The following is a 96,776-nucleotide window of genomic DNA, read 5'->3' as shown; positions in this document are numbered from 1 at the left end:
GGGGGGGGGGGGGGGGGGGGGGGGGGTTCGGGGGGGGGGGGGGGGGGGCGCGGCGGGGCGGGCCGGGCCCCCCCCCCCCCCGCGCGCCCGCGCCCGCCCCCCCCCCCCCCCCCCCCCCCCCCCCCCCCCCGCCCGTGGAGAAGACCTAGGCCGCCTCGGAGTTGTCGCCGGGACGGCGGTGGCGTCCGTGGGCCGACGACTGCGAGTCGTCCGTCGCGGCGGCCCCGCCCCGGTGTTTTCCGTGGCCGGTGTCGTCCTGGTCGCCGGCCGCCTGGTGCGGACGGTCCTGGGCCGTGTCTGTTCGGCTTTCAGACATGTGGGAAGTCACCCCGTTGGATCGCTGATGTCTCGGTGCTGTCACTGCTTTCACTGCTGGTGGCGCACGGGGGCCGGCCGTCCCCGTAGCTACCGACCGGCCCGGACCCGCGGCAAAATTCTAACCAGCCCTATCCGGGGGCCGTACGCCCGGTGAGAGGTGCCTGCTGGAGCGGAACCGGCTTGCGTACGAGGCGAGTTGCCCGGGGTACGGACCCATTCCCATCTGCGGCTTCCGGTTGTGCGGGTTCTGTGGGCAATTCGGTCCGTACGTCCTGCGGTACGTCCGTCGGTGCGTCCTGCGACGCGTCCGGTGGTACGTCGCGCGGGGCCTCCAGCCGGGCCACGCCGCACGGCATCGCGCCCGTGGCGTACGGCAGTTGGAGCACCCCCTCCCGCGACCACAGCCCCGCCCCCGCCAGCCAGCCCTCCGGCGCCGCCTGCTGATGCAGCCGCCGCCCCGACGGCCGCCAGGTCCCCACCCAGGTACCGGCCGGACCGTCGATCCGCAGCGCCACCGCGCAGCTCTCCGGCATCAGGACCTGCCCCGGCTGCACGGCGAACGGGGTGACGGTACGGTCCGCCGGCCGCAGGCACTCGGGGAACCGCACCGGCCGCGCGCTGCCCAGCACACCCCAGCCGATGCGGTCGTGGCCCGGCGCGTCCGAACGGATCAGCAGCAGACCGCTGTCGGCGTCGGCCAGCAGCAGCCGGTCGTTGCTCTCCTCCGTGATCTGGAGCAACGGGCTGACCTCGCCGCCCCGTTCCAGATCGACGGCCACGGCCTTGACCACGCCGTCCAGTTCGCGGTCGAGGGCCAGCAGCCGCCCCGTACCGTCGAGCCAGACGCCGCCCGTGCACCGTCCCCGTACCGTCGCGACCGGTTCCGGGCCGAAGGCGCCGCCCGCCACCAGCCAGACGGTCGTGCCGCCTTCGCCGGGCGCCAGCGCGTAGGCGCTCGTGCCGTCGGGCGACGGCGGCAGCAGGGTCAGCTCCGCGCACTCGACCGCGCCCAGCGGCAGTTCACCCGTCACCGGCCCGGTCGGATAGAGCAGCGAGAACGCCTGCCGGTCCGCCACCCGCCGGTGGATCAGCACCCGCCCGTCGGCCAGCGGCAGCACCTCGGCGTCGGGCTCCTCGGGCTGGTCGAGGGGAAGCGGTACGGCGTACGGCTCCGGCCCGTCCAGCGTCCACCGCTCGGGGAACCAGGCGTCCCCGGCGCCGTCGGAAAGGCCGTCACCGAGGGTCAGCCGGGCCGCGTACGAACCGTCCGCCGCGATCGCGAACCCCGTACGCGGGACGTCTCCGTCCGCCGCGACACCCTCCACGCTCTGCGCGCCGTCAATGACACAGGCTGTCATCGATCCGTCACCTCCGGCGACGACGCTAGGTTCGCACTCGCTGCCGAACAACAGGTGACCACCCGCTTCACACGTAAGGGTGGCCGGTCCAGGGTTCGGCTGTGGGGGAGGGGGCGGCTGTGCTCGGGTGACTTGTCACCCGGCCGAGGTAGCCTCCCGCCATGAGTCATGGGGATGGCGAGGACGCGCCGGCTCTGGCGGCCCGGGAGATGCTCGCCGAGGGACGGCGCGCCGAGGAGGTCTTCGCCGAGCTGGCCGCGCGGACCGGCGAGTGGGGCGCCTGCGCGTTGGCCGTGTGCTCGGCCCTGGGCGTACCCCGCACGGACGCCGAAGCCCGGCTCCGCGAACTCCAGCCATTCTTCACGGAGTTCGCGGTGGGAGAGGAAGAAATCGTCGCCGACGTACTTCGTTTCGGGGGCATGTTCGTCGTGGACCGGATCCTTGACGAGCGCGGCGAACGCGTCCGCGAGCTGCTGGGCAGTGCCGCCGCCGCGCGAGGAGGCCATCGGGCCGGCGTGCTCAAGTTGTTCCGCAGCGGGGAGCTGACCAAGATCTTCCTGTACTTCGCCGGGGCCCGGTTCCAGGACGGGCGGGGCTCACCGCCCGACTTCTGGGCAGCGATGACGGCGGCCGGCGAACTACTTGCCGACGGACCACTGGCCGGCGAGACCGGCCCCGGCCGGTCGGAGGTGAGGGCGGCGCTGGAGCACTGCCGCGGGCAGGCCGCCGCTCTCGGTGCGCGATAGGCCCGGCCGCGGAGGCGACCGACGCCGGCTTGTCGTTCACTCGTCCCTCCCCACCGCCAGCTGGGTAGCCCGGACGGTCTCTTTCCACTCGGTGGCGATCTCGCAGAACCTGCCGGTCGCCCGGCACGCGGCGCACTGCTGGGTGTGGGAGAGGAAGCCGCTCCAGGCGAAGGAGTCGGCGGCGCGCCTGGAATCCACCCAGGCGGCGCGGATCCCCTCCGCCTTCAGACAGACGACGCCGGGTGTACGGCAGTGCGGGCAGCCCTGTGTGTGGTTCACGCGCTCCGTGTCCGCCCGCTCGCCGGCGGCTCGCAGCGCGGCCAACTGGTACCAGGGGCTGAACGTCCCGCCGGTCATGCGGGTGTCCGTAACCGGCGCTTCCGGGAGACCAGTTGGGTGTTGTCGTACACGTCGATCGCTCCTGCCGAGGGCGTGGGCCATGACCCGGACCGTGGTCGAGGTCGCGGGACCGGTTGCGTGACCGGTCGCGGGGCCGGTCACGGGACCAGCTTTTCGGCATGCCGGGAGCAGGCACAGGGACGCAACGTCCCACTTTTCGGAGCTAGGAGACGCCCAGGAACTCGGCCAACGGCCCGAGCCCCGGCGGGTGGTTGGGGAGCGCCCACAGATCGCGCACTATGGCCACCGCCAAGGTGTGGTGCCGCATCCACGTCGGGGCCACGCGGCGCAGGGATTCCAGGGTCTTGACCGCCCCGGCGGCGTCCCCGATGTCCGTGTGGGCGCGGGCCACGTCGAGGAGCAGCCACGTTCGCCACGACGGCGGTGTGTCCTTGGCGAGACGGATGCCCTTGGCGAGCGCCAGAGCCTGCTCGGGACGCCCGTACTGAACGGCCAGCCTGACGCGCTCGATACGGACCGACGAGGGGCTGAACACGCTGACCATGCGGCTGTCGTCACCGGCCGGCAACTTGGCGACGCGGGCCGCCTCCTTCTCCGCCGCCTCCATCATCGAAGCCGCACGCTCGTAGTCACGGCTCCGGGCCGCCGAGGTGGCGGCGCTCATGCTGAGCGCTCCCCACACCTTCAGCCCGTCGGCGGTGTCCGTGAGGCCCGCCGCCTCCATGTCGCGCGCGGCCCGGGTCGCGATGTACAGCGCGTCCTCCAGGCGTCCTTGCCGCTGATACGCCCACGCTGTGGAGTTGACGACCATCGGCAGGAGCAGTGCGTCGGAGGACCGTCCCGCGGCGTCCTGCGCGCGTTCCAGACTCGCCAGCGCGAGGTCGGTCGTGCCCAGCCGGATCGCGACGTGGCCGGCCAGTTGGAACGCCTTCCCCAGTGCGGCGAAACCGGCTCCGCGCTCGTCGTCGCCGCCCGACACCGACGCTGAACGCGCCAACGAGATCAGCTCGGGAAGGATCTTCATCACGTCGTCGAACTCGGCGTTGTGGTACTGCGACCAGCCGTCGGCGATCCGCTCACGCAGATGATCGAGCGAGAAGCCGGGGCCGGTCGGCTCGGGCGCCGGCCCCCAGAGCGGCGGCATGATGGCGCGCCGTACCGCGACCAGACGTGGACCGTTGTTCTCGCCGGTCGACGTGACCGCGGGCGGGTCCCCCAGGAGCGTGGTCAGCTCCACGCCGAGGCCGTTCGCGAGAGCGTGCAGCGTGGGGAGGCGCGCCGAGTGCTTCCGCTGCTGTTCGAGCTGACGGACCACGTCCACGGACACGTCGGCGCGTTCCGCCAGCTCCTCCTGTGTGAGACCGGCCAGCCGCCGCAGGCGCCGGAGTGTCTTGCCCAGATGCTCGCTCGCTGCCACGGTGCCACGGTACGCCGCCCACCGGACGCCGGAGCTGGGGTTTTCCCGGATGCCCGGGAGGATCCGGGAGAGCTGACCGGGGATCAGTTTCCGCAAAGCGGGATCCGGCCTGTACGTTCCCGGAGAGTTGGTAAGGCATCCCTAAGTAAGAGCCTTGGAGTACATGATGTCCGTCAGACGTCGCGGCACGGCCGCACTGGTGGCCCTCGCCGCCGCCCTCTCCCTCGCGGCCTGCGGAAGCGACGGAGGGGCGGACGAGAAGGCGGCCCCCGGCGCCGGCGCCGACAAGAAGGCCGTCGCGCAGGGCGGCGAGGACTTCGCGGAGGCGGCCGAGAAGACCGCGGGCTACGGCACCGACGCCAAGCCGGGTGAGTTCCCCCGTACCGTCACCCACGCCATGGGCGAGACCGAGCTCAAGGCGCGGCCCGAGCGGGTCATCGTGCTCGACGTCGGCGAGTTCGACAACGTCGTCTCCCTCGGTGTCGAGCCCGTCGGCTACGCGCCCACCGAGGGCGACGAGGGCATCCCCGCGTATCTGAAGAAGGGCGCGGGCAGCCCCAAGAACGTCGGCACCATCAACGGGCTCAACCTGGAGGCCATCGCGGCCCTCAAGCCCGACCTGATCCTCGGCAGCCAGCTCCGCGCCGCCGACAAGTACGACGAGCTGTCGAAGATCGCCCCCACCGTGTTCGCCATCCGCCCCGGCTTCACCTGGAAGGAGAACTTCCGGCTCAACGCGGCGGCGCTCGACCGGAGCGCTGCGGCCGAGAAGGCGCTGGGCGCGTACGACACCAAGGTCAAGGCGCTGTCCGCCGACATCGGCGCCGACAAGCCGACCGTCTCGATGGTGCGGTACATGCCGGGCAAGATCCGCCTGTACGCCAAGGCGTCCTTCATCGGCACGATCCTTGAGGACGTCGGCCTGCCGAGGCCCGCGAACCAGCAGATCAACGACCTCGCCGCCGAGGTCAGCCCCGAGAAGATCGACGAGGCGGACGCCGACTGGATCTTCACCGGGGTGTACGGCGACCCGAAGGCCACCAAGCGGGACACCGCCCGCTCCAACCCGCTCTGGAAGAACCTCGAGGCCGTCGGGGCCGGGCAGGCCGTCGACGTACCGGACGAGACCTGGTACCTGGGCCTCGGCGTCACCGCGGCCGGGCTGGTGCTGGACGACCTGCGCGGATATCTGGCCAAGTGACGCGCGGGGCCGCGGCCTTGGGCGCACGGGGTGTCAGACCGTGGCGGTCAGCGGGGCCGCGGCCTCCCAGACGAATCCGTCGGGGTCGCTGAACGGGCCGGTCGCGCTGGCGAGTACGAGCCGGTGCGACCCGGTGCCGTCGGCGGGGACGCCCGCGTCCTTGGCGAGAGCGGCGCGCTTGTAGAGAGCCAGCTTGACGGGGCCGGACCCGGTGTCGAACTCGACGTACTTGCCGCCGAAGCTCCTGCCCACCGTCAGGCCCCGCTCGACGTAGAACTGCTTGGTGGCCTTCACGTCCTCGACGCCCAGCAGGAGCACCAACTCGTCGAAGTCCCGGGTGACCGGGCCGGTGTCCTTCTTCTTCGACGTCGCGATCTTCCAGATCGTGCCGTCCGGGGCCGTTACGACGCCGCCGTAGCCCCACAGCGACTTCGCGGCGGGTCTGACGGCGGTGGCGCCGGCGTCCAGGGCCGCGTTGATGAGGGCGTCGACGTTGCCCGGCTGGGACACCACGAGCGACAGCGTGAAACCGCGGAAGCCGGTCGTGGGGGCTTCGGAGGCGCGCAGGCGCACGTGGGAGGGGTCCAGTCCCAGGGCGGTGGAGTAGAAGCGGGCGGCGGCCGTGGTGTCGGCCACCTCAAGGGTGACGGAGTCGATGAAGTTCATGTCTCCGACGGTAGGGGCGGGCGGGGCACCGGTGCTTCTCCAAAACTGCCCGGTCCGGCCGCGCCCCTGGTCCGGGTCCGGCCACGCCCCCGGTCCGGCCGCGCCCCCGGCCCGTGGCCGGCGGGGCCGGAAGGCGAGGACGCGGCCGGCCCCCCGGGTCCCCGGGGGTCGACCGGCCATGGTGGGTGCGCCATGGTCGGCAGGTAGCCTTTCCCCCGTGCCCCGCCTGTCCGAAGTCCTCGCCCAGTTCGACGCCCTCTGGCCGCCCGAACGGGCCGAACAGTGGGACGCCGTCGGTACCGTCTGCGGCGATCCCGACGCCCCGGTGACCCGTGTCCTCATCGCCGTCGATCCCGTCCAGTCCGTCGTGGACGAGGCCCTTTCGCTCGGCGCGGATCTGATCCTCACCCACCACCCGCTCTATCTGCGGGGGACGACGACGGTCGCCGCCGGCACCTTCAAGGGCCGCGTCGTGCACACCCTCATCAAGCACGACATCGCGCTGCACGTCGCGCACACCAACGCCGACAGCGCCGATCCGGGCGTCTCCGACGCTCTCGCAGGCGCGCTCGACCTGCGCGTCGTGGGCCCCCTCGTACCCGACCCGACCGACCCGGCGGGCCGCCGCGGTCTCGGCCGGATCTGCGAACTCGACCGGCCCGCCACCCTCCGCGACTTCGCCGCGCGCGCCGCGCACCGGCTGCCCGCCACCGCGCAGGGCATCCGCGTGGCCGGCGACCCCGACGCCGTCGTCCGTACCGTCGCCGTGAGCGGCGGATCCGGCGACAGCCTCTTCGACCAGGTACGGGCGGCGGGTGTGGACGTCTTCCTCACCGCCGACCTGCGCCACCACCCGGTCTCCGAGGCCACGCAGCACACACCGCTGGCACTGGTCGACGCCGCGCACTGGGCCACCGAGTGGCCCTGGTGCGAACTGGCGGCCACCCAGCTCGACGAGATCTCCGACCGCCACGGCTGGGACCTGCGGGTCCATGTCTCGAAGACGGTCACCGACCCCTGGTCCTCCCACCATTCCTCAGGAGCCCCCAACTGAACGCCGACCCCGCCGACCAGATCCGACTCCTCGACGTCCAGGCCCTGGATCTGCGACTCCAGCAGCTCGCCCACCGGCGCGACTCGCTGCCCGAGCACGCCGAGATCGAGTCGCTGACCAAGGACCTGACCCAACTGCGCGACCTGCTGGTCGCCTCGCAGACCGAGGAGAGCGACACCGCGCGCGAGCAGACGAAGGCGGAGCAGGACGTCGACCAGGTCCGCCAGCGCGCCGTACGCGACCAGCAGCGGCTCGACTCCGGCGCCGTCACCTCGCCGAAGGACCTCGAAAGCCTTCAGCGCGAGATCGTCTCGCTCGCCAAGCGCCAGGGGGACCTGGAGGACGTCGTCCTCGAAGTGATGGAGCGCCGCGAGGCCGCCCAGGAGCGCGCGGCCGAGCTGACGGAACGGGTCTCCTCGGTCCAGGCCAAGGCGGACGACGCGGTCACGCGCCGCGACACCGCCGCCGGGACCATCAGCGCCGAGGAGGCGACGGCGACCAAGGAGCGGGAGACCGTCTCGGCGACGATCCCCGCCGATCTCCTCAAGCTGTACGAGAAGCTGCGCGTCCAGCAGGGCGGCGTCGGCGCGGCCCGTCTCTACCAGCGCCGCTGCGAGGGCTGCCGGCTGGAGCTGAACATCACCGAGGTCAACGAGGTCAAGGCGGCGAGCCCCAGCACCGTCCTGCGGTGCGAGAACTGCCGCCGCATTCTTGTCCGTACGTCCGAATCGGGTCTGTAGATGCCGAAATTCGTCGTCGAGGCGGACGGCGGCTCACGGGGCAACCCCGGCCCGGCGGGGTACGGCGCCGTCGTCATCGACGCGGTGACCGGTGAGACGCTCGCCGAGGCCGCCGAGTACATCGGCGTCGCCACGAACAACGTCGCCGAGTACAAGGGGCTGATCGCCGGCCTGAAGGCCGCGAAGGCGCTCGACCCGGCCGCCGACGTACATGTGCGGATGGACTCCAAACTCGTCGTGGAGCAGATGTCGGGCCGCTGGAAGATCAAGCACCCGGACATGAAGCCGCTGGCCGCCGAGGCCGCGCGGGTCCTTCCCACCGGGCAGGTCCGCTACGAGTGGATCCCGCGCGAGAAGAACAAGCACGCCGACCGGCTCGCCAACGAGGCGATGGACGCGGGCAAGAAGGGCAAGCAGTGGGAGCCGTCGCGGTCGACGGCGGAGCTGGGCGCGAGGACGCGCCCGGCCGCCCCCGCCCCCGAGGGGCCGCCGGGGGACGCGGCGGCCGGCGCGGCCAAGGCGCGTGCCGCGCTGGCCGCCGCGTACGAACTGATCCCCGCCGTCCCCGAGCAGGCCGCGCCGCCCGTCGGCTGGGGCTCCGCCGACCTCGGTACGCCCGCCACGTTCGTGCTGCTGCGGCACGGCGAGACGGCCCTCACCCCCGAGAAGCGCTTCTCGGGCAGCGGCGGCAGCGACCCCGAACTGTCCGCGGTCGGCCGCAGGCAGGCCGACGCCGTCGCGACGGCGCTCGCCGCGCGCGGCACGATCCAGGCCGTCGTCTCCTCACCGCTGCGGCGCTGCCGCGAGACGGCCGGCGCGGTGGCCACCCGGCTCGGCCTGGAGGTGAGCGTCGAGGACGGGCTGCGTGAGACGGACTTCGGCGCCTGGGAAGGGATGACGTTCGCCGAGGTCAGGGAGCGGTACGCGGACGATCTCAGCGCCTGGCTGGCCTCGCCCGACGTGGCGCCGACCGGCGGCGGCGAGAGCTTCACCTCGGTCGCGACCCGGGTCGCGGCGGCCCGGGACGCGCTGCTGGCGCGCCACCCGGCACGCACGGTGCTGGTCGTCACGCATGTGACACCGGTGAAGACCCTGGTCAGACTGGCACTGGGAGCACCGCCGGAGTCCCTGTTCCGGATGGAACTGTCGGCGGCGTCGCTGTCGGCGGTCGCGTACTACGCGGACGGCAACGCGTCGGTACGGCTGCTGAACGACACGTCCCACCTGCGCTGAGCCGCGGGACCGGCGACGGACGCGGGACATCACATGAGGCGTGCGCACAGGCCGCTGACCGCTGTGCGCACGCGCTCCTCCTGGACGACCTCGTGGACGACATCGCCCGCGCGGCCGGTCTGTCCAAGCGCAGCTTCTTCCGCTACTTCGCGTCCAAGGAGGACGTGGTGTTCGGCGGCGTGGACGCCACCGCCGGGCGCGTGGCGGATGTGTCCCGGCTCGCCCCGGCGGCGAATCACCCCCGGGGGGATTCGCTCCATGCCGCGCCGCGTGAGTGGCAGGGCGGGATCCACCGGTCGCAAGGGGAGCCGGCGGGACTCGCCCTGATCGAGTCGACCCCGTCACCGCGGGCCCAACCGCACCAGGAACGCGACGAGTTGGGCCGCCAGGTCGGTGACGCGCTGGGGGAGCGGCCGGGCGTGGGGCTGGACGGCTTGGCCGGGCGGCGGGCCGGTCACCCGTGGGCGCGCAGCCCCGTACCCCCGTACGCCCCCGCGTGGTCAGCGCAGCGACGCCGCCTCGCGGGCCAGTTTCTCCACCCGGGGCCAGTTCTTCGCCGTGATCGCGTCCGCCGGCAGCATCCAGGAGCCGCCCACGCAGCCCACGTTCTTCAGCGCCAGATACGAACCCGCCGTCGCCAGGGAGATCCCGCCCGTCGGGCAGAACCGGGCCTGGGGGAGCGGGCCCGACAGGGACTTGAGGTACGCCGTGCCGCCCGCCGCCTCCGCCGGGAAGAACTTCATCTCGCTCACGCCGCGCTCCAGCAGCGCCACGACCTCCGACGTCGTCGAGACGCCCGGCAGGAACGGCACCCCGGACGCCCGCATCGCCTCCAGCAGCGTGTCCGTCCAGCCGGGGCTGACCAGGAAGCGCGCCCCGGCGGCCACCGAGTCCGTCACCGTCCGCGCCGAGATGACCGTCCCGGCGCCCACCACGGCCTCCGGCACCTCCGCGGCGATCGCCCGGATCGCGTCCAGCGCCGCCGGGGTGCGCAGCGTCACCTCGATCGCGGGCAGGCCGCCCGCCACCAGGGCGCGGGCCAGCGGTACGGCGTCGGCGGCGTCGTCCACGACGACGACAGGGACAACGGGGGCGAGGTCCAGCACGGAGGTCATGGCGCCATCCTGCCGCGCCGCCCACGCTCCTCGCAACGAGCGTTGCGCCCTGCGCAACAGCAGGGGCCGGAGCGCTCAGTGGATCTCCGTCACCACCACGTCCAGCGCCCACGGCCGCCCCGCCCCGCCGGGCGCGGCGACCTCCACCACATACCCCAACTCGCGCAGCGTCTCCACCAGTTGCTCGGGCTTCCTGGGCCGGGCGCCCGCCATCAGCAGGTCCCGGACCAGCCGGCCCTTCGTCGCCTTGTTGAAGTGGCTGACCACCGACCGCTTCTCGACCCCGTCCACGAGCTGCGCGTGCAGGACGCGCACCGTCGCCGTACGGGACGCGACCTCGCCCGTTGGCCGCCAGGCCGGTGTGTACGACGACGAGCGCAGGTCCAGTACGAGCCCGTCGCCCGCCACCTCGGGCAGGACCGGGGCCATGGCCTTGCGCCAGTGGGCGCCCAGCGCGCCGACGCCCGGCAGCCGTACCCCCATCGAGCAGCGGTACGACGGAATCCGGTCACCGATCCGTACCGCGCCCCACAGCCCGGAGAAGACCAGCAGCGATTTCCCGGCCCGCCGCCGCGCGGCGGTGTCCAGCGTGGCGAGGCCGAGCGCGTCGTACAGCACACCGGTGTAGATGTCCCCGGCCGGACGCGTCCCCGCGGTCCGCAGCGCCACGTTCTTGACGATCTCGCCGCGCAGCCCCTCGCTCAGGCCCAGGACCTCGGCGGCCTTCTCCTCGTCGGCGGCGCACAGCTCGACCAGTTCGTCCAGCACGGCGGTCCGTGCCCCGGCCAGTCCGGGCAGCGACAGTGACTCCGGTTTCAGCGGAGCCCCACGGCCGGAAGCGGCCTTGCCTTCCGACGGCGGCAACAGCACGAGCACGGTGGTTCTCCTCAAGGACGTGACGACGGGGGGACGCGGCCCCCGGTCCGCCAGGTTAAGCGGTGGAGCGTGACCATGCGGAAGGACCCGCCCCGGGACACCCGGGACGGGTCCTTCGGCGGTGGCGCGTCCCCCGTCAGCCGCCGGACGGGGCGGTGTTCACCCGCGCCTCGCCGGAGTCGGCGCGGTAGACGTACGCCCAGGCCGCGTTCCGGGATCCGCCGGCGCCCTCGTACGCGAAGGCGGTGGGATCGGTGGCCGCCCGCCTGCTGCCGGCCTGCTCCCAGGCCCGCCACGTACCTCGCGTACGGCGGAACCGTCGGTGTCGCCCTCACACGCTGACGTCGCCCACGGCCTCGTCCGACGCCTCGGCGCGCGCCTTTCTGACCTGGTTGAGCCGGGCCACCAGCGCCGCCGGGTCGTCCGCGTGGAAACGGACCACCGTGGCCGTGCCGCGCCCGCCCATCGGACGTACGAACGTGACCGGTTCGCTCAGCTCCACCCGTACGGTCGTCTGGCCGCCCACGATCAGGTCGAGCGTCCCGCCGGGCTCATCGATCTTGATCAACGAGCCGTCCGGGTAACGGCGTTCGACCCGCGCCGCGGTGATCAGCCCACTCGCGATCGGCATGTCGAACAGCACGCCCCAGCGCACCAGCAGCGACCCGTCGGCGCCGGCGACGTGCGGCCGGGTGACGCAGCCCGCGTGCATCGCGAGGACCATCAGCACGCCGTACACATCCACCACCAGCAGGATCATGTGCACCAGCGGCCAGGGGATGAGCATCGCCAGCGCCACCGTCTCGACGACGGACACGAACAGGAAGCCGTACATCATCGCCGTCTGCGGGCCGGTGTACGGGGCGGCGAGATCGCCCTCGCGCACGCCGTGCCGACGCCCGGCCACCCACCGGACGAGACTCGTCAGTCCTCGCGCCTCGTTGAGGAGCAGGCGGCGCGCGGTGGGCGGGACGACGGCCGCCACGGCACGTGTGAGGGCGGCGCGCTGCCCGGCCCCCGACCGGCGCGCGGCCCGGTAGTGCCGTCGTACGAGCACGGCCTCGGCCACCAGCAGCGTCAGGACGACGGCCTCGGCGGCCCAGATCACCGGCGCCGGGACGGCCACGCCCGCCAGCAGACACCCGACCAGCGTCAGCTCGGCCGGTATGAACACCCACAGGGCTCTACTCATCTCGGTCCCTCCCCGTCCCGTCTGCCTTCCGGCCCGTCTTCTCTTCCGCGCGCCGCCGCTGCTTGGCGACGAGTGCTTCCATCACCTGTCGCGCCACCGCGGCCTGCGCGGGGGCGAACTCGGCGAGGATCGCCTCACCGACCCCTTCCAGCGACGGCCCGTCCTGGTCCGGCATCGCGTCCAGCAGCGGGTCGGTGACCAGTGCGGCCAAGGCCTCGGCGAGCGGTCCGATCCGCGGATCGTCCGGCGCGGCGTCGGCGAGGGCGTCGAGCCGCTCGTAGAGGGCGAGGACGTCCGGATCGTCCATCAGCGGGTGCAGGGCGTCGTAGAACGCCTCGTCGGCGCCGGCGGTGTCGAGCAGGGCGAGCAGCTCGCGGTCCTTGGCCGCCATCGCCGAATCCGTCTCCGGCATGGCCCGCAGCAGCCGTGCCAGCGTGGGGGACACCGGACCCTCGGGCGTCAGCCTCCCCGCCGTCAGCTCGGCGAGCCTGCGCCGTCTGGCCCGGATCTCCTGCTCCTGCCGCGCCAGATCCTCGTCCAGCTCGGCGAGTACCTCCGCCAGCTCCCGCCCGGCGTCGTCGGCGAGCACGTCCCGGACCTCGTCCAGGCTGAGCCCCAGCTCCGAGAGCCGGCGGATCCGGGCGAGCAGGACGGCGTCGCGCACGGAGTAGACGCGGTATCCGTTGGAGCGCCGTTCGGGCTCGGGCAGCAGGCCCATGTGGTGGTAGTGCCGTACCGCCCGCGAGGTGACCCCGACGAGCGCGGCGATCTCTCCGATTCGCATGAGGCCAGTAGAAACCCTGACGTTGCGGCAAGGTCAAGCGCCGGGCCGGACCGCCCCGCCCGTTCGGCCGGGTACCATGACGATCACGGCAGACGAGCCGGGCGGACGGCCGCGTGAGGATCTTCTGATCCTCCCGAGGAACGTCCGGACTCCACAGGGCAAGGTGGTGGGTAACGCCCACCCGGGGTGACCCGCGGGACAGTGCCACAGAAAACAGACCGCCGGGGACCTCGGTCTCCGGTAAGGGTGAAACGGTGGTGTAAGAGACCACCAGCGCCTGAGGTGACTCAGGCGGCTAGGTAAACCCCACTTGGAGCAAGGTCAAGAGGGGCCCTCGCGAGAGGGCCCTGCGCGGACGTTCGAGGGCTGCCCGCCCGAGTCCGCGGGTAGACCGCAGGAGGCCGACGGCAACGTCGGTCCTAGATGGATGGCCGTCTCCCCGGCCGCCGCGAGGCGACCGGGCGACAGAATCCGGCGTAGAGCCCGACTCGTCTGCCGCCACCCCCCTGGGCCCCGACCTTCACGTGCCAGGCGCGCCCCCGACCCGGCCCGCCCGGGGTCTCCACCCGGCCCCGGTCCCCGCCCCGAAAATGGCGTGACCCCGGTCGGCGGGACCCGTGAGGATGGGGGGATGACCCCACCCACCGGCTTCGGTTACGAGCGGCACGCCGACGGCAGTGTCGTCATCACGCGTCGGGGGCGGGTGGCGAGCACCCTGCGTGGGGCGCGGGCCGAGAAGTTTCTGGATCAGGTCGCGGGCGGGGACGCGCAGTTGGTGATGGCGCGGTGGACCGGGGCGTACAAGTTCGGGAACGAGCGGACGGCCCGTGACCACCCCAGGAACCGGCGGCGCTGACGGGCCGTCCCGGTCACAGCTCCTCGGCGCGCAGCGCCAGGTCCTGGAGGATGTCCGCCGACGAGACGTCGGGGCCGCCCGCGTCGTGCACGCGGGCCAGGGTGACGAAGGCGAGCGTGAACGCGCCCACGAGCTGTTCCACCGCGCCGCCGACCTCGCGGCCGAGCAGGGTGCTGAGTTCCTCAGGGGTCGCGTCGGCCGGTACCTCCACGCGCGGCATCGTCTCGTTGAGCAGTTCGGTCACGACGCCCATCTCGGCGTCCATGTCCTGTTCCTGGCCGGTGTCCTCCTCAAGTCGGCGCTGCCAGTCACCGGCCTGCGTCAGGATGCCGATCACGCGCTTCAGGACCTCGCTCTGCTCCATGCCGTGAGCATAGGCGGGCGAGATGGGGCCTGTCGGTAGCAGCGCGAGCCGGAGGAGTGAGACGTGGCGGGCCGGGACCTACGCCGCGGGGATCGGCGCGCCCGCGCCCGACACCCGTACGCGCGCGTCGCCCGTCCGCAGCTCCACCGTCAGGGTGCCCGGCCGCCCCATGTCCGCGCCCTGGTGGAGCGTGAGCACGGACTGCGCCGGGACGAGGCCGAGTTCACGGGCGTACGCCCCGAACGCCGCCGCCGCGGCGCCCGTCGCCGGGTCCTCCACCACGCCGCCCACCGGGAACGGGTCGCGTACGTGGAAGACGTCCGCCGATTCGCGCCACACCAGTTGGACCGTGGTCAGGTCCAGCCGGTGCATCAGGGCTTCGAGGCGGGCGAAGTCGTAACTCAGGTCCGCCAGCCGGGCGCGCGTCGCCGCGCCGATGACGAGGTGGCGGGCGCCGGCGTACGCGATACGCGGCGGCAGCGCCGGGTCGATATCGCCGGCCGGCCAGCCGAGCGCGGCCAGCGCCTCCGTGAGGTCGGCCGCCGTGACGTCCTCGACGTGCGGCTCGACGCTCGTGAGCGTCGCCCGCAGATCGCCGGACGCCGTGGCCGCGACCGTCACCGGTACCGTCCCGGCGCGGGTCTCGAAGACCAGGTCGCCCGCCCCGATCCGCTCCGCCAGCGCCACGGCCGTGGCGACGGTGGCGTGGCCGCAGAACGGGACCTCCGCCTTCGGGCTGAAGTACCTGATGGTGAACGCCCGCCCCGGCTCACCCACGCCCCGCGGCGCGGCCGTCAGGAACGCGGACTCGCTGTAGCCGAGGTCGGCGGCGATCGCGAGCATCGCGTCGTCCGTCAGCCCGGACGCGTCGAGGACGACGCCGGCCGGGTTGCCGCCGGCGGGATCGGTCGAGAAGGCCGTGTAGCGGAGGACTTCGCCGGTCAGCGTGGGGTCAGCAGGTGCGCTCATGCGGGTGCCAACGACCGTGGGCGGGGTAGTCATTCCCGCCCACGGACCTCGGGCGCCCGGCCCGTTCAGCCCCGTCCACGGAACCCGGGCGCCCGGTCCTTTCAGCCCCGCCCACGGACCCCGGGCGCCCGGTCCTTTCAGCCCCGCCCGACGAACGGCATCGTCGTCGCCAGCACCGTCGCGAACTGGATGTTCGCCTCCAGCGGCAGCTCCGCCATGTGCAGCACCGTCTTCGCCACATCCGCCGCGTCCATCACCGGCTCCACCGCCAGTTCGCCGTTCGCCTGCGGCACCCCGCGCCGCATGCGCTGCGTCATGTCCGTCGCCGCGTTGCCGATGTCGATCTGACCGCAGGCGATCCGGTACGGACGGCCGTCCAGGGAGAGCGACTTGGTGAGTCCGGTCAGGGCGTGCTTCGTCGCCGTGTACGCCACCGAGTCCGGGCGCGGCGCGTGCGCGGAGATCGAACCGTTGTTGATGATCCGGCCGCCCTGCGGGTCCTGTTCCTTCATCAGCCGGTACGCCGCCTGCGCGCACAGGAACGAGCCCGTCAGATTGGTGTCGACGACCTTGCGCCACGCCGAGTAGGGCAGATCCTCCAGCGGTACGCCGCCGGGGCCGAACGTGCCCGCGTTGTTGAAGAGGAAGTCGATCCGGCCGAACCCCTCCCGTACCGTCTCGAAGAGCGCGTCCACGTCCTCCGGCCGCCCCACGTCCGTCGGCACGCACACGGTCCGCGCGCCGGAGTCCGCCAGCGCCGCCGTCTGCGCCAGGCGCTCCGCCTTCCGTCCCGCGAGCACCACCGACCAGCCCGCCCCGGCCAGGGCGAGCGAGACGCCCCGTCCGATCCCCGAACCCGCTCCCGTCACCACAGCGATCTTCTCCACAGCAGTCATGGGCCCGCAGCGTACGGGAGACGGCGAGCCGGGACCCGGTCCGCCGGCGCGGTGGCATATAACGAGCGCACGGGGAACTCATCAGGCGGACATCCCGATGTTGTGTACCCGACAACGATCGGTCGTCGCGTCCGGCTGCACTTCCTTTGACAACAGTCGTCAGGGGAGGGGCACACCAACATGACACCCGTGCAGACGAGTTCACGCGCCACCACGCACTCGCCCGAACTCAGGGCCGCCGCCGCGCACCTCGGCCGTCGCCGTTTTCTCACCGTCACCGGAGCCGCCGCCGCGCTCGCCTTCGCCGTCAACCTGCCGACGGCGGGCACCGCGAGCGCCGCCGAGCTGGACGCCGCGAAGATCAAGAGCGACCCCTTCACCCTCGGTGTCGGCTCGGGCGACCCGGCGCCCGCCTCCGTACTGCTGTGGACCCGCCTCGCACCGAGCCCGTACCAGAGCGACAGCGGTCTGCCCCGTGCCCGGGTCTCCGTACGCTGGGAGATCTCCCACGACGAGCGGTTCACCCGGATCGTCAGACGCGGCACCGCCACCGCCCACCCGGAGTTCGACCACAGCGTCCACGTCGAGGTCCCCGGCCTGGACGCGGACCGCTTCTACTTCTACCGCTTCCGCGCCGGCAAGTGGATCAGCCCGGTCGGCCGCACCCGCACCGCCCCCGCCCGTACGGCGAACATCGGGGAGCTCAAGCTCGCCGCCGTCTCCTGCCAGGCGTACCACGACGGCTACTTCACCGCGTACAAGCACCTGGCCGCCGAAGACCTGGACGTCGTCATCCACCTCGGCGACTACCTCTACGAGTACGCCGTGACGGCGGTCGGCGGCGCCCGCAACTACACCGACCGGCGGCTGCCCGCGCACTACAACCGCGAGACGATCACGCTGGAGGACTACCGGCTGCGCTACGGCCTGTACAAGTCCGACCCGGATCTGATGGCCGCGCACGCCGCGCACCCCTTCATCGTCACGTGGGACGACCACGAGACCGAGAACAACTACGCCGGCGAGACGCCGGAGAACGACGTGCCGCCGGAGGAGTTCCTGCTCCGGCGGGCCGCCGCGTACCGCGCGTACTGGGAGAACCAGCCGCTGCGCGCCCCGCAGCAGCCCGAGGGACCCGACATGCAGCTCTACCGCCGGGTGCACTTCGGGCGCCTCGCGCAGTTCGACATCCTCGACACCCGCCAGTACCGCTCCAACCAGGCGTACGGCGACGGCTGGCAGGTCCCGGGCCCCGAGTCCGAGGACCCCACGCGCACCATGACCGGTGAGACGCAGGAGCGCTGGCTGCTGAACGGCTGGAAGCAGTCCCGCGCCATCTGGAACCTGCTGCCGCAGCAGGTCACCTTCGCCCAGCGCCGCGACGTGCCCCGGCCGGACTTCAAGCTGTCGATGGACGGCTGGGACGGCTACCCGGCCTCCCGCAAGCGGATCCTGGACGGCGCGGACGCGGCCGGCCTGGCCAACCTGATGGTGCTGACCGGTGACGTGCACGTCGGCTACGGCTTCGACCTGAAGGCCGACTTCAACGACCCGGCCTCCCGCACCGTCGGCACCGAGATCGTCGCCACCTCCATCGCCAGCGGGAAGGACGGCGCGGACAAGCCGGCGAACTGGGACAACCTGACCACCGCGAACCCGCACATGAAGTTCTACAACGGGCGGCGCGGCTATGTGACCGTCACGCTCGGCACGGAGCAGGCGCGCGCCGACTTCAAGACGGTGTCCGCCGTCACGACGCCCGGCGCGCCGCTGTCGACGGCCGGGTCGTTCGTGACCGAGGCGGGCGACCCGGGCCTCAAGCCCGCCTGAGGCAAAGCGAGTTGACGTACCGCCTGGCGAGTTGACGTACCGTCAGGCGATCTCGTCCACCGGATAGCGGACGCCGACGCGTTCACGTACCGCGTCGAGCGTCCGCATCACCGCCAGGCTGCCGTCCAGCGGCACCAGCGGCGACTCCTTCTCCCCGGCCCGCAGACACCGCATCACCTCGGCCGCCTCGTGCTGCATGCCCCGCAACGGGCTCTCCACCGTGTGCTGTTCGGGATCCCGCCCGTCCCGGTGAAGCACGAAGGCGTCCGGCGCGAAGAAGCCGCTCGGCAGCTCGATCCGGCCCGCCGTGCCGGTCACCGTCGCCGTCGACGGCGTCCCCGCGGTCACCGAGCAGCTGAGCAGGGCGGTCGCCCCGGACTCCCAGCCCAGCAGCATCCCCGTGTTGAGATCCACGCCCTCGGGCGACAGCAGCGCGTCCGCCTGTACGCGGTCGGGCTCGCCCAGGATCAGCTGTGCGAACGACACCGGGTAGACCCCGAGGTCCAGCAGCGCGCCGCCGCCGAGCGCGGGATCGCGCAGCCGGTGCTCGGGGGCGAAGGGGCCCTGGAGGCCGAAGTCGGCCTGCACCGTGCGGACTTCACCGATCGCCCCGTCCGCGATCAGCTCGGTCATCCGCCGCACGACCGGACTGGTGTACATCCACATGGCCTCCATCAGGAACAGCTCCCGCTCGGCCGCGAGCGCCACCAGCTCACCGGCCTCGCGCGCGTTCAGCGTGAACGCCTTCTCGCACAACACCGGTTTGCCCGCTTCGAGGGCGAGCCCCGCCGCGGCGCGGTGCGCGGAGTGCGGGGTGGCTACGTACACGATGTCGACGTCCGGATCGGCGACGAGCCCGGCCCAGTCGCCGTACGCCCGGGGGATGCCGAACCGGTCGGCGAACGCCTTCGCCGACGTCTCGCCGCGCGAGGCCACGGCGACCACCTCGGCGCCCGCCATGGCCTGTACGTCCCCGGTGAACGTCGCCGCGATCCCGCCCGTGGCCAGTACGCCCCACCGCGTCGTGCCGTCACCGTCATGCGCCGCCGTCATATATGCCCCTTACACAAAAAACGTCACGACCAGTCGGCCTGAGCTGAGAGCATAGGGAGGGTTTCAACTACATGGAGATGCGAATGCCGGACGGCGGCCAGACCACACACGTACGTAAGGGACATATACCCACCCCATCCACCGTGACGGAGACCGACACCGGCGTCGGCATCCCCGCCGCGCGACGCGCGGGCATCGTCGTCACCCTCGTCCTCGGCGGGCTCACCGCGCTGCCGCCGCTGTCGATGGACATGTACCTCCCGGCGCTGCCCGCCGTCACCCGAGCCCTCGGCTCGTCGGCCGCCACCGCGCAACTCACCCTCACCGCCTGTCTGACGGGCATGGCGCTGGGCCAGCTCGTCGTGGGGCCGATGAGCGACAAGTGGGGGCGGCGCAAGCCCCTGCTGCTCGGCATGGTCGTGTACGTCTTCGCCACCGCGATCTGCGCCCTGGCCCCCACTGTCGAACTCCTCATCGGCTTCCGGCTCCTCCAGGGGCTCGCCGGGGCGGCGGGCATCGTGATCGCCCGCGCCGTGGTGCGTGATCTGTACGACGGCGTCGAGATGGCCCGCTTCTTCTCCACGCTGATGCTGATCTCCGGCGTCGCGCCGGTCATCGCCCCGGTCATCGGTGGCCAGGTGCTCCAATTCACCGACTGGCGCGGCATCTTCGTCGTCCTGACCGGTGTCGGTATCGCGCTGACCCTCGTCGTCGTGAAGTGGCTGCACGAGACACTGCCGAGTGACAAGCGCCACAGCGGCGGGGTCGGCGAAGCGCTCGGCACGATGCGCGGGCTGCTCGCCGACCGTGTGTTCACCGGCTACATGCTGGCGGGCGGGCTCGCCTTCGCGGCCCTGTTCGCGTACATCGCGGCGTCGCCGTTCGTGGTGCAGGAGATCTACGGCGCCTCGCCGCAGATGTACAGCCTGCTGTTCGGCATCAACTCCATCGGCCTGATCACCGTCGGGCAGATCAACGGCCGGCTGCTGGTCGGCCGGGTCAGCATGGACAAGGTGCTGGCCTTCGGCCTCGTCGTCATCACGCTCGCCGGGCTGGCACTGCTGCTGATGACGACCGGCGTGTTCGGCGAGCCGGGCCTCTTCCCCGTCGCGGCCGGGCTGTTCGTCCTGATGTCGGCGATGGGCCTCGCGATGCCCAACACCAACGCGCAGGCCCTCATGCGGACCCCCCACGCCGCCGGATCGGCCTCGGCCCTCATCGGTACGGCGTCCTTCCTGATCGGCGCCGTCGCCTCCCCGCTCGTCGGGATCGCGGGCGAGGCCACGGCGGTGCCGATGGCCGTCGTTCAGACGGTGTGCGGAGCCGGGGCGCTGCTCTGCTTCCTGACGCTGTGCCGCCCCTGGCAGTCACAGCACCGGGCGGCCCAGCCGACCGGCACCTGAGCGGCGAGCGCGCGGGCCGGAGCCTCGGGCCGACCCCGCGTGCTCAGTTCTCGGCGCGTTGGACGTAGGCGATCAGGCGCTGTCGGTCGGCGCGGTCCGTCCAGCGGAACAGGCCCACTCCGTTCGCGTCCCCGCTCGGCAGGCGCACGTTCAGTGCCAGCGGTTCGGGCTCGCCGGTGGCCAGGTTCACCTGGACCGGGTTGCCGCCGCCGGCCAGGGCGTCGGTCACGGTACGGGCGCTCGTCGCCCCGTACGCCATACCCGTGTCCGCCACCGACGTCAGCGTCAGCGGCCTGGTGCCGTCCGCCTCCTCGAAGCAGAATCCGGTCTTCTCGTCCAGGTCGAAGGCGAGCCTGCCGGCGATGAGATAGCGGCCGTCGGGGGAGGAGACGAGCTGCGGCTGGGCGGCGGGGTTGATCGCGGGCTTACGGCACCGCACCTGGGCCACCTCCTTGCCGGTGTCCAGGGAGTGCACCACCCACAGGTCGTGCGTGGCCGCGTCCTTGGCGCCCTTCTTCTTCTGCCACTTGGCGAGCACATGGCCCGCCGACACGGACGTCGGCACCCCCGACCTGGGCTCGGTGCCCTTCGGCGCGACCTTCCGGCTGAACCAGCCGCCCCGTACCCAGAACTCCTTCGCCCCGCTCACCAGCAGACCGTTCGCGGTCACCCCGCGCACCTCGGTCAGCTTCTTGCAGTTCGGGCAGTCCTTCGGATAGCCGAGCGAGCCGGGCGCCGTCCTGGACACCTCACCGGTCGCCGGGTCGACGACCGCGCTGACCGCCTTGCCGTCGCTGATCAGAATGCCGGGGCCGGTGCTGCTGACGGTCGGCGCCTCCGCCCAGGGGACCTCGACCCGCCGCTGCTCGCCGGTGGCCGCGTCGTACACGTCGAGGGAGACGAGGGAGTCGGCTGCCGCCAGCGCGTACTCGCCGAGCCGCCCGAACGACCAGGTCACGAAGTACTGCCGGTCGCCCTTGGTCACCGAGAGCAGCCGGGGGTACCGGTCCACCGGCGCCAGGGGCCGCCACGCCTCGCCCCACCAACCGGCCTTGCCGGTCTCGGCGTTCATGGTGCGCAGTTGGTACCGGCTGTCGTCGGTCCGGGCCAGATACGCGACGAGACCCGTGGCGGACGCGACCGCGTACTGCGGTGACACGTCCTGGATCTCCCAGCCACGACGGGTGTCATAACCCTCGGGGACGTTCAGCCGTGTCTCGGGACCCGTGGCGACCACCGGTTTCCGGGGCTTCGCGTCATCCTTCCGGGTCCCGCCGCAACTGGCGAGTACGAGCAGCATCACCAGGATGAACACCCCGGCGACGAGGGTGATGCGCACGATCTTCTGCCGCTTGGTCATCAAGGACATCGGCGTCAGACCGCGGGCACGGTAGAACGACAACTTGGTCTCCCCGCGAGCACGGTATGGCGATGGGGCGGCAACGGGCGTCAGCGTAGCAACAGAGCCTGTGCCCGCCGCAGTCCGTTCAGCCCCGATTCCATGCCCGTCACATGCCCGCAGCGCGCGCGACGGGCGGATTCCGGCCACCCGGCGGGCGCCTACACTTTCGGCGGTGAACGCCTCCCTCCCCACCACCGAAGCCCTGCGCGCCGCGCTGGCCGGACTGCTCGACGGACTGCCGCCGAGCCAGGCCGCCCAGGCCGTCGAACGGCTGATCGCCAACTACCGGGGAACCACACCGACCGGTACGCCGCTGCTGCGTGACCGCTCCGACGTCGCCGCCTACGCCGCGTACCGGATGCCGGCCACCTTCGAGGCCGTACGCTCCGCGCTCGACGCGCTCGCCGAGGCCGCGCCGCAGTGGGCGCCGGGCAGCCACGTGGACATGGGCGGGGGGACGGGGGCGGCGGTCTGGGCGGCCGAGGCGATCTGGCCGGGCGGCGGGGACGACGGGGGGCGGACCACGAGCGTGCTGGACTGGGCCGAGCCCGCGCTCGCCCTCGGCCGTGAGCTGGCCGCCGGATCGGGGCTGCCCGCGCTGCGGGGCGCCGAGTGGCGCCGGACCAGGATCGGTACGGGGCTGAAGCTCCCCGAGTGCGACCTCGTCACCGTCAGCTACGTCCTGAACGAACTCAGCCCCGCCGACCGCACCGCCCTCGTCGCTGAGGCGGCACGTGCCGGACAGGCCGTCGTGATCGTCGAGCCGGGGACGCCCGACGGCTACGAGCGCGTCATCGAGGCCCGCGACCTGCTGATCGGGGCGGGCCTGCGGGTGGCCGCACCGTGCCCGCACAGCGGCGCCTGCCCCATCGAACCCGGCACGGACTGGTGCCACTTCGCCGCCCGCGTCAGCCGGTCGTCGCTGCACCGGCAGGTGAAGGGCGGCTCGCTGGCGTACGAGGACGAGAAGTTCAGCTATGTGGCGGCCGGGCGCTTCGACGCGGAGCCGGTACGGGCGCGGGTGACCCGCAAGCCGCAGACCCGCAAGGGGCAGATGCTGCTCGACCTCTGTACGGAGGGAGACGGGTTGCGGCGCGAGACGGTGAGCAAGCGGCACGGGCCGTTGTACCGGGCCGCGCGTGACGCGTCGTGGGGCGACGGCTGGCCGCCCCACGACACATCGGGTGACGTGCCGGAATCAGGCTGAGACCGGGGCCGAGGGTGGCGGCGGGACCGAGGTCGAAGCCGGAGCCGGAGCGGGGACCGAGGCCGGGGCCGCGACGGGGGCCGAGGCCGGAGCTGCGACCGGGGCCGAGGCCGCGAGCAGCAACTCCCGCCGTACGTCCAGCTCTTGCTCCTGCCGCAGCTCCTGCGTGCAGCACTTCACACTGCCACCGCCCTTGAGCAGCTCGCCCAGATCCATGGCGATCGGCTCGTAACCCCGGTCCCTGAGCGGGGCGAAGAGGCCCGCCGCCGCCTGCGGCAGCAGCACATGGCGGCCGTCGCTCACGGCGTTGAGCCCGAGCGCCGCCGCGTCCGGCTCCCCGGCGATGAGCGCGTCCGGGAAGAGCCGGGCGAGGACGGCGCGGCTGCCGGGCGAGAACGCGCCCGGGTAGTACATGACCTCGTCGGCCGCGTCGTCCAGGACACAGAGCGCCGTGTCCAGGTGGTAGTAGCGCGGATCGACCAGATCGAGTCCGATCACGGGGCGGCCGAAGAACTCCTGTGCCTCGTCGTGGGAGAGCGGACTGGACCGGAAGCCCCGTCCGGCCAGGATGTACGAGGCGGTGACGGCGAAGTCGCCCTCGCCCTCGTTGATGTGCGCCGGCTCGTGGATGTCGGTGAAGCCACGTGCGCGGAACCAGGCCAGATGCGCCTCGGCCTCCCGCGTACGCTCCGGGTGCGCGAACCGCGCGCCGAGCACGCGGCCGTCGATGACGGTGGCGCCGTTGGCCGCGTACACCATGTCGGGCAGGTCGGGTCGGGGTTCGAGCAGGGAGACGGTGTGCCCGAGAGCGCGGTAGCGGTCGCGGAGCACCTCCCACTGGGTGAGAGCCAGCTTCAGGTCCACGGGTTTCGACGGATCCATCCACGGGTTGATCGAGTACGTCACTTTGAAATGCGCCGGTGGGCACATCAGGTAGCGGCGGGGCGAGGCGTCACGAGGCAACGAGGGCTCCTCACGGACGAACGGGTCGCACGGGGTGTGTGCGTGAACCCAATGGTCCGTCCTCGGGAGCCGTTCGCACAGTGATCCGATCGGGTGGTTCGCAGAACGGCATCGGATGGACATCGTCGCGTCATCCGCGCCGGGAACGGGGTGCGGCGAGACGATGCGTCTCGCCGCGCTGGTACTCTGCCGAAATGGCTGAAAGCAAGGCACCGGACTCCACCCGCCGCAGCGAGAAGTCACGCCGCGCCATCTACGCCGCCGCCCTGTCCCTGGTCGGGGAGGCCGGTTACGCGAAGACCACGATCGAGGGCATCGCCGCCCGCGCGGGCGTCGGCAAGCAGACGATCTACCGCTGGTGGCCGTCCAAGGCCGCCGTGCTCCTCGAAGCCTTCCTCGACCTGGGCGAACAGGCCGCCGAGGCGGCCGGCGGGGACGAGGCCGCGTACGAGATCCCGGACACCGGCGATCTCGCGGCCGACCTCAAGCTCGTGCTGCGCGCCACCGTCGACGAGCTGAACGACCCCACGTTCGAGGCGCCGACCAGGGCGCTCGCCGCCGAGGGCATCGTGGACGCGAAGATCGGCGCCGAGTACGCGGAGAAGCTGCTGGAGCCGCAGGCCGCGCTCTACGTACGGAGGCTGCGGGCCGCGCAGGAGGCCGGGGACGTACGGGACGACATCGACCCGCGTACCGCGATGGAACTGCTGACCGGCCCGATCGTGCACCGCTGGCTGCTGCGGACGCTGCCGCTCACGCACGCGTACGCGGACTCGCTGGTCGACTACGCGCTGAACGGGTTGGCCCCCAGGCCGCCGGAGCGGTCGGAGTCCACGGAGCGGCCGGGTCCGCCCGGTCCGTCGGGTTCCTGAGTGGGTGACGCGGCACTGAGTGCCGCGGCGGGACACGGATGCGGCACTGCCCGGATCCGGCCCGCGTCCCGGCCGGCGAATGTGTCGAACACCACCGGCGCCCATCGCCCGCATCGGTGGTCTTTGTCGCGATATAGCCCGTGATGAAGCCCGGTGATCGGCATCCGCCTCGCTACCCCGGTTGGGGAGTGCGGCCCCCCGAAGCGCAGGATGGTGCGAACATGGAAGAGTCCGAGAGGGCCGATGCATGAGGTGAGGGGATAGATGGGCGACGATTTCGGCCGCTACCGCGGCACTGAGGGCAGGGTTTCCCAGTGGCTGCGCCGACTCGCCAGAAAGTCCGACGACGGCCGGGAAGCCGCACCGGACGCCGACGCCCGACTGGCACTGCTCCTCGCGGTGGCCGCCGCCGGTATGCCCGTCTCACCCGCCGCGCACCCCATCGGCTACCGATGTTCGTGCGAACGCATCGGCTGCCCCACCCCCGCCAGGCATCCCATCTCCTTCGCCTGGCAGACGCAGTCCACCACCGACGAGGCACAGATCGAGCGCTGGGCCAGGAACCAGCCCGAGGCCAACTTCATCACGGCGACCGGTCTGGTCCACGACGTCCTCGACGTCCCGCTGGAGGCCGGCGGCAGGGCGCTGGAGCGGCTGCTCGGCGCGGGGATCGACGTCGGCCCGGTGGCCGACTCCGGCGGCGACCGGATGCTCTTCTTCACCGCCACTCGCGGCACGCCCGAGGACGAGGACGAGTGGTGGCCCTGTGAACTGGACTGCCATCCCGAGACGATGGACGAGCACCCGGGCTTCCGCTGGCACTGCCGGGGCAGTTACGTCCTGGTCCCGCCGGCCAGACTGCCCGGCGACCTGTCGATGACCTGGCTGCGCGGCCCCGAGCATCCGCTGCCCGACCCGCTGACGCTGCTGGAGTCGCTGACCGACGCGTGCGCGCGGTACGCGGGCGAGAACCACGAGCTGGACCCGCACCCGGTGGCCTGGCCGCTGGGCCGCTGACCGCACGGGGCGTCGCGTGACGCGTACGACGCCCCGGGGGCGGCAAGTCCCCTGTCTGCGGGGGGTGTTCAGGAGCCTTCGGCCCCGATCACCCCTTGCAGTCTGCTCAGCACGTTCACCTGGTCGGCGTCCGCCCCGTCCGGCTCCAGCAGCGCCGCCTGGCTCGACACCCACTCCTTGGTGAGGGTGTTCGTCACCTCACCGGTCATCAGCGCCTTCACGTCGTCGCTCACCTTCGGCGTGTAGCCGGCGGCGGCCGTCTGCCGTTCGAAGTACTTGATCGCGAAGAAGACGAGCGCGCCGCCGTCCTTCGTGGCGAGGGCGAGAGGCGCGAACTCCCCGTCCTTCAGGGGCTGATCGCTGTACTGGATGGTGAGACCGGGCAGCTTGGCGTTCTTCGCGCGGATGTCCCGCCACTCGTCGGTGTGCGGTCCGCGCGCGAAGTGTGCCGGCTTGCCGTCCTTCAGATACGAGGTGTACTCGGCGCTCACGTCCCCGGGAGCCACCGCCGGTGACTCGCTGTCCGCCGGCGCCGGTACGGCGTAGCCGTCCTTGTCGGTCTCGAACTCGGGGATCTCGTCCGGTGTGAGGATCGCGAGATAGGCGACCTCCCACAGCTGATCGGCGCCGCCCCGCACGAAGACCAGGACCCAGCGGGTGTCGCCGGGACCGTCGTCCTCGTCGCGGTTGCTGTCGGTGTCGGCGACGAACCAGCGCGGCCAGCCGGCCTTCTTGGGGATGAGGAACTTCGCGTCGGTCAACTCCAGCGGCTGGTGCCGGGAGTTGCCGTCCGGGTTCGTGATGCCCCTGGCCTTGAGCCCGGCCTGGTTGATCGCGCCCAGCGCGCCGGTGACCCGGCCGGCGTCCAACTCCGGGTCGTACGCCTTGTCCGCCTTGTTGTACGCCTCGGTGAAATCCGCGAGGGCCTGGGCCGCCTCGGACTTCTTCGCGCCCGGCAGCACCGCCAGTTCGCCGTGGACCGTCATACACCCACTCGCGACCAGCGACATCACCGTCACCAACGCCAGCCCCGCCGCTGCCCGAATCGGCCTTCTCATCGGTCGCCTTCTGCTCCGTGTCCCCCACTGACCGTCCGAACCCTACCGGTCCGCATCGGGATCACGAGCGGGGTCCCGGTGCGCGGGTGCGGGAAGACCTCGACGGGCTGCCGGTAGACGCGGCTGAGCAGTTCGTCGCCGAACACCTCGGCCGGCGGACCGTCCGCCACGACCCGTCCCGCGTGCAGGACGGCGGCCCGGTCGGCGTGCGCCGCGGCCAGTCCGAGATCGTGCAGCACGACGACGACGGCGTCACCGGCCGCGGCGCGCGCCCGGCAGACGCGCAGCACCAACTCCTGGTGGCGCAGGTCGAGTGCGGCGGTCGGTTCGTCCAGGAGGAGCAGCGGGGCGCGCTGGGCGAGGACCCGGGCGAGCGCGACGCGGGCGCGTTCGCCGCCGGACAGGGCGGAGAAGGGGCGGCGGGCGAATTCGGTGACCTCGGTCGCCGCCATCGCCCCGGCCACGGCCGCGTCGTCCTCGTCCGCCGCCGCCGTGCCCGCCCAGGGGGCGCGGCCCATCGCCACGACCTCCTCGACCGGGAACGGGAAGGAGAGCGTGGCGGCCTGCGGCAACACGGCGCGGCGCAGGGCGAGTTCGGGTGCGGTCCAGTCGTGGGCGGGGCGGTCGCCGATCCGTACCAGACCGTCGGTGCCGGCGGCGTCCAGGTCGGCGGCGAGCGCGGCGAGGAGCGTCGACTTGCCGGCCCCGTTGGGCCCGACGAGCGCCAGGACCTCACCGGCGCGTACGACGAGATCCACCCCGCCGTCCGCGCCGCCGAGAACATGTCGCTGCCCGAGGCGTACCCGCAGGTCCCGCGCCTCGGCGACGACCTCCCCGTGGGCGACGGGGACGGGCAACTGCCGCGCGCGTACGGCGAACAGGCTCCGCAGCGCCCTTGTGCCGGTGCCGCTTCTCATGCCCAACCTCCCTGCCCACGCCGCGTCCTGCGCAGCAACCAACTGTGCTTTCCCGGGGGACAACCCCCGGACCCCCGGCCGAGGGTGACGCTTCTCATGCCCAACCTCCCTGCCCACGCCGCGTCCTGCGCAGCAGCCAGAAGAAGAACGGACTGCCGAAGAGTGCCGTCAGGACGCCGAGCGGCAGTTCGGCGGGGGCCGCGACCGTGCGGGCCGCGAGGTCGCCCGCGACCAGGACCAGCGCGCCGCCGAGCGCGCTGCCCGGCACCAGGAAGCGGTGGCCGGGGCCGTTCGCCATCCGCAGCAGATGCGGGACCAGGAGCCCGACGAAGGTGATGATCCCCGCCACCGCGACGGCGGCGGCCGTCAGCAGCGCGACGACCAGGACGAGGACGATCCGCAGCCGTTCGACGTCCACCCCCAGATGCCGGGCCGGCCGCTCGCCCAGCGCGAGGAGGTCCAACTTCCGTGCGTAGAAGGGCGCGACGGCCAGTCCGACGAGTGCGCACGGCAGTACGGCGAGCACCTTCGGCCAGGTCGCCTGGGCGAGTGAGCCGAGCTGCCAGAAGGTGATCTGGCTGATCTGCGCGTTGTCGGCGAAGAAGATGGACAGCCCGATGAGAGCGCCCGCGAAGGCGTTCACCGCGATGCCGGTGAGGATGAGCGTGACCACCTCCGTACGGCCGCCGGAGCGCGACATCGCGTACACCAGCAGCACCGTCAGCAGCCCGGAGACGAACGCGCAGACGGTGACGGTCCAGTTGCCGAGGAAGCTCAGGCCGAGCGCGATCGAGGCGACGGCGCCGACCGCCGCGCCCGCCGAGATGCCGATGACGCCGGGCTCGGCCAGCGGATTGCCGAACACGCCCTGCATCAGGGCGCCCGCGCAGCCCAGCGAGGCCCCGACGAGCAACGCGAGGACGACGCGCGGCAGCCGGACGTTCCACAGCACGCTCTCGGGGACGCGTTCGAGCGCGGCGCCGCCGAGGCCGATCCGGTGCCGGACGGAGGAGAGGACGTCGCCGAGCGGGATGTCGTACGCGCCGAGCCCGGCGGAGAGCAGCGCGAGCAGGAGCAGTACGGCGAGCAGCCCGGCGGTCAACAGCCAGGTGGCGCCGCGCCGTTCGGCCTCCTTGCCGGGAGCGGTCATGGCGGCGGGCGGGGACGGCGGTGGGGCCGTCACGGTCGGTGTGCTCGTCATCTCACGCGCCGTCCGGGTAGAGCTGCTCGACGAGGGAGGCGAGCACCTGGTCCGTCCGGGGCCCGTAGTTGAGCAGCACCCCGTCGTCCACGGAGACGAACCGGCGGTCGAGACCGGCGGGTGTCTCGGCGACGCCCGGGATCTTCACCAGTCCGTCGGGGCCGCCGACCGAGTCGAGTCCCTTGGTCATCAACAGGATCGCGTCGGGCGCCGCCTTCGCCAGCGCCTCGCTGGTGATCGCGGTGAAGTCCTTGTCGAGCCCCGACTCCTTGCCCGCGTCGACGGCGCCCGCCGCCTCCAGCAGCGAACTCGCCCCCGAATCACGGCCGCCGAGGAGATAGACGGAGGCGGAGCCACGGAGATAGAGGAAGGCGACGCGCGGCCTGCCGCCGTCACCCGGTGCCGGGATGCGCTTCTGTACGGCGGCGATCCGCTCGGCCGTACGCGAACTCAGCTCCTTGCCCGCCGCGTCCACGCCGAGCGCGTGGGCCACCGTCGTGATGCGCGTGCCGACGTCGTCCAGGCTCTTCGCCGGTTCGACGACGAGGAGCGGGATCCCCGCGTCCCGTATCTGGTCGATCGCCTCCGCCGGTCCGGTGGTGGTCTCGGCGATGACGAGTGTCGGCCGCAGGGACAGGACGCTCTCGGCGGAGACGTCGTGCGCGCGGGTCACCACGGGCAGTTTCGCGGCCTGTTCGAAGGTCGCGGTGATGTCACGGGCCACGACGCGCTCGCCGAGGCCGAGCGTGAAGACGATCTCGTTGAGCGATCCGGTCAGCGGCACCAGCCGGTCGGTGGAGGTGACGGTGACCTTCGTGCCGTCGGCGGAGTCCACGGTGACCGGCAGGACCGGCTCGGGGACGGTGGCCAGGGGCTCGACCCGGTCGGCGGCGGCCGTCGCCCCGGCCTTCCTCGGCTGCCCGCCGTCGTCGCTGTCGCCACCGTCACCGCCGCAGCCGGTGGCGACCAGGGCGAGGACGAGCACCGAGATGACCGCGCCCGCCAGGCGTTGAGTGCGCACGAAAGTGCACCGTCCTGTCGTCGTGTGGAACCTCGCCGGAGTCCCGTCGAGGTGTGCCGGACGGAAGGGTTCCGAACCGGGCTGAATGTAGCTTAGGTTAGCCTTACCTTGCTTACCAGGTCCGGGGTGCGTCTCATCCGGGCTCTCTTCGGCGTGCCCGTGGCCGCCGCCTTCTCCAACGTGGGAGTGATCTTCTGATGCTGTCGTCCAGACCGGTGCGCGCTCTCGCCGTCGCGCTGCTCGCCGCACTTCTCGGAGCGCTACTTCCGACGGCCACGGCCCACGCGGCGAACCGCACCGTGCAGGGCGGGCGGCTCGACTGGGGGATCAAGTCCTCCTTCCAGAGCTATGTCACCGGCCCCGTGGCGGGCGGCAGTTGGAGTCTCAACGGCGGCGCGGCGACCGTGGGCGGCAGCCAGTTCCGGTTCCACTCCGCCTCCGGGACGTACGACCCCGACAGCGGCGCGCTGCGCGCCGGGTTCAGCGGCGGCGTCCGCTTCGTGGGCCACACCAAGTCCGACGGATCGCACGAGCTGGACCTCACCGTCAGCCGTCCCACGGTCCGGATCTCCGGCGGCGGAGGCACCCTGTACGCCGACATGACCAGCAAGGCCAAGGGGAGCGGCAAGGTCACCACGTCGTCCCAGGTGCCGCTCGCCACCCTCGATCTCGGCGGGATCGACATGAGGGGCGGCTCCAGCCCGGTCGCCCTCGGCAACGTCCCGGCGACGCTCACCGCGCAGGGCGCCACGGCCTTCGCCGGGTACTACACGGCGGGCACACCGCTCGACCCGGTCAGCCTCTCCGTGGACGTGGCCGCCGCGAAGAAGCAGCCGGCGAACCCCGCACCGGACCCCGCCGACCAGGACGGGAGCGACGGGAGCGACAAGAGCGCGGAGAAGTCCGGGAAGGAGAAGGCCAAGGGCGCTTTCCAGGACGCGGCCGTCGACTGGGGCGTACGCCGTACCTTCCGTGAGTACGTCACCGGCTCCATCGCCGACGGCCGTTGGACGCTCGCCGACGGGGCGCTGGACGGCGGCGCGCTCTTCCGCTTCCCGGGCGGGAAGGGCACGTACGACGCGAAGAAGCGGACGCTCGACGCCGGCTTCGCGGGCAGCGTCCGCTTCACCGGGACCCAACTTGACCTGACGCTCAGTGAGTTCAGCGTGCGGGTGGCGGGCGGCAAGGGCACGCTGGCCGCCGATGTCGCGAGCGAGGGCCGGGCGCCACGCAAGGCCGTCCCGCTGGTCACCTTCGCCGCCGAGGACTTCGCGCCGAAGAACGGTCTCGCCACGCTCACCGAAGCGCCCGCGACGCTCACCGAGGGCGGCGCCGAGACCTTCGGTCCCCTGTACCAGGCGGGCACCGTGATGGACCCGGTCTCGCTCGCCGTCGCCGTCGACAAGAAGGCGAAGCTGCCCGCGCTGCCCGATCTGGGCAGTGGCGCCGACGCGCCCGCCGAGCCGAAGTCCGGTGCGGCGACCGGCGGACCCACCAAGCCGGCGGGGGTGGACGATGCCGCGTCCGCCTCCGCCTCCTCTTCCTCCCCGGTCCTCACCTACGCGGGCATCGGCGCGGGCGTACTGCTCGCCGCCGCACTCGCGGTGTACGTCGGCGTCCGGCGCCGTACCTCCGCCACGGCCACGGCCACGGCGGCCGGTTCGGAATCAGGTTCGGACTCAGGTTCGGACTCCGCCCCCGACGGGACCTGACTCTTTCCTTCCCCTTCCCCACCCCCAGTTCTTTCGCGCTGTCCACCTCCGAGGAGACCCCCGAACATGCCAGCAACCCGTCGTCCCATAGCCCTCGCCGCAGCGGTCGCCACAGTCGTGGCCATCGGCGCGACCGCGCTCGCCGTCCCGGCGATCGCCGCTCCCGGAGCCCCTGCCGCCCCCGCCGCCCCGCAGCTCGAACTGAAGGACGGCACCCTGGAGTGGGGCTTCAAGGAGTCCTTCCGCAAGTACCTGCTCTCACCCGTCGCGAGCGGGAAGATCACGGCCGCCGACGGCGCCACCCAGGCCGCCGGCAACGGCGTGTTCACCTTCACCGACGGCACGGGCACCTACGACACCGGTACGCACGCCACCGCCACCACCTTCAAGGGAAGCGTGCACTTCGAGGGTCACCACGGTGTCCTCGACATCAAGTTGAGCGATGTGAAGGTCAACACCGGCCGGGAGACGGGGGAGATCACCGCCGACGTCACCAGCGTGACCGAGGGCAAGACGCAGACGCGCGACGACGTGTCGGTCGCCGATCTCGACCTGACGGCGGTCAGGCCGGGGCAGGGCGAGAACGGCGCCATGGTCTTCAAGGACATCCCCGCCAAGCTGACGGCGGCGGGCGCCGACGCGTTCGCGGGCTTCTACCCGGCGGGCACCGCGCTGGATCCGGCGACGCTCTCCGTGACGGCGGGCAAGGCCCCCACGGACGAGCCCACGGACGAGCCGACCGATGAACCCACGGACGAGCCCACCGACGAGCCGACCGACGAACCGACGGACGAGCCGACGGACGAGCCCACCGATCAGCCCACCGACGAGCCCACCACGCAGCCCGTCCTGGCCGGCAATCTCGACTGGGGCGTCAAGGAGAGCTTCCGCTCGTACGTCACCGGCCCCATCGCCAACGGCAAGGTCGAACTCGCCGCCGGGGCCACCCCGTCGGGCGCGGGGTACCGCTTCCCGAACGCCACCGGTTCCTTCGACGCGCAGGCGCAGACCCTCTCCGCCGAGTTCGCGGGATCGGTCCGCTTCGTGGGCCACGAGGAGGACGGCGCGTACGTCCTCGACCTCAAGCTCAGCGGTCTGGAGGCCGAGATCGAGAACGGCGAGGGCACCCTCGTCGCGGACGTCAGCACCAAGGACCGTACGACCCACAAGGTCTCCACCTTCAAGGACCTGACCATCGCCACGCTCGACCTGCCCGCCGGTGGGCTGAAGGCCAAGGACGGCGTCGTCGCGCTGAACGCCGTGCCCGCCTCGCTCACCGCGGACGGTACGAAGGCGTTCGGCGGCATGTACCAGGCGGGTGAGGCCCTCGACGCCGTCACCGCGGCCGTCTCCCTCGCGAAGGACGCCCAACTGCCGGGCGGCTCCGGCGGTACGACCGGAGGCACGACAGGCGGCTCGGCGGGCGGTTCGGCCGGCGGTTCCGACACCGCGGGCGGCACAGTCGGTGGCGGCTCCGTCGGAGGCTCCGCGGGCGGCACCGGGAGCCTCGCGAGCACCGGGGCCGACGTCCCGACCGGCGCGCTGATGGGCGCGGCGGGCGCGCTCGCCGTCGCGGGCGGTGCCGCGGTCCACTTCGCCCGGCGCCGTAACCGGGCCACCGGCGAGGCCTGACAGCCGAGTCGCACCACCGGGGCAGGGCCGTACCGCGAGACGTACGCGGTACGGCCCTGCCGTGTCGGACCACCTCGTACATGACCCCTCGACGACTGATGCTTCAATGCCTGCGTGACTGACATGGCCCGTGGCGGCATCGAAGTACTGCGCGTCTTCTGCGGGGGCGACGGGCGGCACGGCAACGCGCTCGGAGTCGTACGCGAGGGCCGCGACTACCCCGACCGGGCGTCCCGGCAGGCGCTCGCCGCCGAACTCGGCTTCAGCGAGACCGTGTTCGTGGACGACCCCGAGCGCGGCCACGTGGACATCTACACGCCCGGCCTGCGGCTGCTGTTCGCCGGGTACCCGCTCGTCGGGGCCGCGTGGCTGCTCGACCTCGAGGTGGTCAACCCGCCCGTCGGTGAGGTGTGGGTGCGCCAGGACGGCGAGTTCACCTGGATCACGGCGCGCCCCGAATGGTCCCCGCCACGGATCCTGCGCCGTTACGACACGGTGGCCGAGGTCGACGCGCTGCCCGCCCCGCCGCCGGGCGAGGGCTGGCTCTACGCGTGGGCCTGGGAGGACGAGGCGGCCGGCCGCGTCAGGGCGCGGGGCTTCCCGCGCCGCGACGACGGCATCGTGGAGGACGAGGCGACGGGGGCGGCGGCGCTGCTGCTCACGGCCGAGCTGGGCCGCGCGCTGAACATCACGCAGGGCCGGGGGTCGCAGATCCTCACTGCCCCCGGCCCTGACGGCTCGATCGAGATCGGCGGGCGCGTCCGCCAACTCCCGCCCCGCTGAAGCCTGTTACGCGCTGAGCGGGAACTCGCCCGCCAGCTCGTGGAAGACGGCCCCGTTGAAGTCGAAGGCCCGGTGGCACTCCTCGATGATGCGCTGCTTCTCCAGGTCGTCCACGGGCAGCGCGTCGAGCAGTTCGCGGTAGGCGCGCTTGAACGCCGCCGGGTTGGCGATCTCGTCGAAGACATAGAAGCGGACGCCGTCGCCCTTGCGCGCGAAGCCCCAGGTCTTCTCCGCCATGTCGCGGACGACCTGGCCGCCGGAGAGATCCCCGAGATAGCGCGTGTAGTGGTGGGCCACATAGCCGCCGGGCCAGGTGCGGGCGCACTCGGTGATCCTCGCGGCGTACGCGGCGGTGGCGGGCAGCGGCTCAAGACCGTCGCGCCAGTCGGCGCCGCGCAGATGCGTCAGATCGCGCTCCAGGGCGTCGACGCGCATCAGCTCGGGCCGTACGAAGGGGCCGGCGACGGGGTCGCTCTCGACCGTCCCGGCGGCGTCCTCCAGTGCCCGGTACACGAACCAGAGCTGTTCGGTGTAGCGCGTGTACGCCTCCACCCCGAAGCGCTGTCCCAGCAGATCGCTCATGAAGGTCGAGGTGTTCACCTCGGTGTGCTTCTCGTGCGAGGCGACACGGATCAGCGTGGAGAACGGGGTGGCGGTGGCGGTTGCGTCCAAGGCGGGCCTCCGAGGCCGAGGGGGACGGGAAACCAGACCGAGATCCGGCGGGGCAGCACAGCGCTTGCCTTCGCCGATCCTCCTACTTAGGCTTACCTAAGTCAACTGGTTCCCGACGTCCTGTCGGTAAAACGGTACCCGTCGAACGCGGTCAGGGCAGCGTCAGAATGTCCGCGCCGGTGTCCGTCACCACGAGCGTGTGCTCGAACTGCGCGGTCCGCTTGCGGTCCTTCGTCACCACGGTCCAGCCGTCGTCCCACATGTCGTGCTCGTGGGTGCCGAGCGTGAGCATCGGCTCGATCGTGAAGGTCATGCCGGGCCGCATGACGGTCGTCGCGTGCGGGCTGTCGTAGTGCGGGATGATCAGCCCCGAGTGGAAGGACGAGTTGATGCCGTGGCCGGTGAAGTCACGGACCACGCCGTAACCGAAGCGTTTGGCGTACGACTCGATGACGCGGCCGATGACATTGACCTGCCGGCCGGGCCGGACGGCCTTGATGGCGCGGTTCAGGGACTCCCGGGTCCGCTCGACCAGCAGCCTCGACTCCTCGTCGACGTCACCGCAGTAGTAGGTGGCGTTGTTGTCGCCGTGCACGCCGTTGATGTAGGCGGTGACGTCGAGATTCACGATGTCGCCGTCGCGCAGCACGGTGGAGTCCGGGATGCCGTGGCAGATGACCTCGTTGACCGAGGTGCAGAGCGACTTCGGGAACTCGCGGTAGCCGAGGGTGGACGGATACGCCCCGTGGTCCACCATGAACTCGTGCGCGACCCGGTCGAGTTCGTCGGTCGTGACGCCGGGCGCGATGTGCTTGGCGGCCTCCTCCATCGCCTGGGCGGCGATCCGGCCGGCGATCCGCATCAGCTCGACGGTCTCGTCGGTCTGCACTTCCGGCCCGGTGTACGGGGCCGGCAGCGGCTTCCCGACGTACTCGGGGCGCCGGATCTTCGCGGGAACGGAACGGACGGGAGAGAGCTCCCCGGGCACGAGCAGTGACTGGCCAGACATACCAGCGAGTCTAACCAGCGTGTGGCAGCCGCCGGTGGGGCAGCATGGCGATCAGAGGAAGGAGCCGACGATGGCCCTGTTCAAGAAGCGCACGGCGGGTAAGCCGGGCGAGTGGTACTACTGCCTCCAGCACAAGCGGGTCGAGGAGGGCCCGGACTGTCCGGCCAAGGACCGCTTCGGCCCGTACGCGTCGAGGCAGGAGGCGGAGAACGCGATGGAGACGGCGGCGGAACGCAACCAGGAATGGGAGACGGACCCCCGCTGGCACGACAAGCCCACCGACCCGCCTGCCGGCTGACCGACCCGCCCGACGGCTTCCCAGCCGTCCGGCGTTTGAGGACGATCCCCGGCCCCGAGGGCGGTTCCCCCGCGTGTCGCCGGGAGGACGCCGGGGGGTCCGGGGGAGGGCCCCGGTTTTCGGGAAGGGGCGGGTACGGGGAGAGACACCCGCCACCCGCCACCCGCACCGCGCACCCGCGGACTTCAGCTCACCCGCGGACTTCAGCCCACCGCTCCGGGCGCCGGGGCCTCGGCGGCACCGGCACCGGTCCCGGGAACAGCACCGGTTCCGGCACCGTTGCCGGGACCGCCCGCCGCCGCGTCCGCCGCCGCCAGCTCCGCCTCCTGCTGCGCCTTCCGCCGCCGCGCGTCCTCGTCCGTCTCCGAGTCGTACGTCATCAGCTTCGGCAGCACCGCCGCCAGCAGCCCCACCGCCGCCACACACGCGACCCCGCCGCTCCAGACCGCCGGGCGCGTCCCCGTCCAGCCTGCCACCGTGCCCGCGCGGACCTGGCCGAGCTGCGGGCCCACGCTGTACGACAGCACCTCCAGGCCCGCCAGCCTGCCCCGCAGCTCCTCGGGGATCGTCTGGTTCCAGATCGTCGAGCGGCCCAGTCCGCTGAGCATGTCGCCGGCGCCCGCCAGCACCAGACAGAACAGCACCAGCCAGATGTTCGGCATCAGGCCCGCCAGGGTCATCGCCAGGCCCCAGCCGCCCGCGCCGAACACCACCATCAGCCCGTGCCGCCGGACCTTCGACGCCCACCCGCTGGTCAGGCTGATCAGTACGGAGCCGAGCGGAATCGCCCCGTACATCAGACCGAGCGCCCACTCGGCGTCCAGGTCCTCCGCGAGGAACGGGAAGATCGCCAGCGGGAAGGCGAAGAACATCGCGCTCAGGTCGACCGCGTACGTGCCCAGCAGCACCGGCTTGCTCCACGCGTACCGCGCGCCCTCGGCGATCCCGCGCAGCGACGGTTTCGCCGCCTCTTTGGAAGGCGGCGCCGGCCGCAGCCGGAGGCACATCAGTACGGAGGCGGCGAACCCGGTCACGGTCAGCGCGTACGCCGTCGCCGTCCCCGACAGCGCCACCACGACACCGGCCGCAGCGGGCCCCGCGACCGCCGCGATCTGCCAGCGCAGCGCGTTGAGCGCGGCGGCGGCGGTCAGTTGGGCGTGCGGCACGATCCTGGCTATCAGGGAGTCCAGCGCGGGCCGCTGGATGCCCGCCAGCGCGGAGACCCCGGCGGCCACGACATACAGCGGCCAGAGCGCCGGCTCCGGCAGCAGCGCGTTGACGAGCAGGACGATCGCGAGCAGCCCGAGGCCCGCCTCGGAGAGCAGGATCAGCTTCCGGCGGTCGACCGCGTCGGCGAGCGCCCCGCCGTACAGCCCGAAGACGATCAGCGGGACCAGCTCGACCGCGCCCATCGCGCCGACCGCGAGCGGTGAGTCCGTGAGGTCCTTGATCTGGAGAGGCAGCGCGATCATGGCCATGGAGCTGCCGAAATACGTCACCAGGCCCTGGATCCAAAGGAGTCGGAACTCGCGCAGTGTGCGCAGCGGGGTGAGGTCCGGCAGGATCGCGGAAAGCGTTCTCGTCACGAGAGGCCATGCTGCGTCGTGACGGTCACGACGGGCAAATCCTTTACCAGCGGGCCGGCGGCGGTGAGGTCAACTGGTCGGCGAGCCGCGACAGCCGGTCGCGGAAGCGGCGCCTGCCGCGTGCCGACGGCAGGCTGTTCTCGCCCGCCGCCGCGCTCACCAGGTGCTGCACCATGTCGAGGTCGATGCCCTGCGCGCTCTCCGCTCCCGATCCCGGCCCTGGCCCTGATCCCGGTTCCCGCTCCGGCATGAGCCCCGGCTCCGGTGTCGGTTCGGGCGGGTCGACCGTGAGCGCGTCGTGCGCCAGACCGGTCACCTCGGGGTCCCCGCTGCCCAGCGAGAGCACCGTCGCCCCCGCCCGCCGCGCGTCGTGCACCCGCTCCAGCAGCCCGCCGTCCGGCCGCTCCGGGGCCACCAGCAGCAGCGTCTCGCCCCGGCCCGCCGCCTGGAGCCTGCCGAGCCCGACGGCCAGATGCGCGGGGTCGCCGGGCCGTACCCGGTGCCGTACGAGCAGCGGCGCCAGCTCCGGGCGGCCGGACCACGCCGCCTCGTCCACGAGGTGCGCGGCCAGGTGCCACGGCTCGTACGTCCGCGTGCCCACCAGCAGCAGCCCGCCCCCGTGCGGCACGACGGAGGAGCGCAGGGACGCGGCGAACCGGCGGGTCGCGGCCGGCCACCGCGTACCGGCCAGGACTTCACGGAGCAGGGCGACGCGTACGGCATCCATGGGCCGGGATCCTGCCGCAGTGCCGCGCCCCGCGCCGGGGGTCCGGGCGGCGTCACCCGAACGGGCCATTCCGCGTGGATGGGCCGGACGGACGGGGCGTGCCGGTGGGCTCCGTACCGCCAAGTACTGTCGGCGTCATGACTTCTACCGACAGTGGCGGCACGCCGAAGCCCCCCGCGAAGGACCCCTGGGAGCTGCCCGACGTCTCGGGCCTGACCGTCGGCGTGCTCGGCGGCACCGGCGACCAGGGACGCGGACTCGCCTACCGGCTCGGGCGGGCCGGTCAGAGAGTGATCATCGGCTCCCGGGCCGCCGAACGCGCCGAGGCGGCAGCCGCCGAACTCGGCCTCGCGAGCGTCGAGGGCGCGGACAACGCCGAGTGCGCGCGCCGCAGCGACATCGTCATCGTCGCGGTGCCGTGGGACGGCCACGCCAAGACGCTGGAATCGCTCAAGGACGAACTCGCCGGCAAGCTCGTCGTCGACTGCGTCAACCCGCTCGGCTTCGACAAGAAGGGCGCCTACGCGCTGAAGCCCGAGGAGGGCAGCGCCGCCGAACAGGCCGCCGCCCTGCTGCCCGACTCGCGCGTCACCGCCGCCTTCCACCATCTGTCCGCCGTGCTGCTCCAGGACCCCGCGGTCGAGCGGATCGACACCGATGTGATGGTGCTCGGCGAGGTACGGGCCGACACCGACATCGTGCAGGCGCTGGCGGCCCGTGTCCCCGGTATGCGGGGCGTGTTCGCGGGGCGGCTGCGCAACGCGCACCAGGTGGAGTCGCTGGTGGCGAACCTGATCTCGGTCAACCGCCGCTACAAGGCGCACGCGGGGCTGCGCGTCACCGACGTCTGAGGCCGACAGGGCATGGGGGACACTGGACGGGCGCCGCGGTACGTACGCCGTGTGTCACGTACGCCGTGCGGTACGTACGCCCTTCCCGCCCCCGACAGGAGCCGACCCCATGCCCCGCCTCGCTCTCTACGCCCTCACCGTCTGCCTGCTGTCCGTCGCGGCGGCCGTGGTGTCCTTCGCGCGGGGGAGCGGCTGGCTCGGTGTCGTCTGGGTGCTGCTGGCCGGGCTGTCGTCGAACATGGCCTGGTACTACGTCCGCAGGGCGAGGTCGGCGACGTCGGCGACGTCGGCCGGCTGACGGACTACTGGCACAGCTCGTCGCGGCTCGTCCAGAAGCGGTAGAAGTTCCGGCCGCAGTACGTCTCCGCCTCGCTGATGCCGAGCCCGCCCAGGATCGCGTCGATCCCGTCGAAGAACGCGCGGTTCACCTCGGGGATGAACAGAACGACGATGACCGCGAGCAGTCCGAACGGCGCGAACGGCTCCACCTGGGCCCGTACCTTGCGCGAGAGCCAGGGCTCGATCACGCCGTAGCCGTCAAGTCCCGGCACCGGAAGGAAGTTGAGGATCGCGGCCGTCACCTGGAGCAGCGCCAGGAACGCGAGCGCGAAGCGGAAGACGAGCGGCACACCGTCGAGCAGACCCAGCCAGAACGGCGCCGTACAGACGGCCGCGAAGAGCAGATTCGTCAGCGGGCCCGCCGCCGAGATCAGGCTGTGCCGCCACCGGCCCCGGATCCGGGCCCGCTCGATGAAGACCGCGCCACCGGGCAGACCGATGCCGCCCATGATGACGAAGAGCACGGGGAGCACGATGCTCAGCAACGCGTGGGTGTACTTGAGGGGGTTGAGCGTCAGATAGCCCTTGGCGCCGATGGAGATGTCGCCGCTGTGCAGGGCGGTGCGGGCGTGCGCGTACTCGTGCAGACAGAGCGAGACGATCCACGCGGACGTGACGAAGAGGAAGACGGCGATACGGGCGTCCGCCGCGAAGTCCGTCCACACCGCCCACCCCGTCGCGGCCATGACGGCGGCGATGCCGAGGAAGACGGGACTGATCCGCCGGTCGGCACGGGAGCCGCGGGAGCCACTGGAGCCACTGAAGGGTGCGGTGCTCATTCGCGACTCCTGAGGGAAGCGGTGGCGGGGACGGGCGCGGGGTGCGCCCGGCCGTCGGGGCGGTGCCGACCGTACAGGCGACACGGTGGGAACGTCTCGCGCCGGGCGACGGGTTCCGGCGAGGCTGGGGATCAGGCAGGGGGCGCGCCCGGCCGGGCAGTGGCTGATGTCACGTTGGTGGGCGCGACGGCACGGCGGAGGATCGTTCCCGCACGGGAACGCGGTACGGAGGGGGAACCCGGCACATGTGGTCCACGGACTTGGGGGAGCGGGCGGCCGACCGGATGGTTGTACCGGACAATGGTGGGGTGCGTTACCGGCTCCTCGGCCCCACGCGGGCACTGCGCGCCGACGGTACCCCGCACGCCGTCGGCGGATCACGGCTGCGCGCGCTGCTGACCGTGCTGGCGATGCGGCCCGGACGGACCGTGCAGACGGCCACGCTGGTCGACGCGGTCTGGGACGGCGACGTACCCGCGGACGCGGCGGGCGCGCTCCAGGCCCTGGTCAGCCGGCTGCGCCGGGCGCTCGGGGCGGAGACCGTCGTCTCGGACGGCGGCGGATACCGGCTCTGCGCCGAGCCGGACGACGTGGACCTGTACCGCTTCGAGCGGCTCACGGCCGAGGGCACGAGGGCCCTGGACGACGGCAGCCCCGAGCGGGCCGCCGAGCTGCTGGACGAGGCCCTGGGGCTGTGGCACGGACCCGCGCTGTCCGACCTGCCCGACCACCGGGCCGAGTCGGCGCGCTGGGAGTCCCGCAGGCTCGGCGCCCGCCGGGCCCGCCTCACGGCGGCGCTCGCCCTCGGCCACGCGGAGGAGGCACTGCCCGAACTCACCGCGCTCTGCGACGAGCACCCGATCGACGAACTGCTCCAGGCGCTGCGCATCCGCGCCCTGCGCGCGGCGGGCCGCCCGGCCGAGGCGCTGTCGGCGTACGAGGACGTGCGCCGCGACCTCGCGACCCGGCTGGGCATGGACCCGGGCCCGGAACTGCGCGCGCTGTACAAGGAGTTGCTGAACCCGGACGACGGCGACGACCGCGACGACGGCGACGGGAGGGCCGGCGCCCAGCGGCGCCGTACACCCCTGAAGGCCCTCGCCCGCCCGGTGAACGGGTCCGCGCCCGCCTCGGCCTCCGCCGGGCCGTCCGGTCCCACCGCCCCCACTTCTCCCACCGCCCCCGTCGACGCCGCCCCCGCCCCGACCCCCGGCAACATCCGCGCGCGGATCACCAGTTTCGTCGGACGGGAGGGCGACCTCGCCGATCTCCGGGAGGATCTGCGGGACGCACGGCTGGTCACCCTGCTCGGGGCCGGGGGCGCCGGGAAGACGCGGTTGTCGCAGGAGGTCGCCGCCGGGGCCGCCCACGAGGGATGGCCCGACGGGGTGTGGCTCGCCGAACTCGCCCCCGTCGACGATCCCGAGACCGTGCCCGAGGCCGTCCTCGTCGCGCTCGGGGCGCGCGAGACCGTGCTCCGCGGCGCCGGGGCCGAGGGGCTGCGGGCCGTCGACCCGGGCGCCACCGACCCCCTCGTACGGCTCGTCGAGCACTGCTCGCGCCGGCGCATGCTGCTGCTGCTCGACAACTGCGAGCACGTCGTGGACGCCGCCGCCCGGCTGGCCGAGGAGCTGCTGGCCCGTTGCCCCGGCGTGACCGTCCTCGCCACCAGCCGGGAACCGCTCGGTGTGCCGGGTGAGGTCGTACGCCCGGTCGGTCCGCTGCCGGAACCGATGGCGCTGCGGCTGCTCGCCGACCGGGGCGCCGCCGCCCGGCCCGGCTTCCGTACACAGGACGACCCGGCTGCCGCCGAGGAGATCTGCCGCCGGCTCGACGGGCTGCCGCTCGCGATCGAGCTGGCCGCCGCCCGGCTGCGGATGCTCACCCCCCGGCAGATCGCCGACCGGCTGGACGACCGCTTCCGCCTGCTGACCGGCGGCAGCCGCACCGTACTGCCCCGGCAGCAGACCCTGCGCGCCGTCGTGGACTGGTCGTGGGACCTGCTCGACTCCGCCGAGCGGACCGCGCTGAGCGCCCTGTCCGTCTTCGCCGGCGGCTGCGACCTGGCCGCCGCCGAGGCCGTGTGCGGGCCCGACGCGCTCGGACTGCTCGGTTCGCTGGTCGACAAGTCGCTCGTCGTCGCGTCCCCCGCCCCGGACGGCGCGATGCGCTACCGGCTGCTGGAGACCGTCCTGGAGTACGCGGGGGAGCGGCTGGACCAGTCAGGCGGGCGCGCCGCCGTCGAGCGCCGCCATCTCGTGCACTTCAGAGAGCTGGTCCGGCTCGCCGACCCCAAGCTGCGCGGTCCCGAGCAGGTGCACTGGATGACCCGGATCACGGTCGAGTACGAGAATCTGCGCACCGCGCTGCGGCATGCCGTCGCCGAAGGGGACGAGCACGAGGCGCTGTGTCTGGTGCACTCGCTCGCCTGGTACTGGCAGGTCCGCGATCTGCGCACCGACGCCCGGCACTGGTCGCGGGCCGCCGCCGACCTCGGCCCCGACCCCTTCGACCCGCCGACCGCCCCGGCGCCGCCCCTGTACGAACGGTGCACGGACGCGCCCCCGCCGATGGCGCCCGAGCAACTGCTGGAGGCGCGGCGCGGGGCCCGGCTGATCCATCTGGCCAGCATGAACCACGAGTTCGACCAGTGGACCACGAGCGTGGCGAAGGACTGGCTGCGCCGCGTCGGTGAGGTCTACCGGCCCGGTCTGCCGCAGACCTGCCGTACGCCGGGCTCGTACTGGTTCTTCACGGTGATGATGACGGGGGAGCCCGGCCAGCTCCGGACGCTCGTCGACGCGACGGTCGAGGCGTGCCGGGACTTCGGCTACGAGTGGGAGCTGGCGGCTGCCCTCCATATGCGGGCCAACGTCCTGGCCAACCGCACCGAGTGGGTCGGCGACGCGAGCCGGGACGCCGACGAGAGCCTGGAGATCTTCACCCGGCTCGGCGACGCGTGGGGCGCCGCCGAGGCCCTGTCGGCCCGCGCCGAGGCCTTCGAGCGCAAAGGGGAGTACGAACGGTCCGCCGCCGACTTCCACTCCGCCATCGACAAGGCCCGGATGCTCGGCGCCGAGTCGCAGGTCGCGCTGCTCCAGACGCGTCTCGCGGGTGTGATGATGGAGCAGGGCGAGTCGGCCGAGGCCGAGGCGATGCTGCGCGGGCTGCTCGCCCAGAACAGCCGGCGCGACTACGAGGCGGGACCGGCCGCCCGGATCTATCTGGCGCTGCTGTTCGGCCGCGACGGGCGGGTCGAGGAGGCCAGGGAGCAACTCGACCGGCTGCGTGGCGATTTCGCCCACTCCAACCTGGCCCTCTTCGCGGGGTTCGTGTTCGGTCTGCTCGGCTGGCTGGACAATCTCGACGGCCGGTACGCCGACGGGCTCGCCCAGTCGCGCGAGGCGCTGGCCCATGCGCGCGATCCGATGTCGAAGATGGTCGCGCCGCAGATGGCGGCGGTCCATCTGCTGATCGCGGGCTGGTCGCTGGCCGGGCTCGGCGACCCGGAGCGGGTACGGGACGGTGCGCGCCTGATCGGCGCGTACGAGGCGCAACTGCCCCCGGGCCACTACCGCAACGGGCAGGAGCGCGGCTGCCGGGAGGCGGCCGAGGCGGTCGTCCACGCCGGGGGACTGACCGGCGCCGACTACGAGAAGGCGCTCGCCGAGGGCCGCGCGCTCACCCTCGACGAGGCCTACGCCGTCGCCGGTGCCTGACATCCGCCGGGGTCCTGGCAGCCGGGACCCCGGCGGCGGATGTCAGGTCTTCTTGCGGAACTTGGCCACCGCGATCGGCGCCGTCACCAGCGTGATCGCCGCCGACCAGCCCAGCGTCAGCAGCAGATCGTGCGCCACCGGCCCGCCGATGAACAGCCCGCGCGCCGCGTCCGCCAGATTCGACAGCGGGTTGTAGTCCGTGAAGTTCTGCAACCAGCCCGGCATCGTCGACGGCGGTGTGAAGATCGAGGAGCCGAACTGGAGCGGCATCAGCACCAGGAACCCGACCCCCTGCACCGCCTGCGCCGTCTTCACGGTCAGTCCGATCAGGATGAAGATCCACATCAGCGACGCGCCGAACAGCAGCGACAGCCCGATGGCGCCCAGCACTTCGAGGACCGAGGTCTCGATCGACAGACCGAGTATGAAGCCCACGATCAGCAGGATCGCGAACGCGACGATCATCCGGCCGACCTCGACCACGATCTTCGCGATGAGGACCGAGGACCGGGCGATCGGCATCGTGCGGAACCGGTCCATGACCCCCTTCTGGAAGTCCTCGTTGATCCCGCTGCCCACGGCCATCGAGACGTTGAGCCCCATCATCGCCATCAGGCCGGGGACCAGATAGCTGACGTACTCGGACTGGTTGCCCTTGCCCGCGACGGCCCCGCCGAAGACGAAGACGAAGAGCAGGGTGAAGACGATCGGCATCAGCAGGACGTCGAACATCGACTCGGGATCCTGCTTGATCTGGAGGACGTTGCGGCGCGCGAGGGCGCCGATGTGCCGCAGATTGGCCCGCAGGCCGATCCGGCCCTCGTCGGTGACGGCCCGGACGGCCTTCCCGGGCCGGGGGGCCGGGGTGGGCTCCGGTACTTCGGTCGTTTTGGTCGTTGTCGCCGTGCTCATGCCGCGACCCCCTTCAGCTGTGCGTCGTCCGCGTCGTGGTCCGTGGCGTCGGCCTGCTCGCTCGACTTCTCGCCCGTGATCGCCAGGAACACCTCGTCCAGGCTGGGCAGATGGGTTCCGATGTGCGCGATGTCGAAGCCTCGGGCGCCCAACAGGCCGATCACGGCGGTCAGTTGCTCGTCGGCGAGGATCGGTACGAACAGCATGCCGTCCTGGATCTGCGACCCCGCGACACCGTCCAGCCCCGTCTCGCTCAACGCCCGCGCCATCTCGGGGAGCCGGCCGGGGTCGGCCGGGCGGATCTCCAGGGTCCGGCCGCCGACCCTCGCCTTCAGCTCGTCGACCTTGCCGCCCGCGACGACCCGGCCGCGGTCGATGACCGTCAGCTCGCTCGCCAACTGCTCGGCCTCTTCCATGTACTGCGTGGTGAGCAGGACGGTCACACCGTCGGCGACCATCCGCTGGACCTCCGCCCACACCTCGTTGCGTGTGCGCGGGTCGAGACCGGTCGTCGGCTCGTCCAGATAGAGCACCGAGGGCTGCCCGATCATCGACGCCGCGAGGTCCAGGCGCCGGCGCATACCTCCGGAGTACTGGAGCACCGGCTTCTTCGCCGCCTCGGTGAGCGAGAACCGCTCCAGCAGTTCGTCGGCGCGCCTGCGGGCGGCCGTACGGGACAGATCGAGCAGTCGCCCGATCATGTACAGGTTCTCCCAGCCGGCGAGCTTCTCGTCGACCGAGGCGTACTGACCGGTGAGGCCGATGGTGCGGCGCAGCTGTCGTGGCTGCTTCACCACGTCGTAGCCGGCGACGACGGCCGTGCCGGCGTCGGGCAGGATCAGGGTGGACAGGCAGCGTACGAGGGTGGTCTTGCCGGCGCCGTTGGGGCCGAGGACACCGAGAACCGTGCCCTCACGCACGTCCAGGTCCACGCCGTCCAGCGCCTTGGTCGCACCGTAGTGCTTGACCAGGCCCCGTACCGTGACGGCCGTGGTGCCGTCGGCAGGGATCGTGTCGATTCGCGTCATGCCGTCGATCGTGGCAGCGCCCGCCGACAAGGGACCGACAGACGACCGACAGGCCGCCGACACGTGGCCGTCGGGCCGGCGCCGGGTCCCCGCGCACGCCGACAGCCCGCCGATGGGGGATGTCGGCGGGCTGTCTTCTGGTGCGGCAGTGGCTGTTGGGTGTGACGGGGCCCACCAGGTCCACCGGGCCCGGTGGACCTGGTGGACTGGACCCGGTGGACCTAGTGGAAGGTGTGCTCTTCCTGCGGGAACGTTCCTCCCGCGACCTCGTCCGCGAACGCCTTCGCGGCGTCGCCGAGCGTCTGCCGGAGGTTGGCGTACTGCTTGGTGAAGCGTGGCACCTTGCCGCCGGTGAGCCCCACCATGTCGGTGTACACGAGCACCTGCGCGTCGGTGTCCGGACCGGCCCCGATGCCGATGGTCGGGATGTCCAGCGACCGGGTGATCTCGGCGGCGACCTCGGCCGGCACCAGCTCCAGGACCACCGCGAACGCGCCCGCCGCCTGCGCCGACTTGGCGTCGTGCAGCAACTGGTGCGCGGCCTCGTCGCCGCGGCCCTGCACGCGGTAGCCCAGGGTGTTCACGGACTGCGGCGTCAGTCCGAGGTGCGACATGACCGGGATGCCGGACCGGACGAGCAGCTCGGTCTGCGGCAGCGAGCGCTCCCCGCCCTCCAGCTTGATGGCGCCGACCCCCGCGTCCTTGACGAGCCGGGTGGCGCTGCGCAGGGCCTGGACGGGGCCTTCCTGGTACGAGCCGAAGGGCAGGTCGCCGACGACGAGGGCGCGCCTGGTGCCCCGTACGACGGCGGCGGACAGCATCGTCATCTCGTCGAGCGTGACCGGTACGGTCGTCTCGTAGCCGAGATGGACATTGCCCATCGAGTCACCGACCAGCATGACCGGGATGCCGGCCTCGTCGAAGACGGACGCGGTCATCGCGTCGTAGGCGGTGAGCATGGGCCACTTCTCACCGCGTCGTTTGGCGGCGGCGATGTCGTGGACGGTGACACGGCGGTTACGGGCGCTGGTACCGCCGTACAGCGACTTGGTGTCGCCGGAGGGATTCTGCGCAGCCTCGAATGTCATGGCTTACGACTCCTTCGTCATCTCGAGGCGCCCTGACGGCGTCCCCGGACCGTCTCCATGGTGGCATCTCCGGACGGTCCCCGGGAAGTGGGGCTGCTCCGCCCGCACCGGGCCGCCGGGTAAAGACTTTACAATACGAGACGGTCTCGTATTGAAATGCCCTTAGGCTCATCGGCATGTCCACATCGTCACCCTCACCGTCGTCGGCCCCGACCGGCGTCCACGACTCCGCACCCCGGGTGCCCGAAGCCGTGCACAAGCGCCGCTGGGCCATCCTCGGCGTCCTCATGTTCAGCCTGCTCATCGTCGTCCTCGACAACTCGATCCTGAACGTCGCCGTCAAGACGATCTCCAGCCCGGAGCCCGTCGGGATCGGCGCCACGCAGAGCGAGCTGGAGTGGGCGATCAACTCCTACACCCTCGTCTTCGCCGGCCTCCTCTTCACCTCCGGCCTGCTCGGCGACCGCGTCGGCCGCAAGAAGGTCCTGCTTTTCGGCATCGCCGTCTTCGGCATCGGCTCCGCCCTCGCCGCGATGTCCGGATCACCCGGTGAACTCGTCGCGTACCGCGCCCTGATGGGCTTCGGCGCCGCCTTTGTGATGCCGGCCACCCTCGCCGTCCTGATGAACGTCTTCGAGCGCGACGAGCAGCCCAAGGCCATCGGCATATGGGCCGGCAGCGTCGGCCTGGGCATCGCCATCGGGCCGATCACCGGCGGCATCCTGCTCGAACACTTCTGGTGGGGCTCGATCTTCCTGATCAACGTCCCCGTGGTGATCGTCGGACTGATCGCGATGTGGTTCCTCGTCCCGGACTCCAAGGACCCGAAGCCCGGCCGCATCGACCCGGTGGGTGTGCTGCTCTCGATCGTCGGCCTGGTCCTGCTCGTGTACGGGATCATCCGCGCGGGCGAGCTGGCCGACTTCACCGACGCCACGGTGCTGGCCTCGACCCTCGGCGGTGTGGCCGTCCTGGCCGTGTTCGTCGTGCACCAGAAGCGCAGCGACCACCCGTCGATGGACATGTCCTACTTCAAGAAGCCGGCGTTCTCGGCGGCCGTCGCCGCCATCGCGCTCGTCTTCTTCGCCCTGATGGGCGTGACCTTCTTCTCGGCCTTCTACCTCCAGAGCGTGCGCGGCTACAGCGCCCTCGACTCCGGTCTGCTGATCCTGCCGCTCGCCGTGGCGCAGATGGTGTTCGCGCCGCGCGCCCGGCTGGTCGTCGACCGGTTCGGCGCCCGCGCCGTCTGCACCGGCGGCATGCTGCTCGTCGCCGTCGGCCTCGCCTCGTTCGCGCTGTTCGACGCCACCACGCCCGTGTGGGTGCTGTGCGTCGTCTTCTTCGTCCAGGGCGCCGGAATGGCCCACATCATGCCCCCGGTGACGGTGACCGTCATGCAGGCCCTGCCGCGTGAGAAGGCCGGCTCGGGATCGGCCATCAACAACACCTTCCGCCAGGTCGGCGGGGCGCTCGGCGTCGCCGTACTCGGCTCGCTGCTCTCCTCGACCTACCGCGGCGAGATCGAGGGACACCTCGGCGCCGTCCCGGCCGCCGCGCGCGACGCGGCGGGGGAGTCGATCGAGGCGACCATGGCCGTCGCCGAGAAACTCGGCCCCGCCGGCGCCCCGTTGATGGACTCCGCGAGCGACGCCTTCCTCAGCGCGATGCAGGTCGCCGCCCTCGGCTCCGCCGGTGTCGCGCTGATCGGCACCGTTGTGGTGGCGCTCTTCATGCCGGGCCGCAAGGCCCCGGAGGGGCCCGTACCGACGCGGCCCGCCGAGCCGTCGGCCGAGACGCCCGCCGATTTGTCGGCCGATGCACCCGTGCCCGCCGCGCCCGCCGTACGCGACTGAGCCGGTCGACCGCACCCGCCGCCGTCGGCGAGAATCGGCGCGCGGGTGCGGCCCGCACGGGGTGGTGGGGGCGGTACGAAGGGTGAGGCATTGCGGGACCAGGAGAACGGCCGGGAGCACGACCAGGGGCACGACCGGGAGCCGGTCCACGGCCAGGAGCGGGAGCCCCGGCGGGGCCGCCCGCGCAGCGAGGCGGCCGAACGCGCCATCCTCCAGGCCGTGGTGCGCCTCCTTGAGGAGGGCGAGCCGCTGGCCGGGCTCTCCATCGAGCGCATCGCACGGACGGCGGGCGTCGGCAAGGCCACCATCTACCGGCGCTGGAGCGACAAAGAAGAGCTGTTCATGGATGTCCTGCGCCACATGGAGCCGCCCGAGCCCGTCCTCTCGGGCACCTCGGGCCTCTCCGACATCCACGCCGCACTGGAGTCCATGCGCCGCCGCGGACTCGCCCAGCGCAACTCGGCCCTGCTGCACAACGTCTTCGCGCAGATGAAGACCCACCCGAAGCTGTGGGGCGCCTACCAGAGCACGGTGATCGAGCCGCGGCGTGTCGCGGTCATGGCGGCCGTGCGCCGCGCCGTCGCCGCCGGTGAACTCCGCGCGGACATCGACGCGGAACTGATCGAGGAACTCTTCGCCGGCCCCATGCTCCTGCGGACCATCCACCGCAAGGAGGCGCCGCTGGACGACGATCTCTCCGAGCGCATCATCCGCGCGGTGCTCGAAGGCCTGCGCCCCAGGGACCCGGGCGAGGAGTCGGGCGCGGAGTCGGGCGGGGACACGGCCGGGGGTACGGCGGCGGATTCCGGCGCCGGCCCGGGGCGCTGAGCATGCGTGTTGCGTCACAGCGGCCCGGTGGCCACCCTGATCCGGAACCCGGGGCCCCACGCCGCGCGTCCTTGAGCCCGTACGGCTGTCGGGGGACGGCAGATAAAGCGCCCGTCATCGCCTAGGGTCGAAGGCGGGCGTGCAAGGCAAGGCAGTGAGGGCAGCGGAATGACGCAGGAGTACACGGCTGAATCCCGGGTGGACGGGGCCGAGGACAACGACCCTCCCAGGAAGAGCCGGTTGCGGACCCTCGCCGACCGCTGGCGCGGCGACCGCGGCATCTGGCGCCGTGGCATTCTCCTGGCGGTGCTCTCCGTCCTGACGGCGCTGCTGATGATCCTGCACGCCCAGGTCCCCAACCGCATCGGCAACTTGGGCTCTCTGATGGAGACGTTCCTGCCGTGGCTGGGGTTGCTCGTCCCCCTGATCCTCCTGGGCGCGCTGCTGCGGCGCTCCGCCACCGCGCTGATCGCGCTGCTGCTCCCGGCCGTCGTCTGGGTCAATCTCTTCGGCGGGCTGATCCTCGACAAGTCGGGCGGCGGCGGTGATCTGATGGTCGCCACGCACAACGTGAACGCGCAGAACCCCGACCCGGAGGGAACGGCGCGACAACTCGTCGAGTCCGGCGCGGACGTCGTGGCGCTGGAGGAGCTGAAGGCGTCGGCGGTTCCCACGTACGAGAAGGCGCTGGCCGGGACGTACAAGTACCACTCGGTGCAGGGCACGGTGGGGCTCTGGAGCAAATACCCGGTGACCGGCAGCCGTCCCGTCGACATCGGGATGGGCTGGACGCGCGCGATGCGCGCCACGGTGACCGCGCCGCAGGGCGAGATCGCCGTGTACGTGGCGCATCTGCCGTCCGTACGCGTCAAGCTGCACGCCGGCTTCACCGCCAACCAGCGCGACAACAGCGCCGACGCGCTCGGCGAGGCGATCGAGGCCGAGAAGATCCGGCGGGTCGTGCTCCTCGGCGACCTCAACGGCACGATGAACGACCGCTCCCTGAAGGCCGTCACGTCGCAGATGCGCTCCACCCAGGGCGCCGCCGGCGACGGTTACGGCTTCAGCTGGCCGGCGGCGTTCCCGATGGCGCGGATCGACCAGATCATGGTCAGGGACGTCGAGCCGATGTCGTCGTGGACGCTGCCCCGCACGGGCAGCGACCATCTGCCGATCGCCGCCCGTATCGAACTCTGAGTGCGGGCGGGCGCGTTCGGACGACCGGCCTCGGGCGGTCGGCCCAGGGCGCGTCGGTTCCGGGCGGTTCCGGCGGGGCCGGTCCTAGGCGGTCGGTGACTCCCGCCAGCGGTTGGTGATCGGCAGCCGCCGGTCCTTGCCGAAGCCCTTCGCGGAGATCTTGGTGCCCGGTGGATACTGCCGCCGCTTGTACTCCGCGGTGTCCACCATGCGCAGCGTCCTCGCCACCGTCTCCGGGTCGAAGCCCGCCGCGACGATCGCGTCCTTGCCCCGGTCCCCGTCGACGTACATCTCCAGCAGCCGGTCCAGCACGTCGTAGTCCGGCAGGGAGTCCGTGTCGACCTGGCCGGGGCGCAGTTCGGCGCTCGGCGGCTTGGTGATCGAGTTCTCGGGGATCGGCGGGGTCTGGCCGCGCTCCTCGGCGGCGCGGTTGCGCCAGCGGGCGAGCCGGAAGACGGTCGTCTTGTAGACGTCCTTGATCGGGCCGTACGCGCCGACGGAGTCGCCGTACAGCGTCGAATACCCCACCGCCAGCTCGGACTTGTTGCCCGGCGCCAGCACGATCTGGCCCTCCTGGTTGGACAGCGCCATCAGCATCGTGCCGCGCAGCCGCGACTGGAGGTTCTCCTCCGCCAGCCCGGTCAGACCGAGCGCGTCCATGTACGCGTCGAACATCGGCTCGATGGACACGGTGCGGAAGTTGAGCCCCGTACGGCGGGCGAGTTCGGCCGCGTCGCCGCGTGAGTGGTCCGAGGAGTACTTGGACGGCATCGAGACGCCGTACACGTTCGCCGCCCCGAGCGCGTCGCAGGCGATCGCGGCGACGAGGGCGGAGTCGATGCCGCCGGAGAGCCCGATCAGGACGGACCGGAAGCCGTTCTTCGCGGCGTACGCCCGCAGGCCCACCACCAGGGCGGAGTAGATCTCCTCGTCGTCGTCCAGCCGGTCCGCGTATCCGCCGGCCAGCTCCGGCTCGTAGGCGGCCACGGGCTCCTCGGACAGGACGACGTGGTCGATACGCAGACCGTCGTCCACGGTGCCGCCCGGGGGCTCGGCGGCAGCCGCGGGCAGTTCGAGGTCCAGGATCACACTGCCCTCGGCGAACTGCGGTGCGCGCGCCACGACTTCGCCGTCCTTGTCGACGACGATCGAGTCGCCGTCGAAGACCAACTCGTCCTGGCCGCCCATCATCGCGAGATACGCGGTGACGCAGCCGGCCTCCCGGGCGCGTCTGCGGACGAGTTCGAGCCGGGTGTCGTCCTTGGCCCGCTCGTACGGCGAGGCGTTGATGGACAGCAGCAGCCCGGCACCGGCGGCGCGGGTGGCCGGGACCCGGCCGCCGTCCTGCCAGAGGTCCTCGCAGATCGCGAGCGCGACGTCGACGCCACGCACCCGGACGACGGGCATGGTGTCGCCGGGCACGAAGTAGCGGAACTCGTCGAAGACGCCGTAGTTGGGCAGATGGTGCTTGGCGAACGTCAGCGCCACACCGCCCCGGTGCAGCACGGCGGCGGCGTTCTGCGGGGAGCCGGCCGGGCGGCCGATCCGCGGCCGGTCCCGCTCCGAGCGGTCGAGATAGCCCACGACGACGGGCAGTTCGCCGAAGCCCTCGGCGGCGAGCCGCGCGGCGAGCGCGCGCAGCGCGTCGCGGGACGCCTCGACGAACGACGACCGCAGGGCCAGATCCTCGACGGGGTAGCCGGTCAGCACCATCTCGGGGAACGCGACGAGATGCGCGCCCTGTTCGGCGGAGTGCCGGGTCCAGTGCACGATCGCCTCGGCGTTGGCGGCGAGATCGCCGACGGTCGAGTCGATCTGATTCAGGGCGAGACGTAGTTGAGGCACGCCCCCCACTGTAATCGTCTTTCTGACGCGATGGGGTGCGTACAGGTGTGTGGGCCGCGCCACGGGGCGGCGGCCCCACACCCTCGCCGGGGGTCCGGCCGGCGGCTCAGCCGCTCGCGTACACCCGCTCCATCCACGTGGCGATCTGCGCGTCTGTCAGGTGCTGCGCCAGGTCCGCCTCGCTGATCATGCCGACCAGACGCTTGTTCTCGATGACCGGCAGCCGGCGGATCTGGTGCTCCTGCATCTCGTGGAGCACGGCGTCCACGTCCGCCCCGGCTTCGATCCAGCGCGGTGTGCCCCGGGCCATCTCGGCCGCGGTGACCTTCGCCGGGTCGTGGCCCCGCGCCACACAGCCGACGACGATGTCGCGGTCGGTCAGGATGCCGGTCAGCCGCTCCTCGGTGTCGGCGATGGGCAGGGCGCCCACGTCCAGGTCCCGCATGAGCTGCGCGGCCCGGTCCAGGGTCTCGTGCGAGGGGATCCAGTCGGCGCCGGAATGCATGATGTCTTTGGCGGTGGTCATGGGGTTCGTTCCTCCTGAATGCCGTCCGCCCCGAGCGCCCCCATCGTCATGGGGCCGTACGGGTGTACGCGACCGCTGTCACCCGAACGGGTGAAAGGAGAGGTGAGGGGCATGGCACTGCTGACCCTGCGGATTCTGGGCCACGACCTGCCGGGCACGGAGTGCGGCGGGTTCCGGCACATCCATGTCGGCGCCCAGCGCGGCGGGCAGCCGGACCAGTTGGTGTCCGGCGGTGCGACGGGCGCGGTCTTCGAGATCCCGGTCGAGACGGGCGAGACGGTCGAGACGGGCCGGACGGGCGGGGCGGCCGTCGCGGTGCCGGACTTCCGGGGGCCGTACGTCCAGGGGCGGCGCGGCGCGCGCTTCGTCTATCTGACGTGGGGCGAGCTGCCGCCGGGCGGCGGCTTCGAGATGTTCCGGCGGGCGAAGATCTTCCTCGCGGACATACCGGGGGAGCTGCTGGGGGCGGGCACCGTCGAGACCACGCTCGGGCTGACCGACGCGGCCGGTATGCCGCTCTGCGCGGCCGTACGCCCGCCGATGATCACCTGGACGGCCACGACCCCCGCGACGGCCTCCCGCACCGCCCGTACCTCCCGTACGGCCTGAACGGCGCCGCCCCCGGCCGCGGGGACGGATCCCTGCGGCCGGGGGCGGCGGCGATGTGTCCCGCCGTCGGACGGTCAGGAGCGCGGCTTCGCGCCCCGGGCCTTCAACAGGTCGGCCATCAGGTCCAGTTCGGACTGCTGGGCCGTCACCATGCCCTCGGCCAGGGCCCGTTCGGTGTCGACCTCGCACAACTCGGCGCAGCCCTGCGCCATCTCGACGCCGCCGATGTGATGATCGGTCATCAGCTGGAGGTACAGGACCTCCGCCTTCTTTCCCTTGGCGGACCGGAGCGTGTCCAGCTCCGTCTTCGTCGCCATGCCGGGCATCAGCGAGCCGTCACGGACCTCGTGGCCGCCGTGATCCATGCCCTCCATGCCCTCCATGCCCGCGTGCTCCCCGGCCTCCGCCATCCAGGCCATCGGCTCCTGGTCGGTGGAGATCTTCGGCAGCTTCCACATGTCCAGCCAGCCCAGCAGCATGCCGCGCTGGTTCGCCTGGGTGTTGGCGATGTCGTACGCGAGGCGGCGCACCTCCTCGTCGTCCGTGCTGTCCCGCACGAGGAACGACATCTCCACCGCCTGCTGGTGATGGACCGCCATGTCCCGCGCGAAGCCCGCCTCCGGCGAGTCCGACGTGGGTGTGGCCGCCGCACGGGGCGAGTCGTCCGGCCCGGCGGAGGCGACGGTGGCCGCGCCGGCGAACAGCAGCGCCAGGACGACCGCGGTGATGGCGGCCCAGCTGGTGCGGGTCACTGGGCGCCCATTCCACCGGTGCAGGCCGCACCCGGCTCGGGCGTCTGCGGGCCCTGCACGTACTTCGAGAAGAACTGGCTGACGCGCGGGTCCTTCGCGCTGTCCACGGTGACCTGCTTGCCCCACGCGGTCAGCATGATCGCCCCGGCCTGCTCCTTCACGGGGCTCATCAGCGTGTACTGGGTCTTGCCGACGAGGTCGCCGAGTTCCTTCACGTCGCCCTCGGGCGCCTTGTCGTTGTACGTCACCCAGACCGCGCCGTGCTCCAGCGAGTGCACCGCGTTCACGTCCGGGATCGCGTCCTTGTAGACGTCGCCGGCGCAGTTCATCCAGACCTGGTTGTGGTTGCCGCCTACGGGCGGGGTCTGCGGGTACTCGACCGCCTCGGAGACATGGTCACGGCCCAGCTTCTTCGCGTCCCAGGACTTCTCGCCCTTGACGGGCTGCGCGGCGGCCTGCTCCTCCTTCTTCTGGTCCTCGGACTCCTTGTTCAGCACGAACGCGCCGAACCCGACGAGCGCCGCGACCACGACCGCGCTCGCGGTGATCGTGATGATGCGGTTACGGCGCTCACGCGCGCGCTCGGCCTTGCGCATCTGCTCTATTCGGGCCTTGCGCTCGCTGCTCTGGGTCTTGGAAGCCATGGTGTCTGTTTCGTCCTTCTCGAAAACCTGCGGAACGGGGGTGGGGGAAGTACGGGAACCCGGTGGGGGCGCGGGCCCGGCTACGTCCGCAGTACTTGGAGGACGTGGAGATCCGGCGCGCGGGGAAACGCTCCGGAGCGGGACACCTGGCCGGTGCTGGGCGGGAGTTCGAGGCGCGCCGGACCCACGTCGTCGGTGCCGAGCGGGTCGGCGGGGTGCGGCGCGGTGAGCACGGCCGGACTGAGGTGCGGGATGAAGCGGCAGCCGTCGCGGTCGTACGGGCAGGTGTACTCGGGGCCCGCGGCCGGCCGGGCGGCCGTGCCGTCCATGTCCGTACGGAGGGTGATGCCGACGCGCGCGGTGTGGGAGGCCGCTTCCGCCGTCACCGTCGGTGGCGACGACACCCGGTGGTGGGTGTCGGCGGGGCCCAGACAGACGGAGAGCGCGGCGAGCAGCGTCACCACGGCGCTGAGCAAGGCCGTGGGACGCGCGTCGCGTATGTGGCGTCGTCCCCCCATGGGCGCAGATCGTAGTCCGTACAGGTGGCCGAACAGGAGAGCGCAGGGGGTACCGAGTCCGGAACGTGGCTGTGGGCGCGCGTGCTCTTCGGTGGGGACGGCGGTACGGACGGCGGTACGGAGCGGGTCCGCCGACGCCCCGGCACGGTACAAAGAGGCATGGCCGACCCTCCGGAACCCCAGCCGCACGAGCCCGACGTCGACGATGTGACCCGGGCGGTCCTGATCGCCTCCCGGCTGCTCGTCACCCTGTCCGTCCGCTCCCTGGCCACGGTCGAGGACCGGGTCACCCTGCCGCAGTTCCGGCTGCTGAAGGTCCTGTCGGCCCACGGCGGCGCCAACCTCGTCTCGCTGGCCGAGCGGCTCGGGGTGAACCCCTCCACCGCGATGCGCATGGTCGACCGGCTCATCACCGCCGGGCTGGCCGAGCGGGGGGTCAACCCGGCCAACCGCCGCGAGACCGTCCTGCGGCTCACGGACGAGGGCCGGACGCTCGTGGCGGACGTCTCGGCGGCGCGCAGACGCGAGATCACGGCGATCGTCGAGCGGCTGGCCACCGAGCAGCGTACGGCGCTCGTGGAGGCCCTCACGGCGTTCACGGAGGCGGGCGGGGAGCGGCCGATGCCGGGGGACGACGGGGAGCCCTACCCGCTGGGCTGGTCGGACACCGCGGCTCCGCTCCACTGAGGGCGGGTCGGGCGGGCGCGACCGCCGGGCACGGGTGGCGGGGCGAGCGACGGGGCGAGTGGCGGGTGCGATTGATAGGCAAGTGAAAGCTTGCCTATGCTGCCGTCATGTCCGATGATGTGTTCAAGGCCCTGGCCGACCACACCCGTCGCACGATCCTCGACGAGCTGGCCGAACGCGACGGTCAGACGCTGTTCGAGATCTGCGGACGGCTGCTGACGAAACACCGGCTCAACACGTCCCGGCAGGGCGTCTCGCAGCATCTCGCCCTCCTTGAGGCCGCCGGCCTCGTGGAGACCCGGCGCGAGGGCCGCTACAAATTCCACCACCTCGACACGAGGCCGCTCGAACACCTCACCGACCGCTGGCTCGCGCCCGAACGATCAGGAGAATCCCCGTGAAGATCAATCTGTCCAGTGTCTTCGTCGACGACCAGGCCGCGGCGCAGCGCTTCTACACGGAGGTGCTCGGCTTCCGTACGAAGAACGACGTTCCGGTGGGCGACGACCGCTGGCTCACCGTCGTGTCACCGGCCGAGCCCGACGGCACCGAGCTGCTGCTCGAACCGTCCGGGCACCCCGCCGTGAAGCCCTTCAAGGAGGCGCTGGTCGCGGACGGCATCCCGTACACCTCCTTCGCCGTGGACGACGTCCACGCAGAGTTCGCGCGCCTCCAGGGGCTCGGTGTGCGCTTCACCCAGGAGCCCGTCGACATGGGTCCGGTGACCGTCGCCGTCTTCGACGACACCTGCGGCAATCTCATCCAGATCACCCACGGCGGCTGAGCCGCGGGCCGCTCACGCACCCCGTCCACCGCCGATGCCCCCGGACGAGCGCGTCCGGGGGCGCGTGTCCGACAATGCTTTAGTACGCCGGTGTGCAACCTTCCGGAAATCGTGTGGTGTCATGCTCGGGTGCCCCGGTGTTCCCGGGAGCGTGGGAGCAGGCGGCCTGACCGGCAAGGATGGGTAGGACAGCAGACATGGACAAGCAGCAGGAATTCGTGCTCCGTACCCTTGAGGAACGCGACATCCGGTTCGTACGCCTGTGGTTCACCGATGTGCTCGGCTTCCTCAAGTCGGTCGCCGTCGCCCCCGCCGAGCTTGAACAGGCGTTCGACGAAGGCATCGGGTTCGACGGCTCGGCGATCGAGGGCTTCGCCCGGGTGTACGAGTCCGACATGATCGCCAAGCCCGATCCGGGGACCTTCCAGATCCTGCCGTGGCGCGCGGAGGCCCCCGGCACCGCGCGGATGTTCTGCGACATCCTGATGCCCGACGGCTCACCGTCCTTCGCGGACCCGCGCTACGTCCTCAAGAGGATCCTCGCCAAGACCTCGGACCTCGGCTTCACCTTCTACACCCACCCCGAGATCGAGTTCTTCCTCCTTAAGGACAAGCCGGTCGACGGCACCCGCCCCACCCCCGCCGACAGCTCCGGCTACTTCGACCACACTCCGCAGAACGTCGGCATGGACTTCCGCCGCCAGGCGATCACGATGCTCGAATCCATGGGTATCTCCGTGGAGTTCAGCCACCACGAGGGCGCCCCCGGCCAGCAGGAGATCGACCTGCGGTACGCCGACGCGCTCTCCACCGCCGACAACGTCATGACCTTCCGGCTGGTCATGAAGCAGGTCGCGCTGGAGCAGGGCGTGCAGGCGACCTTCATGCCCAAGCCGTTCAGCGAGTACCCGGGCTCCGGCATGCACACCCACCTCTCCCTCTTCGAGGGGGACCGCAACGCGTTCTACGAGTCGGGCGCCGAGTACCAACTCTCCAAGGTCGGCCGGTCGTTCATCGCCGGACTGCTCAAGCACGCCGCCGAGATCTCGGCCGTCACCAACCAGTGGGTCAACTCCTACAAGCGCATCTGGGGCGGCTCCACCCGCACGGCGGGCTCGGGCGGCGAGGCCCCCTCGTACATCTGCTGGGGCCACAACAACCGCTCCGCCCTGATCCGCGTCCCGATGTACAAGCCCGGCAAGACGGGCTCCGCGCGCGTGGAGGTCCGCTCCATCGACTCCGGCGCCAACCCCTATCTGACCTACGCGGTACTCCTCGCGGCCGGCCTCAAGGGCATCGAGGAGGGCTACGAACTCCCGGCGGGCGCCGACGACGACGTCTGGGCCCTGTCCGACGCGGAGCGCCGCGCGATGGGCATCGAGCCGCTGCCGCAGAACCTCGGCGAGGCGATCTCCCTGATGGAGCGCAGCGAACTGGTCGCCGAGACACTGGGCGAGCACGTCTTCGACTTCTTCCTCCGCAACAAGAAGCGCGAGTGGGAGGAGTACCGCTCCGAGGTCACGGCCTTCGAGCTGAAGAACCTGCTGCCGGTGCTGTAGCCGGAGGTTCAGCGGGCGACCGACATCGCGAACGGCACCGGCCCCCACGCGCGGACCAGGCTGCCCACCAGCAGCAGGAACGCCTCCGGGGCCCGTGCCGTCCGTACGTCACCGAGATCGACGATCCACTCCGGGGGCCAGCCCAGGTCCGCCAGGAGGGCGGCGACCGTCTTCCTGGCCCCGGCGTCGTCGCCGGACAGGAACGCCGACGGCGGGGTCGCCAGGGTGCGCGGGGCGGCCATCACCGAGGCGTGCATCGTGTTGAGGGTCTTCACCACGCGTACGGCGGGCAGCGCCCGTTGGATCTCCTCGGCGAGACTGCCGCCCGGGTGGAGGGCCGCCGTCGCGAAGCCCTGGGCGTCCGTCTCCACGGCGTTGGCGACATCGACGAGGATCTTGCCCGTCAGATGGGGCGCGAGGCCCGTGAGGACGGCCAGGGAGGCCGTGCCGGGCAGGGTGTTGACCACGAGGTCACCCGCCCGCGCCGCGTCGGGCAGGCCGGTGACGCGTACGCCCGGCAGGGGCCCGCCGGCGGCGGCCCGCAGCGGGTCGCGGGAACCCACGACGATCTCGTGGCCGGCGTCGCGCCAGGGGCCCGCGAGGGACCGGGCGACGGTGCCGGAGCCGAGGACGGCGATGGTGGTCATGGTGGCTTCGCTCCTTGATCGGTGGTGATCGTGCCGCTGGGACGCGACGTTAGGCGGCGCTACCGTGGGGCGGGCAGTACGCACTTCGAAGTGCGGTGCGTACCTGGAGGAGAGCCATGACGACCCGCAGTGCCGCCCAGCGCCGGGCCGACGCCCGCGAATCCCATCTGGTCCGGGTCGCGGAGTGTCCGGCCAACCGGCTGCTGGAGCGCATCGGTGAGAAGTGGTCCGCCCTGGTCCTCAAGGAACTGGCCGACGGACCGCGCCGGTACGGCGACCTCGCCCGTACGCTCGCGAGCGCCAGCCCGAAGATGCTGACGCAGACGCTGCGCCGGCTGGAGCGCGACGGTCTGCTGACGCGCACCGTCACCCCGGCCGTGCCGGTACGGGTGGAGTACGCGCTCACACCGCTGGGGCAGAGCCTGATGCCCGTCCTGAACGCCCTGTCCGGCTGGGCCGAGCGGAACGTCGGACAGGTCGAGGCGGCGCGGGAGTCGTACGACGCGGCTCAGCGCAGCAGGAGTTGAAGTCCGCCCAGCACCGTCGCGCCGATCACCAGGCGTTCGAAGACCCGTTGGTCGATACGGTCCACGCACAGCTTCCCGACGACGGCGCCGGGCAGGACGAACAGCACCAGCAGCGCGTCCAGCAGCAGTGAGTCGCGGTCGATCAGCCCCAGCCCCACGCTGAAGGGCACCTTCGTGGTGTTCACGATCAGGAAGAACCACGCGGACGTGCCGAGGAAGCCGAGCTTGCGGAAGCCCGCCGAGAGCAGGTAGAGCGACATGACGGGGCCGCCGGCGTTGGCGACCATCGTCGTGAAGCCGCCGAGCACTCCGTAGGAGCGCGCCTTGACGCGCCCCTTGAGCGACGCCGTCTCCTCCGGAGCGGTCTCCTCCGGCGAGTCCTCCTGTGGCGCGTCCCGCGCCGGTGCCTGACGCCGCCGCCAGACCGTGACGCCCGCCATCAACAGAAGGATCGACCCGATCGAGACGCGCACGGCTCCGTCGTCGGCCCACACCATGAAGACGGTGCCGATCACCACACCCCCGGCGACCGCCGGGAACAGCCGCCACAGCGTGGGCCAGTGCGCGTGCCTGCGGTAGGTGAGGACGGCGATCGCGTCGCCCACGATGAGGATCGGCAGCAGCACACCCGTCGACTCGCGGGCCGGCAGCACGGCCGCGAACACCGCGAGGCTGACCGTGTTGGCCCCGCTGACCGCCGTCTTGGAGAAGCCGACGAGCGCGGCTGCCGCGGCGAGCGCGACGAATTCCCAGCTGCTGATCGTGTCCATGGCGAAGACCCATGCTACGACCACGTGTCCAGGGCCCCTCAGGCGAGCCGGAGGGCACCGCGCCGGTGCCGCGCCGGAAGCACATCCACCGCGTCGGCGTTCGTCGAGCGCCGCCCGCACCGACACGGAACGGTCGTGGGTGTCCGCACGCGCCCAGGAGCGGACGTCCACGCTCCGGCGTACGGCCTCCGGCACCGGACGCCGACCGGTATCGGCCAGGGCGCGGGCGCTGTACCGCAGGCCGTACAGGCGCACGGAGCGCCAGGGACCCGCGCCGGACCAGACGCGGGGCGGCGGGCGGTGGTGTGCGGTGCGTGCCACGGGGGACTCCTCGGTCACACCGCCGGGGATCTCCCGGCGGAGCTACCGGAATCCCGTGGCACCCGCACCCCGTGAACGGCCCTGGCTCATACGGCGGATGCCACGGCCGCCGTCAGGCGAACCGCCAGCGGGTCTGGCTGTACGGGTCCTTCGCGAAGCCGAAGGCCGTACGCGGCGCGACCCCGAACACCGGGACGGGGCCCCACTTGCCCACGAACGCGCCGTCGTTCACCTCGAAGTGCCAGTCCGGCCCGTACTTGCGCTCCCACAGCGCCGCCAGCTCGCCCAGCCGCGCCCCGTCCGTCTCCCGGACCGCTTCCCCCTCGACCACCAGGTCCCGGCCCTCGCCGAGCGCGTTCGTGCCGGTGGTGAGGACGACCTCGCGGTTCTCGTTCAGATTCAGGACCTTCCGCTCCCGCTCGCCCGAGCTGAAGTACAGCGCGTCCCGCCACCAGACCGTCAGCAGCGGGGTGACATGCGGCCGGCCGTCGGGGCGTACGGTCGTCAACCAGAAGATCTCGGCCTCCGCCAGCCGCGTCACCGCGTCGGCCCAACTGTCCGCGACTGCCTTCGGGTCGCTGTAGCGGGCGTCGAGGTAGGTGTCGACCGGTTCCTTGTGCGCCATGGTGCCGTCCCTTCGGGAGAGGTGCTGCGGGGCAGTGAGCGGGAGTACGCTCACGACCCTTCCGCAGGAGAGGACCGGCCGCGACACCAGAACTCATCGGCCGACCGGCTCCACCGGCTCCCGGGACGCGGCGGAGTACTAGGCTCGGCCACGGATCTCCATCGGACGGACGAAAGGCCGCATGACGGTGCAGGGACGCAGGAGCAGTACCTTCACCCGCCTGCTCCGGCACGGCTTCACCGACCCGTCGGCCGCCGAGCGTCTGCTCGATCTGCCCGAGATGGCGTCCGTACGGGGCGATTCCGTCCTCCTCGACGCGCTCGGCTCCACCGCCGACCCCGATCTGGCGCTGCGCGCCCTCGTCCGGCTCGCCGAGGCGCACGAGGACGACGGGCGCCGGCTGCTGCTGGACACGCTGATCTCGGCGAAGCCGTTGCGGGACCGGCTGCTGGGTGTGCTGGGGGCGTCCGAGGCGCTCGGCGACCATCTGGCCAGACACCCCGCCGACTGGCAGGTGCTCGTCACCTACGAGTCGGCGGACCTGCACCCCGGCGTCGCCGAGTTCGAGGCCGGTCTCGCCGAGGCGCACGACGTCGACTCGCTGCGCGTCGCCTACCGCCGCTGTCTGCTGTCCCTCGCCGCCCGCGACGTCTGCGGCACCACCGATGTCGCCCAGACCGCCGCCGAACTGGCCGACCTGGCGACCGCCACACTGCGCGCCGCGCTGGCCATCGCCCGCGCCGCCGCCCCCGAGGACGCGGCGATGTGCCGGCTCGCCGTCGTGGCGCTCGGCAAGTGCGGCGGCCAGGAACTGAACTATGTCTCCGACGTCGACGTCATCTTCGTCGGCGAGCCCGCCCACACCCTGGTCCACGACCCCGCGGCCGACGGGGACGACGCCGAGGCGGCCAAGACCGAGGCCAAGGCCGTCCAGGCGGCCACCCGGCTCGCCGCCCATATGATGCGCGTCTGCTCCGAGACGACGGCCGAGGGCACCATCTGGCCCGTCGACGCCAATCTGCGCCCCGAGGGCCGCAACGGCCCGCTCGTACGCACCCTCTCCAGCCATCTCGCCTACTACCAGCGCTGGGCCAAGACCTGGGAGTTCCAGGCCCTGCTCAAGGCCCGCGCCGTGGCCGGGGATCTCGCGCTCGGCCGCGACTACGTGGCCGCCGTCTCGCCCATGGTCTGGCAGGCCGCCGACCGCGAGAACTTCGTGTCCGACGTGCAGAAGATGCGCCGCCGGGTCGTGGACAACATCCCCGTCGGGCATGTCGACCGCGAGCTGAAGCTCGGCCCCGGCGGACTGCGGGACGTCGAATTCGCCGTACAGCTCCTCCAGTTGGTGCACGGCCGCAGCGACGCCTCGCTGCGCAGCGGCACCACGCTCGTCGCGCTGCGGGCGCTCGCCGCCGGCGGCTACGTCGGCCGGACCGACGCGGCTCAGCTCGACGAGGCGTACCGCTTCCTGCGCTCCATGGAGCACCACATCCAGCTGTTCCGGCTGCGGCGTACGCATCTGGTGCCCGACGACGAGGCGGATCTGCGCCGTCTCGGACGCTCACTCGGGCTGCGCACCGAACCGGTCAACGAACTGAACAGGGCCTGGAAGCGGCACGCCTCGATGGTCCGCAGACTGCACGAGAAGCTGTTCTACCGGCCTCTGCTCGACGCCGTCGCCCAGCTCGCCCCCGGTGAGATCAGGCTCAGTACGAAGGCGGCCGGCCAGCGGCTGGAAGCGCTCGGGTACGCGGACCCGGTGGCCGCGCTGCGGCATCTGGAGGCCCTGTCGTCCGGTGTGAGCCGCAAGGCCGCCATCCAACGGACGCTGCTGCCCGTGCTGTTGGGCTGGTTCGCGGACTCGGCCGACCCCGACGCCGGACTGCTGGGCTTCCGCAAGGTGTCCGACGCGCTCGGCAAGACCCCCTGGTATCTGCGGCTGCTGCGCGACGAGGGCGCGGCGGCGGAGAATCTGGCCCGCGTGCTGTCCGCCGGGCGGCTCGCCCCCGACCTGCTGCTGCGCGCCCCGGAGGCCGTCGCACTCCTCGGCGACGCGAACGGCCTGAAACCGCGCGGCGTCAAGCATCTGGAGCTGGAGGTGCTGGCCGCCGTCGGCCGGGCGGAGACCGCCGAGATCGCGGTCGCCGTCACCCGCGGGGTGCGCCGGCGCGAGCTGTTCCGCACCGCCGCCGCCGACATCATCGGCAGTTACGGCACCGAGGAGAACCCCGCCGAGGAGGATCCCGGCGAGCTGGTCGACCGGGTCGGCAAGGCGGTCACCGACCTCAACTCCGCCACCCTGTCGGGCGCGTTGCGCGCCGCCGTGCGGCAGACCTGGGGCGACACCCTGCCCGCCAGATTCGCCGTCATCGGCATGGGCCGCTTCGGCGGCCACGAGCAGGGCTACGGCTCCGACGCGGACGTGCTGTTCGTGTACGAGCCGCGCGAGGGCGTCGCCGAGCAGGAAGCGGCGCGGGCCGCCAGCACCGTCGTGTCCGAGATGCGCAGACTTCTCCAACTCCCCACGACCGACCCGCCGTTGATGATCGACGCCGATCTGCGCCCGGAGGGCAAGACCGGCCCGCTGGTGCGCACGCTGGCCTCCTACGCCGCCTACTACCGCCGCTGGTCGCTGGGTTGGGAGAGCCAGGCGTTGCTGCGCGCCGAACCGATGGCCGGCGACGCGGAGCTGGGCCGCGCCTTCATCGAGCTGATCGACCCGCTGCGCTATCCCGCCGAGGGGCTGAGCGAGGCGGCCGTACGCGAGATCCGCCGGCTCAAGGCGCGGATGGAGACGGAGCGGCTGCCGCGCGGCGCCGACCCCACCCTGCACACCAAACTGGGCCGGGGCGGGCTGTCGGACGTCGAGTGGACGGTGCAGCTGATCCAGATGCGGCACGCCTGGGAGGTGCCCGGTCTGCGCACGACGCGTACGCGCGAGGCGCTGGCCGCCGCCCACGCCGCGGGCCTGATCTCGGACGAGCACACCCAGATCCTCGACGAGGCCTGGGTGCTGGCGACGCGGGTCCGCAACGGCGTGATGCTCGTACGCGGCAGGGCGGGCGACACGTTCCCGTCGGACGGCCGTGAACTGGCCGCGATGGGGCGGTACTTGGGCTACGGTCCCGGATCGGCGCAGCCCGGCCCCGGCCCGTACAACGGACACAGTGGCGACATGATCGACGACTACCGGCGGACGACCCGACGGGCACGCGCGGTGATGGAGGAGCTGTTCTACGGGGCCGTCTGAGTCGTCCGAGTCGTCTGAGTCGTTCTACGGAGCCGTCTGGGAGGACGGCCGGTTCCGGGGGGACGGTCTGTGCCGCGAGGCGGACGGCGCGCTCCGGCCGGACGGCGCGCCGGGCTTCGGCGACGCACCCGGCTTGGTGGCCGGCGAGGCGCGGGTGGCCGGTGGCGCGCTCCGCGCGCCGTGGGCGGCCTGCTGCGTCGAGGCGGCCTGTTCCGCGGGGCCGCTACGCGCGGCCTGTCCGGCCGGCTCGGGCTCGGGCGAGGCCCGCCTGCCCCACAGACCGGGGCGGCGCAGCCACCGCCGCCGTGGGCGGTCGTCCTTGATGTACCGGGGCAGCTGGTGCGGCAGCGCGCCGTACCAGGCGTACGAGACGGCGAACCCGAACGCGAGGCAGACCATGCCGCCCACCGCGTCCAGCCAGAAGTGGTTCGCGGTGGCCACGATCACGATCAGCGTGGCCGTCGGGTAGAGCAGCCCCAGGATCTTCGCCCAGGGCGCCTTGGCCAGCGCGAAGATGGTCAGCCCGCACCAGAGTGACCAGCCGATGTGCATCGAGGGCATCGCCGCGTACTGGTTCGACACCGCCTTGAAGTTGCCCGACGCCATCGATCCCCAGGTCTCGTGGACCTGCACCGTGTCGATGAAATGGCCGCCCGGCATCAACCGGGGCGGCGCGAGCGGATACAGATAGTAACCGAGCAGTGCCACAGCGGTGGTGGCGAAGAGGATGAGCCTGCTGGCCGCGTAACGGCCCGGGTGACGGCGGTAGAGCCAGACCAGCACCGCGATCGTGACGATGAAGTGCAGCGTCGCGTAGTAGTAGTTCATCGCGACGACCAGCCATGTCACCGAATTCACGGCGTGGTTGACGGCCTCCTCGAAGTTGAGGCCCAGCGTGCGCTCCGCGTGCCAGATCCAGTCCGCGTTGCGCAGGGCCTCGGCCTTCTGTTCGGGCACCGCGTTACGGACCAGTGAGTAGATCCAGTAACTCACCGCGATCAGCAGGATTTCGAACCAGATACGAGGGCGTCGGGGCGACCGCATACGGCGCAGCCGACCGGTGCGGGACACCGGGCCGGACCCGTCGGCCGTCGCACCCGAGGGGGGTGTCGGCGTGGCCGTCGTGCCTTCCGGAATCTTCACGGTCGTTTCACCCATGGAGAGAGAGTCTGCCAGATTTCCGCTCTCGACCGATCATCCCTCGGGTGGGTCCTGACCGCATGCGCTACGCCTTGGGGACGACCCCGAGACCCTTACTTCCGGCCGATTTCTCCCGGGGTTTCGCCCAGGGGGCCGGGCGCCGGACCGGAGGCCGTGGAGCCGCGTACCACCAGCTCCGGCATGAAGACGAACTCGCTGTGCGGAGCGGGCGTACCGCCGATCTCCTCCAGCAGGGTGCGGACCGCGGCCTGGCCCATCGACGGCACCGGCTTGCGGATCGTGGTCAGCGGTGGATCGGTGAACGCTATGAGCGGCGAATCGTCGAAACCGACGACGGACACATCGCGCGGCACGTCCTTGCCGAGCTGTCTGGCGGCGCGGATCGCGCCCAGCGCCATCATGTCGCTCGCGCACACCACCGCCGTACAGCCGCGTCCGATGAGCGCCGTCGTCGCCGCCTGCCCGCCCTCCAGGGTGTAGAGGGAGTGCTGGATCAGCTCCTCCGTCTCCTCGGGTGACAGCTCCAGCTGTTCGCGCACGGTGGCGCGGAAGCCCTCGATCTTCCGCAGGACGGGCACGAACCGCTTGGGTCCCACCGCGAGACCGATCCTGCGGTGCCCGAGCGAGACGAGATGGGTCACGGCCAGCCGCATCGCCGCCCGGTCGTCGGGCGAGATGAAGGGGGCGCGCACCTTCGGCGAGAAGCCGTCCACGAGGACGAACGGCACACCCTGGGCGCGCAGTTGCTCGTAGCGCTGCATGTCGGCCGAGGTGTCGGCGTGCAGTCCGGAGACGAAGATGATGCCGGAGACGCCGCGGTCGACCAGCATCTCCGTCAGCTCGTCCTCGGTGGAGCCGCCGGGGGTCTGGGTGGCGAGGACGGGCGTGTAGCCCTGGCGCGTCAGTGCCTGGCCGATGACCTGGGCGAGCGCCGGGAAGATGGGATTCTCCAGCTCGGGCGTGATCAGTCCGACGAGGCCGGCACTGCGCCTGCGCAGCCGTACGGGGCGTTCGTAGCCGAGGACGTCGAGTGCGGCGAGTACGGATTCGCGGGTGGCCGTGGCAACACCCGGCTTGCCGTTCAGTACGCGGCTGACCGTCGCTTCGCTGACCCCCGCCTGGGCTGCGATATCGGCTAGCCGTGCGGTCATGTCAGTGGACTGTACCGGGCGGGTGCCGGATTGCCCACCATGTGCCCGAATCAGCCACGGGCGGCGACGGGGCGGTCCGGACGCGCTCCCTTGCGGCACCTTGCAAACCCGCTCGTAGCAAAATCTTGCAAGACCTTGCGAGGAGGCGGCGCCGGAGCGTGCCAAGCGTTCACCGAGGGGTATCGGCCGCCACGTACCGTACTTGCCAGCCCACGCGCCCCCCGTCAAGAACCCTTGCGGCAACTGTGCGGACACGCGAATGTAACGATCAGGGTCGCTTGCAGAAATCTTCCGCAAGCTCTTTCGGCCGTCTTTCATCCTTGTTACCTTCACGTCGACCCGGCGCCGCGACGGAGCGGTACGGCAGTTGAAGGAGTTCGGATGCGACGTGGCATAACGGCCACCGCCCTGGCCGCGACACTGGCGCTCGCGGCGACCGCCTGCGGCGGCGACGAGGAGACCGGCGGCAAGTCCGGCTCGGGAGAGCTGACGGGCACGGTCACCTGGTGGGACACCTCCACCGTGGGCAGCGAGGACAAGGTCTTCAAGAAGCTCGCCGAGGACTTCGAGGCCAAGCACAAGGGCGTCGACGTCAAGTACGTCAATGTGCCGTTCGGCGAGGCGCAGAACAAGTTCAAGAACGCCGCCGGCTCCGGCTCCGGCGCGCCCGACGTGATCCGCTCCGAGGTCGCCTGGACACCGGAGTTCGCCGACCTCGGCTATCTCGCGCCGCTGGACGGCACGGCCGCGCTGAAGGACGAGAAGGACTTCGTCCCGCAGGCCGCCGCCTCCACCAAGTACGACGGCAAGACGTACGCCGTCCCGCAGGTCATCGACTCCCTCGGCATCTTCTACAACAAGAAGCTGTTCAAGGACGCCGGGGTCGAAGTCCCGAAGACCATCGACGAGTTGAAGACCGTCTCCAAGACCATCAAGGACAAGACCGGCAAGACCGGGATGTACCTGCGCGGCGACGACGCGTACTGGTTCCTGTCCTTCCTCTACGGCGAGGGCGGCGACCTGGTCGACGCCAAGGGCAAGACCGTCACCGTCGACAGCCCGGCCGGCGTCAAGGCCATGGAGGTCGTGAAGGACCTGGTCGACTCGGGCGCCGCCAAGACCGACGCCACCGACGGCTGGGAGAACATGCAGGCCGCCTTCAAGGGCGGCGACGTCGCCATGATGATCAACGGCCCGTGGGCGATCGCCGACACCTACGCCGGACCGCAGTTCAAGGACAAGGCCAACCTGGGCGTCGCCCCGGTGCCCGCGGGATCGGCCGGCCAGGGCGCGCCCCAGGGCGGCCACAACCTCGCCGTGTACGCGGGCTCCAAGAACCTGGACGCCTCCTACGCGTTCGTCGAGTACATGTCGTCCGCCGAGTCCCAGGCGAAGATCACCACCGAGCTGAACCTGCTGCCGACCCGTACCTCGGTCTACTCGCAGCCGGAGGTCGCCAAGAACGAGATCGTCGGCTTCTTCAAGCCCGTCGTCGACAAGGCCATCGAGCGCCCCTGGATCCCGGAGACCGGCAGCCTGTTCGCCCCGCTGGTGACCGAGTACACCAAGGTCCTCACCGGCCAGACGACCCCCGAGAAGGGTGTCGGGGCGACCGGCGACTCCTACCGCAAGCTGCTCAAGGGCTGGAAGTAGGACGGCGGAGAAGGAAGGAAGGCAGGCCGGCTGATGGCTGTCCACACCGGCCAGTCGGTGGTGAAGGCCGCGGGTGACCCGAATGTCGCCCGCGGCCGGAGCCGCGGCACTGGCAAACCCCCCGGCGGGCTGCGGCGTTCGCTCTCCACCCACTGGTACGCCTGGGCCATGGTCGCCCCCGTGGTGGCCGTGATCGGCGTGATCGTCGGATACCCGCTGGTCCGCGGCATCTATCTGTCGCTGACCGACGCCAACGAACGTAACGTCGAGCGGAACATCGGCGTCAACCACCTGCCCGCCACCTACGAGTTCGTCGGGCTGGACAACTACGCCGACGCCCTGACGGGCGGTCAGTTCCTGTCCACGCTGGGCTGGACGCTCGTCTGGACGATCTCCTGCGTCGGTCTGACCTTCGCCCTGGGCCTGGGCCTGGCGAACATTCTCAACCGCCGTATCGCGGGCCGCGCCGCGTACCGCATGATGCTCATCCTGCCGTGGGCCGTACCGGGCTTCGTCTCCGTCTTCGCCTGGCGCTTCCTCTACAACGAGGACCGCGGCTTCCTCAACAAGCTGCTCGCGGGCGGCGGCATCGACGCGGTGCCGTGGCTGAACGATCCCACCTGGGCCAAGTTCTCGGTCATCGCCGTGAACATCTGGCTCGGTGTGCCCTTCATGCTCGTGGCGCTCCTCGGCGGACTCCAGTCCATCCCGGGGGAGATGTACGAGGCCGCCGAGATGGACGGCGCGGGACCCTGGCAGCGCTTCCGGCACATCACCATGCCGGGTCTGCGGTCCGTCAGCACGACCGTCGTCCTGCTCAGCACCATCTGGACGTTCAACATGTTCCCGGTGATCTTCCTGCTGACCAGAGGCGGTCCCGGTGAGGCCACCCAGATCCTGGTGACCCAGGCGTACAAGTTCTCCTTCGAGATCAGCCCACGCGACTACGCCCAGTCGTCCACCTGGGGCGTGCTGATCCTCGTCCTGCTGATGATCTTCGCCGTGGTCTACCAACGAGTCCTCCGCAAGCAGGGAGATACCTGGTGACCGCCGTGACCGGTACGCAGACGAGCACGTCGAAGGCGCCGGCCGCGAAGGTGCGGCGCCGGGGCGAACGCTCCAGGGCCGCCTCCGTCGCCCTGCACGCCACCCTGGTCGTGGCGTCCGTCATCGCCGTCTTCCCCGTGCTGTGGGTGCTGCTGACGTCGCTGAAGCCCGCCGCGTACGCGACGACGACCGACTTCTTCAAGGACCCGACGCTCGCCAACTACACCAACCTGCTGCGGGACACGCCGTTCCTCACCTGGTTCGGCAACTCGCTGCTGATCGCCGGACTCACCACCGTGCTCGGCGTGTTCACCGCCGCCACCACCGGCTACGCCGTCAGCCGCTTCCGCTTCCCCGGCAAACGCGGACTGATGTGGACCCTGCTGATCACGCAGATGTTCCCGATGGCGGTGCTCATCGTGCCGCTGTACAACATCATGTCGGACCTCGGTCTGCTCAACCAGGCCGCCGGACTGGTGATCACGTACCTCACGATCGCCGTGCCGTTCTGCGCCTGGATGATGAAGGGCTTCTTCGACACCATCCCGCGCGAGATCGACGAGTCGGGCATGGTCGACGGGCTGACCCCGTTCGGCACCTTCTGGCGGCTGATCCTCCCGCTCGCCAAGCCGGGGCTCGCGGTGACCGCGTTCTACTCCTTCGTCACCGCCTGGGGCGAGGTGGCGTACGCCTCCGCCTTCATGGTCGGCGACGAGAACCTCACGCTCGCGGGCGGCCTCCAGAAGTTCGTCAACCAGTACGGCGCGCAATGGGGCCCGATGACGGCGGCGTCCGTGCTCATCGCGATACCCGCGGCGATCGTCTTCCTGTTCGCGCAGCGCCATCTGGTGACCGGTGTCTCCGCCGGCGCCGTGAAGGGCTGACGCACCGTCGGCCCGACCCGCACCACCCGTTACGACAGCGACAGTGACAGCGGCGCCGCGCGGCCCACCGGCCGCCGGCGCCGCTCCACCCCAGACCCCCCAGGGACGACATGACCCAGCACCTCGCTGCCCCCTCCACCGGCACGTCCGACGACGCCCCGGGCCACCGCTCCGGCTGGTGGCAGGACGCGGTGATCTACCAGGTCTATCCACGCAGCTTCGCCGACGCCAACGGCGACGGCATGGGCGACCTCGAAGGCGTACGGAGCCGGCTGCCGTACCTGCGCGCGCTGGGTGTCGACGCCGTCTGGCTCAGCCCCTTCTACGCCTCGCCGCAGGCCGACGCGGGCTACGACGTCGCCGACTACCGCGCCATCGACCCCATGTTCGGCTCCCTCCTCGACGCGGACGCGCTGATCCGCGACGCGCACGAGCTGGACCTGCGCGTCATCGTCGACGTGGTGCCCAACCACTCCTCCGACCAGTACGACTGGTTCCGCCGCGCTCTGAAGGACGGCCCCGGCTCCCCGCTGCGCGAGCGCTACCACTTCCGCCCCGGCAAGGGCGCGGCCGGCGAACTGCCGCCCAACGACTGGGAGTCCATCTTCGGCGGCCCCGCCTGGACCAGGACCACCGACCCGGACGGCACACCCGGCGAGTGGTATCTGCACCTCTTCGCGCCCGAGCAGCCCGACTTCAACTGGGACCACCCGGCCGTCGCCGACGAGTTCCGCTCCATCCTGCGGTTCTGGCTCGACATGGGCGTCGACGGCTTCCGCGTGGATGTCGCCCACGGGCTCGTCAAGGCCCCGGGACTCCCCGACATCGGCACCGCAGGCGGCGACAGCCAGCTCAAGCTGCTCGGCAACGACGTCATGCCGTTCTTCGACCAGGACGGCGTGCACGAGATCTACCGCAGCTGGCGCACCATCCTCGACGAGTACCCGGGCGACCGGATCGCCGTGGCCGAGGCCTGGACGCCCACCGTGGAGCGCACCGCCAACTACGTGCGCCCCGACGAGATGCACCAGGCGTTCAACTTCCAGTATCTGAGCACCTTCTGGGACGCCGCCGCGCTCCGCGACGTCATCGACACCTCGCTCGCCGCGATGCGTCCCGTCGGCGCCCCCACCACCTGGGTGCTCTCCAACCACGACGTCACCCGGCACACCACCCGCTTCGCCCACCCCGTCGCCCTCGGCACCCAGCTGCGCGAGGCCGGCGACCGCGAACTCGGTCTGCGCCGGGCCCGCGCCGCGACGCTGCTGATGCTCGCCCTGCCCGGCTCCGCCTATCTCTACCAGGGCGAGGAACTGGGACTGCCCGACGTCACCGACCTCCCCGACGAGGCCAGGCAGGACCCCTCGTACTTCCGCGCGGCCGGGCAGGACGGCTTCCGGGACGGCTGCCGGGTGCCGATCCCATGGACCCGGGACGGTTCCTCGTACGGCTTCGGCACCGGCGGCAGCTGGCTGCCGCAGCCGGCCGGCTGGGGCGCGCTGAGCGTCGAGGCGCAGACCGGGGTGGCGGGCTCCAGCCTGGAGCTGTACCGGGCGGCCATCGCCGCCCGGCGCGCGCACCCGGGGCTCGGCGCCGGGGCGTCGGTCGACTGGCAGGACGCGCCGGACGGCGTGCTCGTCTTCGCCCGCCCCGGCTTCCTCTGCACCGTCAACACCACCGGCTCGCCCGTCCGTATCCCGGTGCGCGGCAGTCTGCTGCTGGCCAGCGGTCCCTTCACCGTGGACGGCCCCGAGGCCGAACTGCCCGCCGACACCACGGTGTGGTGGACGGTGTGACACTGCCCCTGCCCAAGTCCGGGGCGGGCGCGCCACGGCTCTCGGACATCGCGGGACAGGCGGCGGTCAGCGAGGCGACGGTGAGCCGGGTGCTCAACGGCAAGCCCGGCGTCGCCGACAGCACCCGCCAACGGGTGCTCGCCGCGCTCGACATCCTCGGGTACGAGCGTCCCGTACGGCTGCGGCAGCGCAGCGCCGGGCTGATCGGTCTGGTCACCCCGGAGCTGATCAACCCGATCTTCCCGGCGTTCGCCCAGGCCGTCGAGCAGGTCCTGGCCGGGCACGGCTACACCCCCGTGCTCTGCACCCAACTGCCGGGCGGGGCAACGGAGGACGAGCTGGTCGAGCAGCTCGTGGAGCGCGGCGTCGGCGGCATCGTCTTCCTGTCCGGGCTGCACGCGGACACCTCGGCGGACCCCTCGCGCTACACCGCGCTCATCGACCGAGGGGTGCCGTTCGTCATGATCAACGGCTGCAACGACCGCGTCAGCGCGCCGTTCGTGTCCCTCGACGACCGGGCGGCCATGCGGATCGCCGTCGGGCATCTGGCCGATCTGGGCCACCGGCGGATCGGACTGGCGACGGGGCCGCTGCGGTACGTGCCCTCCGCGCGCAAGCGCGAGGGCTTCGTCGACGCGCTGGCCGCCTCGCTGGGGCTCTCGCGCGAGGACGCCGAGGAGTGGGTGTGCTGCACGCTGTTCAGCGTGGAGGGCGGCCAGGTGGCGGCCGGCGCACTGCTCGACCGGGGCTGTACGGGCATCGTCTGCGGCAGCGACATGATGGCGCTCGGCGTCGTGCGGGCCGCCCGCGAGCGGGGCCTGCGGGTCCCGCACGACGTGTCGGTGGTGGGCTTCGACGACTCGCAGCTGATCGCCTTCACCGACCCGCCGCTCACGACGGTGCGTCAGCCCGTCCAGGCGATGGCGGGGGCGGCGGTGAGCGCGCTGCTGGAGGAGATCGGCGGAAGTCCCGTGCAGCGTACGGAGTATGTGTTCCAGCCGGAGCTGGTGGTACGCGGGTCGACGGCGGGCGCCCGGGTGGCCTGACGGCCCGTCGCGGGCGGGGACGGGTGACCGGCCCGGCCGGCCGGGCGCGTGGGGCCCGGGGTTGCCGGGCCTCCCGTCCGGCCGGACCGGAGTCACCGTGAACGTACCGCTCCGCAATCTCTTGCGGAAGCTCTTGCACCGCAACGATTCCGATATTTCCCCGGTGTTACCCAGTGGTGTCCAGAGGGTTGACCGGGGCGGAGCGGGCTCGTACGGTCTGGTTCGCGACAAGCTTTTGCTTTCTTGCAGCAAGAACATTCAGCAGCTTCAGGAGCCTTGAGGGCAGGGCGCGTTGCCATGCGAGGTCTCTCCCGTCCTTTCGCACCTCCCCCCACGCAGGAGGAAAAACATGGCCCGCAGAGCTCCCGCCCTCGCGCTCGCCCTCGTGGCAGGCGCGGCGGCCCTCGTCGCACCCGGCAGTCCCGCCCAGGCGGCGCCGCCCGGTGAGAAGGACGTCACCGCCGTCCTGTTCGAGTGGCGGTTCGACTCGGTGGCCAAGGCCTGTACCGACAGCCTCGGCCCCGACGGATTCGGCTACGTCCAGGTGTCCCCGCCCCAGGAGCACATCCAGGGCGGCCAGTGGTGGACCTCGTACCAGCCCGTCAGCTACAAGATCGCCGGCCGGCTCGGCGACCGCGCGGCCTTCCAGTCCATGGTCAACACCTGTCACGCCGCCGGGGTGAAGGTCGTCGCCGACTCCGTCATCAACCACATGTCGGCGGGCAACGGCACCGGCACCGGCGGCACGGCGTACACCAAGTACGACTACCCCGGCATCTATTCGGGCGCCGACATGGACGACTGCCGCTCGCAGATCAACAACTACGGCGACCGCGGCAACGTCCAGAACTGCGAACTCGTCGGCCTCGCCGACCTGGACACCGGTGAGGACTACGTACGCGGCCGAATAGCCACCTACCTCAACGACCTGCTCTCGCTCGGCGTCGACGGCTTCCGGATCGACGCCGCCAAGCACATGCCGGCCGCCGACCTCGCGAACATCAAGTCCAGGCTGAGCAATCCAGGCGTGTACTGGAAGCAGGAAGCCATCTACGGCGGCGGCGAGGCCGTGTCGCCCGCCGAGTACCTCGGCACCGGAGACGTACAGGAATTCCGCTACGGCCGAAGCCTCAAGCAGGTCTTCCTGAACGAGAATCTGGCCAATCTGAGGAACTTCGGCGAGGGCTGGGGCTTCATGGCGAGCGGCAAGTCCGCCGTCTTCGTGGACAACCACGACACCGAGCGCGGCGGCGACACCCTCAACTACAAGAACGGCGCGACCTACACGCTGGCCAATGTCTTCATGCTGGCCTACCCGTACGGCTCTCCCGACGTGCACTCCGGATACGAGTTCAGCGACCACGACGCCGGACCTCCCAACGGCGGTACCGTGACCGCCTGTTACACGGGCGGCTGGAAGTGCCAGCACGACTGGCGCGAGATCTCCTCCATGGTCGGCTTCCGCAACACCGCGCGCGGCCAGGCGGTCACCGACTGGTGGGACAACGGCGGCGACCAGATCGCCTTCGGGCGCGGCTCCAAGGCGTACGTCGCCATCAACCACACCGGCTCCTCGCTCGCCCGCACCTTCCAGACGTCACTGCCCGCCGGTGACTACTGCGACGTCCAGAGCGGCAACGGTGTGACCGTCAACGGCTCCGGACAGTTCACGGCGACCCTCGGTGCCAATACGGCGCTCGCCCTGCACGCCGGGGCCCGCACCTGCGGCGGGGGCGGCAATCCGCCGGCCGGTCAGTCCGGGGTGACGTTCGGCGTCAACGCGACGACGCAGCCGGGCCAGAACATCTACGTCACCGGTGACCGCGCGGAACTCGGCAACTGGAACACCGGGGCGGCGCTCAAGCTGGACCCGGCCGCCTACCCGGTGTGGAAGCTCCAGGTGCCGCTGCCCGCCGGTACGTCCTTCGCCTACAAGTACCTCCGCAAGGACGCGGCCGGCGCCGTGACCTGGGAGAGCGGCGCCAACCGTACGGCCACCGTGCCCAGCGCCACCTCGGGCGGGCTGACCCTGAACGACACCTGGCGCAACTGACCCAGCCCTGAAGGCTCCTGACCGAGCACCCCCGCACGCCCGCACCCCCCGCACGCCCGCACCCCCCGCACCATCCGGCCGCCCCGGCGACGCGCATCCGGCACCACGCCCACGCGCCGTCGCCGGGCCGGCCCTCCCGTACCCCGAGGAGATCCCCGCGTGATTCGCCCTCCGCTGCCCGCGCTCCCGCGCCGAACGGCCGTCGCCGTCGTCGCCGCGGCCCTGTGCGCGGCCCTGGTGCCCGCGCTGCCGGCCGTCGCCGCCCGCGCCCCGGCGCCGCCGTCGGACGCCCGGCTCGCCGCCGAACCGGCCCGCCACGACCTGACGCGCGACCAGTTCTACTTCGTGCTGCCCGACCGCTTCGCCAACGGCGACCGGACCAACGACCGGGGCGGGCTGACCGGTTCACGTGAGGCCACCGGTCACGACCCCACCGACAAGGGCTTCTACCAGGGCGGCGACCTCAAGGGGATCACCGACCGGCTCGACTACATCAAGGGCCTCGGCACCACCGCCATCTGGATGGCGCCCATCTTCAAGAACAAGCCGGTGCAGGGCACGGGCGACGACATGTCGGCCGGCTACCATGGTTACTGGATCACCGACTTCACACAGGTGGACCCGCACTTCGGCACCAACGCCGAGCTGGAGAGGCTGATCGACAAGGCCCACGACAAGGGCATGAAGGTCTTCTTCGACGTCATCACCAACCACACGGCCGACACCGTCGACTACGCGGAGAAGAAGTACGGCTACCGCCCCAAGGGCGCCTATCCGTATCTCGACAAGGACGGCCGCCCCTTCGACGACCGCGCGGGCGTCGGCCGCGTCGACGCCGACGCGTTCCCGTACACACCGGCCCCGAAGGCGGGCGAGAAGAAGGTCCCGGCCTGGCTCAACGACCCGGCGATGTACCACAACCGGGGCGATTCGACGTTCGCGGGGGAGAGCTCCGAGTACGGCGACTTCTCCGGACTCGACGACCTGTGGACCGAACGGCCCGAGGTCGTGAGAGGGATGGCGGAGATCTACCAGAAGTGGGTCCGTGACTTCGACATCGACGGCTTCCGCATCGACACCGTCAAACACGTCGACCTGGACTTCTGGACCCAGTGGGCCACCGCGCTCGACGCCTACGCCGCGAAGCGGGGCCGCGACGACTTCTTCATGTTCGGCGAGGTCTACTCCGCCGACACCGCCGTCACCTCGCCGTATGTGACGCGGGGGCGGCTCGACTCCACGCTCGACTTCCCCTTCCAGGACGCGGCGCGCGCCTACGCCTCCCAGGGTGCCCCCGCCGAGCGCCTGGCCAAGGTCTTCGGCGAGGACTACCGCTACACCACGGACAAGGCCAACGCCTACGAGCAGGTGTCGTTCCTCGGCAACCACGACATGGGCCGCATCGGCACCTTCCTCAAGCAGGACAACCCGGGGGCCGGTGACGCCGAACTGGTCGGGCGCGCCCGTCTCGCCAACGAGCTGATGTTCTTCTCGCGCGGCAACCCGGTGATCTACTACGGCGACGAACAGGGCTTCACCGGCCCCGGCGGGGACAAGGACGCCCGCCAGAGCCTCTTCGCCTCCACGACCCCCGACTATCTGGACGACGACCAGCTCGGCACCGACCGCACCCACGCCTCTGACGCGTACGACCCCACCCACCCGATCTACCGGTCGATCGCCGAACTGTCCAAGCTCACCAAGCGGCACCCGGCGCTGCGGGACGGCGTACAGACCGAGCGCTACGCCTCGGGCTCCGTGTACGCGTTCTCCCGTACCGACGCGCGGCAGCGTGACGAGTATGTCGTCGCCGTGAACAACGCCGCGACACCGAAGACCGTCAAGGTGCCGACCGGCTCGGCGCGCGCCGACTTCCGTACCCTGTACGGCGGTCCGGACACCGGCGGCACCGTACGCAGCGGGGCCGACGCGACGATCGAGGTCACCGTCCCCGCGCTGTCGTCGCTCGTCCTGCGGGCCGGTGAACCGCTCGCGCCGCCCGCCGCCAAGCCGTCGATCACCCTCACCGCCCCGGCGGCCGGTGCCACCGGCACCGTGGAGATCGGCGCCGACGTCGACGGCGGACAGCTGAACCGCGTCGTCTTCGCCGCCCAGACCGGCAACGGCAAGTGGCGCACCCTCGGCAGCGCCGACCACGCCCCGTACAAGGTCACCCAGCATCTCGGCACCGACGTGGCCGCCGGAACACCCCTGCGCTACAAGGCCGTTGTGGTCGACAGCCGGGGCCGTACCGCCTCCGACCTCGCCTCCTCCACCGCGGGGGAGACACCGGCGCCCGAGCCGCCCACGGCGGTCGAGCGCGAGCACGCGATCGTGCATTACCGGCGCGCCGACGGGAAGTACGACGGGTGGCAGCTCAAGTCCGGTGACACGACGGCCGAGTTCACCGGCCGAGACGCTTACGGCGCGTTCGCCTGGGTCGACGTCCCCGAAGGCGCGTCGGCCGTCCCGTACACCGTGGTCAAGGACGGGACGCCGGACGGACCGCCGCGCACCGTCGACCTGGCGAAGACCGGTGAGGTCTGGATCGAGCAGGGTGCGGACGGTCAGAGCGAGAAGGCGCCCGACGGTGTCTACCCGCCGCAGGACAAGACCAAGGCCGTCCTGCACTACCAGCGGGCCGACGGGAAGTACGACGGCTGGGGTCTGCACACCTGGACCGGCGCCAAGGACCCCACCGACTGGGCGAAGCCGCTGGAGCCGGTGAAGCGGGACGCGTACGGCGTGACGTACGAGGTGCCGCTCGCCGAGGGCGCCACGTCGCTCAGCTACATCCTGCACAAGGGCGACGAGAAGGACCTGCCGTCCGATCAGTCCCTGGACCTCGCGACCTACGGCAACGAGGTCTGGATGCTCGGCGGCCGGCCGGGCTATCTGCTGCCGACCGCCGGCGCCGTACCCACGCCGGATCTCGGTCAGGCCGAGGCGCAGTGGATCGACCGCGACACCGTCGTGTGGAAGGTGAAGGCCACCGGTGCGACCAGCCAGCAGCTCGTGTACGCGCCGGACGGCGGGATCACCGTCGAGAACGGCGCGCTGTCGAAGGAGGGCCAGTGGCTGCGGCTCGCCCCGGGGACGCTGACCGACGCGCAGAAGGCCGCCCACCCCCATCTGAAGGACTTTCCGGCGTTCACCGTCGACCCGCGTGACCGGGACCGGGTGAGGGAGTCGCTGCGCGGGCAGCTCATCGCCACCCAACGGGCCGCGAACGGGGCCCTGTTGGACGCGACCGGCGTACAGATCCCCGGTGTGCTGGACGATCTGTACGCGGGCGCCGCGACAGACGCCTCGCTCGGCCCCGTCTTCAGCGGCGGCCGTCCCACCCTGTCGGTGTGGGCGCCCACCGCGCGGCGGGTCGCGCTCGAACTCGACGGCCGGAGCGTGCCGATGCGGCGCGACGACCGCAGCGGCGTGTGGTCGGTCAAGGGCGACCGGAGCTGGACGGGCAAGCCGTACCGGTACGTGGTCGACGTCTGGGCACCCGGCGTGCGGAAGATGGTCACCAACAAGGTCACCGACCCGTACTCCACCGCTCTGACCACCGACTCGGCGCGCAGCCTCGCCGTCGACCTGACCGACCCGAAGCTCGCGCCCAAGGGCTGGTCGACCCTGAGGAAGCCCGCCGCCGTCCCGATGCGCGACGCGCAGATCCAGGAACTGCACGTCCGCGACTTCTCGATCGCGGACCGCACCTCCGACCACCCCGGCCGCTATCTGGCCTTCACCGACACCGGGTCCAAGGGCATGAAGCACCTCGCCCAACTGGCCGACGCGGGAACGTCGTACCTGCATCTGCTGCCCGTGTTCGACATCGGCACCATCCCGGAGAAGCCCGCCGACCAGCAGACACCGGCCTGCGATCTGTCCGTGTACGCCCCCGACTCCGAGGAGCAGCAGGCCTGCGTCGCGAAGGCGGCGGCCAAGGACGGCTTCAACTGGGGCTACGACCCCCTGCACTACACGGTGCCCGAGGGCAGCTACGCCAGTGACCCCGAAGGCACCAGGCGCACCGTGGAGTTCCGCCGGATGGTGCAGGGCATCAACGGCGCCGGACTGCGGACGGTGATGGACGTCGTCTACAACCACACCGTGGCGAGCGGCCAGGACCCCAAGTCCGTACTCGACCGGATCGTGCCCGGCTACTACCAGCGGCTGCTCGACGACGGCACCGTGGCGACGTCCACCTGCTGCGCCAACACCGCGCCCGAGAACGCCATGATGGGCAAGCTCGTGGTGGACTCGATCGTCACCTGGGCGAAGGAGTACAAGGTCGACGGCTTCCGCTTCGACCTGATGGGCCACCACCCCAAGGCCAACATCCTCGCCGTGCGCAAGGCGCTGGACGAACTGACCCTTGCCAAGGACGGTGTCGACGGGAAGGCGATCATCCTCTACGGAGAGGGCTGGGACTTCGGCGAGATCGCCGGTGACGCCCGCTTCGTCCAGGCCACGCAGCGGAACATGGCCGGCACCGGGATCGCGACCTTCTCCGACCGGGCGCGCGACGCGGTACGCGGCGGCGGCCCCTTCGACGAGGACCCTGGCGTCCAGGGCTTCGCCTCCGGACTGTTCACCGACCCCAACTCCTCACCCGCGAACGGCACGGCGGCCGAGCAGCGGGCCCGGCTGCTGCACTACCAGGACCTGATCAAGGTCGGACTCACCGGCAATCTCGCCGACTACTCCTTCACCGACACCGCCGGCCGCACCGTCAAGGGCTCCGAGGTCGACTACAACGGCGCCCCGGCCGGCTACGCCGCCGCGCCCGGTGACGCGCTGGCCTACTCCGACGCGCACGACAACGAAAGCCTCTACGACGCCCTGGCGTTCAAGCTCCCCCGCACCACCCCGGCCGCCGATCGGGCCAGGGCGCAGGTGCTCGCCATGGCGACGGCCGCGCTCACCCAGGGGCCCTCGCTGTCGCAGGCGGGGACGGACCTGCTGCGCTCCAAGTCGCTGGACCGCAACTCCTACGACAGCGGCGACTGGTTCAACGCGATCAACTGGGACTGCCGGGACGGCAACGGCTTCGGGCGCGGACTGCCGCCCGCCGCCGACAACGAGGACAAGTGGGCCTACGCCAAACCCCTGTTGGCGACGCCCGGCATCGTCCCCGGCTGCGACGAGAGCACCGGCGCCGCAGCCGCGTACCAGGATCTGCTGAGAATCCGCACCACGGAGGCGGCTTTCCGCCTCTCCTCCACGGAGGCCGTCCAGTCCGCGCTCAGCTTCCCGCTCTCCGGCCCCGACGAGACACCGGGTGTCATCACGATGCGCCTCGGCGGGCTGGTGGTGGTCCTCAACGCCACGCCGGACGCGGCGAACCAGCGGGTCACGGCGCTCGCCGGCCGCCCGTACGGGCTGCATCCCCAGCAGGCCGGCGGTGCGGACCCCACGGTCAAGGAGGCTTCGTACGAGGCGAGTTCGGGCACCTTCACGGTGCCGGGGCGGACGGTGGCGGTGTTCCGGGCCGGCGCGTGAGCGGCCCCCGACCGGCACGGCCGCCCGACCGGCTCCGTAACTGACCGATTCTCACCACGGCGGACAGTCCGGCTCCCCAACTGGGCCAGACTGTCCCCGTGGTGGGACATCTTCCTGACGAGACGACCAGCTTCGTAGGCCGCACGGCCGAGCTGGCGGACGTCGAACGCGCCCTGAAGGCACACCGGTTGACCACGCTCACCGGACCCGGCGGCGTGGGCAAGAGCAGACTCGCGCTCCGCGCGGCCGGCCGGGCCGTCCAGCGATACCCCGACGGCGTCTGGTGGGTCGACCTGTCGCCGCTCGCCGACGAGCGGCTGCTCCTCAGCACCGTCTCCGACGCCGTCGGACTCTCCGACCACACCCTGCGGATGCCCGTCGAAGCACTCCGCGAATGGCTCGCCGACAAGCGGCTGATGCTCGTACTCGACTGCTGCGAACGGCTGGTGAACGCCTGCGCGCGGCTCGTCGGCGAACTCCTCACCGCCGCGCCCGGCCTCACCGTCCTCGCCACCAGCCGCCAGCCCCTCGGCGCCGGCTTCGAGGAACGCATCGAGGTGGCGCCCCTGCCACTGGACGGCGACGACGAGAAAAGCCTCGCACTCGCTCTCTTCCGGGAGCGCGCCATGACGGCGGCGCCCGGCATCCGCCTCGACGAACCCGCGGTCGCGCTCGCCGCCGACCAGATCTGCCGCCGCCTCGAAGGCATCCCGCTCGCCCTCGAACTCGCCTGCGCGCGGCTCGGCGAGAACAGCGTCGAGGAGATCGCCGCACGCCTCACCTCCCGCCTCGACGTCCTCACCGACCAGACCGCCTGGCCCCGGCGCCACCGCGCGCTGCGCACCGCCATCGGCTGGAGCCACGAACTGTGCGCCCCACTGGAGAGGCTGCTGTGGGCCCGGCTCTCCGTGTTCAGCGGCGACATCGAGGAGGCCGACGCACGGGCCGTCTGCGCCGGCGGACCGCTCGGCCCCGACGACATCGGCCGCGCCCTGACGGGACTCACCGACCGCTCCGTCATCCGGCGCCACGGCACCCGCTACCGCATGCTCGACACCCTCCGCGAGTACGGCGCCCTGTGGCTGGCCGAACTCGGCGAGGAGCGCGTGCTCGCCGACCGCCACGCCGCACACTTCGCCGCGCTCGTCCGTGAGGCGCACGGCGGCTGGCTCGGCCGGGACCAGATCGCCTGGTACGGCAGGATCGCCGACAGCCACTCCGACCTGTGCGCCGCCCTCGACCACTTCCTCGCGGCGGACCCGGCGGCGGCCGTGGAGATGGCGGGCCGGGTCGGTTTCTTCTGGACCTGCTGCGGCCACCTCCACGAGGCCCGGATCTATCTGGAACGCACCCTCGCCGCCCACGACGCGCCCGGACCGGACCGCACCCGCACCCTGTGGGCGCTCGGCCTGACCGTCATGCTCCAGGGCGACCACGAGGCCGCGCACCGCATCGGCGAGCAGTGCTCCCTCGCCGCCTGGCAGGACAAGGACCCCGAGTCCATGCTCTCGGCGGCCTACCTGCTGGGCCTGACCTCGCTGATGATGGGCCACACGCAGGCCGGCCACACGGTGTCCGACCGCGCGCTGAGCGCGGTGGGGGGCGACGGCTTCTCCTACCCCTCCCAGCTGCGCTGCCGTCTCGTGCGGGTCTTCGCCCTCACCGGCCTCGGCCGGCTGGAGGAAGCGGGCCACGAGGCGGCGACGCTGCGCGAGGAGTGCGCGGAACGGGGCGAATGCTGGACCCGGTCGTACGCCGACTACCAGCTCTCCCTGGTCAACCTGCTGACCGGCCACCCGTACGAGGCGGAGACCCACGCCCGCTCGATGCTCGCGGGCAAACACCAACTGCGCGACAGCTTCGGCATCGCGCTCGGCCTCGACCTGCTCGCGGCGGCCGTCGCCGCGCAGGGCGACGGCGAGCGGGCGGCCGGCGTCTACGGCACCGGTCAGGCGTACTGGCGCATGGTCGGCCACCCCCAGCGCGGCACCCCGGAACTGGCGGCGGTCCGTGCGGAGTGCGAGCGCGGCGCCCGCGAGTCGGTGGGCGACCACGCGTACGAGACGGCGTTCGAGCGGGGCCTGTCGGAGGACCGCGCGGCCGGGCTGGCGAAGGCCCTCCAGGGGCCGATGCCCTGAGCCGGGCGCGGCCGGTCCCGTCAACGCCCGTTCCATGCGCGGCGGTTGCCCGAACTTGTTGCACGCTTGTCGTGGCGTGAACGCCGTGGGACGGGTAACCCGGTAGGTATGACGTCCACCGACGTGACACCAGAACCCGAACAGAGCCAGAGTCAGAGCCGGGGCGGACGCCCGACACCCGCGGCGCGGGTGTCGAGGGCGCCCTGGTGGGTCAAGCTGCCCGTGGGGCTCGTGGTGCTTGTCGTGCTGCTGGGGATCGGCAGCCGGCTCGACCTCGTGCCCGGATTCGACGACGTCTTCGGCGACGAGACGAAGGACCGCACCGGGCCGACGCTGCTCAAGTCCATCCAGGACCTCAGCCGGTACCAGGCGGCGTCCGGGAACTTCCAGGTGGTGGTGGACCTGGAGAAGGACGCCAAGTTCCTCCCCGACACCCTCAAGGGGAGCCGCACGCTCTACGTGGGCGCCGGCAGCGTCGGCTCGTACGTGGACCTCGGCGCGATCGACGAGAAGAACGTCCAGGTCAACGAGGCACGGACCACCGCGACGCTACGGCTGCCGCACGCCAAGCTCGGCGAGGCCACACTGGATCCGGACCGGTCGTACGCCGTCTCCAAGCAGCGCGGGCTGTTCGACCGGCTCGGCGACTTCTTCTCCGACAACCCGGGTGACGAGCGCGCCGTCAACAAACTCGCCGCCCAGCACATCCAGGACGCCGCCAAGGAGAGCGAACTGACCGTCCGCGCCGAGAAGAACACCACCAGCATGCTGCAAGGGCTGCTCTCCTCCCTCGGCTTCAAGGAAGTGACGGTCGTCTACGGTCCGGCCGGCTGACCGCCCCGGCGCCTACTCGGAGCGGGGGTTCGGCAGCGGGGTCGGCAGCGTCGCCGCCAGGGCCGTCAGCCGGGTCACAAGATCGCCGAACGGGCCGCCCGGCGGCTCGTCGGCGAGGACCGGCAGCAGGATCCGTGCCATCTCGTCGTCGTACGCCGCGCTGACCGCCGCCAGCGCGGCGAAGTCGTGCACCAGCTGCAACTCCAGCTCCAGGCGCGGGATCCGGCGGCCGTCCAGCCACAGCAGCGCCGTCGACTCGGCGAGCGACACCCAGGAGCGCACGACCAGTTCGAGCCGGGGCGGCGGCGACTGGACGGAGAGATGGGACAGGATCTGCTCGTACGCGGCCTGCCGCACCTCGTCGATCATGGCGTTGGCCGTGGAGGAACCGACGGCGGGGCCGCCGCGCATCAGCGCGAAGAAGCCGGGGCCGTGCTCGTCCACGAAGTCGAAGAAGCGCGTCATGACGCGCAGCAGCCGGGCGCCGAGCGGCCCTTCGCGCGGCTCGACGAAGCGCGCGGCCAACTCGTCGGCGGCCCGCCGCAGCGCAGCCTCGTACAGGGACTGCTTGCCCGGGAAGTAGTGGTAGACCAGCGGCCGGGAGATGCCGGCGGCTGCCGCGATCTCGTCGATCGAGACGTGATCGGGCGAGCGGTGGCTGAACAGTTCCAGCGCGACACCGATCAGTTGCTGCCGTCGCTCTTCGACGCCCATTCTGCGTCGTACCCCGGTCGTCATATGAACAGCCTAACCGTCGGTGGCCGGAGCCTGTCGGTTACGCTCGCCGACCATGAGCGCATCTGACCAGGAAGAGGTCACCGAAACGCCGGGACCGGAGCCGGTGTCCGGGCCAAGGGGGAAGCCGGAGGCGGGTCTTGCCGCCCGCCCCGAAGAGACCGCGGAGACGGCGGAAGCGGACCGCGGGGACACCGACCGCGAGAGCGGGGAGCACGGGGACACCGACCACGGGGACGGGGAGCACGGGGCGGGCGGTCTCGACGACGGCGACCACGCCCTCACCCCGCGCCAGGCCCGCCGCCTCCGCGTCGTCGTCGCCTCCGTCCTTCTGGTCGCCATGGCCGCCCTGTTGGCCGTACGGCTCGCCAACCGCAGCTCCGTCCTCGTCGTCGGCCTCTACGGCTTCGCGATGATCCTGTGCGGCGTCGTCATCGAACTCAGCAGACACGGCCGTACCCGCCTCGCCACCTGGGTGCTCGGCTTCGGCCTCGCGGCCACGCTCGCCACCGACTGGCTGCTGCTGCCCTGAGCCGCCGCCGACGGCCCCGGCGCTCACCGCAGCGCGCCCACCCGGGTGCCGTCCGCCAGCAGCCCGTCCAGCTCCGCCCGGTCACCGGGCTTCGCCGGCACCGCGAGCACCCGCCCCCGCGCCGAGCCGGTGACACCGCCCGTCGTACGGACGGAGCGGAACTCGTCGCTGCCGGCCGCCAGTACGTACCACCGGCCGCCCCGCGACTTCCACAGCACGCCCGCCAGCACACGGGGCTCCCGGGCGCCGCACGCGGCCGAGTCCGAGGCCCGCGCCGCGACCGCGCCCGGCTTCGGCGCCCCGTCCTTCGCCGACGGCGGCTGGAACTGCGCCAGCACTCTGCTCTCGGTGCTCCGCCACGTCTCCGCGCGCGTGCACACCCACCGGGCGGCGCCGTTGGACTCGGGCAGGCTCTGACTCGCGAACTGCCAGGAGTTCACCGTCCGCACGCCGTGCGAGCGCACGGCGGGCAGCAGACACGCCGTACGCGCCCAGGCGGCGCGCGCCGCGCTCCCCGACACGTCGGACGGCGCCGACGGCGGACCGGACGTCAGCCGGGCGGGGGTGAGTTCACCGAGGTCGGACAGCAGCCGTACGCCGCCCGCGCCGCTCTCCGTCACCTCCAGCACGTCCCACGCTTCGCACTCCCGCCGCGTGCCCGGCGCCGGCAGCGGATCGCTCACGCCGTCCGCGTCACGCCGCAGGGGCCGCGCGTCGCCGGCCGGGTCGAGCAGGTCGCGTACGGACGTCGTCCGCACCCAGGGCGCCATGAGATAGCGCACGTTGCCGTCTGTGCGACCGGCGACCAGCGCGTACGTGGCGGGGGCCGTGCCCGGCGCGGTGTCGGCCGACGCGCCGTCGACGCGGGCGAAGTCCAGCGCCACCGGGCCGGTGCCGGTGCGGGGTTCCGCGTACCGGGCGATCCGCAGCCCGTCGTACAGCAGCACCACCCGGGCCCGGTCGACCTCGCCCGCGTACAGCAACTGCGCCGGTCCCATGGGCGGTCCCACCGGCGTGGCCGGGGTCGACGAGACCCGCACCGACGCGCCCGGTCCCGCCCACACCGCCAGCGCCCGCCGCAGCAGCGGCCGGTCGCCGGTGAGCGTGCCGCGCGTGGGCCAGACGGAGAAGTCCGTGCGGGCGGAGGACCGCCAGGCGTTCTCCGGGACGCGGTGCAGCTTCGACGGGTCCAGGGCCGCCTCCGCCGCCGAGTTGCGGGTGTACGGCGGGGCGGCGGCCCCGTTCGCGCCCCAGCCGTCGCCGGGCAGCCCGAGCAGCGCGCCGCAGACGGCCACGGCGGCGACCCCCGCGACGGCGGCGCGCGCGTGCTGGCGGCGGCGCAGCAGATCGGTGGGGCGGGCCTGGAGTGAACACGGGTCGTACTCGGGGGACTCCAGCAGCGCCACGCCCTCCGTACCGATGCCGTCGGCCTCCGCGAGCGCCGCGTGCGGGTCCTCGATCCCGCCGGCGGTGAGCAGCCGGCGCACGTCCCGGTCGGGCAGCCGCTCCAGCCCTCTCAGTACGAAGGCGGCCCTGGCGCCGCCGGAGAGGGCCGACAGGCGCCGGTCGAGGGCGAGTTCGTCGGCGCCGCCCGAGCGGGGGAACAGCCGCAGGCCCCACACGTGCGGCAGCAGCGGCGGCAGTTGGGAGCGCCGGGGCCACGCCGCGCGCCGCGACGGCCGCCCCGCGTCGAGCGCCTGCCGCAGCACCCGGCCGCGCAGATAGGCGTAGCCGCTGTCGGGCGTCGCGACGGTGCGGTTGCGCGGCAGCGAACGCTGGACGACGGCGTGGGCGGTCAGCACCCGGCGGTTGCGGCCGAGGGCCGGCGGCAGCACGAGATAGGCGATCCGCACGAGCCGCGGATAGTGCTCGACCAGGGCGGCCTCGGCCTGCTCCACGTCGATGGGGGCGGGCGTGGGGGAGGGGGCGGCGGCCGTGGCGGCGTCGGTTGGGGGCACGTTCAGCAGAACGAGCGATTCGTCGGATGGTCACCCCAGCAACCCGGCCCACCGTCGGCAACTCCCTTGCCCCACGCCCGCTTTCAGAGCCCGGCAGCCGTACCGCACGACCCCGTTCCGCCGCCACGCACCCCGCCGCCGTCACCCCCTCCCCGTCACCTCCCACCCGTCGAACTCGACCGTGCCCCGCAGGCCGCTGCTTCCGTTCGTCGCCGTCATGAAGAGGCCCACGTCCTGGGTGGTGGAGGCGCCCGGGGTCGGGATCGAGGCCACCGTGCGCCAGGTCGTGCCGTCGTCCGTCGAGTACGCGCCCGTGAACAGGCCGTCCTCGCGCGTCAGTCGCAGCAGCACCGGGGCCGTGACCCCCGTGACGCGCCGGTAGGTGTCCAGCGTGCCGTCGCCGGACGTGTCGTACGAGAGCACCACCCCGTTCGACGGGGTCACGGCCAGGTTCACGATCCCCGGCGAGCCCGGCGTCGTGAGGTCGGTGCGGGTGATGATGCCCGCGCGGGCCCACGGCCCCGTGTTCTCCTGCGCGGCCACCCGTACCGTCACGCTCACCCCGTCGGTGAACGCGCCTTCCTCGAAGGCCGCGCCGAACTGAGTCGTCGCCCGCCACAGGTCCTGGCCGCCGCCGTTGACCGCGAAGCGGTCGCCCAACTGCCCGAACACGGCGCCGTTGTTGGTGTACGTGCGCCGGCCCGGGGCCAGCGGGCCCGCGACGTACGCGGTGCCGCGCTGGACGGTCCGCACGCGCTCCTCGCCGCGCGGGCCGTACTCCAGCGCCAGTTCGTACGGCAGGGGGCGCAGCGGCGCCGTCAGCGGTTCGGCGGGGGCCGTCACCGACCAGGAGACGGAGCCGGTGCCCGCCGGGGCGACGGACGGCAGCCGTGTCGGGCCGTCCGGCCGGGCGTCGGGGCCCGTCAGGGCGAAGTCGACGGGGCCGGTGCCGCGCAGCCCGTTGACGTTGCGGAAGTCGGCCCTCAGCGTGCCCGTGCCGCCCGGTGTGAACGCGGGCGGGTCGGCGGTGACGCCGACGGTGCCCTGGTACGGGGCGGCGGCCAGGGTGTCCCGTACCCGCAGGGCCGTCCGGTACGCGTCACCCGTCGCCCGCACCGGATAGCCGGTGCGGGCTCGTGTCCACGCCTCCTCGTCCACGTACCAGTCGAAGGTCTTCGGCTCCCGCCCGGCGGTCAGCGCGTCGGCCAACTCGTCCAGATACGCCTGCCACTGCGGCAGATGGACATCGGCGAGCAGGCCCTGCCAGTCGCGGTTCGCGTAGTTGCTCAGATGCCCGGCCGCCGACCGGTCCGCCCAGGTGGTGATCAGCGTGCGCGCCGTCCACTCCAGCGTCGCGGCCTCCTCGGGGCTGGTCGCCAGCCGCTTGGCGTCCTCCAGCCACGGCCCGAGCAGGAACGAACGGTGACAGCCCACCATCGTGTCGCTCAGCCGCATCAGCTTCAGCCACAGCGCCGCCAGCGCGCGGAACGTGGCGGCGTCGCCTCCTTGGAAGGCGCCGCGCAACTGCGGCAGCAGCAGCCGTGAGCGGTTGGCGAGCGCCTGTCTGGCCAGCTCGGTCACATCGTGCCGGTACGCGTCGGAGCCGCGCAGCGACTCCCGTACGCCGAGCAGCGACCCGAGGGCCTTGTCGAACTCGGCGGTGTCGAAGGCGGTTCCGACGGACGCGGTGAGGGAGGGGCGGCGGGAGAAGAGCGAGTCGACGGGGCGCCCGTCGGCGGTCGTCAGCCGGTACGCCGTCGCCTCCAGCACATCGAAGGCGTCCCGCGCGGCGCCGTCCTCGCCGCCGTAGCGCAGATCGGCGTACGACCGGAACCAGCTCTCGCGGTCGATCGCCTCCTCGCGCCAGGCCAGTTCGCTGAACAGCTCGAAGGCGGCCGGGTCGCGCTCGGCGGCCTCCGGCATGTACGCCGTGCCGACGAGCCTGCTGCCCGGCTTGTCGCGCCAGGCCGTGAACCGCTGTGTCCAGCGGTCGGAGTTGGCGCCCATCGTCGTACGGCCGCCGAAGTTGGGGATGGTGCCGAAGGCGTACGGCGCGCCGCCCCAGTCCCGCTCGCGGTCCGTCACCGAGTCCAGGTCGGACAGGCCGTCGACGATCAGCACCCGGTCGGTGTCGATGGCGTCGAGCAGGGCGGGTACGGGGTTGGTCTGCCAGCCGAGGATCACCCATGTGGCGCCGGGGCGGGCCGTGTGGAGCGATGTCTCGACGGCGCGGGCCGCGTCGGGCACGGGGACGTCGCCGGCGCTGCCGCCCTCGTGCAGCAGGTCCATCTTGAAGAGGTTCACCTCGCCGAAGAGTTCGCCCTGGTGCCGGTAGAACGCGGCGGCGACATCGGCGAAGACCCGGCCGCGGGGGTCGAGCCAGTCGGGGCGCGGCAGACCGTTCCAGTCGCCCTGCGGCACGGTCCGCGCGCCGGGGTTGCGGGCGGCGAAACCGTCCGGGACGGTGCCGAAGTAGCCGGGGAGCACCGGAGACATGCCCAGCTCGCGCATCCGGTCGGTGATCCGCCGGCCGAGCCGGGCGCGGGTCTCGATCAGCTCGGGGGAGAGCGGGCCGCCGTACGCGCTCATGTTCTGGAGCAGCCACCACGGCTGGTGGGAGGGCGCGGGGAGCCAGGTACGGGCCTCGGTGTCGGAGTAGCCGAACTCGGTCAGCAGCCGGTGGTAGACGGCCTCCTGGCCGGTGGTGACGAGGACCTCGTTGCAGCCGTGCAGGGCGAGGATGTCGAGCATCCGCTCCCAGCGCGGCCAGTCGGCGTACGGGGCGGTGTAGCCGTCGTGGGTGTCGTTGAGGGCGAACCGGTGCCGTACGGTCGCCGAACGCTCCAGCGGGCGGCGGGGCGCGGGCAGGGTGGCGGGGAGGTCGAGCCGGCTGCCCGACCAGCTGAGGTGGGTGCCGCACTCGTACTTCAGATACCAGTGCACCCCGGTGAGCAGGACGCCGGCGTCGGTGCCCGACACCTCGATCCGGCCGGCGGACCCGGCGACCCGGAACCGCTCGGCGCCGCGCACCACCCGGAAGCGGAACTGGTCGGCGTGGCGCGGGAGCAGGCGTCCCACGGCGGCGCGGGCGGCGGCGCTCACGGTGGCCGGGTCGGCCGGGCCGGACGGGTCGGCGGGGGCCGACGGCGCGGCCGGGCGGGCCGTCGCGGGGGAGTGCGTGGCCAGCGCCGTACCGACGCCGATCGCACCGGCGCCGGCCAGCACCGCGCGCCGGGAGGGAATGCCGGAAGTGGCGGGAGTGGCATGAGTGGCGGGAGGGATGGGACTCGGCAGCTCGGTCATCAGCGGTCCTCTGTCCTCAGTTACGGGGGAGCGGTCACGGGGAGTGACAACAGGTGTATGCGGAGCGCACGTTAATGACGGGGAGGGGGGTGGGCAACGATGTGATGCGTCGTTCACCCGCGCGGGGGCTTGTGGAGAGGGCACGATGGCCGAATGCGTACCGAGCGACCCCGAGTGGCACTGCTGGTGCCGGCCCTCGCCCTGGCCCTGTTGAGCGGCTGCGGCGCGAACGACGACGAGGCCCCCGACGAGCCGAGGACGGCGACCGGGAGCCTCGAACAACTGGCCGAGAAGGCCGAATGTGACCCCAACGTGCAGACCGACGCGGAGGAGCTGCGTCAGGCCAACTGCAAGACGGGCTACGGGAGATACATCCTCACCACGTTCGCGACCGACCGGGGTCTGCGTGAGTGGATCAACGAGGCGAACGACTACGGCGGGTCGTATCTCGTCGGCAGGAAGTGGGTGGCCAGCGGCGACGCGAAGGTGGTCGAGTCGCTGCGCGGCAAGCTGGGCGGGACGGTCGAGACGGCCCCGGAGCACGGCGCGGGCGGCGAGGACCACGGCGCCGGCGGCGACGGCGGCGAGGAGCACGGCACCGGTGGCGACCACGGGACCGGCGGTGGCGACCACGGGACCGAGGGGCACTCGGGCCACCCCACACCGGGCTGACGGCGCGGGACGCCGGCCGGGCTGTTGTGCACAGCCCGGCCGGCGTCCGACATCACCTCACCGTTTCATCACGTCAGCGCGTCACTTCGCTAATTGCACTCCTTACCGGTGTTGATGCAGTCGACCATCTTGTTCATCACGTCCTCGTCGAAGACATTGATGAAGTCGCCATGGTCGGTGATGGGCTTGTGCAACTGCTCGGGGAACGAGTCCACCGCGAATCCGGGCCCCGGCGGAATGTCGTACACGATCCGCTGCTTGAGCTGTGGAATCGCCTGGAATCCCTCCTGGCACTGACCGTTCTGATCGGCGAACGCCACATGGGTGCGGTGATTCGCGCTGTCGGTGTTCTGTCCGTCCCAGCAGCTCTGGAAATTGAACGAACGCACCACCTGGCTGCCCGCCGGGCAGATCGGGTATTTGTCCTTCAGCTGGCGCTCCTCGAATCCGGTGCAGCTCCACGAGGCATTCGCGTTGGCGTCGCCGTTGACGAACGCCTTCGCGTCACCGGTGATGATGCGCAGGAAGCGGGGCATGGCCGTGACCTTCGACACCGGGCTGCCGACGAACTGGAGCGTGACCTCGGACGGGGTCTGGATCTCTCCGACGTTGCCGTCCTTGCCGCCGCCGTCCTCGTTCGCGTCGGCCTCGTTCTGGCCGTTCTGGAGACGGATCACCGGCCAGTAGTAGGTGGACTTGTCACCCTGCTCGTTGCAGGTCGTCTCACCGTTGGCCAGGTCGTCGTCGCTGGCGAAGGCGTTGTTGGCCTGGTTGCCGATGTAGTCGTGCTTGTGGTGGGCGCCGTTGCTCACGCCGGGCGCGGCGATGACGTTGTCCGAGTTGAAGAGACCGTTCTCGTTGCGCCCGCACTCGGTGGTGAAGTTGCCGGTCGAGGCCTGCTCGCCGGGCTGGGGCTCCTGGCTGTTCGGCTCGATGGACTGGATGTCGACAAAGTCGGAGGCGTCGGGGCCGTTGCCGGGCGGCTGACCGCCGTCGCCGCCGCCCTGCCCGCCGTCCTGGCCCGCGTTCTGACCCTGCCCGCCGTCCTGCCCGCCGTTCTGGCCCTGGCCACCGTTCTCGCCCTGACCACCGTTCTGACCCTGGCCGCCGTTCTGGCCGCCGCCCGGATCACCCTCGTTGGTGCTGTCGTCATCGGGCCGCATGGTGCACGGGGCGAGCGAGTCCAGGCTCTTCTGCCAGTGCCCCGCGCGCTTGAGCGCGGAACGGATCTTCTTGAGGCTGGCGAGCCTCTTCTGCTTCAGCGGCTTGAGAATCTTCTTCTCGGTAAGCTTCGGATCTCTCTCCAGCTTCGCCTTGTTGTCGGCGAACCGCTTGTACGCGTCGGTGATCTGCGTATCCATCCGGGCGAGTTCCCGGTCGACCGCCGCACGGGCCCGCCTCGGTACCTTGGTCAGCTCATTGGCGACTTCGGGACAGTCGATGGTGGACATCTGCCGTCCGGCATTCTCGATCCGCTGCTCCTGACCGGAGCGGCCTTCTCCCGCGGATGCGTAGACATTTACCGCTACCAGCCCACCCCCGCCCAGAATCAAGGCCGCCGAGGCCGCGATGGCCCGGTTCGCCACGGTCGAGCGTTTTCTTGTGCGTCCCATGGAACTCCTCAAGCTTCGGTGCCGGTTCAGGGGGATCTCCGGCGTGGGGAGGAAGCGCTCCGTTCCATACGGACGTCATTCGCGGCCTGTTCAGCCGCCGCGATGTTTCATAGAAATCTCCATCAACAAACCGGGCGGATGCCCCCAACACACCCCGCCCGGCGGCCCCTTGGGCACAGGGGGTGTCAGCCCGTCACTGCTGTCCCCGGTCCAGATAGGCGATCACCGCGAGTACGCGCCGGTTGTCGTCGTCCGACACCGGCAGCCCCAGCTTCCCGAAGATGTTCGACGTGTGCTTGGACACCGCCCGCTCCGTGACGACGAGTTGGGCGGCGATCGCCGCGTTCGACCGCCCCTGCGCCATCAGCTCCATGACCTCCCGCTCACGCGGCGTCAGCTGGCCGATCGGCTTGTCCTGCGCCCTGCGGGACAGGAGTTGCTGGATGACCTGGGGGTCCATCGCCGTACCGCCGCCGGCGACCCGGCGCACCGCGTCGATGAACTGGTCGGCGTCGAAGACCCGGTCCTTGAGCAGATAGCCGATGCCACCGTTGCCGTCGGCCAGCAGTTCGCGCGCGTACAACTGCTCCACGTGCTGCGACAGGACGAGGACGGGCAGCCCCGGCCGTTCCCTGCGCGCGGCGAGGGCGCACTGGAGGCCCTCGTCCGTGTGCGACGGCGGAAGCCGGACGTCGACGACGGCGACGTCCGGCCTCAGTTCCGCGAATGCCTTGGTCAGTTCGGGTCCGGTCTCCACGGCGGCCAGGACCTCGAAGTCGTACGCCTCCAGCATCCGGACCAGGCCGTCACGGAGCAGGAAGAGATCTTCGGCTAGGACAACTCGCAAGGGATCTCCACGGTGACCATGGTGGGGCCGCCCGCGGGGCTGCTGACGGCCAGGATGCCGTCGAATGTACCGAGTCGGCGCTCCAGTCCGCTCAGCCCGGTACCGGAACCGATCTTCGCGCCGCCGCCCCCGTTGTCACCGACCGTGATCCGCAGCATGGACTCCGCGTAGGTCATGTCGATCCAGATCCGGTCCGCCCCGGAGTGCTTTATCGCGTTGGTCAGGATCTCGCTGACCGCGAAGTACGCCGCCGACTCCACCGGCGCGTCGGCGCGGCCCGGCAGATCCACCTCCACGTCGGTCTCCACCGGCAGCCGCAGCGCCAGCGCCTTCACCGCGTCACCCAGCCCGCGCTCGGCCAGGACCGGCGGGTGGATGCCCCGTACGAGGTCACGCAGCTCCGTCAGCGCCTCGGCGGATGACTTACGGGCGTTGGCGATCAGCTCCTTCGCCTTGGCCGGGTCCTTCTCGATCAGCGCCTCGATCGTGCCCAGGTCCATGCCCATGGCGACCAGCCTGGCCTGGGCGCCGTCGTGCAGGTCTCGCTCGATGCGGCGCAGTTCGGCGGCGGAGGTGTCCACGGCGTCGTGCCTGGTCTCGGTGAGATGGGCGACGCGCTGCTCCAGCCGCTGGTCGTGGTCGGGCGCGAGCATGGCCCTGGCCAGCAGGAAGTAGCCGCGCTGGATGTCGTTCGCGTACCGCACGCCCACCGCGAACAGCACGGCGCCGAGCAGGGCGGCGAACAGGCCGGTCAGCTGGCTGTCGACCGGGACGAAGCCGTACCAGTACGCGTCGTTCTCGAAGACCCGCCACAGTCCGGCCGCCAGCACCAGGCCCTCCAGCGGGTAGACGAACAGCGCCATGGACAGCAGGGCCACCGTCGCGCCCGCCGTCATGTCCACCATCAGCCACCCCAGGTCCCGCCAGGTCGCCGGATCCTTCAGCATCAGCGTGGTCCGCTCCACCAGGCCGGTGACGCCGGTCCGCAGATCGGCGGGCATCGGGCGGTACGGGACCGGGATCTTCACGTCCGACCAGGTGGCCGCCAGCAGCCGGCGCTGGTTGGCGTGCATCCGTACGGCCGTCAGGACGTAGGGCGTGGTGAAGACACCGATACCGATCAGGATGAAGGCGATCGAGATGACCGACAGGACGAACAGCGTGACCGAACCGGCGATGGCGGTGAACCCCAGCACCAGCCCCCGGCCGGCGGTCGTCGCCGACTCCACGACTGTTCGTTTCGCCACGCCTGGTGTCCCGCTCATGGTCATTCCCTTTCCTCGTCGCCCGTGCCCCATCGGCGACCGGCCGGCCTCGGCCCGACTGACGGGCACGACCATCAGTCTGCCGGGCGGGAGGCGTCGGACGGGAGCTGTCTCCGCCCCCAATCGGGGGTGTACCTAGCACCACTCGGGCACCCCCGGCACCCCCCGCCCCCGGCTCTCCCAGCGGCCACGGCGCGACTGTCTAGGAGTTCAGCAGGGCCGCCTCCACCTCCGGCGCCAGACCGACCTCCGGCCGGTCCGGGCGCTGCGGGGCCTCGCCGCCGACCGACTCCAGCCAGGCCCAGGTGTCACGGACGGTCTCCGCCACCGGCCGGCACCGCAGCCCCGTCGCCAGTGCCTTGGAGACATCACCGGCGTGCATCATGTCGTGCACCTCACCGCGCGGCAGCCAGATCGGCAGCTGGGTCCACGGCTCCACCCCGGCGGCGATGATCGCGTCCGGGTCCGTCCAGCGCAGCTCGGCGTCGGACCCGGTGGTCCTGACACACGCCTCCAGCAGTTCGCCCATCGTGCTGTGACCCGGCGGACTCACCACGTTGTACGCGCCCCCGAGGCCGGCCGCCGCCGCGTCGAGCGTCCACTCGGCGAGATCGCGTACGTCGATGTACTGGAGCGGGTTGTCGGCCGGTCCCGGAGCGAGCACCGGGCCGCCGCGCGCGATACGCCCCAGCCACCAAGGCAGCCGCCCCACGTTCTCCCAGGGGCCGAGTATCAGCCCCGGGCGCACCAGCAGCGCGCGCTCCCCGAAGACCGCCTCGGCGGCCAGCTCGCCGCCGCGCTTGTCCCGCGCGTAGTCCAACCGCCCGGCGTCGGCCGACGCGCCGTCCACCAGCGGGCCGGTCTCGTCGAGGCCGGCGGGGGTCGGATACGCGTACACGGAACGGCTGGACACGTACGCGTACCGCTCCGCCCGGCCGGCCAGCAGCCGGGCCGTCTCCAGTACGGCGGACGGCGCGGCCGACCAGGTGTCGACCACCACGTCCCACCGGTCCCCGACCGGGTCCGCGAGAGCCCCGTCGGTGAGGGCCGCCAGCCCGTCCGGAGTGGTGCGGTCGCCGTGCAGGACGCGCACCCCCGCCGGTGCCTCGTGCAGGCCGCGGTGGAAGACCGTCACCTGCCAGTCCCGCGCGAGCGCCGCCTCGGCCACGGCGCGGCCCACGAACTCGGTACCGCCCAGAATCAGAAGTCTCATAATCGAACCCTGCCACGCGACTGTCCGGATACCGGATCCGTTCTGCTGCGGGCATAGCAGGTCAGCGCCGTACGCACCATCTGCCGCACACGGCGCGGGGATGGCAGCATGAGCGCACCATGACAGATGCCCGGTCGCCGATGCGCGCCTTGCGGGCCGCGGTCCTCGCGGCGGTGTGCGTGACCTTGGCGGCGGTGGGGCATTCGT

Annotated in this window: 83 protein-coding genes, 1 other RNA gene and 2 pseudogenes (1 of these 86 cut by a window edge); 42 read left to right on the top strand and 44 right to left on the bottom strand. The window is 71.8% G+C overall.

Annotation, left to right across the window (positions count from 1 at the left end; all coding sequences use genetic code 11):
• Positions 1 to 145 precede the first annotated feature (145 nt).
• Entirely contained in the window at positions 146 to 316 is a 171-nt protein-coding gene (locus ACFYNU_RS27610; RefSeq protein ID WP_356594225.1) for a hypothetical protein, read from the bottom strand.
• A 130-nt stretch (positions 317 to 446) separates the two neighbouring features.
• Positions 447 to 1,676 carry a hypothetical protein gene (locus ACFYNU_RS27605; protein WP_356594223.1) on the bottom strand — a complete coding sequence of 410 codons (1,230 nt, stop codon included), beginning with the start codon at positions 1,674 to 1,676 and terminating at the stop codon, positions 447 to 449.
• A gap of 161 nt (positions 1,677 to 1,837) precedes the next feature.
• On the opposite strand from ACFYNU_RS27605, the gene ACFYNU_RS27600 reads away from it, so the two are divergent.
• Positions 1,838 to 2,422, top strand: coding sequence for a hypothetical protein (locus ACFYNU_RS27600; RefSeq protein ID WP_356594221.1), 585 nt, complete (start codon positions 1,838 to 1,840; stop codon positions 2,420 to 2,422).
• Between the two features lie 36 nt (positions 2,423 to 2,458).
• Here ACFYNU_RS27600 and ACFYNU_RS27595 read toward each other — a convergent pair whose 3' ends face one another.
• Both ACFYNU_RS27595 and ACFYNU_RS27590 read right to left on the bottom strand, forming a co-directional pair.
• Positions 2,459 to 2,779 (bottom strand): hypothetical protein, encoded by a 321-nt coding sequence (locus ACFYNU_RS27595; protein ID WP_356594219.1) that lies wholly within the window; start codon positions 2,777 to 2,779, stop codon positions 2,459 to 2,461.
• A 205-nt stretch (positions 2,780 to 2,984) separates the two neighbouring features.
• A complete protein-coding gene (locus ACFYNU_RS27590) occupies positions 2,985 to 4,199 on the bottom strand; it encodes a helix-turn-helix transcriptional regulator (protein WP_356594217.1) in 1,215 nt (404 codons plus the stop codon).
• A gap of 166 nt (positions 4,200 to 4,365) precedes the next feature.
• Between ACFYNU_RS27590 and ACFYNU_RS27585 the strand changes: the two genes are divergently transcribed.
• Positions 4,366 to 5,400: an iron-siderophore ABC transporter substrate-binding protein gene (locus ACFYNU_RS27585; protein ID WP_356594216.1), complete on the top strand. Its 1,035-nt coding sequence runs from the start codon at positions 4,366 to 4,368 to the stop codon at positions 5,398 to 5,400.
• Positions 5,401 to 5,433: 33 nt separating this feature from the next.
• Here the strand turns inward: ACFYNU_RS27585 and ACFYNU_RS27580 are convergent, their stop codons facing one another.
• Positions 5,434 to 6,066: a glyoxalase gene (locus ACFYNU_RS27580; protein ID WP_356594214.1), complete on the bottom strand. Its 633-nt coding sequence runs from the start codon at positions 6,064 to 6,066 to the stop codon at positions 5,434 to 5,436.
• Between the two features lie 217 nt (positions 6,067 to 6,283).
• Here ACFYNU_RS27580 and ACFYNU_RS27575 point away from each other — a divergent pair, with 217 nt between their 5' ends.
• The 4 genes and pseudogenes from ACFYNU_RS27575 to ACFYNU_RS27560 all read left to right on the top strand — a co-directional run.
• Positions 6,284 to 7,120 (top strand): Nif3-like dinuclear metal center hexameric protein, encoded by an 837-nt coding sequence (locus ACFYNU_RS27575; RefSeq protein WP_356594212.1) that lies wholly within the window; start codon positions 6,284 to 6,286, stop codon positions 7,118 to 7,120.
• A complete protein-coding gene (locus tag ACFYNU_RS27570) occupies positions 7,117 to 7,860 on the top strand; it encodes a C4-type zinc ribbon domain-containing protein (RefSeq protein WP_356594241.1) in 744 nt (247 codons plus the stop codon). The genes ACFYNU_RS27575 and ACFYNU_RS27570 overlap by 4 nt, the downstream gene beginning before the upstream one ends.
• Positions 7,861 to 9,093, top strand: a complete 1,233-nt coding sequence (locus ACFYNU_RS27565) for a bifunctional RNase H/acid phosphatase (protein WP_356594210.1) — start codon at positions 7,861 to 7,863, stop codon at positions 9,091 to 9,093.
• A gap of 92 nt (positions 9,094 to 9,185) precedes the next feature.
• Positions 9,186 to 9,251 (top strand): annotated as a pseudogene (locus ACFYNU_RS27560) (TetR family transcriptional regulator); the annotation flags it as partial.
• A 342-nt stretch (positions 9,252 to 9,593) separates the two neighbouring features.
• Here ACFYNU_RS27560 and eda read toward each other — a convergent pair.
• From eda to ACFYNU_RS27540, 4 genes are all read right to left on the bottom strand, one after another.
• Positions 9,594 to 10,208 carry a bifunctional 4-hydroxy-2-oxoglutarate aldolase/2-dehydro-3-deoxy-phosphogluconate aldolase gene (gene eda / locus ACFYNU_RS27555; RefSeq protein ID WP_356594208.1) on the bottom strand — a complete coding sequence of 205 codons (615 nt, stop codon included), beginning with the start codon at positions 10,206 to 10,208 and terminating at the stop codon, positions 9,594 to 9,596.
• Positions 10,209 to 10,283: 75 nt separating this feature from the next.
• Entirely contained in the window at positions 10,284 to 11,084 is an 801-nt protein-coding gene (gene yaaA, locus ACFYNU_RS27550; RefSeq protein WP_356594206.1) for a peroxide stress protein YaaA, read from the bottom strand.
• Positions 11,085 to 11,415: 331 nt separating this feature from the next.
• Positions 11,416 to 12,276 (bottom strand): hypothetical protein, encoded by an 861-nt coding sequence (locus ACFYNU_RS27545; RefSeq protein ID WP_356594204.1) that lies wholly within the window; start codon positions 12,274 to 12,276, stop codon positions 11,416 to 11,418.
• Positions 12,269 to 13,060 (bottom strand): MerR family transcriptional regulator, encoded by a 792-nt coding sequence (locus tag ACFYNU_RS27540; RefSeq protein ID WP_356594202.1) that lies wholly within the window; start codon positions 13,058 to 13,060, stop codon positions 12,269 to 12,271. The genes ACFYNU_RS27545 and ACFYNU_RS27540 overlap by 8 nt, the downstream gene beginning before the upstream one ends.
• Before the next feature lie 93 nt (positions 13,061 to 13,153).
• On the opposite strand from ACFYNU_RS27540, the gene rnpB reads away from it, so the two are divergent.
• Both rnpB and ACFYNU_RS27530 read left to right on the top strand, forming a co-directional pair.
• An RNA gene (rnpB, locus tag ACFYNU_RS27535) (RNase P RNA component class A) lies at positions 13,154 to 13,555 on the top strand.
• A gap of 136 nt (positions 13,556 to 13,691) precedes the next feature.
• The gene (locus ACFYNU_RS27530) at positions 13,692 to 13,916 is read left to right on the top strand and encodes a hypothetical protein (RefSeq protein ID WP_356594200.1); all 225 of its coding nucleotides are present in this window, start codon (positions 13,692 to 13,694) and stop codon (positions 13,914 to 13,916) included.
• A gap of 13 nt (positions 13,917 to 13,929) precedes the next feature.
• Here the strand turns inward: ACFYNU_RS27530 and ACFYNU_RS27525 are convergent, their stop codons facing one another.
• The 3 genes from ACFYNU_RS27525 to ACFYNU_RS27515 form a co-directional block, all read right to left on the bottom strand.
• Positions 13,930 to 14,280 carry a hypothetical protein gene (locus ACFYNU_RS27525; protein ID WP_069626692.1) on the bottom strand — a complete coding sequence of 117 codons (351 nt, stop codon included), beginning with the start codon at positions 14,278 to 14,280 and terminating at the stop codon, positions 13,930 to 13,932.
• A 78-nt stretch (positions 14,281 to 14,358) separates the two neighbouring features.
• A complete protein-coding gene (locus ACFYNU_RS27520; RefSeq protein ID WP_356594198.1) occupies positions 14,359 to 15,249 on the bottom strand; it encodes a PhzF family phenazine biosynthesis isomerase in 891 nt (296 codons plus the stop codon).
• A gap of 137 nt (positions 15,250 to 15,386) precedes the next feature.
• Complete coding sequence (locus ACFYNU_RS27515; RefSeq protein WP_356594196.1) at positions 15,387 to 16,145, bottom strand: SDR family oxidoreductase; 759 nt, start codon at positions 16,143 to 16,145, stop codon at positions 15,387 to 15,389.
• A gap of 180 nt (positions 16,146 to 16,325) precedes the next feature.
• Here ACFYNU_RS27515 and ACFYNU_RS27510 point away from each other — a divergent pair, with 180 nt between their 5' ends.
• Entirely contained in the window at positions 16,326 to 17,975 is a 1,650-nt protein-coding gene (locus ACFYNU_RS27510) for an alkaline phosphatase D family protein (RefSeq protein ID WP_356594194.1), read from the top strand.
• A 42-nt stretch (positions 17,976 to 18,017) separates the two neighbouring features.
• Here ACFYNU_RS27510 and ACFYNU_RS27505 read toward each other — a convergent pair whose 3' ends face one another.
• Positions 18,018 to 19,028 (bottom strand): Gfo/Idh/MocA family oxidoreductase, encoded by a 1,011-nt coding sequence (locus ACFYNU_RS27505; protein WP_356594192.1) that lies wholly within the window; start codon positions 19,026 to 19,028, stop codon positions 18,018 to 18,020.
• 83 nt (positions 19,029 to 19,111) lie between these two features.
• Here ACFYNU_RS27505 and ACFYNU_RS27500 point away from each other — a divergent pair, with 83 nt between their 5' ends.
• Complete coding sequence (locus ACFYNU_RS27500) at positions 19,112 to 20,431, top strand: Bcr/CflA family multidrug efflux MFS transporter (RefSeq protein WP_356594239.1); 1,320 nt, start codon at positions 19,112 to 19,114, stop codon at positions 20,429 to 20,431.
• 43 nt (positions 20,432 to 20,474) lie between these two features.
• On the opposite strand, the gene ACFYNU_RS27495 is transcribed toward ACFYNU_RS27500, so the two are convergent.
• Complete coding sequence (locus tag ACFYNU_RS27495) at positions 20,475 to 21,791, bottom strand: hypothetical protein (protein WP_356594190.1); 1,317 nt, start codon at positions 21,789 to 21,791, stop codon at positions 20,475 to 20,477.
• Positions 21,792 to 22,005: 214 nt separating this feature from the next.
• On the opposite strand from ACFYNU_RS27495, the gene ACFYNU_RS27490 reads away from it, so the two are divergent.
• Positions 22,006 to 23,040 (top strand): small ribosomal subunit Rsm22 family protein, encoded by a 1,035-nt coding sequence (locus tag ACFYNU_RS27490; RefSeq protein WP_356594188.1) that lies wholly within the window; start codon positions 22,006 to 22,008, stop codon positions 23,038 to 23,040.
• Positions 23,041 to 23,193: 153 nt separating this feature from the next.
• On the opposite strand, the pseudogene ddaH reads toward ACFYNU_RS27490, so the two are convergent.
• Positions 23,194 to 24,003, bottom strand: a pseudogene (gene ddaH, locus ACFYNU_RS27485) (dimethylargininase); the annotation flags it as partial.
• A 194-nt stretch (positions 24,004 to 24,197) separates the two neighbouring features.
• Here ddaH and ACFYNU_RS27480 point away from each other — a divergent pair.
• Complete coding sequence (locus ACFYNU_RS27480; RefSeq protein ID WP_356594186.1) at positions 24,198 to 24,875, top strand: TetR/AcrR family transcriptional regulator; 678 nt, start codon at positions 24,198 to 24,200, stop codon at positions 24,873 to 24,875.
• Positions 24,876 to 25,139: 264 nt separating this feature from the next.
• Positions 25,140 to 25,892: a bifunctional DNA primase/polymerase gene (locus tag ACFYNU_RS27475; RefSeq protein WP_356594184.1), complete on the top strand. Its 753-nt coding sequence runs from the start codon at positions 25,140 to 25,142 to the stop codon at positions 25,890 to 25,892.
• A gap of 68 nt (positions 25,893 to 25,960) precedes the next feature.
• Here ACFYNU_RS27475 and ACFYNU_RS27470 read toward each other — a convergent pair whose 3' ends face one another.
• The 4 genes from ACFYNU_RS27470 to ACFYNU_RS27455 all read right to left on the bottom strand — a co-directional run bounded on the left by ACFYNU_RS27470 (position 25,961) and on the right by ACFYNU_RS27455 (position 30,089).
• Positions 25,961 to 26,950 (bottom strand): hypothetical protein, encoded by a 990-nt coding sequence (locus ACFYNU_RS27470; RefSeq protein WP_356594182.1) that lies wholly within the window; start codon positions 26,948 to 26,950, stop codon positions 25,961 to 25,963.
• Positions 26,947 to 27,867, bottom strand: coding sequence for a heme ABC transporter ATP-binding protein (locus tag ACFYNU_RS27465; protein ID WP_356594180.1), 921 nt, complete (start codon positions 27,865 to 27,867; stop codon positions 26,947 to 26,949). The genes ACFYNU_RS27470 and ACFYNU_RS27465 overlap by 4 nt, the downstream gene beginning before the upstream one ends.
• 94 nt (positions 27,868 to 27,961) lie before the next feature.
• Positions 27,962 to 29,017 (bottom strand): iron ABC transporter permease, encoded by a 1,056-nt coding sequence (locus ACFYNU_RS27460; RefSeq protein WP_356594237.1) that lies wholly within the window; start codon positions 29,015 to 29,017, stop codon positions 27,962 to 27,964.
• 52 nt (positions 29,018 to 29,069) lie between these two features.
• On the bottom strand, positions 29,070 to 30,089 hold the full coding sequence (locus ACFYNU_RS27455) for an ABC transporter substrate-binding protein (RefSeq protein WP_356594178.1): 1,020 nt from the start codon (positions 30,087 to 30,089) through the stop codon (positions 29,070 to 29,072).
• 197 nt (positions 30,090 to 30,286) lie between these two features.
• On the opposite strand from ACFYNU_RS27455, the gene ACFYNU_RS27450 reads away from it, so the two are divergent.
• The 3 genes from ACFYNU_RS27450 (at position 30,287) to ACFYNU_RS27440 (ending at position 34,216) form a co-directional block, all read left to right on the top strand.
• Positions 30,287 to 31,801, top strand: coding sequence for an HtaA domain-containing protein (locus tag ACFYNU_RS27450; RefSeq protein ID WP_356594176.1), 1,515 nt, complete (start codon positions 30,287 to 30,289; stop codon positions 31,799 to 31,801).
• 66 nt (positions 31,802 to 31,867) lie between these two features.
• Positions 31,868 to 33,433, top strand: coding sequence for an HtaA domain-containing protein (locus tag ACFYNU_RS27445; protein ID WP_356594174.1), 1,566 nt, complete (start codon positions 31,868 to 31,870; stop codon positions 33,431 to 33,433).
• Positions 33,434 to 33,556: 123 nt separating this feature from the next.
• Positions 33,557 to 34,216: a PhzF family phenazine biosynthesis protein gene (locus ACFYNU_RS27440; RefSeq protein ID WP_356594235.1), complete on the top strand. Its 660-nt coding sequence runs from the start codon at positions 33,557 to 33,559 to the stop codon at positions 34,214 to 34,216.
• A gap of 6 nt (positions 34,217 to 34,222) precedes the next feature.
• Here the strand turns inward: ACFYNU_RS27440 and ACFYNU_RS27435 are convergent, their stop codons facing one another.
• Both ACFYNU_RS27435 and map read right to left on the bottom strand, forming a co-directional pair.
• Positions 34,223 to 34,888 (bottom strand): biliverdin-producing heme oxygenase, encoded by a 666-nt coding sequence (locus ACFYNU_RS27435; RefSeq protein ID WP_356594172.1) that lies wholly within the window; start codon positions 34,886 to 34,888, stop codon positions 34,223 to 34,225.
• Between the two features lie 151 nt (positions 34,889 to 35,039).
• Complete coding sequence (gene map / locus ACFYNU_RS27430; protein WP_356594170.1) at positions 35,040 to 35,897, bottom strand: type I methionyl aminopeptidase; 858 nt, start codon at positions 35,895 to 35,897, stop codon at positions 35,040 to 35,042.
• 70 nt (positions 35,898 to 35,967) lie between these two features.
• Here map and ACFYNU_RS27425 point away from each other — a divergent pair, with 70 nt between their 5' ends.
• Positions 35,968 to 36,195 carry a hypothetical protein gene (locus ACFYNU_RS27425; protein ID WP_356594168.1) on the top strand — a complete coding sequence of 76 codons (228 nt, stop codon included), beginning with the start codon at positions 35,968 to 35,970 and terminating at the stop codon, positions 36,193 to 36,195.
• Positions 36,196 to 36,398: 203 nt separating this feature from the next.
• Here ACFYNU_RS27425 and ACFYNU_RS27420 read toward each other — a convergent pair whose 3' ends face one another.
• Together ACFYNU_RS27420 and ACFYNU_RS27415 are read right to left on the bottom strand one after the other, a co-directional pair.
• Positions 36,399 to 37,781, bottom strand: coding sequence for an MFS transporter (locus ACFYNU_RS27420; protein WP_356594166.1), 1,383 nt, complete (start codon positions 37,779 to 37,781; stop codon positions 36,399 to 36,401).
• 43 nt (positions 37,782 to 37,824) lie between these two features.
• Entirely contained in the window at positions 37,825 to 38,508 is a 684-nt protein-coding gene (locus ACFYNU_RS27415; protein WP_356594164.1) for a hypothetical protein, read from the bottom strand.
• Between the two features lie 137 nt (positions 38,509 to 38,645).
• Here ACFYNU_RS27415 and npdG point away from each other — a divergent pair, with 137 nt between their 5' ends.
• Positions 38,646 to 39,359, top strand: coding sequence for an NADPH-dependent F420 reductase (gene npdG, locus ACFYNU_RS27410; protein WP_356594162.1), 714 nt, complete (start codon positions 38,646 to 38,648; stop codon positions 39,357 to 39,359).
• A gap of 109 nt (positions 39,360 to 39,468) precedes the next feature.
• A complete protein-coding gene (locus ACFYNU_RS27405; protein WP_356594160.1) occupies positions 39,469 to 39,657 on the top strand; it encodes a hypothetical protein in 189 nt (62 codons plus the stop codon).
• A gap of 4 nt (positions 39,658 to 39,661) precedes the next feature.
• On the opposite strand, the gene ACFYNU_RS27400 is transcribed toward ACFYNU_RS27405, so the two are convergent.
• Positions 39,662 to 40,477 carry a site-2 protease family protein gene (locus ACFYNU_RS27400; RefSeq protein WP_356594158.1) on the bottom strand — a complete coding sequence of 272 codons (816 nt, stop codon included), beginning with the start codon at positions 40,475 to 40,477 and terminating at the stop codon, positions 39,662 to 39,664.
• A gap of 284 nt (positions 40,478 to 40,761) precedes the next feature.
• On the opposite strand from ACFYNU_RS27400, the gene ACFYNU_RS27395 reads away from it, so the two are divergent.
• Positions 40,762 to 44,196, top strand: coding sequence for a BTAD domain-containing putative transcriptional regulator (locus ACFYNU_RS27395; protein ID WP_356594233.1), 3,435 nt, complete (start codon positions 40,762 to 40,764; stop codon positions 44,194 to 44,196).
• A gap of 42 nt (positions 44,197 to 44,238) precedes the next feature.
• Here the strand turns inward: ACFYNU_RS27395 and ACFYNU_RS27390 are convergent, their stop codons facing one another.
• From ACFYNU_RS27390 to panB, 3 genes are all read right to left on the bottom strand, one after another.
• On the bottom strand, positions 44,239 to 45,108 hold the full coding sequence (locus tag ACFYNU_RS27390; protein WP_356594156.1) for an ABC transporter permease: 870 nt from the start codon (positions 45,106 to 45,108) through the stop codon (positions 44,239 to 44,241).
• On the bottom strand, positions 45,105 to 46,136 hold the full coding sequence (locus ACFYNU_RS27385) for an ATP-binding cassette domain-containing protein (protein WP_356594154.1): 1,032 nt from the start codon (positions 46,134 to 46,136) through the stop codon (positions 45,105 to 45,107). The genes ACFYNU_RS27390 and ACFYNU_RS27385 overlap by 4 nt, the downstream gene beginning before the upstream one ends.
• A gap of 221 nt (positions 46,137 to 46,357) precedes the next feature.
• Entirely contained in the window at positions 46,358 to 47,224 is an 867-nt protein-coding gene (gene panB / locus ACFYNU_RS27380) for a 3-methyl-2-oxobutanoate hydroxymethyltransferase (RefSeq protein ID WP_356594152.1), read from the bottom strand.
• A gap of 176 nt (positions 47,225 to 47,400) precedes the next feature.
• Between panB and ACFYNU_RS27375 the strand changes: the two genes are divergently transcribed.
• The 3 genes from ACFYNU_RS27375 (at position 47,401) to ACFYNU_RS27365 (ending at position 51,102) form a co-directional block, all read left to right on the top strand.
• The gene (locus ACFYNU_RS27375) at positions 47,401 to 49,077 is read left to right on the top strand and encodes an MFS transporter (protein WP_356594150.1); all 1,677 of its coding nucleotides are present in this window, start codon (positions 47,401 to 47,403) and stop codon (positions 49,075 to 49,077) included.
• Positions 49,078 to 49,167: 90 nt separating this feature from the next.
• On the top strand, positions 49,168 to 49,905 hold the full coding sequence (locus tag ACFYNU_RS27370; RefSeq protein WP_356594148.1) for a TetR/AcrR family transcriptional regulator: 738 nt from the start codon (positions 49,168 to 49,170) through the stop codon (positions 49,903 to 49,905).
• Between the two features lie 168 nt (positions 49,906 to 50,073).
• Positions 50,074 to 51,102, top strand: coding sequence for an endonuclease/exonuclease/phosphatase family protein (locus ACFYNU_RS27365; protein ID WP_356594146.1), 1,029 nt, complete (start codon positions 50,074 to 50,076; stop codon positions 51,100 to 51,102).
• 84 nt (positions 51,103 to 51,186) lie between these two features.
• Here the strand turns inward: ACFYNU_RS27365 and ACFYNU_RS27360 are convergent, their stop codons facing one another.
• Positions 51,187 to 52,947 (bottom strand): NAD+ synthase, encoded by a 1,761-nt coding sequence (locus tag ACFYNU_RS27360; RefSeq protein WP_356594144.1) that lies wholly within the window; start codon positions 52,945 to 52,947, stop codon positions 51,187 to 51,189.
• 106 nt (positions 52,948 to 53,053) lie between these two features.
• Positions 53,054 to 53,473, bottom strand: a complete 420-nt coding sequence (locus tag ACFYNU_RS27355) for a CBS domain-containing protein (RefSeq protein WP_356594142.1) — start codon at positions 53,471 to 53,473, stop codon at positions 53,054 to 53,056.
• A 111-nt stretch (positions 53,474 to 53,584) separates the two neighbouring features.
• Here ACFYNU_RS27355 and ACFYNU_RS27350 point away from each other — a divergent pair, with 111 nt between their 5' ends.
• Positions 53,585 to 54,082, top strand: coding sequence for a DUF5990 family protein (locus tag ACFYNU_RS27350; protein WP_356594140.1), 498 nt, complete (start codon positions 53,585 to 53,587; stop codon positions 54,080 to 54,082).
• A 74-nt stretch (positions 54,083 to 54,156) separates the two neighbouring features.
• Here the strand turns inward: ACFYNU_RS27350 and ACFYNU_RS27345 are convergent, their stop codons facing one another.
• The 3 genes from ACFYNU_RS27345 to ACFYNU_RS27335 form a co-directional block, all read right to left on the bottom strand.
• The gene (locus ACFYNU_RS27345) at positions 54,157 to 54,834 is read right to left on the bottom strand and encodes a DUF305 domain-containing protein (protein ID WP_356594138.1); all 678 of its coding nucleotides are present in this window, start codon (positions 54,832 to 54,834) and stop codon (positions 54,157 to 54,159) included.
• A complete protein-coding gene (locus ACFYNU_RS27340) occupies positions 54,831 to 55,478 on the bottom strand; it encodes a DUF3105 domain-containing protein (protein WP_356594136.1) in 648 nt (215 codons plus the stop codon). The genes ACFYNU_RS27345 and ACFYNU_RS27340 overlap by 4 nt, the downstream gene beginning before the upstream one ends.
• 80 nt (positions 55,479 to 55,558) lie before the next feature.
• Positions 55,559 to 55,996, bottom strand: a complete 438-nt coding sequence (locus ACFYNU_RS27335) for a hypothetical protein (protein WP_356594134.1) — start codon at positions 55,994 to 55,996, stop codon at positions 55,559 to 55,561.
• 159 nt (positions 55,997 to 56,155) lie between these two features.
• Here ACFYNU_RS27335 and ACFYNU_RS27330 point away from each other — a divergent pair, with 159 nt between their 5' ends.
• From ACFYNU_RS27330 to glnA, 4 genes are all read left to right on the top strand, one after another.
• Positions 56,156 to 56,683: a MarR family transcriptional regulator gene (locus ACFYNU_RS27330; protein WP_356594132.1), complete on the top strand. Its 528-nt coding sequence runs from the start codon at positions 56,156 to 56,158 to the stop codon at positions 56,681 to 56,683.
• Between the two features lie 107 nt (positions 56,684 to 56,790).
• Positions 56,791 to 57,084 (top strand): metalloregulator ArsR/SmtB family transcription factor, encoded by a 294-nt coding sequence (locus ACFYNU_RS27325; RefSeq protein WP_356594130.1) that lies wholly within the window; start codon positions 56,791 to 56,793, stop codon positions 57,082 to 57,084.
• Entirely contained in the window at positions 57,081 to 57,467 is a 387-nt protein-coding gene (locus ACFYNU_RS27320) for a VOC family protein (RefSeq protein ID WP_356594128.1), read from the top strand. Before ACFYNU_RS27325 ends, ACFYNU_RS27320 begins: the two co-directional genes overlap by 4 nt.
• A 197-nt stretch (positions 57,468 to 57,664) precedes the next feature.
• Complete coding sequence (gene glnA / locus ACFYNU_RS27315) at positions 57,665 to 59,026, top strand: type I glutamate--ammonia ligase (protein ID WP_356594126.1); 1,362 nt, start codon at positions 57,665 to 57,667, stop codon at positions 59,024 to 59,026.
• Positions 59,027 to 59,034: 8 nt separating this feature from the next.
• Here the strand turns inward: glnA and ACFYNU_RS27310 are convergent, their stop codons facing one another.
• Positions 59,035 to 59,673: an NAD(P)-binding domain-containing protein gene (locus ACFYNU_RS27310; RefSeq protein WP_356594124.1), complete on the bottom strand. Its 639-nt coding sequence runs from the start codon at positions 59,671 to 59,673 to the stop codon at positions 59,035 to 59,037.
• Between the two features lie 116 nt (positions 59,674 to 59,789).
• Between ACFYNU_RS27310 and ACFYNU_RS27305 the strand changes: the two genes are divergently transcribed.
• Positions 59,790 to 60,200 (top strand): helix-turn-helix domain-containing protein, encoded by a 411-nt coding sequence (locus tag ACFYNU_RS27305; RefSeq protein WP_356594122.1) that lies wholly within the window; start codon positions 59,790 to 59,792, stop codon positions 60,198 to 60,200.
• Here ACFYNU_RS27305 and ACFYNU_RS27300 read toward each other — a convergent pair.
• Together ACFYNU_RS27300 and ACFYNU_RS27295 are read right to left on the bottom strand one after the other, a co-directional pair.
• The gene (locus ACFYNU_RS27300; RefSeq protein WP_356594120.1) at positions 60,182 to 60,970 is read right to left on the bottom strand and encodes a sulfite exporter TauE/SafE family protein; all 789 of its coding nucleotides are present in this window, start codon (positions 60,968 to 60,970) and stop codon (positions 60,182 to 60,184) included. The genes ACFYNU_RS27305 and ACFYNU_RS27300 overlap by 19 nt on opposite strands.
• A 433-nt stretch (positions 60,971 to 61,403) precedes the next feature.
• Positions 61,404 to 61,916, bottom strand: a complete 513-nt coding sequence (locus tag ACFYNU_RS27295; protein ID WP_356594118.1) for a pyridoxamine 5'-phosphate oxidase family protein — start codon at positions 61,914 to 61,916, stop codon at positions 61,404 to 61,406.
• 181 nt (positions 61,917 to 62,097) lie between these two features.
• Between ACFYNU_RS27295 and ACFYNU_RS27290 the strand changes: the two genes are divergently transcribed.
• Positions 62,098 to 65,166 (top strand): bifunctional [glutamine synthetase] adenylyltransferase/[glutamine synthetase]-adenylyl-L-tyrosine phosphorylase, encoded by a 3,069-nt coding sequence (locus ACFYNU_RS27290; RefSeq protein ID WP_356594116.1) that lies wholly within the window; start codon positions 62,098 to 62,100, stop codon positions 65,164 to 65,166.
• A 24-nt stretch (positions 65,167 to 65,190) separates the two neighbouring features.
• Here the strand turns inward: ACFYNU_RS27290 and ACFYNU_RS27285 are convergent, their stop codons facing one another.
• Positions 65,191 to 66,324: a phosphatase PAP2 family protein gene (locus ACFYNU_RS27285; RefSeq protein ID WP_356594114.1), complete on the bottom strand. Its 1,134-nt coding sequence runs from the start codon at positions 66,322 to 66,324 to the stop codon at positions 65,191 to 65,193.
• A gap of 95 nt (positions 66,325 to 66,419) precedes the next feature.
• Positions 66,420 to 67,478, bottom strand: coding sequence for a LacI family DNA-binding transcriptional regulator (locus tag ACFYNU_RS27280; protein ID WP_356594112.1), 1,059 nt, complete (start codon positions 67,476 to 67,478; stop codon positions 66,420 to 66,422).
• 381 nt (positions 67,479 to 67,859) lie between these two features.
• Between ACFYNU_RS27280 and ACFYNU_RS27275 the strand changes: the two genes are divergently transcribed.
• The 9 genes from ACFYNU_RS27275 to ACFYNU_RS27235 all read left to right on the top strand — a co-directional run bounded on the left by ACFYNU_RS27275 (position 67,860) and on the right by ACFYNU_RS27235 (position 84,431).
• Positions 67,860 to 69,131, top strand: coding sequence for an extracellular solute-binding protein (locus tag ACFYNU_RS27275; RefSeq protein WP_356594110.1), 1,272 nt, complete (start codon positions 67,860 to 67,862; stop codon positions 69,129 to 69,131).
• 33 nt (positions 69,132 to 69,164) lie between these two features.
• Positions 69,165 to 70,178, top strand: a complete 1,014-nt coding sequence (locus ACFYNU_RS27270) for a sugar ABC transporter permease (RefSeq protein ID WP_356594108.1) — start codon at positions 69,165 to 69,167, stop codon at positions 70,176 to 70,178.
• 5 nt (positions 70,179 to 70,183) lie between these two features.
• On the top strand, positions 70,184 to 71,062 hold the full coding sequence (locus tag ACFYNU_RS27265) for a carbohydrate ABC transporter permease (RefSeq protein ID WP_356594231.1): 879 nt from the start codon (positions 70,184 to 70,186) through the stop codon (positions 71,060 to 71,062).
• A 110-nt stretch (positions 71,063 to 71,172) separates the two neighbouring features.
• Positions 71,173 to 72,858 (top strand): glycoside hydrolase family 13 protein, encoded by a 1,686-nt coding sequence (locus ACFYNU_RS27260; protein WP_356594106.1) that lies wholly within the window; start codon positions 71,173 to 71,175, stop codon positions 72,856 to 72,858.
• Positions 72,843 to 73,904: a LacI family DNA-binding transcriptional regulator gene (locus ACFYNU_RS27255; RefSeq protein WP_356594104.1), complete on the top strand. Its 1,062-nt coding sequence runs from the start codon at positions 72,843 to 72,845 to the stop codon at positions 73,902 to 73,904. The genes ACFYNU_RS27260 and ACFYNU_RS27255 overlap by 16 nt, the downstream gene beginning before the upstream one ends.
• 349 nt (positions 73,905 to 74,253) lie before the next feature.
• A complete protein-coding gene (locus ACFYNU_RS27250; protein ID WP_356594102.1) occupies positions 74,254 to 75,957 on the top strand; it encodes a carbohydrate-binding module family 20 domain-containing protein in 1,704 nt (567 codons plus the stop codon).
• Between the two features lie 159 nt (positions 75,958 to 76,116).
• Entirely contained in the window at positions 76,117 to 81,459 is a 5,343-nt protein-coding gene (gene pulA, locus ACFYNU_RS27245; protein ID WP_388767468.1) for a pullulanase-type alpha-1,6-glucosidase, read from the top strand.
• 101 nt (positions 81,460 to 81,560) lie between these two features.
• Positions 81,561 to 83,597: an NB-ARC domain-containing protein gene (locus ACFYNU_RS27240; RefSeq protein WP_356594100.1), complete on the top strand. Its 2,037-nt coding sequence runs from the start codon at positions 81,561 to 81,563 to the stop codon at positions 83,595 to 83,597.
• A 108-nt stretch (positions 83,598 to 83,705) separates the two neighbouring features.
• Positions 83,706 to 84,431, top strand: a complete 726-nt coding sequence (locus tag ACFYNU_RS27235) for a DUF4230 domain-containing protein (RefSeq protein WP_356594098.1) — start codon at positions 83,706 to 83,708, stop codon at positions 84,429 to 84,431.
• Between the two features lie 12 nt (positions 84,432 to 84,443).
• Here ACFYNU_RS27235 and ACFYNU_RS27230 read toward each other — a convergent pair whose 3' ends face one another.
• Positions 84,444 to 85,169, bottom strand: coding sequence for a TetR/AcrR family transcriptional regulator (locus tag ACFYNU_RS27230; RefSeq protein WP_356594096.1), 726 nt, complete (start codon positions 85,167 to 85,169; stop codon positions 84,444 to 84,446).
• Positions 85,170 to 85,221: 52 nt separating this feature from the next.
• Between ACFYNU_RS27230 and ACFYNU_RS27225 the strand changes: the two genes are divergently transcribed.
• Complete coding sequence (locus ACFYNU_RS27225; RefSeq protein ID WP_356594094.1) at positions 85,222 to 85,698, top strand: hypothetical protein; 477 nt, start codon at positions 85,222 to 85,224, stop codon at positions 85,696 to 85,698.
• A 23-nt stretch (positions 85,699 to 85,721) separates the two neighbouring features.
• Here ACFYNU_RS27225 and ACFYNU_RS27220 read toward each other — a convergent pair whose 3' ends face one another.
• Positions 85,722 to 87,656 carry a hypothetical protein gene (locus tag ACFYNU_RS27220; protein ID WP_356594092.1) on the bottom strand — a complete coding sequence of 645 codons (1,935 nt, stop codon included), beginning with the start codon at positions 87,654 to 87,656 and terminating at the stop codon, positions 85,722 to 85,724.
• Positions 87,657 to 87,797: 141 nt separating this feature from the next.
• Positions 87,798 to 90,959 carry an alpha-N-acetylglucosaminidase gene (locus ACFYNU_RS27215; RefSeq protein ID WP_356594091.1) on the bottom strand — a complete coding sequence of 1,054 codons (3,162 nt, stop codon included), beginning with the start codon at positions 90,957 to 90,959 and terminating at the stop codon, positions 87,798 to 87,800.
• A 153-nt stretch (positions 90,960 to 91,112) separates the two neighbouring features.
• Between ACFYNU_RS27215 and ACFYNU_RS27210 the strand changes: the two genes are divergently transcribed.
• Positions 91,113 to 91,631 carry a hypothetical protein gene (locus ACFYNU_RS27210; RefSeq protein ID WP_356594089.1) on the top strand — a complete coding sequence of 173 codons (519 nt, stop codon included), beginning with the start codon at positions 91,113 to 91,115 and terminating at the stop codon, positions 91,629 to 91,631.
• Between the two features lie 89 nt (positions 91,632 to 91,720).
• Here the strand turns inward: ACFYNU_RS27210 and ACFYNU_RS27205 are convergent, their stop codons facing one another.
• The 4 genes from ACFYNU_RS27205 to ACFYNU_RS27190 all read right to left on the bottom strand — a co-directional run bounded on the left by ACFYNU_RS27205 (position 91,721) and on the right by ACFYNU_RS27190 (position 96,569).
• The gene (locus tag ACFYNU_RS27205; protein WP_356594087.1) at positions 91,721 to 93,244 is read right to left on the bottom strand and encodes a DUF1996 domain-containing protein; all 1,524 of its coding nucleotides are present in this window, start codon (positions 93,242 to 93,244) and stop codon (positions 91,721 to 91,723) included.
• A gap of 193 nt (positions 93,245 to 93,437) precedes the next feature.
• On the bottom strand, positions 93,438 to 94,091 hold the full coding sequence (locus ACFYNU_RS27200) for a response regulator transcription factor (protein WP_356594085.1): 654 nt from the start codon (positions 94,089 to 94,091) through the stop codon (positions 93,438 to 93,440).
• Positions 94,076 to 95,356, bottom strand: a complete 1,281-nt coding sequence (locus tag ACFYNU_RS27195) for a sensor domain-containing protein (RefSeq protein WP_356594084.1) — start codon at positions 95,354 to 95,356, stop codon at positions 94,076 to 94,078. The genes ACFYNU_RS27200 and ACFYNU_RS27195 overlap by 16 nt, the downstream gene beginning before the upstream one ends.
• A gap of 202 nt (positions 95,357 to 95,558) precedes the next feature.
• The gene (locus tag ACFYNU_RS27190) at positions 95,559 to 96,569 is read right to left on the bottom strand and encodes an NAD-dependent epimerase/dehydratase family protein (protein ID WP_356594082.1); all 1,011 of its coding nucleotides are present in this window, start codon (positions 96,567 to 96,569) and stop codon (positions 95,559 to 95,561) included.
• 119 nt (positions 96,570 to 96,688) lie between these two features.
• Here ACFYNU_RS27190 and ACFYNU_RS27185 point away from each other — a divergent pair, with 119 nt between their 5' ends.
• On the top strand, positions 96,689 to 96,776 hold the start of the coding sequence (locus tag ACFYNU_RS27185; RefSeq protein WP_356594080.1) for a hypothetical protein. It continues 635 nt past the right edge of the window; only the first 88 of its 723 coding nucleotides appear in the window; its start codon is at positions 96,689 to 96,691; its stop codon lies beyond the right edge, outside the window.

This window comes from Streptomyces sp. NPDC006643 (assembly GCF_042870175.1).
In the GTDB taxonomy this organism is placed as follows: domain Bacteria; phylum Actinomycetota; class Actinomycetes; order Streptomycetales; family Streptomycetaceae; genus Streptomyces.
The sequence above is the reverse complement of the archived record's forward strand: the minus strand, read 5'-3'. Positions and strand labels throughout refer to the sequence as shown.

Bases quoted from the DNA above. Each gene is read 5' to 3' on its own strand.
- ACFYNU_RS27470 (WP_356594182.1), bottom strand. From the start codon at position 26,950: ATGAGAAGGCCGATTCGGGCAGCGGCGGGGCTGGCGTTGGTGACGGTG.
- ACFYNU_RS27440 (WP_356594235.1), top strand. From the start codon at position 33,557: ATGGCCCGTGGCGGCATCGAAGTACTGCGCGTCTTCTGCGGGGGCGAC.
- ACFYNU_RS27250 (WP_356594102.1), top strand. From the start codon at position 74,254: ATGGCCCGCAGAGCTCCCGCCCTCGCGCTCGCCCTCGTGGCAGGCGCG.
- ACFYNU_RS27280 (WP_356594112.1), bottom strand. From the start codon at position 67,478: ATGACCGCACGGCTAGCCGATATCGCAGCCCAGGCGGGGGTCAGCGAA.
- ACFYNU_RS27325 (WP_356594130.1), top strand. From the start codon at position 56,791: ATGTCCGATGATGTGTTCAAGGCCCTGGCCGACCACACCCGTCGCACG.
- ACFYNU_RS27195 (WP_356594084.1), bottom strand. From the start codon at position 95,356: ATGAGCGGGACACCAGGCGTGGCGAAACGAACAGTCGTGGAGTCGGCG.
- ACFYNU_RS27585 (WP_356594216.1), top strand. From the start codon at position 4,366: ATGTCCGTCAGACGTCGCGGCACGGCCGCACTGGTGGCCCTCGCCGCC.
- npdG (WP_356594162.1), top strand. From the start codon at position 38,646: ATGACTTCTACCGACAGTGGCGGCACGCCGAAGCCCCCCGCGAAGGAC.
- ACFYNU_RS27450 (WP_356594176.1), top strand. From the start codon at position 30,287: ATGCTGTCGTCCAGACCGGTGCGCGCTCTCGCCGTCGCGCTGCTCGCC.
- ACFYNU_RS27465 (WP_356594180.1), bottom strand. From the start codon at position 27,867: ATGAGAAGCGGCACCGGCACAAGGGCGCTGCGGAGCCTGTTCGCCGTA.
- ACFYNU_RS27395 (WP_356594233.1), top strand. From the start codon at position 40,762: ATGGTTGTACCGGACAATGGTGGGGTGCGTTACCGGCTCCTCGGCCCC.
- ACFYNU_RS27510 (WP_356594194.1), top strand. From the start codon at position 16,326: ATGACACCCGTGCAGACGAGTTCACGCGCCACCACGCACTCGCCCGAA.
- ACFYNU_RS27605 (WP_356594223.1), bottom strand. From the start codon at position 1,676: ATGACAGCCTGTGTCATTGACGGCGCGCAGAGCGTGGAGGGTGTCGCG.
- ACFYNU_RS27190 (WP_356594082.1), bottom strand. From the start codon at position 96,569: ATGAGACTTCTGATTCTGGGCGGTACCGAGTTCGTGGGCCGCGCCGTG.
- ACFYNU_RS27530 (WP_356594200.1), top strand. From the start codon at position 13,692: ATGACCCCACCCACCGGCTTCGGTTACGAGCGGCACGCCGACGGCAGT.
- ACFYNU_RS27580 (WP_356594214.1), bottom strand. From the start codon at position 6,066: ATGAACTTCATCGACTCCGTCACCCTTGAGGTGGCCGACACCACGGCC.
- ACFYNU_RS27385 (WP_356594154.1), bottom strand. From the start codon at position 46,136: ATGACGCGAATCGACACGATCCCTGCCGACGGCACCACGGCCGTCACG.
- eda (WP_356594208.1), bottom strand. From the start codon at position 10,208: ATGACCTCCGTGCTGGACCTCGCCCCCGTTGTCCCTGTCGTCGTCGTG.
- ACFYNU_RS27365 (WP_356594146.1), top strand. From the start codon at position 50,074: ATGACGCAGGAGTACACGGCTGAATCCCGGGTGGACGGGGCCGAGGAC.
- ACFYNU_RS27310 (WP_356594124.1), bottom strand. From the start codon at position 59,673: ATGACCACCATCGCCGTCCTCGGCTCCGGCACCGTCGCCCGGTCCCTC.
- ACFYNU_RS27230 (WP_356594096.1), bottom strand. From the start codon at position 85,169: ATGACGACCGGGGTACGACGCAGAATGGGCGTCGAAGAGCGACGGCAG.
- ACFYNU_RS27210 (WP_356594089.1), top strand. From the start codon at position 91,113: ATGCGTACCGAGCGACCCCGAGTGGCACTGCTGGTGCCGGCCCTCGCC.
- ACFYNU_RS27285 (WP_356594114.1), bottom strand. From the start codon at position 66,324: ATGGGTGAAACGACCGTGAAGATTCCGGAAGGCACGACGGCCACGCCG.
- ACFYNU_RS27520 (WP_356594198.1), bottom strand. From the start codon at position 15,249: ATGAGCGCACCTGCTGACCCCACGCTGACCGGCGAAGTCCTCCGCTAC.
- ACFYNU_RS27600 (WP_356594221.1), top strand. From the start codon at position 1,838: ATGAGTCATGGGGATGGCGAGGACGCGCCGGCTCTGGCGGCCCGGGAG.
- ACFYNU_RS27270 (WP_356594108.1), top strand. From the start codon at position 69,165: ATGGCTGTCCACACCGGCCAGTCGGTGGTGAAGGCCGCGGGTGACCCG.
- ACFYNU_RS27305 (WP_356594122.1), top strand. From the start codon at position 59,790: ATGACGACCCGCAGTGCCGCCCAGCGCCGGGCCGACGCCCGCGAATCC.
- ACFYNU_RS27350 (WP_356594140.1), top strand. From the start codon at position 53,585: ATGGCACTGCTGACCCTGCGGATTCTGGGCCACGACCTGCCGGGCACG.
- ACFYNU_RS27500 (WP_356594239.1), top strand. From the start codon at position 19,112: ATGCCGGACGGCGGCCAGACCACACACGTACGTAAGGGACATATACCC.
- glnA (WP_356594126.1), top strand. From the start codon at position 57,665: ATGGACAAGCAGCAGGAATTCGTGCTCCGTACCCTTGAGGAACGCGAC.
- ACFYNU_RS27475 (WP_356594184.1), top strand. From the start codon at position 25,140: ATGGGCGACGATTTCGGCCGCTACCGCGGCACTGAGGGCAGGGTTTCC.
- ACFYNU_RS27335 (WP_356594134.1), bottom strand. From the start codon at position 55,996: ATGGGGGGACGACGCCACATACGCGACGCGCGTCCCACGGCCTTGCTC.
- ACFYNU_RS27525 (WP_069626692.1), bottom strand. From the start codon at position 14,280: ATGGAGCAGAGCGAGGTCCTGAAGCGCGTGATCGGCATCCTGACGCAG.
- ACFYNU_RS27340 (WP_356594136.1), bottom strand. From the start codon at position 55,478: ATGGCTTCCAAGACCCAGAGCAGCGAGCGCAAGGCCCGAATAGAGCAG.
- ACFYNU_RS27515 (WP_356594196.1), bottom strand. From the start codon at position 16,145: ATGACTGCTGTGGAGAAGATCGCTGTGGTGACGGGAGCGGGTTCGGGG.
- ACFYNU_RS27215 (WP_356594091.1), bottom strand. From the start codon at position 90,959: ATGACCGAGCTGCCGAGTCCCATCCCTCCCGCCACTCATGCCACTCCC.
- ACFYNU_RS27495 (WP_356594190.1), bottom strand. From the start codon at position 21,791: ATGACCAAGCGGCAGAAGATCGTGCGCATCACCCTCGTCGCCGGGGTG.
- ACFYNU_RS27300 (WP_356594120.1), bottom strand. From the start codon at position 60,970: ATGGACACGATCAGCAGCTGGGAATTCGTCGCGCTCGCCGCGGCAGCC.
- panB (WP_356594152.1), bottom strand. From the start codon at position 47,224: ATGACATTCGAGGCTGCGCAGAATCCCTCCGGCGACACCAAGTCGCTG.
- ACFYNU_RS27415 (WP_356594164.1), bottom strand. From the start codon at position 38,508: ATGGATGCCGTACGCGTCGCCCTGCTCCGTGAAGTCCTGGCCGGTACG.
- ACFYNU_RS27290 (WP_356594116.1), top strand. From the start codon at position 62,098: ATGACGGTGCAGGGACGCAGGAGCAGTACCTTCACCCGCCTGCTCCGG.
- ACFYNU_RS27205 (WP_356594087.1), bottom strand. From the start codon at position 93,244: ATGGGACGCACAAGAAAACGCTCGACCGTGGCGAACCGGGCCATCGCG.
- ACFYNU_RS27480 (WP_356594186.1), top strand. From the start codon at position 24,198: ATGGCTGAAAGCAAGGCACCGGACTCCACCCGCCGCAGCGAGAAGTCA.
- ACFYNU_RS27545 (WP_356594204.1), bottom strand. From the start codon at position 12,276: ATGAGTAGAGCCCTGTGGGTGTTCATACCGGCCGAGCTGACGCTGGTC.
- ACFYNU_RS27540 (WP_356594202.1), bottom strand. From the start codon at position 13,060: ATGCGAATCGGAGAGATCGCCGCGCTCGTCGGGGTCACCTCGCGGGCG.
- ACFYNU_RS27235 (WP_356594098.1), top strand. From the start codon at position 83,706: ATGACGTCCACCGACGTGACACCAGAACCCGAACAGAGCCAGAGTCAG.
- ACFYNU_RS27400 (WP_356594158.1), bottom strand. From the start codon at position 40,477: ATGAGCACCGCACCCTTCAGTGGCTCCAGTGGCTCCCGCGGCTCCCGT.
- ACFYNU_RS27375 (WP_356594150.1), top strand. From the start codon at position 47,401: ATGTCCACATCGTCACCCTCACCGTCGTCGGCCCCGACCGGCGTCCAC.
- ACFYNU_RS27225 (WP_356594094.1), top strand. From the start codon at position 85,222: ATGAGCGCATCTGACCAGGAAGAGGTCACCGAAACGCCGGGACCGGAG.
- ACFYNU_RS27390 (WP_356594156.1), bottom strand. From the start codon at position 45,108: ATGAGCACGGCGACAACGACCAAAACGACCGAAGTACCGGAGCCCACC.
- ACFYNU_RS27330 (WP_356594132.1), top strand. From the start codon at position 56,156: ATGGCCGACCCTCCGGAACCCCAGCCGCACGAGCCCGACGTCGACGAT.
- ACFYNU_RS27565 (WP_356594210.1), top strand. From the start codon at position 7,861: ATGCCGAAATTCGTCGTCGAGGCGGACGGCGGCTCACGGGGCAACCCC.
- ACFYNU_RS27425 (WP_356594168.1), top strand. From the start codon at position 35,968: ATGGCCCTGTTCAAGAAGCGCACGGCGGGTAAGCCGGGCGAGTGGTAC.
- ACFYNU_RS27405 (WP_356594160.1), top strand. From the start codon at position 39,469: ATGCCCCGCCTCGCTCTCTACGCCCTCACCGTCTGCCTGCTGTCCGTC.
- ACFYNU_RS27595 (WP_356594219.1), bottom strand. From the start codon at position 2,779: ATGACCGGCGGGACGTTCAGCCCCTGGTACCAGTTGGCCGCGCTGCGA.
- ACFYNU_RS27275 (WP_356594110.1), top strand. From the start codon at position 67,860: ATGCGACGTGGCATAACGGCCACCGCCCTGGCCGCGACACTGGCGCTC.
- ACFYNU_RS27610 (WP_356594225.1), bottom strand. From the start codon at position 316: ATGTCTGAAAGCCGAACAGACACGGCCCAGGACCGTCCGCACCAGGCG.
- ACFYNU_RS27295 (WP_356594118.1), bottom strand. From the start codon at position 61,916: ATGGCGCACAAGGAACCGGTCGACACCTACCTCGACGCCCGCTACAGC.
- ACFYNU_RS27460 (WP_356594237.1), bottom strand. From the start codon at position 29,017: ATGACCGCTCCCGGCAAGGAGGCCGAACGGCGCGGCGCCACCTGGCTG.
- map (WP_356594170.1), bottom strand. From the start codon at position 35,897: ATGTCTGGCCAGTCACTGCTCGTGCCCGGGGAGCTCTCTCCCGTCCGT.
- ACFYNU_RS27445 (WP_356594174.1), top strand. From the start codon at position 31,868: ATGCCAGCAACCCGTCGTCCCATAGCCCTCGCCGCAGCGGTCGCCACA.
- ACFYNU_RS27355 (WP_356594142.1), bottom strand. From the start codon at position 53,473: ATGACCACCGCCAAAGACATCATGCATTCCGGCGCCGACTGGATCCCC.
- ACFYNU_RS27260 (WP_356594106.1), top strand. From the start codon at position 71,173: ATGACCCAGCACCTCGCTGCCCCCTCCACCGGCACGTCCGACGACGCC.
- ACFYNU_RS27505 (WP_356594192.1), bottom strand. From the start codon at position 19,028: ATGACGGCGGCGCATGACGGTGACGGCACGACGCGGTGGGGCGTACTG.